Below are 111,358 nucleotides of genomic sequence, written 5' to 3' on the forward strand. Positions count from 1 at the left end.
CATCTCGCCCGGCTGCAACGGAACCGCGGCCAGACGCAAAGTGCGCTGCTTTTCGCCGGCGAGGGGTTGAAGCGGCCGCGGCCCGGCGTGGAGCGGCTGTTCGTCTGGCAGGACATCTATGCCTTCTGGCTGGATTTCGAATATCTGCATTGCCTGAAGGATCTGGGCCGGATGGCAGAAGGTGCCGCCGCCCTGGCGCGGATGCGCGCCGCCGGAGCGCCCGGGCATCTCTATGCGGTGCTCGGTCTGGCGTGATGCGGTGGCGGCTCGCGGGCCCCGCCGGTTGCCATGCAGGCCCTTGCACGGGCTTTGCACAAAAGCCGACTTTGCGGTTCATTCTGCAAATCGGCCGGTGTTCGGCGCGGAAGGTGCCGGACCTGCTTGTCTCGGCCCTCTGCGAAAGCCATATCTTCCGCATGGATTTCCATTTCGATCACAGCTGGGCCCGCGACCTGCCCGGCACCTATCTGCGGCTGGCGCCCGATCCGGCACCGGCGCCGCGGCTGCTGGCCTTCAACCGCGGGCTGGCGGCGGAGCTGGGGCTGGAGGCCGAGGCGCTGGAGGCGGGCGCGGCGCGCTGGCTGTCGGGGGCGGAACTGCCGCCCGGGGCCGATCCGCTGGCGCTGGCCTATGCCGGCCACCAGTTCGGTGGGTTCTCGCCGGTTCTGGGCGACGGGCGGGCGCATCTGCTGGGCGAGATCGTCACGCCCGACGGCCGGCGCTTCGACCTGCAGCTGAAGGGATCGGGCCGCACGCCGTTCTCCCGCGGCGGCGACGGCAAGGCCGCCATCGGCCCGATGCTGCGGGAATACCTGGTCTCCGAGGCGATGCACGCGCTCGGCGTCCCCACCACCCGGTCGCTGGCGGTGGTGGCGACGGGAGAGGACATCTGGCGCGACGCCGGCCGGCTGCCGGGCGCGGTGCTGGCCCGGGTGGCGGCCAGCCACATCCGCATCGGCAGCTTCCAGTTCCTCGCCGCCCGCGGCGAGGCGGAGAAGCTGCGGGCGCTGACCGACTATACCCTGGCCCGGCATTATCCCGGGGCGGAGGGTGCGCTCGGCCTGTTCGACGCGGTGGCGGCGCGGCAGGCGCGGCTGGTGGCGCAATGGATGGGGCTCGGCTTCATCCATGGGGTGATGAACACCGACAACATGGCGCTGTCGGGCGAGACCATCGACTACGGCCCCTGCGCCTTCATGGAGGGCTATGCGCCGGGCACGGTGTTTTCCTCGATCGACCGGCAGGGGCGCTATGCCTATGCCAACCAGCCGCTGATCCTGGGCTGGAACCTCGCCCGGCTGGCCGAGGCGCTGCTGCCGCTGATCGACCCGGACGGCGAGAAGGCGGTGGAGATCGCCAACGCCCGGCTGGCCGGGATCGCCGGGCTGTATCGGACGGAATGGCTGGCGGTGATGCGTTGCAAGCTGGCGCTGGCGGGCGAGGACCCGGGCGACGAGGCGCTGGTCGAGGACCTGCTGAAGGCGATGGAGGGGGCGGACTGGACGCTGACCTTCCATCGTCTGGCCGGGGCGGTGGAGGGCGAGGGGCTGCTGCGGCCGCTGTTCGAGGACTTCGCCGCCATGGCGGAGTGGCTGCCGCGCTGGCGGGCGCGGCTGGCGCCGGATGCGGCGGCGCTGCTGCGCCGGGCCAATCCGGCGGTGATTCCCCGCAACCATCGGGTGGAGGAAGCGCTTGAGGCGGCGACCGCGGGCGACATGGCGCCGTTCGAGGCGCTGCTGGCCGCCGTCACCCGGCCCTTCGAGGAAAACGAGGCCTATATGCTGCCCGCCCCTTCGGGCTTCGGCCGCTATGTCACCTTCTGCGGCACCTGAGGCTCCTCCTGCGGCTGCGCCGCGTCGTCGCGCGGGCGCCGAACGACAGGCGTTGACCTTGCGCCCGCCCGGGGGTTTGCTGGCGACATGACCCCGCGCTCCGACATCCACGAAAGGCTTGCAGCCTCGCTGAGGGCCGCCCGCAAGGCCCGCGGCCTGTCGCTGGACGCGGCGGCGAAGCTGTCGGGCGTCTCGCGCAGCATGGTGTCCCAGATCGAACGCGGCGAATCCTCTCCCACCGTCGCCACCCTGTGGAACCTGACCCAGGCGCTGCAGGTGGATTTCGCCGGCCTGCTGGAAGGCCGTCCCCGCCCGGGGGTGGAGGTCACCCGCGCCGCCGCCGCCCCGGTGATCGCCCGCGGCGGCGTCACCATCCGCATCCTCTCGCCCGCCGAGGCGGTGGGGGAGAACGAGGTCTACGACCTGACCTTCGCCCCCGGCGCGCGGCTGGTCTCGGACCCGCACGGACCGGGCTGCCGCGAGCATCTGACGGTGATCGAGGGCCGGCTGCGGGTGGTTTCCGGGGCGGAGGCCGAGGATCTGGGGCCGGGCGACGTGGCCCGCTACCCGGCCGACCGCGACCACGAGATCGCGGCCACGGGGGCGGCGCGGGCGATCCTGATCGTGCAGGGCAGTTGAACAGGCCGGGGGGCCAGCCCCCCGGACCCCCCGGAGTATTTGGGGCCAAGATGAAGGGGAATCCGCTTTGGCGGATATATTTCCGCCATCTTGACTTTTCAGCTGGGGTGACGGAATTTCCGTCAAGGCGGAGGAGGGGCTGGAATGGCGGATTCGGTGCAGTTTCTGGAGCATCTGTCGGCGGTCCTGTCGGGGATCGAGGCCGAGGGGCTGTTGAAGCGCGAGCGGCTGATCGAGGGGCCGCAGGGCGCCTGGGTCACGATGCAGGGCCGGCGGATGCTGAACCTCTGCGCCAACAATTACCTCGGGTTGGCGGATGACCCGCGGCTGGTGGCGGCGGCCAGGGCGGCGATGGAGAGCCACGGCTACGGCATGGCCTCGGTCCGTTTCATCTGCGGCACCGGCGACCTGCACCGGGCGCTGGAGCAGCGGCTGGCCGGCTTCCTGGGGATGGAGGACGCCATCCTCTTCGCCGCCTGTTTCGACGCCAACGGCGCGGTGTTCGAGCCCCTGCTGGGGCCGGAGGATGCGGTGGTTTCGGACAGCCTGAACCATGCCTCGATCATCGACGGCATCCGGCTGTCGAAGGCGCGCCGCTACCGTTACGCCAATGCCGACATGGCCGATCTGGAGGCGCAGCTGGCCCGTGCCCGCGCGGAGGGCGCGCGCTTCGTCATGGTGGCGACGGATGGCGTCTTCTCGATGGACGGCTACTTCGCGCCCCTGGCGGAAATCCGGGCGATTGCCGACCGTTACGGGGCGCTGGTGATGGTGGACGACTGCCATGCCACCGGCTTCGTCGGGCCGCAGGGCCGGGGCACGCCGGCCCGGACGGGAGTGCGGGCGGACATCCTGACCGGGACGCTCGGCAAGGCCCTGGGTGGTGCGCTCGGCGGCTATGTCGCCGGGCCGCAGCCGGTGGTGGACCTGCTGCGGCAAAGGGCGCGGCCCTATCTGTTCTCCAACGCGCTGCCTCCGGCGGTGGTGGCCGCGGGGCTGGCGGCGCTGGACATCGTGGAGGGGGCCGACGACCTGCGGGCGCGGCTGACGGAGAATGCGGCTTACTGGCGGGCGGGGCTGGAGCGGCTCGGCTTCCGGCTGCTGCCCGGCGCGCATCCCATCGTGCCGGTGATGCTGGGCGATGCCGTTCTGGCGCAGCGGATGGCGGCGTCCCTGGGCGACAAGGGCGTGCATGTCGCGGGCTTCTTCTTCCCGGTGGTGCCGAAGGGGCAGGCGCGGATCAGGACGCAGATGAACGCGGCCCTGACGCGCGAGGATCTGGATTTCGGGCTGGCGGCCTTCGCCGCGGCCGGGCGGGAAACGGGGGTGCTGCCATGAAGGCCTTGGTCAAGAAGAAGGCGCAGGAAGGGCTGTGGATGGAGGACCGCCCGCTGCCCGAGATCGGCCCGGACGACGTGCTGATCCGGGTGCGCAAGACCGGCATCTGCGGCACCGACGTGCATATCTGGAACTGGGACGACTGGGCGCGGCGGACGGTGCCGGTGGGGCTGATCACCGGCCACGAATTCGCCGGCGAGATCGTGGAACTCGGCCGCGACGTGACCGACCTCGCGGTCGGCCAGCGCTGTTCCGGCGAGGGGCACCTGATCGGCAAGCACTCGCGCCAGTCCCGCGCCGGCAAGTTCCATCTGGACCCGGAGACGCGGGGGATCGGGGTGAACGAGCCCGGCGCCTTCGCCGAATACCTGCGGCTGCCGGCCTTCAACGTGGTGCCGCTGCCGGATTCGATCGACGACGAGATCGGTGCGATCCTCGATCCGCTGGGCAATGCCGTCCATACCGCGCTGTCCTTCGATCTGGTCGGCGAGGACGTGCTGATCACCGGGGCGGGCCCCATCGGCATCATGGCGGCGGCGGTGGCGCGGCATGTGGGCGCGCGGCATGTGGTGATCACCGACGTGAACCAGTCCCGGCTGGACCTTGCGGCGCGGGTGGCCGACGTGGTGCCGGTCAACGTGGCGCAGGAGGACCTGCGGTCGGTCTTCCCCGGGTTGAAGATGACGCAGGGGTTCGATGTCGGCATGGAGATGTCGGGCAGCCAGCAGGCGCTGGACCAGATGGTCGAGGCGATGGTGATGGGCGGCCGCATCGCCATGCTGGGCATCCCGCCGGGCAAAAGCCCGGTGGACTGGAGCCGGATCGTCTTCAAGGCGATCACCATCAAGGGCGTCTACGGGCGGGAGATTTTTGAAACGTGGTATAAAATGATCGCCATGCTGGAGAACGGGCTGGACGTGCGCGGCGTGATCACCCACCGCTTCGGCGTGGACCGGTTCGAGGAAGGCTTCGCCGCGATGCGGTCGGGCCAGTCGGGCAAGGTGGTGCTGGACTGGGGGTGACGGCTATCGGGACATTGCGGTCATCCGCGCGCAACGGAGGCCGGCGCCCGACCGCGGGTGGGCGCATCCGACGGTGCGTAGCAGGCGCTTTATGGTTCGGCCTCACCCCCGGCCGGAGCGGAAGCCGACGGCGCAGAAGCGCCCGCCCGGGGGCGGTCGGGCGCTGGCCGGGGGCGCGTTCCGCGCCTGTTGACCCGGCCGGGACTTCAGTCGGGAGCTGCGCGCAGGCGCTCCACTCCGATGGCAGCTTTGGGCTCAAAGCGGCCCTCTTCACGCTCCGGCCGTCTCCCGCGCCACCTCGGCGATCTGGCGCAGTTGCGGGGCCAGCGGGTTCGACCGGCGCCAGACCATGCCGATGGTGCGGCGGGGCTGCGGCTCGGGGAAGGCGGCCACCGAGACCGGGGCGGAGCGGGTTTCCACCGGCACCGCCATTTCCGGGATCAGCGTCACCCCGATGCCGGCGCCGACCATCTGCACCAGCGTCGACAGCGAGGAGCCGTCCATCATCTCGCGCGGGGCGGCGGTGTCGGCGGCGCAGAAGGACAGCGCCTGGTCGCGGAAGCAATGGCCCTCCTCCAGCAGCAGCAGGCGCATCTCGCGCAAGCTCTCGCGGTCGGGCACCGGCTTGCCGTCGTCGTCGCGGGGGCGGACCAGCATGAAGGCTTCGGAGAACAGCGCCACCTCCTCCAGCCCCGGCTCCGACACCGGAAGGGCGAGGAGCGCGCAGTCCAGCCGCCCCTCGGCAAGGTCGCGCAGCAGGCGCGGGGTGATGGTCTCGCGCAGGGTCAGTTCCAGCGCCGGGTAAAGCACGGTCATCCGGGCGATCAGCCGGGGCAGCAGATAGGGCGCGACGGTGGGGATGACGCCGATCCGCAGCCGCCCGGCCAGTTCCGAGCGCGCGGCGCGGGCGAGGTCTTCCAGCTCCTCGACCTGGCGCAGGATGGCGCGGGCGCGGGTCAGGAAATCCTCGCCGAAGGCGGTCAGCCGCAGGCTGCGCGGGCCGCGTTCCACCAGCGGCGTGCCAAGGGATTCTTCCAGATCGCGGATCTGCATCGACAGCGCCGGCTGCGAGATCGACGAGGCCTCCGCCGCGCGGCCGAAATGGCCGTGGCGGGCAAGCGCGTCGAAATAGCGGAGCTGGCGGAGGGTCAGATTCTGCATAAGAAATACCTATCAACCTGATCAGAAAATGCAACTTTGTCCGATGGCTCCGGCCTGTTAGAACGATTCCAGACAGACGGAATCGCCCCCGTGCCGCGCGCGGCCGAGGGGCGGTCGATCCAGCCAGGAAAGGACATTCGGATGGACGGGAACGATATCGGCAAGGGCAAGTGCCCGGTGATGCACGGGGGCATGACCTCCATGGGCGCCTCGGTGACCAGCTGGTGGCCCAATGCCCTGAACCTCGACATCCTGCACCAGCACGACAGCAAGACCAACCCGCTGAAGGGTGTCAACTACCGCGAGGAGCTGAAGAAGCTGGACGTGGAGGCGCTGAAGGCCGACCTGCGGGCGCTGATGACCGACAGCCAGGACTGGTGGCCGGCCGACTGGGGCAGCTATGTCGGCATGTTCGCCCGCACCGCCTGGCACATGGCCGGGTCCTACCGCAGCTCGGACGGGCGCGGCGGCGGCAACACCGGCAACCAGCGCTTCGCGCCGCTGAACTCCTGGCCGGACAACGTGAACACCGACAAGGGCCGGCGCCTGCTGTGGCCGATCAAGAAGAAATACGGCAACAAGATCAGCTGGGCCGACCTGATCCTGCTGGCCGGCACCATCGCCTATGAACACGCCGGGCTGAAGACCTACGGCTTCGCCTTCGGCCGCGAGGACATCTGGCACCCCGAGAAGGACACCTACTGGGGCGACGAGAAGGAATGGCTGGCGCCGTCCGACAACCGCTACGGCGACGTGAAGGACGCGAAAAGCCTGAGCAACCCGCTGGCCGCGGTGCAGATGGGCCTGATCTACGTCAACCCCGAGGGGGTGAACGGCAAGTCCGACCCGATGGCCACCGGCGCCATGATGCGCGAGACCTTCGCCCGCATGGGCATGACCGACGAGGAGACCGTGGCGCTGACCGCGGGCGGCCACACCGTCGGCAAGTGCCACGGCAACGGCAATGTCGCCGACCTGTCGGCCGATCCCGAAACCGCCGGGCCCGAGTTCCAGGGCCTGGGCTGGATGAACACCCGCGGCCGCGGCATCGGCCGCGACACCATGGTCTCGGGCCTGGAAGGCGCCTGGACCACCCATCCGACCAAATGGGACAACGGCTTCTTCGAGATGCTGTTCAAGCATGAATGGACGCTGAGCCGCAGCCCGGCCGGCGCCTCGCAATGGGTGCCGATCACCATCGCCGAGGAAGACAAGCCGGTCGATGTCGAGGACCCCTCGATCCGGCACCTGCCGATGATGACCGATGCCGACATGGCGCTGAAGGTGGACCCGATCTATCGGGAAATCTCGCTGCGCTTCCTGAACGACTTCGATGCGTTCAGCGATGCCTTCGCCCGCGCCTGGTTCAAGCTGACCCACCGCGACATGGGGCCGCGCTCGCGCTACCTCGGCCCGGACGTTCCGGCCGAAGAGCTGGTGTGGCAGGACCCGATCCCCGCCGGCAACACCGCCTATGACGTGGCGGCGGTGAAGGCGAGGATCGAGGCTTCCGGCCTGTCGGTGGCCGACCTGGTGGCGACGGCCTGGGATTCGGCGCGGACCTACCGCGGCTCGGACATGCGGGGCGGGGCGAACGGCGCCCGCATCCGGCTGGCGCCGCAGAAGGACTGGGCGGGGAACGAGCCGGCCCGGCTCGCCCGGGTGCTGTCGGTGCTGGAGCCGATCGCGGCCGCCGCCGGCGCCTCGGTCGCCGACGTGATCGTGCTGGCGGGCAACGTGGGCATCGAGCGGGCGGCCCGGGCCGCGGGCTTCGACGTGACCGTGCCCTTCTCGCCGGGCCGCGGCGACGCCAGCCAGGAGCAGACCGATGTCGACAGCTTCGCGGTGCTGGAGCCGCTGGCCGACGGCTTCCGCAACTGGCTGAAGGAAGACTACGTGGTCAGCGCCGAGGAGATGCTGCTGGACCGCGCCCAGCTGATGGGCCTGACCGCGGTCGAGATGACGGTGCTGGTCGGCGGGATGCGCGTCCTCGGCGCCAACTACGGCGGCGGCAAGCAGGGCGTCTTCACCGACCGCGAGGGCGCGCTGACCACCGACTTCTTCGTCAACCTGACCGACATGGCGTGGAAATGGCTGCCGACCGGCGCCAACAGCTACAGCATCGTCGACCGGAAGACGGGCGCGTCGAAGTGGACGGCGAGCCGGGTCGACCTGGTGTTCGGCTCGAACTCGATCCTGCGGGCCTATGCCGAGGTCTATGCCCAGGACGACAACGCGCAGAAGTTCGTGCAGGACTTCATCGCCGCCTGGGCCAAGGTGATGGACGCCGACCGCTTCGACCTGCGCGCCTGACCGCGCCGAAGAAAGTGGGGCGCCTCCGGGAAACCGGGGGCGCCTTGCGTTTTTGGGGGCCGGCCTTCCTGCACCCCCTCGGCGCATGGCTTTCGCTTGTGGCGCGCGGCGGCCTCCTCCTATGATGGGACCGGGCAGGCAGGGGATGGGCCGGATGGTATCGAGCATGGAGATGGCGCAACCCGCGGCGGGAGAGGGGGCGCAGGGCCGCTCCACCCGCGAGGACTGGCTGCGGCTGGCCCTGCAGACGCTGATCCGCGACGGCATCGACCGGGTGAAGATCCAGATCATGGCGCGGCAGCTGAACGTCTCGCGCTCCAGCTTCTACTGGTTCTTCAAGAGCCCGCAGGACCTTTACGGCCAGATGCTGGACCACTGGCTGGCCAAGAACACCGGCCCGATCCTGCAGCGGTCGCTGCGCCCGGCCCGCAGCATCACCGAGGCGATCCTGAACGTCTTCGAATGCTGGGTGAACGAGGAGTTGTTCGACCCGCATCTGGACGTGGCGGTCCGCCTCTGGGCCCGCCGCGCGCCCGAGGTGCTGAAGGTGGTGGCCAGCGCCGACCAGCAGCGGCTGGACGCGCTGACCGAGATGTTCACCCGTCACGGCTTTGCCCCCGGCGATGCGCTGGTGCGGGCGCGGGTGCTGTATTTCACCCAGATCGGCCATTACACGCTGGACATCCGCGAGGACATGGCGCTGCGGGCCTCGCGCACCCGGGCCTATGTGCTGGCCTTCTGCGGCCAGGAGCCGACGGCGGAGGAACTGGCCCGCTTCGGCGCGACGATCCGGGTGGCGACGGGCACCGAGGCCAGGCCGGGCTGAGCCGGCGGCTGTTCACCTGTGTCCGGGCCTTTCGGCCCGATCCTGCCTTCTCTCGGCCATGACAAGGACAGAAGCCTGCGCCATGATGCCGGGCGAACCCCTTGTGCAGCCGGACCGAAAGACCAAGACCTGACCATGATCACCCCTGTCCTCCTGTGCGGCGGCTCCGGCACGCGGCTCTGGCCGCTGTCGCGCAAGAGCTATCCCAAGCAGTTCGCCGCGCTGGTCGGCGAGCAGTCGCTGTTCCAGCAAAGCGCGCAGCGGCTGTCGGGCGAGGGCTTCGCCGCGCCGCTGGTCGTCACCGGCTCGGACTTCCGCTTCATCGTGACCGAGCAACTGGCGCAGGCGGGGATCGACCCGGGCGCGGTGCTGATCGAGCCGGCGGCGCGCAACACCGCGCCGGCGGTGCTGGCGGCGGCGCTGCATGTGGCGGCGACCGATCCCGAGGGGCTGCTACTGGTGGCGCCCTCGGATCATCTGGTGCCCGATGCCGCGGCCTTCCGGGCGGCGGTGCTGCGCGGCGTCGCGGCGGCGCGGGCGGGGCAGCTGGTGACCTTCGGCATCCGCCCGACCCGGGCCGAGACCGGCTATGGCTATCTGGAGCTGGCCGCGCCGGTGGCGGGCGAGGGCGCGCAGGCGCTGGCCCGCTTCGTCGAGAAGCCGGATGCGGCGCGGGCGGCGGAGTTCCTGGCCTCCGGCCGCCACCTGTGGAACGCCGGCATCTTCCTCTTCACCGCCCGCAGCCTGATCGCCGCCGTCGAGGCCCATGCCCCCGCGCTGCTGGCCCCGGTGCGCGAGGCGGTGGCGCAGGCGAAGCCCGACCTCGGCTTCCTGCGGCTGGACCCGGCGCCCTGGGCCGGCCTGCCCGACCTGTCCATCGACTATGCGGTGATGGAGAAGGCCGCGAACCTGTCGGTGGTGCCCTACCTGGCCGACTGGTCCGACCTCGGCGGCTGGGAGGCGGTGTGGCAGGCCGGCACCCCGGATGCCGACGGGGTTGTCGCCTCGGACCGCGCCACCGCCATCGGCTGCCGCGACAGCCTGCTGCGGTCGGAAGCCGAGGGACAGGTGCTGGTCGGGATCGGGCTGGAGAACATCGTCGCGGTGGCGATGCCCGACGCCGTGCTGGTGGCCGACCGCCGCCGCACCCAGGACGTGAAGCTGGCGGTGGCGGCGCTGAAGCGGCAGGGCCGGCCGCAGGCCGAGCAGCTGCCGCGCGACTACCGGCCCTGGGGCTGGTTCGAGACGCTGATCCTGGCCGACCGTTTCCAGGTCAAGCGCATCCATGTCCACCCCGGCGCGGCGCTGTCGCTGCAAAGCCATGTGCATCGGTCGGAACACTGGATCGTGGTCTCCGGCACCGCGCGGGTGACGGTGGACGGCGAGGTGAAGCTGCTGTCCGAGAACCAGTCGGTCTATGTCCCGCTCGGCGCCGTCCACCGGATGGAGAACCCGGGCAAGGTGCCGATGGTGCTGATCGAGGTGCAGACCGGCGCCTATCTGGGCGAGGACGACATCATCCGCTACGAGGACCTCTACGCCCGCCCCTGAGCCCCCGGCTTCAGCAGCGGCAGCAACAGCGCGAACAGCTCCGCCTGGCTGGAGATGCCGCATTTGCCGTAGAGCTGGCGGCGGAAGACCTTGACCGTCTGCACCGAGACCCCGAGCCGCAGGGCGATGGAGGTGGAGGAATGGCCGCGCAGGATCAGCAGCGCCACCTCGGCCTGCCGCGGCGAGAGGGAGATGCCGCGCGGGGCCAGCGCGGCGACCAGCCCGCCGGCCACGTCCTCGGGCGCGGCATCGGTGGCGGTCAGGCCGGCCCAATGCCGCTCGGCCAGTGCCAGCACCACCGGGGCGAGCCGCGCCACCGCCTCCACCTCGCGCGGGGCGAAGGTCTGGCCTGAGGTGCGGTCGCGGCCGAGGCAGAGGTTCAGCGACACCCCGGGCGCGGGATAGGCGACATAGGTCAGTTCGTCGATCAGCGTGGTTTCCTGATAATATTCAAGGTAATAGCGGCTGCGCTGGAAGGCGTCCGGCGCCACGTCCAAGAGCCGATACATCCCCGCCGGCGCCCGGCTGAGGTGCAGGTCGTGGAACGGGTCCAGCAGGTAGGCACCGGCCAGATAGGTGGTCGGCAGGGCGTCGAACACCGGGCTGTCGCCGGACTGGACATACAGCACCTGCGGCGGGCCGGCGTCGCGGTAGGCCAGCACCAGAAGGTTGTCGGGCGCGGCCAGCCGGTGGAACAGCTGCATCAGCGCCGCCTCGAACCCCGGGCGGCCGAGCCGCCGCACCGCCTCGGCCAGGGCATCCTCGGCCTGATTGCCGAATGGGTCCATCGCTGCCTCTCCGGTCGCTGCGATACCTCTCTGGGGGTATATACCCCCCGGAACCCTTGTGCCTAGCCTGTTCCAGCGAGAGCCGGGGGTATGCATGGCGGCTGCCATCGAGATCATCGAGGTCGTGAAGCGCTTCGGCGCCACCACCGCACTGGAAAGCCTGACACTTTCGATCGCCGACAACGAGTTCTTCACCCTGCTGGGTCCCTCGGGCTGCGGCAAGACCACCGTCCTGCGGATGATCGCCGGGTTCGAGCCGGTCAGCGCCGGGGAAATCCGGCTCTTCGGCCAGAACATCGCCGCGCTGCCGCCCGACCGCCGGCCGGTCAACACCGTCTTCCAGCACTACGCCCTGTTCCCGCATATGTCGGTGATCGACAACGTGGCCTTCGGGCTGAAGATGAAGGGGGTGGACCTTGCCGCGCGGCGGGCGCGGGCGGGCAAGATGCTGGAGATGGTGCATCTGTCCGCCTTCGCCGAAAGGCTGCCGGCGCAGCTGTCGGGCGGACAGCAGCAGCGGGTGGCGCTGGCGCGGGCTCTGGCGCCGGAGCCGCGGGTGCTGCTGCTGGACGAACCCTTGTCGGCGCTGGACCTGAAGCTGCGGCAGGCGATGCGGATCGAGCTGAAGCAGCTGCAGCAGGACACCGGCATCACCTTCATCTTCGTGACCCACGACCAGGAAGAGGCGCTGACGATGTCCGACCGCATCGCGGTGATGTCGGCCGGGCGGTTGCAGCAGGTGGGCACCGCGCGCGACATCTACGAGACGCCGCTGAACCGCTTCGTGGCGGATTTCATCGGCGAAACCAATCTGTTGCCGGTCGACGTTGAAGCGATCTCTCAAGATGCCTCGCGCGTCCGCCTGCCCGGCGGTGGCGCGCTGACCGTGCCGGGCACGGCCACCCCCGGAAGGCATACGCTGTCGATCCGGCCCGAGCGGCTGGTCCCCGATCCCGCCGGCCCGCTGAAGGCGCGGCTGGAGCGGGTGGTCTATCTGGGCACCGACCTGCACCTGATGACCCGGCTGCAGGACGGCAGCGGGCTGGTGGTCAGGATGCAGAATTCCGCCCGCAGCGCGCTGCCCGCAGCGGGCGAGGTTCTGTCCATCGCCATCGAGGAAGGCGCCGCGCGCCTTCTGGCCGACTGATGGCCGGCGCGCCCGGAGCCGGCGGCGGCCCGAAGGACGCCGGATGGGGGCCGCTGGCGCTGCCGCTGATGCTGCCGACCTGGGCGGTGATCGGCATCTTCCTGGCGCTGCCGGTGCTGCTGATGGCGGTCTATTCCTTCCTGACCCGCGAGTTCCGCGGCGGCGTCGAATGGCAGTTCTCGCTGGCCGCCTACGACCAGTTCTTCGTCACCCGCGGCCTGTTCGGGGACGAGCCGCCCAGCCTGGAATGGACCTATATCCTGATCTTCTGGCGCTCGCTCTGGCAGGCGGCGCTGGCGACCGGCCTCTGCCTTCTGATCGGCTTCCCCACCGCCTGGTTCATCGCCACGAGGTCCCCGCGCAGCCGCACGGTCTGGTTGTTCCTGGTGACCATCCCCTATTGGGTCAACCTGCTGATCCGCACGGTTTCGCTGAAATTCCTGATCCGCGACAACGGCCCGCTGAACGAATTCCTGATGGGCATCGGCCTGACCTCCGGCCCCCTGCCGCTGGTCAACACCAACCTCGCCGTCCAGCTGGGCCTGTTCTACAGCTACCTGCCGTTCATGGTGCTGCCGATCTATGCCGCGGTGGAGCGTTACAATTTCGCGCTGTCCGAGGCCGCCGCCGACCTCTACGCCGGCCGCTGGCGCATCCTGTGGGAGATCACCCTGCCGGTGGTCCGCCCCGGCATCGTCGCCGGGTGCCTTTTGGTCTTCATCCCCTCGCTCGGCGCTTTCCTGGCGCCCGACCTGCTGGGCGGGGCGAAGAATTTCATGATCGGCAGCCTGATCGACGAGCAGTTCAAGGGGTCGCAGGGCAACTGGCCCTTCGGCGCCGCGGTCTCGGTGATCCTGATGACGCTGGTGATGCTGGCGCTGCTGATCTACGCCCGGGCGCAGGGCAGGGGGCGGGCATGAGGGGCGTGCGCCATTACCCCGGCTTCCTGGCGCTGACGCTGGTCTGCCTGACGGTGCTTTATGCGCCCCTGCTGGTCGTCACCGCCTACAGCTTCAACGGATCGACCTCGATCACCCAATGGGGCGGCTTCTCCTGGCGCTGGTATGCCGATGTCTTCACCGGCCCCGAATCCGCCCGCTTCGGCCTGGCCGCCCGCAACTCGCTGACCATTGCGGTGCTGGCCGCCACCGCCGCCACGCTGATCGCCACCGCCGCCAGCCTGGCCATGGTGCGCGGCGGCCGATTCCGCGGCCGCACCGCCAGCTTCGCCCTGATCAACCTGCCGCTGATGGTGCCCGAGATCGTCACCGCCGTCGCCAGCCTGATCTTTTTCACCATGGTCGGGCTGCGCACAGGGTATGGCACCATCCTGATCGCCCACATCACCTTCTGCATCCCCTTCGCCTACCTGCCGATCTCGGCCCGGCTGGAGGGGATCGAGCCCTTCTTCGAGGAGGCCGCCCGCGACCTCTACGCCAGCCGCTTCCGCGCCTTCACCCAGGTGCTGCTGCCCCTGATGGCGCCCGGCGTGATCTCGGGCTGGCTGCTGGCCTTCATCATCAGCCTGGACGACTTCATCATCACCAATTTCGTCAAGGGCGCCGGGATGGAGACCCTTCCCACCGCCATCTTCGGCAGCGTGAAACAGGGCATCAAGCCCAACATCATGGCGATTTCCACCCTGATGCTGGCGGCCTCGGCCGCCGTGGTCACGCTGTCCTGGCTGATCAACCGAAGGGGCCAGAGAAGCCCCTGAACCCGCAGAGAGGACGACCCTGATGAAACGCTTCGGAATTGCGCTCTTGCCCCTCCTCGCCTCGCCGGCCTTCGGCGAAGGGGAGCTGAAGGTCTACCACTGGTTCGAATACATGCCGCAGGAGCTGGTCGACAAGTTCCAGGCCGAGACCGGCATCACCGTCACCATCGACACCTACGATTCGAACGAGGCGATGCTGGCCAGCCTGAAGGCCGGCAAGCTCGGCCAATACGACGTGGCGGTGCCGGGCGACTACATGGTGCAGATCATGGCGGAGGAGGGGCTGCTGGACAGCTTCTCCCCCGCAGACCTGCCGAACTTCGGCAACATCGCCCCGCAATGGCTGGACGTGCCCTTCGACCCGGGCCGCAAGTCCTCGATCCCCTATCAATGGGGCTCCACCGCCTTCGCGGTCAACCGCGACGTCTACCAGGGCGACATAAACACCCTGGCGATCCTCTTCGACCCGCCGGACGAGCTGAAGGGCAGGATCAACGTGCTGGACAGCCAGGGCGAGGTCCTGGCGCTCGGCTCGATCTACCTCGGCATCCCGCAATGCAGCCAGGACCGCGCGCAGCTGAAGGCGCTGATGGACATGCTGCTGGCGGCCAAGCCGCATTGGGCCTCGTTCGGCTCCGATACGGCGAAGGACGTGCTGGTCTCCGGCGATGCCGCGGCGGGAATGATCTACAACGGCTTCGCCGCCAAGGCCCGGGCCGAGGGGGCCAATGTCGAATACGCCTATCCGAAGGAGGGCTTCGTGGTCTGGATGGACAACGCGGTGCTGCTGAAGGACGCGCCCAACCGCGACAATGCGCTGAAGTTCCTGAATTTCCTGCTGGAGCCCGAGAACGCCGCCGCGGTCACCAATTACGCCGCCTATACCGCCGGCGTGACCGGGGTGGAGCCCTTCCTGGCCGAGGAGATCCGAACCTCGCCCGAGACCAACCCGCCCGCCGACGCCCCGGCGGGCAGCTTCGTCGCCGTCTGCGACGAGGCGACCCAGAAGCTCTACGACGCGATCTGGACCAACCTGAAGAAGTGACGCCGCCGCCCGCGCCCCACCCGGCGCGGGCCGCCGGCCGGAAATCCGCCGCGCCGCCGCGCGTTCCCGATTGACGCCCCCCGCCAAACCCCCTACATCCCCGGGGCAGCGAGGCGGGTTGGCGGAGAGGTTACGCAGCGGATTGCAAATCCGTGAAGACCGGTTCGATTCCGGTACCCGCCTCCAAGTCTTTTCAAGCACTTTTTTCTGCTAGCGCCGCGCCCGGTCTCAGTTCGATAGAGCCGTGGTCATCGCGCAGATGCAGGAACTTTGGCAGGAACTGACCCGCATCCGGCAGGCTCACCGGCAGGGGGCGGACCCGGCATAAGCATCGCAGCCCGCGTCACCCCGGCGGGGGCGAAAGCAACGCGCGGGCGCGGGACAGTTCTTCCTCGTCCCAGTAGCCGATGATGATGCCGCTTTTCAGCACCGGGTCGGCCCCGCGGCGCAGCAGGTCGTCTTCGGCGGTGAACCAGTCGTCCGCCACGGTGATCCGGCTGCGGCCCGCGCGATACCAGCGCAGCAGCGCCGCCCTCAGCGCCTCGACCACCGGGCCTTGCGCCGGATCGGCGCCGAGGTCGCGCAGCTCCTGCGGGTCGGCGGCCAGGTCGAACAGCATCGGCCGCTGGCCCGGCACCTCGACCAGCTTGAAGCGGCCGTCGGTGATCATCACCATCCGGCTGTCCTGCACCGGGGTTCCCAGCCGCAGCCGGGCGGCGTCGGCGGCGAAGTCGTATTCCGAGACCGCATGGCGGCGCGGCCAGCCCTTTGCCGCGCCGTGCAGCAGCGGCAGCAGCGACAGCCCTTCCAGCACATGCGGCTTCGGCCGGCCGCCGAAGAAATCCAGGAAGGTCGGGGCGAGGTCGATCATCTCGACCAGCGCCTCCTGCGTCGTGCCGCGGGTGGCATCCGCCTCGGGCGAGGGGTCCGCCACGATCAGCGGCACCTTGGCCGAGACATCGTGGAACAGGTATTTCTCGCCCAGCCAGTGGTCGCCCAGATAGTCGCCGTGGTCCGAGGTGAACACGATCATCGTGCGCTCGGTCAGCCCCTTGCGGTCGAGGAAGTCGAACAGCAGGCCCAGCTGGTCGTCGATCTGCCGGATCAGCCCCATATAGGCCGGGATCACCCGCTCCCGCACCTCGTCGCGCGAGAAGTTGCGGGAATAGGGCTCCTGCATGAAGGCGGCGTGGACCGGATGGGCGTCCTGCCGCTCGGCCTCGGACCGGATGGCGGGCTGCACGTCCGCCGGGCCATACATGTCGTGATAGGGGGCCGGGACGATATAGGGCCAGTGCGGCTTGATGTAGGAGAGATGCGCGCACCAAGGGCGGCCGTCGGCTTCGGCCGTCTCGATGAACTCCATGGCGCGGCGGGTCATGTAGGGGGTTTCGGAATCCTCCTCGGCCACCCGCGCCGGCTTGCCGGCATGGGCCAGCAGCCAGCCGTTCTGCGTCTCGCCCTCCGGCCCCTCGGCGGAATTGGCCCAATATTCCCAAGGGTTGTCCGCCGCATAGCCCCTGTCGCGCAGGTAGCGGTCATAGGCCGGTTCCGGTGCGCCGTCGGGGTGCAGGCCGTCGTCCCGCTCCCAGGGCTCGAAGCCGCATTGCGCCGAATGCACGCCGATGATCGACTCCGGGTCGATCCCCAGCCGGGCCATGCCCTCGTGATCGGCCGCCATATGGGTCTTGCCGACCAGCACGCAGCGCACGCCGATCTCGCGCAGGTGGTCGCCGAGCGTCGGTTCCCCGACCCGCAGCGGCACGCCGTTCTGGGTCGACCCGTGCGAGCGCATGTAGCGGCCGGTATAGGCCGACATCCGCGACGGGCCGCAGATGGTGGACTGCACATAGGCATTGGTGAAGCGCACCCCGCGCGCCGCCAGCCGGTCGATGTTCGGGGTCTTCAGCGTCGGATGCCCGGCGCAGCCGAGGTAATCGAAGCGCAGCTGGTCGCACATGATCCAGAGGATGTTCCTGGCCTTGCTCATCAGGACTGCCCGTCGTTGCGGTAGTGCCAGAACAGCACCCCCTTCTCGATCCGCAGGATCGCCGTGTTCACCGCCAGCCCGGTCAGCGCGATGGCGAGGATGCCCGCCAGCCCGCCGGCGATCTGGAAGTTCTCCTGCTGGCGCTGCAGGAAGACGCCGATGCCGTCGGTGGCCAGCAGGATCTCGGAGGTGACCGAGACCAGCAGCGCCGCCGCCACCGCCATGCGGACCCCGGTCAGGATCATCGGCGTCGCGGCGGGCAGGTCGACGCGCAGCATCGTCTCCCACCGGGTCAGGTGCAGCGAGCGGGCGACGAGGCTGGTCATGGCGTTGCGGACCTTCGAGGCCTCGAAGGTGTTTATCAGGATCGGGATGGCGGCGGCGAAGGCGATCATCGTCACCTTGGCGGCGTCGCCGGTGCCGGCAAACAGCATCACCAGCGGCACGATGGCGGGGGGCGGCAGGGTCGCCAGCATGTCGATCACCGGCTCGAACAGCCAGCCGAGAAGGCGCACCCGGCCCAGCAGGATGCCCAGGGGGACCATCGTCGCCGCCGCGAGGACGAAGCCGATCAGCACCCGGCGCAGGGTGGCGCCCATCTGGTCGAGGATGATCCAGAAGTTCTGCACCGCGGCCATCAGCACCTTGCCCGGCCCGGGGAACAGCGGCGAGGCGATCTGCGCCGCGGCCAGCGCCCACAGCGCCAGCAGGGCCAGCGGCAGGGCAAGGGGCGCGGCTAAGGCGGCGGCGCGGGCAGGGGTCATGCCGGATACCCCATCTGCTTCACATGCCAGCCGGTCAGCAGCCGCCGGCCCAGGTTGACCAGCATCGCCAACAGCACGCCGTTGACCATGGTCACGAACATCAGCGCGTAGGTCTCCGGGATGCGGATGGAAAAGCTCTTGCGGACCAGCAGGTAGCCGATGCCGTCGCGCCCGGCGATCATCTCGGACACCACCACCGCGATCAGGCTGACGGCGGCGGCATAGCGGATGCCGGCGAAGATCTCCGGCAGGGCGGCGGGCAGCTTGATGTGCCACAGGATCTGCGCCGGCGTCATCCGCATCATCCGGCCGTTCAGGATCTGCTCGACCGGCACCGCCCGCAGCGCCGCGACCCCGTTCAGGTAGGGCCCCCAGATCGTCACCATCACGATGATGAAGATGTAGAGCTTCAGCCCCAACCCGAAGCCGAAGATCGCCAGCGGCACGATGGCGGCGGGCGGGATCGGCTGCAACAGGCCGGTGAGGGTGCGGAAGCCGCGCTCGAAGAAGGGCGAGACATCGGACAGCACCGCCAGCGCGATGCCGATCAGCGTCGCCAGCACCAGCCCGGCGACGGCGCGGCCAAGGGTCATCGCCTCGGCCGCCAGCAGTTCGCCGTTGCGGATCATCTCGGCGGCGCCGGCGGCGATCTCGGCCAGCCCGGGGAAGTAGCGCGAGGGCACGATGCCCAGCCGGCTGACCGTCTCCCAGACCAGCAGCACGAACAGCAGCGAGACCAGGCCCCGCAGGCGCAGCGCCGCCGTCATGGCGCCACCGGCTGGCGGAAGGCGCGGATGCGGGCCAGCACCTCGTGGCGGGCGTGCAGGTAGTCGGGATGCTCGCGCGTGGCGATCTGGTCGCGGGCCTTGCCCAGGCCGACCGTGATCTCGGTCGCCACCCGGGTCGGGCGCTTCGACAGCACCACCACCTTGTCGGCCATGTAGACCGCCTCGTCCACGTCATGGGTGACCAGCAGGCAGGTCTGGCGGAAGCGCTGCGCCAGGTCGAGGATCAGGTCCTGCATGTCGGCCCGGGTCTGCGCATCCACGGCGGCCAGCGGCTCGTCCAGCAGCAACAGGTCGCTTTCCGAGGCGAGGCCGCGCGCGATGGCGACCCGCTGCTGCATCCCGCCCGACAGCTGCCAGGGGTATTTGTGCAGCGCGTCGCCCAGGCCGACGGCATGGAGCAGTTCCTCCGCCCGCGCCGCCTTGGCGGCCCGGCCCTGCGGCCCGCGCATGGCGAAGGTCACGTTGCGCAGCGCGGTCTTCCAGGGAAAGAGCGAGCGGCTGTAGTCCTGGAACACCAGCGCAAGGCCCTGCGGCGGCGACAGGACCTGCCGGCCGCGGAACCGCACCTCGCCGGCGTCGGCCGGCTGCAACCCGGCCAGCGCCATCAGCAGCGTGGTCTTGCCGCAGCCGGAGGGGCCGACCACCGCGACGAAATCGCCCTCGCGGACCGAGAAGGAGATGCCGTCGAGGATCGTCGTCCGCCCCGCGCCTGCGCCGAAGGCCTTGCGCAGGTCGCGCGCTTCGAGGATCGGGCCGTCCTGCATCTACTGGCCGAAGTTGGCGGTCAGGTCCTCGGCGGTGATCGGCGCGGTCATCATGCCGTGCCGCTTCAGCGCGTCCAGCAGATATTGCACGTCCGACAACTCCACCACCGTGCTTTCGCGCGCGACCGGCAGGCGCACGTCCTTTGCCGCTTCGGGCGTCAGGCCGACGTATTTCTCGGCCGCCGCGGTCAGCAGCTCCTTGTCGGCCAGCAGTCTGGCCCGCGACGCCTCGGTCACTTCGGCGAAGGCGCGGATGGCCTCGGGATGTTCGGCGATATAGCTTTCGTTGGCGAAGATCACGTCCGACAGGCCCGGGGTGGTCAGGTCCGCCAGCATCCCGGTGGCGATCTCGACCGCGCCGATGTCGGGGTTGTGCATGATCGCGGCATAAAACGGGTTCACCACGCAGGCCGCGTCGATGGCGCCCTGCTGCAGGGCCGCCTCTATCTGCGGGAAGGGCAGGACGACCGGCTGCACGTCCTCCCAGGTCAGCCCGGCGGCGGCCAGGTGGTCGCGCCAGGCCAGTTCGCACAACCCGCCGTTGGCGTTCAGCGCGATCTTGCGGCCTTTCACCCCGGCCACATCGGCGATGCCCGAGGCTTTCGAGGCGACGAAGCCGGTATATTGCATGTCCGGCGCCTTCTCGTGGCCGAGCGCCAGCACCAGCTTCAGCGGCACGCCGTTCATCCGGGCATTGATCGGCGGGATCGGCGCCGAATAGCCGAGGTCGGCCGAGCCCGAGGCCAGCGCGGCCACCACGGCCGGGCCGCCCTGCGCCTCGAAGATTTCCAGGTCGATGCCGGCGGCCTCGTATTCGCCGGCATCTTTCGCCACCATCACCGACAGCATGGAATCCGCCATCAGATAGGCGAGGCGCAGCTTGGTATTCTCGGCCAGGGCCGGAGGGGCGAAGAGGCTGCTGCCGAATGCCGTCGCAACGGCCCCGGCCGCAAGAATGCGGGTCAGGACGGGGGTCATGGTGGCTCCTTGTCGGGTGGGGGAATCGTGCCTCTGCGGGCATCTTGCTTGATAAAGTCAACTTTAAACTTGATCTTGTCAAGTATGTTTTCGGGCCGCATGGTGGGGCCGTTCCAACGCGAGTTCCTTATGACCGACGACATCCGCGACCTGTTCTCCTACCGGCTGGCGCGGCTGGCGCGGGCGAACGACCGCGATGCGCAAAGCTCGCTCTTCGGCCGGCACGGCATGGTGCTGAGCGAATGGCGCACGCTTTCGGTGATCCGGGTGACCAGGCCCTGCACGCTGCGCCGGCTGGCGACCGAGGATTTCCTGGACGAGGGCCAGATGAGCCGGACCGTCAAGACGCTGGTCGACCGCGGCTGGGTGGCGCGGACGCCCGCGCCGGACGACGGGCGGTCCTTCCTGCTGGCGCTGACGCCGGAGGGCGAGGCGGTCTACCAGTCGATCCTGCCCGAGGTCATCGCCGCCAACGAGGCGATGCTGGTCTGCCTGACCGCCGAGGAACGGCAGCACCTGATGAGCGCCCTGCAGAAGATCCTCGACGCCCTGCGCGCCGCGGCGCAGTAGGGGGCCGGCCGTCATCCCGGTGTGGTCGGGCGAACTTGCCAGATGGCATCGCGGAAGCATGGCGAAGCTGCGGCCTGCCTGCGTTGGCGACCTGAGTAAAAAATGATCGACCGCTTGCGTCGGTTTTCCGTGCCACTTGCCGCCATCATTATGTGATGTTGACTAGGAAACATAACCGGTGCAGTTTCCTAGTCAACATATCGTGGAGAGAATAGGTGTCACGTGCCGTATCCAACCTGACCGATCATACCGGCTACTGGATGCGCATGGTGTCGAACGCAGTGTCGCAGGAATTCGCACGCAAGGTTGCGGAGGAAGGGGTGACGGTGGCCGAATGGTCCTTCATGCGCGCCCTTTTCAGTGAAGAACGAATGCCCCCCACGGCACTGGCTGACAGGATGGGCATGACCCGAGGCGCGATCAGCAAGCTTGCCGACCGACTGGTTGCCAAGGGTTTGGTCCTGCGGGACGAGAGCGAGACGGACAAGCGCGGCCAATTGCTATCGCTGTCACCGAAGGGACGGGCAAAGGTGCCGCTCCTTGCCCGGCTCGCCGATGCGAATGACGCTGAATATTTCGGCGTGCTGACCGGGGAAGAGCGCCACGCGCTCGACCGGATTCTGAGGGGCCTCGTCGAACGGCGAGGACTGAGTGCAACGCCGGTGGACTGATCCGCCGGCCGACGGAAACATCCAGCATGAAAGGAACCGCCATGGATACGGAACGAACTGCTGCTGCCAAAATTTGCCTGAAGGCTGCGCATGATGGCAGCCTCGGTTTCCCGGAGATTGTGGGCAAGCTAAGGATTTCGCCGAAGATGGCTGTCCGGCTGGAAAAGGCGTTCGGCACGCCTGCCCGTGAATGGCTGATGCGGCAGCTCGACTACGAGCTGGCTGAAGTCATGCGCCGGGCCAAGAAGATCAAGGTCGAGCCTTTCCGTGCATCGGCCACGGAAAGCGGGGGAACGCATGAACGCCGTCGAGATTGAAGTATCCATACCTGCACCAACAATCGCACCATTCTGCGCGACAAGCTGGAAGAGCGTGTGCTGACGGGATTGCAGGAGCGGCTGATCTCGGCCGAAGCGGTGAAGGAAGCCGTCCGCGCCTATGTCATGGAAACCAACCGGCTGAACCATCAGCGGCGGGCGCAACAGACAGCGACAGCCGCGCGATGGCGAAGATCGCCGGGATCATCCCGGCCATCGAGGACGGTATGTATCAGCCGTCGATGAAGGCCCGGATGGACGAGTTGGAGCGCCAGAAGGCTGATATCGCCGCCCGCATGGCCGAAGCCCCCGCCGATGTGCCGGATGTTCACCCGAATGTAGCGGCGAACTACAGCCGCAACGTCGTGCGCTTCGCCGAGGCCCTGAGCGATCCCGATGGTGGGAGGCAAGCCGCCGAGGCGCTGCGTTCCCTTATCGGCGAGATCATCGTCACGCCCGGCGAGAAGCGGGGCGAGGTTCATGCCGAGCTACGCGGCGAGTTGATGGGCATTCTCGGCGTTGCCCGCCGCCCAGTCGGAACAGGGGCGAACACCTGTTATGCCGCCAGTGGCCGCACGCCCCCCCGCAACCAAATAATACGATAAACCCTGCTAAACCACTCGGTTGGCGGGGTTTTGTTTTGCCCGGACCACATCCGCCAACAAAATGAAAAACTTGCACCCAAAAGTGCAAATCGGGGGTCTACACGCACACCGGCAGCACCGCGGCCGGCAGCGATGTCCAGATCGCCGCGATCAGCGCGGCGGTGGCCAGCGTCAGGGCGGCGCGGCGCATGAAGCCCGGCGCGGGACCGAGGCGGGTCCAGCCGAGAGCCATCAGCACCACCAGTTGCGCGAGGATCGCCAGCGCCGCGCCCGCCAGCACCGCAAGCCGGCCCCATGAGATGCCGGCCGGACCGGACGCGAGGGGCCAGTCCGCCGCGCAGACCAGGCCATGCAGGCCGTAGAGCGCGCTGAACGAGATCAGCCACAGCGTCAGCGGCAAGGCCATGCGGAGCACATCGGTCATGCGACGGCCCCCGGCACCCAGACCGCCGCCAGCGCCATGGCACCGGTCAGCGCGGTGAAATCCGCCCAGAGCTGGACGATCCGCGCTTCTCCGATCCGCCGGGGAGAGGCGTAGCCGGCCCTCACCCGAGCTGACAGAAACCCCAGCATGATCAGCGCGATAGCGGTGTGCAGGGCGACATGCCCTGCCAGCAGCCACAGGGTGGCGTCATAGGCGTGGCCCGCAGGATTCGGCCGCGTCAGCCAGACCGAGGCCGCCGCCGCAGCCAGCGTTCCGGCGCCGAGCAGGGCGAGGGTCAGCCCGGTGACGGCGCTTCGCCCGCGCCGGATCGACCGGACCGTCAGCCGGGGCCCGGCCAGCAGGCCGGCGATGCCGGCCAAGGCCAGTGCCGGGCCGGCGAGACCCGGTTCGATCCAGGAGGGCGGCGGCCAGTTCGGGGCGATGGTCCACAGGAAGGCATAGCCGAACAGCAGCGCTCCGAAATGCACCCCGTCCGCCAGCAGCAGTGCCAGCGACCCCCACCATCCGGGCGGGTCGGGCACTTCCCAGGAACTCGGCAATTGCAGGCCATGGCCGGCGTCGAGCGGGCCTTCGTCCACCTTCCGGCCGAGGCCCCAGGCCCAGACCAGCGCCACCACGACCACCCCTGCCAGCGCGACGGCGGACAGGGCATAGGCCCCGACCAGCGGCGCCAGAAACGAGGTGCTGGTGACCACCGCCAGAAGGAAGGGCAAGCGGGAATTGCCGGGCAGGATCGCCACCTGCGCAGGCTCGCCCGAGGCGGTGGCGACGATCAGGGTCTCGCGCCGGTTGCGCGCAGGATCGCCCAGATAGCCCTCGCCGCGGGCGATGCGGTGGGGCAGGGCGGGGTCCTCGGCCAGCGGATAGCGGCCGCCGACGATGGGGATGGAGGCGAAGCCGTAGATCGGATTGGGCAGGACCGTGGCCCATTCCAGCGTGCCCGCGTTCCACGGGTTGCGGCGGCCGCGCAGCGCAACCGCGCTGTTGATCGCGACGTCCAGGATCACCAGCGCGAAGCCGATCGCCATCGCGAAGGCGCCGACCGAGGCGACGAGGTTGATCGTCTCCCATGCCTCGCCCGGATCATAGGTCCAGGTGCGGCGGCGCTGGCCCAGAAGCCCGGCCCAATGCACGGCAAGGAAGGTCAGGTGGAAGGCGGGCACGGTGATCCAGAAGGCGATCTCGCCCAGCCGGAAGAACCGGGTGCGGCCGGTCATCACCGGCAGGTAATAGTAGACCGCCGCGACCATCGGAAAGACATAGCCGCCGATCAGCACGTAATGCAGGTGGGCCACCACGAAATGGGTGTCGTGGGCCTGCCAGTCGAAGGGGACGATGGCCAGCATCACCCCGGTCAGCCCGCCGATCACGAAGGTGGCGAAGAAGCCCATGATCCAGAGCATCGGCAGCCGCATCACCGGGCGGCCCTGCCAGAGCGTGCCGATCCAGGAGAAGACCATCACCGCCGTCGGCACCGCGACCAAGGTCGAGGCCGCCGAGAAGAAGGCGAGGCTCAGGTGCGGGATGCCGGTGGCGAACATGTGGTGGACCCAGAGCCCGAAGCTCAGCACCGCCAGCGACACCACCGCGGCGACGACCCAGCCGTAGCCCATCAGCTGCGTCCGCGCCATGACCGGCAGGATGGTGGCGATCATCCCGGCGGCGGGCAGGAAGATGATGTAGACCTCCGGGTGGCCGAACAGCCAGAACAGGTGCTGCCAGAGCAGGGGATCGCCGCTGTTCTCGACCTGATAGAACGGCCAGTCCAGCGCCCGCTCGATCTCCAGGAGCACCGAGCCGAGGATCATCGGCGGGAAGGCGGTCAGGATCATCACCGCGACGACCAGCATGACCCAGGCGAAGATCGGCATCCGCGAGAGCGACATGCCGGCCGCGCGGTAGCGCAGCACGGTCACCACCACCTCGCAGGCGGCGGCGATGGCCGAGACCTCGATCGAGGTGATGCCGAGCAGCCAGACGTCCGCCCCGATCCCGGGCGAGAACGCGGCCGAGGACAGCGGCGGATACATGAACCAGCCGCCGTCGGGCGAAAGCCCCATCACCATGGCGGCGATCACGGCAAGGCCGCCGAAGATGTAGACCCACAGCCCGTAGGCCCCGAGCCGCGGGAAGGCGAGGTCGCGGGTGCCCAGCATCCCCGGCAGGATCAGGATCGACAGCGCCTCGAAGAAGGGGATGGCGAAGAGGAACATCATCACCGTGCCGTGCATGGTGAAGATCTGGTTGTAGACCTCCGGCTCCATGAAGGCCGAGCGGGGCGAGGCAAGCTGCGCCCGGATCAGCATGGCGAGGATGCCGCCGATGACGAAGAAGGCGGTGGCCACGCCCAGGAACAGCAGGCCGATGTCGTTGTTGTTGTTCGTGGAAAGCCAGCCGCGCAGGCCCCGCTCCGGCGCCCAGACCGGCAGCAGGCGCCGGTGCAGGCGAAGGGCCGTGGCGCGGCGGGGGGCGGTCATGGGGCGGCTCCTTCCAGGAATGCGGCCCAGCCGGCCGGATCGTGGGCGCGGACGGTGAACACATGCTCGCGGTATCCCGCGCCGCTGAACTCGGCGGAGGCGCCGGCATAGTCGCCCGGCGCATCCGCCTCGATCCGAAGCCGGTTGGTGCGGCCGGGAATGGCGTCCAGCTTGCCGGCAAGGCGCGGCACCCAGAAGGCGTGGATCACGTCGAGGCTGGTGATCTCGACATCCACCGGGCGCTGTGCGGGGATGTGCAGGATGTTGCGGGTGACGACACCCGGCGCGTCAGCGTAGCGGAAGGTCCACTCCCATTGCCGCGCCTCGGCGCCGACCACCACAAGATCCACCGCGTCCCGCGGCCGCAGCCGCTCGCCCACCACCAGCCCCCAGGCGGTCAGGGCGGTCAGGACCACCAGCGGGAAGGCGAGCCCGAGGCCCCAGACCCAGACCCGCTCGTCGGCCCGGCCCTCCGCCCGGCGCCGCCAGGCGGCCAGCAGCAGCAGCATGACGAGGCCGAAGATCATGCCGGACCCCGTCAGCATGACCGTCCACAATAGCCCGATCTCGCGCGCGGCCGGGCCGGCGGGATGCAGCGCGGACAGGGTTTCGGTGCAACCGGCAAGGCACGGCAGCGTTGTCCCGGCAGCGACAGAGGGAGAACGGCGATGCCGCAGGAGATGATCCAACCCGAAGGCAGGTCCGCCCCGGGGGTGGAGGACCCGATCACCGATACCGCCGGCTACCACGACAGCGAGTCGCGGATCGCGATCTGGGGCCACCCCCTGCACGCGATGTCGGTGGCCTTTCCGGTGGCGCTGACCTTCTGCGCCTTCGGGGCCGACCTGTTCTACTGGTGGTCGGGGGCGACCCGATGGGCCTGGGCCGCCTATTGGGCCTCGGGGACCGCCTTCCTGTTCGGGCTGGCCGCGGGCGCCATCGGCACGCTGGAACTGCTCAGCGTCCCCGGCATCCGCATCCGCGCCATGGCCTGGACGCATTTCATCATCGCCATGCTGCTCCTGTCGCTGCTCGGCCTGAACTGGGGCTGGCGGATGACCGGCTGGCAGGAGGCCGTGCTGCCCTGGGGCATCCTGATGAGCGGCTTCTCGGTTCTGGTCGTGGTGGCGACGGGCTGGCATGGCGGGAAGCTCGTCTTCGACTACGGGCTGGGAACGTCGAAGGGCAGCTCGCGCCCCAGCGGCTGAAGCAGCCAGTCGGGCATCGGCAGCTCCTCCAGCCGGGGCTTCGCCAGCACGAGGGAAAGCACGCAGAGGACGATGCCGCACAGCGCAAGCGTCGGCAGCAGCGGGCCGGGCGGTTCGTGCCGGCCCTCGGTCTCGGCCACGGCGACGATGGTATGGCCGATCCAGGCGTGCAGCGTGACCAATGCGGCGACGCAGACCAGCTTGGCGAACATCCAGCCGGTGAAGACCTCGCGCAGGAAGATCAGCGAAGTGCCGGTCGCCACGGTCAGGACGGCGGCGGGGGTTGCCAGCCAGGTGAATCCGTAATGGGTGGCCTGCCGGATGCGGGTGTAATCCGCAGGCGTGATCGCCCGGTCGTGCCGCGCCAGCATCGCCGGCAGCGCCGCCAGACCGGCGATCCAGACCGCGAGGAAGCCGATGTGCAGGGCCTTCAGATGCGGGATGATCGCTTCCAGCGCGCTCATGCCGGGCGGCCCATGCCCTGCCAGCCGCGCCGGGCCAGCATTCCGCCGATGACCAGGAACGGCAGCCCCGCCGGCACCCACATGATCAGCCCGCCAAGCTGCTGGTCGGTCAGCGGCAACAGCCCGAAGGCCAAGGGCGCGGTCGCGTGAATCCCGTAAAGGGCGGCGGGCGCAAAGGTCAGCAGCGCGCCGAGGAGCGCCATCTGCATGTAGCCGGCCAGCGTGGCCCCCAGTGCCAGCCCCGGCGGCAGCCGGGGGTTCAGCACCGCCGCCCAGTAGACCACCGCCGACCCCAGCAGCGTCGCCTGCATCGCCCAGTAGATCGCCGTGTTGCCGAGCGCCAGGTCATAGGCCGCCGGCAGGTGCCAGAGCCACAGCACGGCGGCATGGACCACGAAGGGCAGCACCGGGGACCCCGGGGCCTTGAGGGGCAGGGCCGCGGCGATCAGCGGCGCGGCGAGGACGACAAGCGCTACATGATGCACCACCCGGGCCGAGAACAGCGCCGCCGACAGCGCGCAGAGCGGCGAGACGAAGGCGATTGCCAGCACCGCCACGCCGGCCAGCCCTGCACCGCTTCGCCGCAGCAACAAGGCCAGAAGCACCAGCGCGACCAGCAGCCCCGGATCGAGGTTCCACCGCATCCAAAGCCCGGCCGGGTCCGGCGCCGGCCCGCAGTAGATGCCCTGGAACGCCCCGAGGTCCATCGCGGCGGCCTACGGGCTGCCCAGCCGGTAGGCCACCACCTGATCCGCCACCTGCGGCTTCAGGATCGAATTGCCCCCTGCGGTGAAGACGACGTAATCGACACCCTCATGGGTGAAGACCGCGGGGATCGCGACCGAGGGCGCCGCCACGATGTCGGACCACAGCTCTTCCCCCGTCGCGGCATCCAGCGCGCGCACCCGGTCGTCCATCGAGGCGCCGATGAAGACCACGCCGCCCGCCGTCACCACCGGCCCGCCCAAAGTGGGCGAGCCCCAGGCCCGCATCCCGTAGAAGCCCCAGCGCTGGGTCAGGCCGAAGGGAACCTCGTAGAGCCTTTCGCCGCTGGCCAAGTCGTAGGCCGAGAAGGTGCCGAAGGGCGGCTCCCAGCAGGGCAGGCCCAGGCTGTTGGTCCATTCATACAGCTCGATCCCGTAAGGCGACCCTTCCTGCGCGTGGAACCCGGCCTCGTTGCCGCCTTCGATATTGCCGTCGGTAGCGTTGTGGACCTCGCTCTCGTAATCCTCGCGCGGGATCAGGCGCAGCACCTGCACGACGCGGCTGCTGTTGACGTAGAGGATGCCGCTGCGCGGATCGACCGCGGCGCCGCCCCAGTTGTTGGCGCCGGCGGTGCCCGGCCAAAGGAAGGTGCCCTCGACCGAAGGCGGGGTGAACAGGCCCTCGTAGCGATAGGTCTCGCGGTCCTTCGAGCATTCGCCCAGCGACAGGGCGTCGGACAGGCCCCAGACGCCGGGCAGGTCCTCGACCGGCACCGTCGGCGGCGGGACCGTGACGAAGGGCTGCGTTGCCGCCGTCCCCTCGCCTTCGGCGTCCGAAGGCGGCACCGGGCGGTCCTCGATCGGGAACAGCGGTTCGCCGGTCCGGCGGTCCAGCACGAAGATGAAGCCCTGCTTGGTGGTCTGCACCAGCGCCGGGATCACCTCGTCCCCGCGCCGGATGTCCACCAGCGTGGGCGCCGAGGGCGTGTCGTAGTCCCAGATGTCGTGCCGGATGTGCTGGAACGACCAGGCCACCGCGCCGGTCTCGATGTCGACCGCGGTGGTCGAGGTCGCCAGCGGAATGCCCTCCAGCCGGTTGCCGCCCCAGTAGTTCGGCGAGGGCGAGGAGACCGGCACGTAGACCAGCCCCAGTTCCGGGTCCGCCGACATCGAGGACCAGATGTTCGCGGTGCCGGTGCGCGGGATCAGTTCGGCGGGAATGAAGCCGGTGTCCCACAGCAACTCGCCGGTGCGGGCATCGACGGCCATCAGGTTGCCCGGCGGCTCCACCGTGTATTCCCAGTCCATCCCGGACCAGCCGATCAGGATCCTGTCGCCGACGATGGTGGGCGGCTGCAACAGCGAGAACGGGAAGACGGCGTTTGTCTCGTTCCACTGGTTGACGTTCAGGACACCGTTCACGCCGAAGTCCGCGCAAGGCTTGCCGGTGTCGGCATCGACCGCGTGCAGGGTGGCGTCCATCGTGCCGAGGTAGACCCGCTTCTCGCAAGGTCCCGTCGCCCCGCTTTCCCAATAGGCGACGCCCCGGTTCTTCAGCGCGGGCTGGGTCAGGGCTTCGAGCGTGGACTGGCTGTCGTAGCGCCACTTCTCTTCCCCGGTGGCGGGGTCCAGCGCGATGATGCGGTAGAACGGCGTGCCCAGGTAGAGGGTGCCGTTGGCATAGATCGGCGTTGCCGACCACACCGTTTCCGGCAGCTCGCCCGACCCGTCCGCGACATCGCCGGTCCGCACCTCCCAGGCACGCTCCAGCCGCGGGACGGTCTCCGGGGTGAAGGAGGCAACGTCGGCGAACTTGCTGGCCGAAAGCGTGCCGTTGAAGGTGTCCCAGCGGGTCTGCTCGGCCTGGGCCGGCAGGGGGCACAGCAGGGAGGTGGACAGAAGCGCGAGGTGCCGGGTCATGGCGCTGCGGTCCGAAGGGGCGGGCGTGCCGCGACGACAAGGATCGTCAGGACGACCAGTGCCATGACGATGGTGAGCGCATCCTGCATCAGGAACCATGCCGCGACCGCGGTCAGCACCGCCGCAACGAAGGTCGCGAAGACGACCAGCCGGCGGCGACCGCCGGTCGGATGCGCCATCGCAAGGGCTGCAAGCCCAAGAAGTGCGGCCAGGGCGCCGATCAGCGCCAGCAGCGCGCCGGCCGTGCCGGTGACGCCGGTTCCTTCGGTTATCCAGGCATATCCGGCCAGACCGACGCCTGCGAGGGCGGGAAGAAGAGCGCTGAACTGAAGCATGACCACGGGTTCTCCGGCATCCCAACCCCGTCAGTCACCGATCGGTTCCCTCCAGGTGCAGGACCGAGGAATCGCGTCGGAGCAGAGAGGCGCGCGGCACATCACCCCATCACCGGAGCCGAAAGCTCCCGATGCATCGGCCTCAGCCCGAGCGCATCGCGCCTGGGTTCCAAGGCGGCGAATTCCGCCAGAAGCCAGTCGCGCACCTTCTGCACCGCCGGGCGGCCGAGCGCCGAGCGGCGCGCCACCAGCTGGTAGAACATGCCCGTCCGCAACAGGCGGCCGCCGGCAGGGACCAGCCCGCCGCTGAGGACCTCGCCCGCCACGACATGCCACCAGCCGAGCGCCACCCCCTGGCCCTTGATCGCGCCTTGGATCACCAGCGCATAATCGGAAAAGCTGAGTTCCGTCGCCTCCTGCATCGGCCCGATCTCCATCGCTTCCAGAAAGCGCGGCCAGGGAATGCGCATCTTGCCCATCAGGCTGGCCAGGACCTGCCCCTTCAACCCCTCCGGCCCGTCGATGGGTCCGTGGTCGCGGCGATAGGCCGGGCTGCAGATCGGGATCACCACCTCGGGAACCAGCGGCCAGGCCACGGTCTCGCCGTCGTCGGGAGGGTCGTAGCGCAGGCCGATGTCGGCGGCGCCGAGCCGGCCGAGCGGCTCTCCATGGATCAGGTCCAGCCGCAGGGTGACTTCCGGCACGTCCCGGCGGAAGCGGTCGAACCGCGGCATGAGCCAGTGGATCGCAAAGGCCGAGGTGACCGAGACCGTCACCACCTCGGGGTCCTGGAGCCGGGTCTGGATCTCGCAGACGGCTTCCTCGATCCGGTCGAACCCGTCGCGCACGGCCCGATGGAGCAGGCGGCCCTCGGCCGTCAGCTCCAGCCCGCCGGAGCCGCGCAGGAACAGGCTGGTGCCGAGATGCCGCTCCAGCCGCGAGATCATCCGGCTGATCGCGGGCTGCGTCACGTTGAACTCGCGGGCGGCGAGGGTGAAGTTGCAATGCCTCGCGGCCGCCTCGAACATGAAGAGGGCGCCCGAAGAGGGCAGTCTGGCGCGCAGGGTCATCTGGGGTTCCGGCATGATTTCAAGTTATGGCGATCCTACTATTTCTGCGCTGATCAGGGAATATGCCGGTGCTAAGGTGACTTCAGATATGGCCGTTCACCGGCGGCCGCCTGCCAGCAGGAAGTCCCCGATTTGTCCGCCAGCTTTCCGCACCTGTTCTCTCCGCTCGTCCTCCGGGGCCATGAGATCCGCAACCGCATCCTTTCGACCGGGCACCAGACCTGGCTGGCCGAGGGCAACCGGCCGGGCGAAGCCCTGATCGCCTACCACGAGGCGCGGGCGCGGGGCGGCGCCGGGCTGATCGTCAACGAGGCGGCGCGGTTCCACCCTTCGGCCATCGGCGAGGCGCCGGACCTGACGCTGATCCATGACGATGCCATCCCGCATTATGCGCGGCTGGCGGCGGCGGTGCATCGCCACGGCGCGAAGATCTTCGGCCAGTTGTCGCATCCCGGCCGGGTGACGCGGCGGATGACCGACGGGATGCGCGGCGTGGTCTGGGCGCCGTCGTCGGTGCCCGAGAACCGCTTCCATGTCGTGCCGCGCGAAATGCCCGCCGAGATGGTGGCCGAGATCGTCGAGGCCGCCGGCGCCGCTGCCGGGCGCTACGCCGAGGCGGGCTATGACGGCGTGGAACTGATGGCGAGCCATGGGCTGCTGTTCGCGCAATTCCTCAACCCGGCGGTGAACCGGCGCGAGGACATCTACGGCGGCAGCGAGGAGAACCGTCTGCGGCCGCTGCGCGAGGCGCTGATCGCGGTGCGGCGCGCGGTGGGCGAAGGGGTGGTCGTGGGCCTGCGGATTTCGGCCGACGAGGCCGAGGAGGGCGGGCTGGACCAGGACCGCGTTCTGGCGGTCTGCCGCAGGCTCGGCGACGAGGGGCTGGTCGATTACATCAACACCACGCTCGGCTCGATGGCGGGACCGGGGGCCTCGGTCCATGTCGCGCCGCCGATGGAGATGGCGCCGGCCTATGTCGCGCCGAAGGCGGCGGCGATCCGGGCACAGGTCTCGGTGCCGGTCTTCGTGGCCGGGCGGATCAACCAGCCGCAGGTGGCCGAGGCGGTGCTGGCGGCGGGACAGGCCGACATGTGCGGCATGACCCGGGCGATGATCGCCGACCCCGACATGGCGCGGAAGGCGCGCGAGGGCAGGGCCGAGGACATCCGCGCCTGTATCGGCTGCAACCAGGCCTGCATCGGCCATTTCCATGCCGGTTATCCGATTTCCTGCATCCAAAACCCGGTCTCGGGGCGCGAATTGCGCCTGCCGCCGGTGCCGCCCGCGGCACGCGCGCTGAAGGTGCTGGTCGCGGGGGCGGGACCGGCCGGGATGAAGGCCGCCGTCACCGCCGCCGAGATGGGGCATCAGGTGGTGCTGGCCGAGGCCGCCGCGCAGGCGGGCGGGCAGGCGCTGCTGGCCCAGCTTCTGCCCGACCGGGCCGAGTTCGGCGGGTTGGTGACCAACCTGCTGACCGAACTCCGCCTGCGTCAGGTCGACCTCCGCCTCAACACCCGCGTCGACGCCGCCCTGCTGCGGGCCGAGCGGCCGGATGCGCTGGTCATCGCCACCGGCTCCACCCCCTTCATGCCCCGGATCGAGGGCGGCGAGACCGGCGGCCATGTCGTCACCGCCGCCGAGGTGCTGACCGGCCGGGCCAGGCCCGGCGGCCGGGTGGTGATCGCCGACTGGCGCTGCGACCAGATCGGCGTCGGCCTGGCGGTGATGCTGGCGCGGCGCGGGCATCATGTCCGCCTTGCGGTCGCCGGAATCTGCGCGGGCCAGAACCTGCAGCAATATGTCCGCGACCTCTGGGCCGGGCGGCTGCACGAGGCGGGGATCGAGGTGATCCCCTATGCCCGCATCTACGGTGTCGACAAGGACACCGCCTGGTTTCTCCATACCGCCAGCGGCGCGGCCATCACGCTGGAAGGGGTGGAGACGCTGGTGCTGGTCGAGGGCAACACCCCCGACATGACGCTTCAGCGCGAGGTTGCCGGCTTGGGCATTCCCAGCATCACCGTCGGCGATTGCACCCTTGCCCGCACGGCCGAAGAGGCGATCCACGACGGGCTGGTGTTGACCCGCGGTTTCCTGGGCGGGCTTGCAGACCCGGCAGGAGAACGGGCATGAGCGGCGTCCTTTCGGCCCTGTTGCGCCCCGACCGGCTGGCGATCGTGGGGGCCAGCCCGAAGGAGGGCAGCTTCGGCGCGAACCTGCTGCAATCCGTCCGCCATCTGGGTTTCGCGGGCGAGATCGCGCTGGTCAATCCGCGTTACGACCGGATCGGCGGCATGGCCTGCCACGGCAGCCTGGCCGAGGTGCCCGGAGGCGTGGATTGCGCCGCCTTCGCGGTGGGGGATGCGCATCTGGTGGCCTCGATGCTGGACGCCGCGGCGGCCGGCCTGCGCGGTGCCGTCCTGTTCGGCCGCGCCCATGGCGAGGAAGCAGGCCGCCCGCGCGCCGATCTGGTCCGCGAGATCGCGCGCAGTGCCGGAATGGCGGTCTGCGGCGCGAACTGCATGGGCTTCGTCAACCTCGGCCACCGGCTGCAGCTGACCGGGATGCCCTTCAAGGCGCTGCCCGCGCCCTCGGGGGTGGCGCTGATCTCGCATTCCGGCTCCAGCTGGTCGGGGCTGGTCGGCAACCGCCGGCAGATGGGCTTCGACTATGCGATCTCGGCCGGGCAGGAGCTGACGACCGGCGCTGCCGACTACATCCGCTTTCTCGTCGAAGACACCGAGGTGCGGGTGATCGCCTGCGTGCTGGAGACGGTCCGCGATCCCGCCGGTTTCCTTGCCGCCGCCGATCTGGCGCGGGCGAAGGGCGTGCCGGTCATCGTGCTGAAACTGGGGCGCAGCGCGGCGTCGAAGCAGTTCGCCATCTCGCATTCCGGCGCGCTTTCCGGGTCGAACGCCGCCTATGACGCGGCCTTCGCCCGCCATGGCGTGGTCCAGGTGCGCAGCCTCGACGAATTGCTGGATACCGCCGAGCTGATGGCCCTGCGCCGGATCATGCCCGCGCCCGGCATCGCGCTCGGCACCGATTCCGGCGGCGAGCGGCAGTTGATCGCCGACCTGGCCGCCGACCTGGGCTTGCCCTTCGCGGAACTGGCGCCGCAGACGCTTGCGGCGATCGATGCGCATCTCGATCCGGGGATGGAGGCGTCGAATCCGCTCGACTACTGGGGCGACGGCGGCGACATCATGGCGCCGGTGCTGGGCGAGATGGCGAAGGACCCCGGCGTCGGCATCGTGGTCATGGCCTCCAACCTGCCGCCCGACCGTCCCTTCTCGGACCAATCGGCGGCGGCCATCCTCAAGGTCCATGCCGGGACCGGCAAGCCGGTGGCGGTGATGGGAAACATCGCCACCACGCTTTCCCCCGCGGTCGCCGAGAGGTTGCGCGGGCATGGCATTGCGGTGCTGATGGGCACGGTCAGCGGGCTGGCCGCGCTCGGCCATCTGCGGCGCTGGTATTTCGGGTTTGCGACGGAGGATACCACCCCGCCGCTGCCGCTGTCGGCCGAAGCAGAGGCGCTTATCGCCGGGGCGGGCCGGGACATGCTGCGCAGCGCCGAGGGATTCCGGCTGCTGGAAGACGCCGGCATCCCCTGCGCCCCCTTCGCGGAAGTGCAAGGGCCGGAGGAGATTGCCGCCTTCGCCGCCCGCCACGGCTGGCCGCTGGTGCTGAAGATCGACGATGCGGCCATTCCCCATAAATCCGATCTGGGCGGCGTCTTCCTGGGTCTTGGAAGCGCGGATGAGGCGGAGGCGGCGTGGACTGCGTTGCGGCTGCGCCATCCGCAGGCGCCGGTCATCGTGCAGGCCATGGTCCAGGGTGTGGAACTGATCCTGGGCATGACCACCGACCCCGATTTCGGGCCGCTGGTCACGCTGGGCCTCGGCGGCGTCTTCACCGAGATCTTCCGCGACACCACGGCGCTTCTGCCGCCGTTCAGCCCCGAGACCGCCCGGTCTGCGCTGGAGGGGCTGACGGCCTTTCCGCTGCTGACCGGCGCCCGCGGCCGCCCGCCCGCCGATCTGGAGGCGCTCTGCGCCCTGATCTCGCGGTTCAGCGCCTTTGCCGCCGGCGCCGCGGGCCGGATCGCCGAGATCGAGATCAACCCGGTGCTTGCCGGGCCGGAGGGGGCGCTTGCCGTCGACTGCCTTGCCCTGCGCCAGAAGGAGAAGCCGCACCATGAGCACTGACTACGAGACGATCCGCGTGGAGCTTTCCGACGAGGGGGTCGCCCATATCATCCTCAACCGCCCCCGGGTGCTGAACGCGATCAACTCGGTGATGATGCGCGAGGTGAACGAGGTGTTGGACGCGCTGGAACGCGACCCGGCGGTGCGCTGCTTCATCCTGTCGGGCGAGGGCAGGGCCTTCTCGGCCGGCTTCGATCTGAAGGAATCCGCCGCCGCGGGCGAGCGGACGGTGCAGGACTGGCGCCGGGTGCTGGAGGCCGACTTCGATTTCGTGATGCGGTTCTGGGATTGTCCGAAGCCGACGATCTCGGCCATCCACGGCCACTGCATCGGCGGCGGGCTGGAACTGGCCGCGGCCTGCGACATCGCCATCGCCGGCGAGGATGCGGTCTTCGGTGAGCCCGAGGTGCGGTTCGGCTCGGGCATCGTCGCCATGCTGCTGCCCTGGATGGTGGCGCCGAAACACGCCAAGGACATCCTCTTGACCGGCAACGACCAGATCGGCGCCACCCGGGCGGCCGAGATCGGCCTGGTGACCGAGGCGGTCTGGGAAGGCCATCATGTCGAGCGGGCCTTCGAGAAGGCGCGCGAGATCGTCGCGGCGGCGCCCCTGTCGGTGGAACTGACCAAGCGGGCGATCAACCGCAGCTACGACATCCGCGGGATGCGCAATGCGCTGCTGGCGGCGGTGGAGACCGACATCGTGATCGAAACCTCCGGCGGGGCCGAGCGCGCCGAATTCAACCGCATCCGCCGGGAAGAGGGGCTGAAGGCCGCCATCGCCTGGCGCAACAGCCGCTGACCGAAGGCGCCGGGCAGCCGCCAGGTGATCGCTCGGCGATCACCTTTCCGGGCGGACGGTTCCGCGCGCGCTGCAGAACATCGGCCCGCCCTTGGGGCGGGGGAAACCGTAGCCGTGGACCTCGACAAGGTCGATGTCTTCCGGCGTGGCGGCGATGCCTTCGGCAAGGATTTTGCGCCCTTCGTCCGCCATGACGCCGACCAGAGCCGCGGCGATGTCCGCGGCCGGCATCTCGCGCGCGCCCTTGCGATACGGGGCAAGCAGCGCCGCCACCTGCTGCGACGGCAGCGGCTCGCGGCTGCCCGGGGCGTAGTCATACCACCCGCCGCCGGTTTTCTGGCCCAGCCTGCCCGCGCGCACCAGAATGTCGCCCGCCGTTTCCGGCACGTCCCGGCCAAGGGCGCGCGCCGTCTCCCGCGCGCGGAAGGCGACATCCAGCCCGGCCATGTCCTGCATCTCGAACGGACCCATGGCGAAGCCGAAGCCGCGCATCGCGGCGTCGATCCCGGCCGGGGAGATGCCGTCGCGCAGCATCGCCTCGGCCCCGGCGCGGTAACGCAGCAGGATGCGGTTGCCGATGAAGCCCTCGCAGTTTCCCGCCCGCACCGCGACCTTGCCCAGCCTGCGGGCCAGGTCGAAGCCGGTGGCGACCACTTCGGGGCCGGTCGCCGTGAGGGGAACGATCTCGAGCAGTTTCATCACCTGGGCGGGACTGAAGAAATGCAGGGCGATGAACCGCTCCTGCCCCGGCAGCCCGCGGACGATCTCTTCGGGGTCGAGGTAGGAGGTATTGGTGGCCAGGATCGTCTCGCGGCCGCAGACCTCGGCCAGCCGTGCGAAGACCTCGCGCTTGAGGGTGAGGTCCTCGAACACGGCCTCGATGACCAGATCGCAGCCGGCAAGCCCGGCAGGATCGGTTATGCCGGTGACGGCCTCGCGTCTGGCGCGGGCGGCGGCCTCGTCGTGCAGGCCGCGTTTCACCTGCGTCGCCAGGATGCCGTCGAGCCGGTCCATGGCGCGGGCGAGCGGGGCCTCGCCGGTTTCGGACAGCACGACCCGCAGCCCGGCATTGGCCAGCGCCGCGGCGATGCCGGCGCCCATCGTGCCGCCGCCGACCACGCCGACGCGGCCGAGGGGGCGGGGGGCGATCCCGCGCAGGGCGGCGGGCCTGGCCGCCGCGCGTTCGGCGAAGAACAGGTAGCGCAGCGCTGCGGCCTCGTCCGAATTGCGCAACTTCAGGAAGGTCTCCCGTTCCAGGCGCATCCCGGCCTCGAACCCTGCCGAAATGCCGTGGCGCAGGACGGCCAGCGCCGCCGCCGGTGCGGGATTGCCGCGCGCGGCCTTGGCGATGCGGGCGCCGGCGGCGGACCAGAAGGCCTCGCCCGGATCGGCCAGGTCCTTCTGCCGTGCGCCGGGATGCCGGGCCTTGCCGGACACCTCCTGCGCGAAGGCGAGGGCGTCGGCGATCAGGTCCGCACCGGCCAGCCGGTCGGCAAGGCCCGCGGCCAGCGCCTCGGCCGCGTCCATCTGGCGGTTCGTTGTGATCATCTCCACCGCCGCCGCCACGCCGATGAGACGCGGCAGCCTCTGGGTGCCGCCCGCCCCGGGGATGATCCCGAGCGCCGTTTCCGGCAGGCCGAACCGCGCGCCGGAGGCGGCGATGCGGTAGTGGCAGCCAAGGGCAAGCTCGGCCCCGCCGCCGAGGGCCGGTCCGTTGACGGCGGCGATCCAGGGCTTCGCCGCCGCCTCGATCGCGGCGATCACATCGGGCAGGTGCGGAGCCTCGGGCGGGCGGTCGAATTCCGTTATGTCGGCGCCGCCGACGAAAAGCCGGCCCGCCCCGGTCAGGATCGCGGCGCGGATCGCCGGGTCGCGGCCGACCTCGGCGATCACTTCGCCCAACTGCCGGCGCAGCGCCCGGCCGAGGGCGTTCACCGGAGGATTGTCGAGGGTGACGACGGCGATGCCGTCCCGGTCCTGCCGGGTGAGGAGCGTTGCGGTCATGCGGTCCCGGTCCTTTCGATGAGCAGCGCGATCCCTTGGCCGACGCCGATGCACATGGTGCAGAGCGCATAGCGGCCGCCGCGGCGTTCCAGCTCATGCACCGCCGTCAGCGCCAGCCTTGCGCCGGAGGCGCCGAGCGGATGGCCGACGGCGATCGCGCCGCCGTTGGGGTTCACATGGCCTGCATCGTCGGGCAGGCCGAGGCCGCGCAGCACCGCAAGGGACTGGGCGGCGAAAGCCTCGTTCAATTCGACGACATCCATGTCCCGGATCGTCAGGCCGGTGCGGGCCAGCAGCCGCTGCACCGCGGGCACCGGGCCGTATCCCATCACCCGCGGCGCAACCCCGGCGGCGGTCATGGCGACGACGCGCGCGCGGGGCTCCAGCCCGAGTTCCCACACCGCCCGGTCGGAGGCCAGCATCACCGCCGCCGCCCCGTCGTTGACGCCCGAGGCATTGCCCGCCGTCACGCTGTTTACCGGCCCGTTCAGCGGCTTCAGCCGCCGAAGCTGGTCGGCGGTGGTCTCGGGGCGGGGATGTTCGTCGGTGTCGAAGACCAGCGGATCGCCGCGCCGCTGCGGCAGGGTGACGGGGGTGATTTCCGCATCGAATCGCCCGGCCGCCCGGGCCGCGGCCCATCTGTTCTGGCTGCGCAGGGCGAAGGCGTCCTGGTCCTCGCGCGAGATGGCGTAGTCCTGCGCCAGGTTGTCGGCAGTCTGCGGCATGGAATCGATGCCATGCGCCGCCTCCATGCGCGGATTGGCAAAGCGCCAGCCGATGGTGGTGTCGAAAATCTCCGCCCGGCGCGAAAAGGCCGCCTCCGCCTTGGCCATGACGAAGGGCGAGCGGGTCATGTGCTCGACCCCGCCCGCGATCAGCAGGTCGGCCTCGCCGCAGCGGATGGTCCGGGCGGCCTGACCGACGGCCTCGAGTCCCGAGCCGCAGAGGCGGTTCACGGTGACGCCGGGCACCGTCACCGGCAGCCCGGCCAGCAGAAGCGCCATGCGCGCGACATTGCGGTTGTCCTCGCCCGCCTGGTTCACGCAGCCGAGGACGACATCCTCGACCAGCGCCGGGTCCATCTCCGGGTGGCGGGCGATCAGTGCCGCCAGCGGGACCGCCGCCAGATCGTCGGCGCGCAGATGCGCGAGCGCTCCGCCATGCCGGCCGAAGGGGGTGCGGATGCCGTCCACGATCCAGGCGTTTTTCATGGCGGGTCTCCGGAGGGGGCGCGACGTCGGACCGCCGATGGAGGGCGGTCGATGGGCGAGGATAACCACGATCTTTCCGCCGTCGCAACATTTCTGATTGATCGGGCAATCAGAAATGTTGACTCGCGGCCCGGTTTGGCCACTACTTGCGCAGAAGGATCCGACCGGGCGGATTGGGGGCAGACCCCTGCGACCGGGAATGCAGGGGGAATGCGATGGCGGGGAAGATGCTGGAAACCATCGACGAGGCGATGCGCGCGCATGTCCTGGTGCCGGCGCAGGAGATGGAGAAGCTGGGCAAGGCCTCGCAGCCGGTGCTGACCCGTGCCGAGGGAATCTATGTCTATGCCGAAGACGGCCGGCGCCTGATCGACGGGCCCGCCGGGATGTGGTGCGCCCAGGTCGGCTATGGCCGCCGCGAGATCGTCGATGCCATCGCGCATCAGGCCATGGTGCTGCCCTATGCCTCGCCCTGGTATATGGCCACCAGCCCGGCGGCGCGGCTGGCGGAGAAGATCGCCTCGCTGACGCCGGGCGACCTGAACCGGGTCTTCTTCACCACCGGCGGGTCGACCGCGGTGGACAGCGCGCTGCGGTTTTCCGAGTTCTACAACAACGTGCTGGGCCGGCCGCAGAAGAAGCGCATCATCGTGCGCTATGACGGCTACCACGGCAGCACGGCGCTGACGGCGGCCTGCACCGGCCGCACCGGCAACTGGCCGAACTTCGACATCCGCCAGGACCGCATCTCGTTCCTGTCCAGCCCCAATCCGCGCCATGCGGGCAACCGCAGCCAGGAGGCCTTCCTGGACGATCTGGTCAGGGAGTTCGAGGACCGCATCGAAGAGCTTGGCGCCGACACCATCGCCGCCTTCCTGGCCGAGCCGATCCTCGCCTCGGGCGGGGTGATCATCCCGCCGCAGGGCTATCACGCGCGGTTCAAGGCGGTCTGCGAGAAGCACGACATCCTCTACATCTCGGACGAGGTGGTGACGGGCTTCGGCCGCTGCGGCGAATGGTTCGCCTCCGAAAAGGTGTTCGGCGTGGTGCCGGACATCATCACCTTCGCCAAGGGCGTCACCTCGGGCTATGTGCCGCTCGGCGGGCTCGCGATCTCGGAGCGTGTGCTGGCGCGGGTCTCGGGCGCGAATGCGAAGGGAAGCTGGTTCACCAACGGCTATACCTACAACAACCATCCGGTGGCCTGCGCGGCGGCGCTGGCGAACATCGAGCTGATGGAGCGGGAAGGCATCGTCGATCACGCCCGCGACATGGCCGGGTATTTCGCCTCGGCACTGGCCTCGCTGCGCGACCTGCCGGGCGTGGCCGAGACCCGCTCGGTCGGGCTGGTGGGCTGCGTGCAATGCCTGCTGGACCCCTCCCGCGCCGACGGCAATGCCGAGGACAAGGCCTTCACGCTGAAGGTCGACGAGCGCTGCTTCGAGCTTGGGCTGATCGTGCGGCCGCTCGGCGATCTCTGCGTGATCTCGCCGCCGCTGGTCATCACCCGCGCGCAGATCGACGACATGGTGGCGATCCTGGCCCGCGCGATTGCCGAGGTGGGCGCCGCCCACGGACTGAAAGCGAAGGACCCGGCCGCCGTGTGACGCGGCCGGCGACGAAACCCTCCATCCGACAGGAACCGACATGCTGCAACAGATCGACTGGCACGCCCGCGCCAAGGCCGCGGCCCTTCCGACCCGCCCCTTCATCGACGGCAAATATGTCGACAGCCTTTCGGGCGAGACCTTCGCCTGCGTCTATCCGGGCGACGGCAGGCTGCTGGCGGATGTCGCCTCCTGCAACGAGGCCGATGTGGATGCAGCGGTGCGCTCGGCCCGCAAGGCGTTCGACGCAGGGGTCTGGTCGCGGATGGCGCCCGCCGACCGCCGCCGCATCCTGCTGCGCTTTTCCGAACTGATCCTCGCCAACCGCGAGGAACTGGCGCTCTTGGAAACGCTGAACGTCGGCAAGCCGATCGCCAATGCCTACAACGGCGACGTGGTCAGCGCCGCGGCCTGCATCGCCTGGTATGCCGAGGCCATCGACAAGGTCTATGGCGAGGTCGCGGCCACCGCCCACGACATGACGACGCTGGTTGTCCGCGAGCCGCTCGGCATCGTCGCCGCGGTGGTGCCCTGGAACTATCCGATGTCGATGGCGGCCTGGAAGCTGGGGCCGGCGCTGGCGACCGGCAATTCCGTCATCCTGAAGCCGGCCGAGCAATCGCCCTTCACCGCGCTGAAATTCGGCGAGCTTGCCATCGAGGCGGGGATGCCGCCCGGCGTGCTGAACGTGATCCCCGGCCTCGGCCATGTCGCGGGCAGGGCGCTCGGCCTGCATATGGATGTCGATTGCGTCGGCTTCACCGGCTCGACCGAGGTCGGCAAGTATTTCATGCAGTATTCCGGCCAGTCGAACATCAAGCGGATCGGGCTGGAACTGGGCGGCAAGTCGCCCCAGGTGGTGCTGGCCGACTGCGACGATCTGGACGCCGCGGCGGCGGGGATCGCGGCGGGGATCTTCGCCAATACGGGGCAGGTCTGCAACGCCGGCTCGCGGCTGATCGTGGACGAGAAGGTGCGCGACGCGCTGCTGGAGAAGATCGCCGCCCAGGCGAAGGTCTTCGCCCCCGGCGACCCGCTGGACCCGGCAACCCGCATGGGGTCGATGGTCAGCGAGGAGCAGATGGACCGCGTGCTCGGCTACATCGACGCCGGCCGCGCCGACGGCGCCCGCGCGACGCTGGGCGGCAACCGGGTGAAGACGGAAACCGGCGGCTTCTACATCGAGCCGACGATCTTCGAGGGGGTCCGCAACGACATGAAGATCGCGCAGGAGGAAATCTTCGGGCCGGTGCTGTCGGCGATCACCGTGAAGGGCTTCGACGAGGCGATGGCGGTGGCGAACGACACCATCTACGGCCTGGCCGGTGCGGTCTGGACCGGATCGGTGAAGAACGCCCACCGGGCCGCCAAGGCGATCAGGGCCGGGGTGGTCTGGGTGAACTGCTTCGACCGCGGCTCGCTGGCCGTTCCCTTCGGCGGGTTCAAGCAGTCCGGCTTCGGCCGCGACAAGTCCCTGCACGCGATGGACAAGTATACCGACCTCAAGGCGGTCTGGTTCGCACACTGAACCGCCCTTGCACCTCGCCCGTGCTCCCCGGGCGAGGTGCGTCATCCTCTTGCGCCGATTGGAGCCGCCGATGTGGAAGGACCAAGTCCTCGCCGACCCCGTGATCCCTTATGAGGAGCGCCGCCGCCGGATCGAGGCCGAGCCGCTGCCGGAGAACATCGGCGCGCTGATCGACGCGGCGGCCGACGAGGCGGGCGACCGCATCCTGTGGAACTTCTTCGACAGCGGCGAGACCATCACCTATGCGCAGATGCGCGCGCAGGTGAACGGACTGGCGGCGCGGCTGCTGGCGCTGGGGATCGGCAAGGGCACCCATGTCGGGGTCATGCTGCCGAACATCCCGGCCTTTCCGCTGACCTGGCTGGCACTTGGGCGGATCGGCGCGGTGATGCTGCCGGTCAATCCGGGCTATACCCCGCGCGAGATCGCCCATGTCATGCAGGTGGCGGAGGCGGAGTGGATGGTGGCCCATGCCGACACCCGCGCCGTGCTGGATCAGGCCAGAGCCGAAGGGCTGGTCTCGCTGCCCGAAGAGCGGCTGATCGTCGTGGGCGGCGCGGGGCCGCACAGCTGGGAGGCTCTGGCCGCGGAACCCGCCGGCAGCTTCGCCCCGCCGGCGCCGGTCGGCCATGACGACCTGCTGAACATCCAGTTCACCTCGGGCACCAGCGGCTTTCCCAAGGGCTGTATGTTGAGCCAGCGCTACTGGCTCTCGGCGGGCAAGGTGAACGCCTTCCGCGACGGGCGCGTCTATCGCCGCATCCTTGCCTCGACCCCGTTCTTCTACATGGACCCGCAATGGCTGCTGCTGATGACGCTGTATCAGCGCGCCACGCTTTTCGTGGCGGCGAAGCAGTCGACCAGCCGCTTCACGGCCTGGCTGAAGGAGCACGGGATCGAATTCTGCCTGCTGCCCTGGGTGCTGCACGGCATGGCGCAGCAAGCCCATGACGCCGACAACCGGGTGATCCGCGCCAACATCTACGGCTGCCCGCGCGACCTGCACAAGGGGATCGAGGCGCGGTTCGACCTGAACGCGCGCGAGGCCTTCGGCATGACCGAGATCGGCCCGGCGATGTTCATGCCGGTCGAGCGCGCCGACAAGGTGGGCTCGGGCTCCTGCGGCCTGCCTTGCCCGTTCCGCGACTGCCGGATCGTGGGCGAGGATAGCCGGCCCGTTCCGCAGGGCGAGACCGGCGAATTGCAGATCCGTGGCCCGGGGATCATGCTGGGCTATTACAACAACCCCGCCGCCACCGCCGAGGTGTTGCGCGACGGCTGGTTCTCCACCGGCGACCTGTTCCGCCAGGACGAGGAGGGGTTCTTCTACATCGTCGGGCGCAAGAAGGACATGATCCGCCGCTCGGCCGAGAACATCGCCGCCCGCGAAGTGGAAACCGTGCTGGCCGCGGCCCCCGGCGTGGCCGAGGTGGCGGTGGTGGGCGTGCCCGACCCCCTGCGCGGCGAAGAGGTCAAGGCCTATCTGCGGCTGAAAGAAGGGGTGGCGGCGAACGGGCAGGTGCTGGACGGCATCATCGCCGCCGCGACGGCGGGGCTGGCGCCGTTCAAGGTGCCGCGCTTCTATGCCTTCGTCGAGGATTTCCCCCGCACGGCATCGCTGAAGATCGCCAAGCCGCAGATCACCGCCGGCGTGGCCGACCTGCGCGCGGGCGCCTTCGATCGGGTCACCGGAAGCTGGATCGAAGGGGTGCAGGCATGAAACCGCAATATGATGCGATCATCGTCGGCGGCGGCCACAACGGCCTGACCTGCGGCGCCTATCTGGCGCGCGCAGGCGTGAAGGTTCTGGTGGTCGAGCGCCGGGACATCGTCGGCGGCGCCGCCGTCACCGAGGAATTCGCGCCGGGCTATCGCAGTTCGACCGCCTCCTACTACCAGGGCCTGCTGCAGCCGAAGGTCATCCTCGACCTCGAATTGCAGAAATACGGGTTCGAGGTGCTGCCAGCCCCGCCCACGGTCTTTGCGCTGGACGGCGGGCGCACCTTCACCATGTGGGACGACCCCGAGAAATTCGCCGCTGAGATCGCGAAATTCTCCAACGCCGATGGCGAGGCCTATGCGAAATACCGCGCGCATATGCAGAAGATCGCCCCGCACATGAAGCGGCTGCTGTGGGAGGTGCCGGTCAATCCCGGCAGCGGCCGCTTGCGCGACCTGAAGCGGCTGGCCGGTTTCGTCTGGCGCTTCCGCCGGATCGGGCCGCAGTTCCACGACATCTACAACCTCTTGACGATGAGCGCATACGACTACCTGTCGCGCTGGTTCTCGTCCGAGGAGGTGAAGCTGGTCCTCGGCTTCTTCGCCGGCGGCGGCGGGGCGAATTCCAGCCTGAAGACGCCGGGCTCGGCCTATATGCTGGCGCGCGGCATCGTGCGCGACGGCGCCACGGCGGCGGGGCCGGCGGGCTTCATGAAGGGCGGCATGGGCGCGATCTCCGAGGCGATCCGCCGTTCGGGCGAAGCCCATGGCATGGAGGTCCGCACCTCCTGCCCGGTGGAGCGCATCCTGGTGGAACAGGGCCGCGCCGTGGGGGTGCGGCTGGAGGGCGGCGAGGAAATCCGCTCGAAGATCGTCATCGCCAATGCCACCGCGCGGACGATCTTCACCCGGCTGCTGGACCCCGGGACCCTGCCCGAGGAGTTCAACCGCGACATCCGCAACATCCGCTGCGAAAGCACGGTGTTCCGGGTCAATCTCGCGCTGTCCGCGCTGCCCGAGGCGCCGGTCTTCGGCCAGACCAACCCCGAAGGCGCGATCATGCCGCAGATGACCATCGCGCCCTCGGTTTCCTACATGGAGCGCGCCTGGCACCAGGCTCAGGCGGGCGAGATGGCGGAAGAGCCGTTCCTGATCGTCAAGGTCCCCACGATGGTCGACCCGACGCTGGCGCCCGAGGGGCATCACGTGATGAACCTGTTCGGCGGCCATGCCCCCTATACGCTGGCGCGCGGCAGCTGGGACGAGCGGCGCGAAGAGCTGTGGCAGCGGGTGCTGAAGGTGCTGAAGACGCAGTTCCCCGACATCGAGGGCAGGATCCTGCACCGCCAGATCCTGACGCCGCTGGACCTGGAGCGGATCTTCGACCTGCCCAACGGCCATGTCCATCACGGCGAGATCAGCGCCGACCAGATGTTCTTCCGCCGCTTCTCACCCGGATACGCCGATTACCGCAGCCCGGTCGCGGGGCTTTACCAGGCCTCGGCCTCGGTGCATCCCGGCGGGGGCGTCACCGGCGTTCCGGGGCACAATGCGGCGAAGGTCATCCTCGAAGACCGCCGGACATGGAGCTGAGCCGATGCTGATAGATTTCTCCAGCCGCCCGCCCCACCCGGACTTCGCGCCGCCGGCGCCGCATCTGCAGAACTACCGCCGGGTCTATCGCGCCAGCGAAAGCCGTTCGGCCGCCACCGAGGCGGGGCAGGGGCTGGACGGCTGGCTGGACACCTATGAAAGGCTTGGCGCGCGCCATGTCGTGCTGAAGGCGCGCGACCTGACCACCACCTTCGGCTTCAGGATCCCGAACGAGACGGTGGCGGATTTCGTCCGCGCCCACGGCCCGCGCTACATCGGCTTTGCCGGGGTGGACCCGTGGCAGGCCGATGCCGTGGCGCAGTTCGACCATGCCGTCCGCACCCTGGGCCTGCGCGGGCTGAACCTGCAATGCTTCGAGTTGAAGCTGCGCCCGGACGATGAGCGGCTGTTCCCGCTCTACGAGAAGGCGATCGAGCTGGACGTGCCGGTGAACATCCACTGCGGCATCAACTTCTCGACCCACACCCCGATGGCGCTGGGGCGGCCGGAATACATCGACAACGTGATGGTGCGCTATCCTGACCTGCGCGCCGTGGCCTCGCCGCCGGGCTGGCCCTGGGTGCAGGAGCTGATCGGCGTGGCCTGGCGGCACCCGAACCTTTACATCGGCGTGCTGGCCGTCCGGCCCAAGCTGCTGGCCAAGCCACATTCGGGATACGAGCCGCTGCTGCAATACGGCCGGACCCTCCTGAAGGAGAAGATGATCTTCGGATCTGCCTTCCCGATGATGCCGGTCGAGACCGCGCTGGCGGAGCTTGAGACCCTCGGCCTCGACGATGCCACGCGGCGGCTGTGGCTGCACGACAATGCGGCCCGTCTCCTGGGGCTGCCGCCTGCCCGAGCTTGACTTTGCCGGTCCCCCCTATATTGCCGGGGGGATTGCGCCGTGGTGATGATCCTGCCGTGAAATGACCGATGTTCCGATGACCGAGCAGAAACCGAAGATCCGGCGCAGCGCTGCCGGCGCCCAGAAAAGCCGCGACGATCAGGTGGTGGACCGCCGCCGCTCGCTTCTGAAAGCGGCGGTGAAGGTGATCTCGAAGCGCGGCCTGACCGGCGTCACCATCAATTCCATCGCGGCCGAGGCGGAATGTTCCTATGGCGTGGTCGCCTTCCACTTCCAGTCGAAGGAGGGGATCATCTTCGCCGCCCTCGATCACAGCGCGGCGGAATACGAGGCCTTTCTGGCGCGGCTGAACGCGTCCGAGCGCAGCCCGGCCGAGCGGATCCGCCACATGATCGACACCGATTTCAGCCGCAAGGCGGCGGGGCAGGATTCCATCGCGCTCTGGCTGGCCTTCTGGGCCGAGGCGGCGCGGGTGCCGAGCTTCCGCAAGCGCTGCGCGGCCTTGCGCATCCATTACAACAAGGCCGTTGCCGCCGATGTCGAGGAACTGGCGCGGCAGCGCGGCGTCGGGATCGATGCGGAACAGGTGGCGGTTTCGCTGAATGCGATGATCTCGGGCCTGTGGATCGAGAACCTGCTGCTGCCGATCACCGTGGCCGAGGGCCAGAGGCGCGGGCACGACGCCTGCATGGCCTTCATGCGGCACTATTTCCCCAGGGATTTCTGAGGGGCGGCGAGGGGCCTCAGCCCCGGGCCGCCTCGAAGCCCTTCAGGACGTTGACCGCATTCACCCCGACCGCCTCGATCGCATAGCCGCCCTCCATCACGAACAGCGTGGGCAGGTTCAGGGCGGCGATGCGGCGGCCGATCTGCGGGTAATCCCCGCCCGTCAGGCGGAAGTGGGAGATGGGGTCCTCCTCGAAGGTATCGACGCCCAGCGAGACCACCAGCCGGTCCGGGGCGAAGGCCCTGATCCGGTCGATCCCTTGGTCCAGCGCGCCGGACCAGGCCGCGAAATCCGCGCCCCAGGGCAGCGGCAGGTTGAGGTTGAACCCTTCGCCTTCGCCTTCCCCGGTCTCGTCGGCGAAACCGATGTAATAGGGATATTCCTGCACCGGATCGCCATGGATCGAGACCGTCAGCACATCGCCCCGGCCGTAGAAGATGTCCTGGGTGCCGTTGCCATGGTGGTAGTCGATGTCCAGCACGGCCACACGCGCCGCGCCGCCGTCGCGGAAGGCCTGCGCGGCGATGGCGGCATTGTTGAGAAAGCAGTAGCCGCCGAAATAGTCGCGCCCCGCATGATGCCCCGGCGGACGGCAGAGCGCGAAGGCCGCGGCTTCGCCCCCGTCGATCAGCCGCGCCCCGGTCAGCGCGCAGTCGGCGGCGGCGCGGGCGGCTTTCCAGGTGCCTTCCAGCACCGGGCTGCTCATGTCCACCGCATAGCGGCCCAGCTCGGCGCCGGGGCGCACGGTCGGGATCATCCGCGTCCGCCGCGGCGGCCAGATGTTGGGATAGGCCGGGATCGGCCCGACCTCGGCCGCCCACGCCTCCCACGCGGTTTCCAGGAAGCGCAGGAAGGCGGCGTCGTGCACCGCCAGCAGCGGCGCGGTCCCGAAGCTGTCGGGGCCGACGACCGGGCCGAGGTTGGCGCGCTTCACCTCGTCCAGCACCAGTTCGGCGCGGCGCGGGATCTCGAAGGCATCGACCCATCTGCCGCGGTAGAATTCGGTATCGACGCTTTGCAGGGCGTGGAGATCGGAGAAGATCGTCTTCATCGGGGGCCTCAAAAGGGAAGGGAAGGACGGGTTTTTGATGTGCCATACCAGCCGCCGAGCGCGGCCTCGTAGGCAAGGCCGGCGGTGAAGACCGACTGGTCCTCGTAGCTGCGGCCGACCAGCTGGATGCCGGTCGGCACGCCGTTCGGCGCATGGCCCGAGGGCACCGCCAGCACCGGGCAGCGGCTGAGCATGTTGAAGGGCCAGGCCATGGTCCAGCCCAGATAGGAGTCGATCTCCTTGCCGTTGATGATCAGCGGGTCGCTGAAATCGAACTCCGCCGGCACCGCGGGAAGGGCGAGGGTGGGGCAGAGGAACAGGTCGAACCCCTCCATCATCGGGCCGAAATGCGACCAGATCCTCCCTTCGACCTCGAGGCTGGCTAGGTAGTCGCGGGTGGTCACGTCCAGCGAGGCGCGGGCGAAGGCGGCGGCATAGCCGGTCAACTGGGCCTCGCGTTCGTCCAGATATTCGGCGAGCCAGGCGCCGAACAGGGTTTTGTGATGGGTGGCCGCGGCGTGATAGACCTCCCACGACCAGGGCAGGTCCACCTCGACAACCTCGGCCCCGAGCCCGCGGAACACCTCCAGCGCGGCCAGGGTGTTCGCCCGCACCGCCGGATCGACCTCCATGAAGCCTAAATCCAGCGACCAGGCGATCCGCCAGCCCTTCACCCCGGAACGGTCGGTGGCCAGTTCCAGCTTCGGCTTCAGCGAGGCGATGTCTTCCGGATGCGGCCCGGCCAGCACGTTCTGCATCAGCAGGCAGTCCTCGACCGAGCGCGCCATCGGACCGGGATGGTTGTAATGATCCAGGTTGAAGGGCGGCGTGGAAGGCACCCTTCCATAGGGCGGCTTGAACCCCACCACGCCCGAGGCCGAGGCCGGGATGCGGATCGACCCGCCGATGTCGGACCCCGTGGCCAACGCGGTCAGCCCCGCCGCCAGCGCCGCGCCCGCCCCGCCGGACGACCCGCCAGGCGTGAAGGCGGGGTTCCAGGGGTTGCGGGTGACGCCCCATTGCCGGGAATGGCAGAAGGGCGCGCAGGAGAACTCGGGCGTGGTGGTGCGGGCGTGGACGATGGCGCCCGCCTCCAGCAGCCGCGCGACCAAAGGCGCGCTCTTTTCCGCGACATGGCCGGCATAGAGCAGCGAGCCGTAGGTGGTGATCTTCCCCGCCATCATGTTCTCGTCCTTCAGCGCCGTCGGCACCCCGTCCAGCGGGCCGGCCGGTGCGCCGGACGCATAGCGGGCCTCGGAACGACGGGCCTGGTCCCGCGCTTCGTCGCCATAGGTGAAGCAGATCGCGTTCAGGCCGGCCGCACTGTCCGCGATGCGCGCAAGATGGGCGTCGACCACCTCCACCGGCGAGATTTTCCGGGCGCGATACAGCCGGATCAGCTCGGCGGCGCCAAGGTAGCAAAGAGAGGTTTCGCTCATGGCAGGAAGGGCTTTCGGCAAGGGGAAGGCAGCGCCATTAAACGCATTGCTCGATTGATCGGTCAATCAGTTTGTTGACAGGTTTCCGTTTCGGGGTATTGTCGGATTCACGAGTTGGCCGATGCTCGCCGAAGCTGCGCAAGACAGCCGGAAACTGGCCGGATTTCAACGGCAACCACGTCTGACAGGGTAACGACATGAACGAATCGCACCACCGCCAGATGGATGATCTGGCCAGCCGACTGCGCCGCGGCCAGATCTCGCGCCGCGCGTTTCTGGCGCAAAGCGCAGCCCTGCTTGCCAGCGGCGCCCTGGCCGGCATTCCGGGCATCGCGCGCGCGCAAGGAGGCGAGCCGAAATCGGGCGGCTTCATGCGGCTCGGCCTGCACAATGCCTCGCAGAACGACAACCTGGACCCGGGCACCTGGTCCACCAGCTGGACCGGCGCGGGGTTCAACGGCGCGGTCTACAACAACCTGGTCGAGATCCTGCCCGACGGCTCGGCCGAGGGCGACCTGGCCGAAAGCTGGGAGACCGGCGCGGGTGCCACGGTCTGGCGCTTCACCCTGCGCAAGGGCATCACCTTCCACGACGGCCGCAGCCTGACCGCCGAGGATGTCCGCCAGTCCTTCCTGCATCACATGAAGCCCGACTCGACCTCGGGCGCGCGGGCCATCGTCCAGCAGATCGCGGACATCCAGATCGAAGGCTCGGATGTCGTGGTCTTCACCCTGTCCGAAGGCAATGCCGACTTCCCCTATCTGCTGTCGGATTATCACCTCTCGGTCTTCCCGGCGCTGGAGGGCGGCGGCATCGACACCACCTCCGGCATGGGCACCGGCGCCTTCCTGCTGGACAGCTTCGAGCCGGGCATCGCCCTGCGGCTGGTGCGCAACCCGAACTACCACAAGAACAACAAGCCCTATCTGGACGAGGTGGAATTCATCTCGGTCCCCGACGCCACCGCGCGGCTGAACGCGCTGCTGACCGGCGAGGTCGATTTCATCCAGGACGTCGACATCCGCAACGTGCCGATGATCGAGGGCAGCGCCGACTTCCATGTCCAGCGCGTGCCGGGGCTGCGGCATTTCTCCTTCGACATGGACACCCGCGTCGCGCCCTTCGACAACCCCGACGTGCGGCTGGCGCTGAAATATGCGCTGGACCGCGACGACGTGATCGAGAAGGTCTTCCTGGGCGAGGGGCGCAAAGGCAACGACAACCCGGTGTCGCAGATCCAGAAGTTCTGGCACGAGATGCCGCAGCGCGACTACAGCGTCGAGAAGGCGAAGGAGCATCTGGCCAAGGCCGGGATGGACAGCGTGTCGGTCGATCTGCATGTGGCCGAGAACGCCTTCGCCGGTGCGATCGAGGCGGCGGTGCTGTATCAGGAACATGCTGCAGCGGCGGGGATCAGCATCAACGTCGTGCGCGAGGCGGCCGACGGCTATTGGGAGAACGTCTGGCTGAAGAAGCCCTTCGCCGCGGTGGACTGGTTCGGCCGGGCCACGGTGGACTGGCTGTTCTCGACCATCTACACCACCGGGGCGCCGTGGAACGCGGGCTGGTCCAACGCGCGTTTCGACGAGTTGCACGCCCTGGCCCGCGCCGAGACCGACGATGCCAAGCGGACGGCCTATTACGCCGAGATGCAGCAGATCGTGCATGACGACGGCAACATCCTGACGGTGGCTTTCGTCGACTGGCGCAACGCGATCTCGAACAAGATCGGCTATGGCGAGGTCGGCGGGCTGATGCCGCTGGACAACATGCGGATCTGCGAACGCTGGTGGCGCAAGGACTGACCGGCCGGGCGCAAGGGGCGCGGCCTCTGGGGGGCCTGTCCCGACGACTGCCGGTTGCCCGCCCGATGCGGGCGGGCCGCCGGCGGCGCAACATCAGACGACGTTCTCATCCAGGGGGAGGAAACCCGATGCGAGATTCCGGGACCGTGTCCGGCAGGCTGGCCCTGCGCTCTTTCACCGCCATGGCGCCGTCGCGGCGCGGGTTCCTGGGCGGTGCCGCCCTGGCGGCGGGGGCGTTCTTCATGCCCGCCTCCCTTGCCGCGCAGGAGGGGCCGAAACAGGGCGGCACCCTGCGCTACGGGATGAACGACGGCTCGCAGCAGGACACGCTGGAGCCGGGAAGCTGGAGCACGGTGATGTGCGGCGCGGCCTTCAACGGTGCGCTCTGCAACAACCTGGTCGAGCTTCTGCCCGATGGATCGCTGGCCGGGGACCTGGCCGAAAGCTGGGAGGGCGCCGAGGGCGCGACCCGCTGGACCTTCATTCTGCGCAAGGGGGTGAAATTCCACGACGGCCGCCCCTTCACCGCCGAGGATGCGCGCCAGTCGCTTTTGCATCACATGGGCGAGGAAAGCACCTCGGGCGCGTTGGCCATCGTCGGCCAGATCGCCGACATCGCGGTGGAGGGCGAGGACCGGCTGGTCGTCACGCTTTCGCAGGGCAATGCCGACTTCCCCTACCTGCTGTCGGACTACCATCTGTCGATCTTCCCGGCGAAGGACGGCGGCGGCATCGACTGGGAAAGCGGCATCGGCACCGGCGCCTTCCGGCTGGAAAGCTTCGAGCCGGGGATCGCCGTGCGCCTTGTCCGCAACCCCGACTACCACAAGCCCGGCCTGCCGCATTTCGATGCGGTGGAATTCATCAACATCCCCGACAGCACCGCGCGGCTGAACGCCCTGCTGACCGGCGAGGTCGACGTGATCGAGGATGTCGACATCCGCAACGTTGCGCTGATCGAGGGCAACCAGGGGTTCAAGGTCCACCGCACCCCCAGTCTGCGGCACCTGACCTTCGACATGAACTGCTCTGTCGCGCCCTTCGACAATCCGGCGGTGCGCAAGGCGCTGAAGCTGGCCATCGACCGCGAGGACATCATCGCCAAGGTCTTCCTCGGCGAGGGTGAGGCGGGCAACGACAACCCGGTGGCGCCGATCATGCCGCTCTGGGCCGAGACCCCGCCGCCGCACCGCTACGACCCGGAAGCCGCCCGCGCCCTGCTGGCCGAGGCCGGGATCGAGGGGCTGACCGTCGATCTTTCCACCGCCGAATCCGCCTTTCCCGGGGCGATCGAGGCGGCGGTTCTGTTCCGCGAACATGCGGCCAAGGCGGGGATCACCGTCAACGTGGTGCAGGAGGCGGACGACGGCTACTGGGACAATGTCTGGCTGAAGAAGCCGTTCAACGCCTCGGACTGGTATGGGCGCGTCACGCTCGACTGGCTGTTCGCCACCTCCTACACCTCGGACTCGCCGTGGAACAACACCGGCTTCCACAACGCGCGCTTCGACGAGCTGCACGGGCTGGCCCAAGCGGAAAGCGACGAGGCGGTGCGTAGGGCGCAATATGCCGAGATGCAGCAGATCCTGCATGACGAGGGCGGGGTGATCACCGTGGCTTTCGTCAGCTGGCGGCTCGCCATGACGGAAAACATCGGTCATGCTGAGACGGGCGGCATCCTGCCCGCCGACAACCACCGCTGCGCCGAACGCTGGTGGCGCAGCGACGTGTGACGGCCGGCGGCAGCCCCATGGAAATACGGTTCACCGGAGAGACCAGAGTATGCGCATGACCTCCCATCCGATCCTGTCCATGGTGATCGGTCGGATCGGTCTGGGGCTTCTCAGCCTGCTGATCGTCTCTCTGGTGATCTTCTTCTCGGTCGAGCTGCTGCCGGGCAGCTATGCCTCCGCCATTCTCGGCCAGACCGCCACGCCCGAGGCGGTGGCGGCGATGGAAGAGAAGCTGGGGCTGAACCAGCCCGCGGTCCTGCGCTACCTCGCCTGGCTGGGCGGGGCGGCGACCGGCGATCTGGGCATGTCCTTCGCCGGGCGCCCGGTGATGACGGTGCTGGGGCCGCGGCTGATGAACACCGTCTCCTTGGCCGCCATCACCGCGCTGATCGCCGTGCCGCTGGCAATCATGCTGGGCATCCTCTGCGCCCGGTTCCGGGGGCGGTTCATCGACCGTTTCCTGTCCACCTCGACCCTGGCCTCGATCTCGGTGCCGGAGTTCTTCGTGGCCTATGTGGTGATGATGGTGCTGGCGGTGAAGCTGCAATGGTTCCCCTCGATGGCGGGCATCCGCAACAGCATGGACTTCGGCGAGCAGCTTTACCGCATGGTGCTGCCGATCCTGACCCTGCTTCTGGTGATCCTTGCGCATATGGTGCGCAACACGCGGGCGGCGATCCTGTCCGTCATGGCCAGCCCCTATGTCGAGATGGCCCGGCTGAAGGGCGAACCCGAAGGCCGCGTCGTCATGCGCCAGGCGCTGCCCAATGCCATCGGCCCCATCGCCAGCGTGGTGGCGCTGAACCTTGCCTACCTGATCTCGGGCGTGGTCGTGATCGAGGTCGTCTTCGTCTACCCCGGTGTGGGCCAGGCGATGATCGACGCCGTGCGCAACCGCGACGTTCCGGTGATCCAGGCCTGCGCGCTGATCTTCGCCACCGCCTACATCGGCTTCAACCTGATCGCCGACATCATCTCCATCGTCAGCAATCCGCGCCTGCTGCATCCGCGCTGAGGACACCATGGACCAAAGCTTTGACGCCCGCTCCGTCCCCGGCCGCCTGACCCGCGCCCTGCGGCTGATCGGCCAGGCCCCGCTTACCGCGAAGTTCGGCATGGTTGTCGTGGCCGCCTATGCCTTCGTCGCGGTCTTCGCGCCCTGGCTTGCCCCCTATGACGAGGTCGAGGTGGTCTCGCGCATCCCCTTCGACGGCTGGAGCGCCGAGCATCTCTTGGGCACCGACCAGCTTGGCCGGGATTTCCTGTCGCGGCTGATCTACGGTGCGCGCAATTCGATCTCGATCGCGCTGGTCACCACGGTGATCTCCTTCGTCATCGGCTGCCTCCTGGGCATGTTCGCGGCGCTGGTGGGCGGCATCGTCGACCAGATCATTTCCCGCATCGTCGATGCGCTGATGTCGGTGCCGGACCTGATCTTCATCCTGATGATCCTGTCGATCTTCGGCTCGTCCATTCCCAACCTGATCCTGATCATCGCCATCCTGACCTCGACCCGGTTCTTCCGCATCGCCCGGGCGGCGGCGCTGAACGTGGCCAGCCTCGATTTCGTCGAGGCGGCGAAGGTGAGGGGCGAAAGCCTGTTGTGGATCTCGGTCAACGAGATCTTTCCCAACATCCTGCCGCTGATCCTGTCGGAACTGGGGATGCGGTTCTGCTTCATCTTCCTGTCCATCGCCGCGCTGTCCTTCCTGGGCGTCGGCATCCAGCCGCCGACGGCGGAATGGGGCTCGATGGTCCGCGACAATGCCGCGCTGATCAACATGGGCGACATCACCCCGCTGATCCCGGCGGCCGCCATCGCCTTCCTCGCCATCGCGGTGAATTTCGTCGTCGACTGGCTCCTGAACCGCGCCAGCGGCCTGAACGAGGAGGGCTGAGCCATGACCGTCACGGCAGAAGCCGCCCCGGTGCTGGAGGTCCGGGATCTTCGGATCGACGCGAAATCCAACGACCGCTGGTCGCAGATCGTCAAGGGCGTCAGCTTCGCCATCCGCCCGGGCGAGGTGCTGGGGCTGGTGGGCGAATCCGGCGCCGGGAAGTCCACCATCGGCCTTGCGGCGCTTGGCTACCTGCGCCCCGGCGCGCGGGCCTCGGGCGGCACGGTGCGGCTTCTGGGCACGGAACTGCTGGCGATCCCGGAAGAGGAACGCCGCCCACTGCGTGGCACGAAGGTCGCCTATGTCGCGCAAAGCGCCCAGGCCGCCTTCAACCCCGCGCATCGGCTGATGGACCAGATCACCATGGTCGCGGTGGACCGCGGCGGGCTGACGCGCGCGGTTGCGGAAAAACGGGCGGTCGACCTGTTCGCGGCGCTCCAGCTTCCCGATCCGCAGAGCTTCGGGTCGCGCTATCCGCATCAGGTCTCGGGCGGGCAGCTGCAGCGGGCCATGGTCGCCATGGCGATGATCTGCAATCCGGCGCTGATCGTCTTCGACGAACCCACCACCGCGCTGGACGTGACCACCCAGGTCGAGGTGCTGATCTCGATCCGCAAGGTGATCGAGGATTTCGGCGTGGCCGCGATCTACATCACCCACGACCTGGCGGTTGTGGCGCAGATCGCGCATCGGGTCGCCGTGCTGCGCTACGGCGAGGTGGTGGAAGAGGCCCCCATCGCCGAGATCATGGACAATCCGCAGCATCCCTACACCAAGAGCCTCTGGGCGGTGCACGAGATGCCGGCGGAGCCGTCGGGCGCGCATGGTGCGAAGGGGCAGCCGCTGCTGTCGGTCGAGACGCTTTCGGCGCATTACCAGGATTTCCAGGTGCTGAAGGACATCGAGCTGGCCATCGGCCGCGGCGAGACGGTGGCGCTGGTGGGCGAATCCGGCTCGGGGAAATCGACGCTGGGGCGGGTGATCACCGGGCTGAAGGAACCGTCGCAGGGTCGGATCGTCTTCGACGGCAAGCCGCTGCCCGAGAAGGTGCGCCAGCGCTCGCTGGAGCTGCTGCGGCGCATCCAGATCATCTATCAGTCCGCGGATACCGCGCTCAACCCGCGGCAGACCGTCCGCAAGATCGTCGGGCGGCCGCTGACGCTGTATCAGGGGCTGCGCGGCGCGGCGCGCGAGGCGCGGGTGGCCGAACTGCTGAGGATGGTCGAACTGGACGAGACCCATGCCGACCGCCTGCCGGGCCAGCTTTCGGGCGGGCAGAAGCAGCGCGTGGCGATCGCGCGCGCGCTGGCCGCCGGCCCCGACCTGATCATCTGCGACGAGATCACTTCGGCGCTGGACAAGGTGGTCCAGGCCGAGGTGCTGCGGATGCTGATCGGCCTGCAGGACAGGCTCGGCGTGTCCTATCTCTTCATCACCCACGACATCGAGGTGGTGCGCGCCATCGCCGACCGGGTGGTGGTCATGCAGCACGGCGGCATCGTCGAGCAGGGCGGCAAGGAAGAGGTCTTCTCGCCCCCCCACGCGCCCTATACCGGCAAGCTGCTGGCCTCGGTGCCGGACATGGCGGTCGGCTGGCTGGACCGCATCATGGCCGCACGCGCGGTCTGAAGCGGGGCGGCGGAGGAACGCACGGCTTGGAGTTGCTGACAAAAGCGGCGGTGAAGCCGGCGTCACCGCTCGCGCTGGTCAGACCGTTGCCGGGGCGACGACCCAGATCACCTCGCAGGGGGTGTCGCCGATGGCCCAGAAGCGGACCAGGGTGGTGGCGGGGAAGGCGAAGCTGTCGCCCTCGCGGACGGCGAACTCGGTGCCGTTCAGCTCCAGCCCCAGCGTGCCCGACAGCACCAGCCCGCATTTGCCGCCCTCGGCATCGCTGTAGGGCTCGCCCGACGAGGCGCCGGGCTGCAACAGGAAGCGCAGCATCTGGATCTTCGGCTGGGTGTCGGGGGTCAGCAGTTCCTTGACCAGCGCCCCGTCATGATAGGTCAGCGACCGGCGCGCGCCGCGCGGCACGATGTATTCGGCCGCCTGGTCCTCCTGCCCGCCGTCGCGGTGGAACAGCCAGTTCACCGGCATGTCCATCGCCGCGCAGATCGCCCGCAGGGTGCGGATCGAGGGCGCGGCCAGCCCGCGTTCGACCTGGCTCAGCATCCCCACCGAGATGCCGGCGGGTTCCGCCACCTGGCGCAGCGACAGGCCGCGCATCTGCCGGCGCAGGCGCAGCGTCTCACCCACCTGGGCGGTGTCGCTCGGTGCCGCAAGGATGTTCGGTTCGGTCTGCATTCAGCGCCCCCACATGGTGCCAGATCGCAAGAACTTAAACCACAAGTCAAGTTGTTCGCCAAAGTTAAAATATGTTGACAGATTTTTTAACACTATCATAATTCTCTTCAGGCTGCCCGTTCTGCGACAAGGGTTTGGAGGAACCTGCCGACCGCGACGGCCTGAAAGATATGCCAGAATCGGGATATTGGGAGGGAAACATCATGCGAGCTATCAAGGTTGCCGCGTTCGTCGCGGCGGCGGCATCGGCGGCGGGCGGGGCGCAGGCGCGCGACCTGACCATCGCCGGCTGGGGCGGCAACTACCAGGACGCCCAGCGAAGCGCCTATTTCGAGCCCTTCGCCGAGGCGGCCGGGCTGTCCTTCGTCGAGACCACCTACCTGGGCGGGCTGGCCGAGATCAAGGCCATGGTGGAAACCGGCAATGTCACCTGGGATTTCCTGATCATGGGCGGGGCCGAGCTGCAACTGGCCTGCGACGAGGGCCTGCTGGAGGAACTGGACTGGGAGGCGATCGGCCAGGACGGGCTGCTGCCCGGCGCGGCCACGCCCTGCGGCGTGGGCAACGTGGTGATCGGCAACGGCTATGCCTACAACACCGAAGCCTTCCCCGAGCCGCCGCAGGACTGGGCGGATTTCTTCGACCCCGAGAAGTTCCCCGGCAAGCGCGGGGCACGCAACACCCCGAACATGAACCTGGAATTCGCGCTGATGGCCGACGGCGTGCCGCCCGATCAGGTCTACGAGGTGCTGTCCACGCCCGAGGGCGTCGACCGGGCCTTCGCGCAATGGGACAGGATCAAGCCGCTGCTGCAGTTCTGGGAATCCGGGGCGCAGCCGGTGGAATGGCTGGCCAGCAACAACGTGGCGATGTCCACCGCCTACAACGGCCGCATCGTCATGGCCAAGCGCGAGGGTAAGCCGCTGGAATTCGTCTGGAAGAACCATCTGGTGAACATGGACGGCTGGGCGATGGTCAAGGGCTCGCCCTTCAAGGACCACTTGACCGCGTTCTTCAAGGTGGTGAACGACCCCGAGAACCAGGCGAAGTTCTCGTCGCTGATGCCTTACGGCCCGGCGAACGCCGCCGCGGCCGAATTCCTGACCCCGGAAATCCTGGCGGACCTGCCCGCGGGCGACAACATCGCCGAGGCGGCGTTCTATTCCGACGAATTCTGGATCGACCATCTGGACGAGTTGAACGAACGCTGGAGCCGCTGGTCCACCCAGTAACCCCCTGCAATGCTCCGGCGGCAGGCCCGCCGCCGGAGCCCCCCGAAAGGTGACCGGAAAATGAGCGCTGCGACCCGCAAGCCGGGCGGCGGCAGGCTGGTGGCCCTGATCCTGCTGACCGTGCCGCTGGCCGTCTATGCCTTCCTCTACCTGATGCCGATCGGCTCGGTCCTGTCGCTCAGCCTCGACAACGGCGCGCTGGGGGAAAGCCTGTCGCACATCCGCGCCGCCGACCCGGCCGACCGCGACGCGCAGGCCGCCGCCCTGATCGCCGACATGCAGGCGATGGAGCCGGGCCGGCAGGCCGAGGTCGCGCGCGAACTGAACCAGGAGATGAGCGGCTTCCGCACCCTGTTCCTGAAGACCGCGCGCGCCTCGGACGGGATCGAGCCGACGCTGGCGGGGCTGGTCGTCGCCGATCCGCGCTGGGGCGAGGAGAAATACTGGCAGGTGATCCGGCAGAATGCCGCGCCGATCACCTGGCGGCACTACCAGCGCGCCACCGGCCTGGTGGTGGACGACGACGGCCGCATCACCGCCGGGGGCGACGACATCTACCTGCAGATCATGGGGCGCACGCTGGTGATCGCGGTGCAGGTCACGCTGGTGACGCTGCTGATCAGCTATCCGCTGGCCTATGCGGTGGCCAATGCGCCGCGGCGGCTGGCGGCCTTCGTGCTGGTCGCGGTGCTGCTGTCCTTCTGGACCTCGATCCTGGTGCGCACCACCGCCTGGGTGATCCTGCTGCAGACGGCGGGGCTGGTGAACACCTTCCTGATCTGGACCGGGCTGGTGGACGAGCCGGTGCAGCTGATCTTCAACCGCTTCGGCGCCATCGTCGCCATGACGCATGTGCTGCTGCCCTTCGCCATCATCCCGATGATGAACGTGATGCGCACCATCCCGAAATCGCAGGTCGATGCCTCGCGCAGCCTCGGCGCCGGGCCCGTCGAATCCTTCCTGCGGGTCTATTTCCCGCAGACCCTGCGCGGGGTGGGCGTGGGCGGCGGCACCGTCTTCATCCTGGCGCTGGGCTTCTACATCACCCCGGCGCTGACCGGCGGGCCGAAGGACCAGATGCTGTCCTTCTACATCGCCGATTTCGTCAAGCGGGCGCTGAACTGGGGCATGGCCTCGGCGCTGTCGGTGCTGCTGCTGGCCATGGTGCTGGCGCTGGTGGCGCTGTTCGGGCTGGTGCGCTGGCTTTCCGCCCGGCAGGGAGGGCGGGCCTGATGTCGCGCGCGATCTTCTGGGTCTCGACCGTGCTGGCGCTGCTGTTCCTGGTGGTGCCGCTGGCGCTGGTGATGCCGCTGGCCTTCAACGGCAGCTCCTTCCTGACCTATCCGATGGAGGGCTTCTCGCTGAAATGGTTCGAGGAGGTGTTCACCGAAGGGAACTGGGTGCGCGCCTTCGGCAACAGCCTGAAGGTCGCCCTCGGCACCACCGCGGTGGCGCTGGTGATCGGCGGGCTGGCCGCGACCGGGCTGATGCTGACCGGGCGCTGGCTGCAGATCGTGCTGACCGGGCTTTTCGTCTCGCCGATGATCGTGCCCTCGATCGTGATCGGCGTCGCCTTCGCCTATTCCTTCGGGCGGATGGGCCTCAGCGGCAGCTATGCCGGGCTGGTCCTTTCCCATTCCATCCTGGCCGCGCCGCTGGTGTTCCTGTCGATCCTCACCTCGCTGCGGGGCCTCGACCCTGATCTCGACCTTGCCGCGGCCTCGCTGGGCGCCTCGCGCGGGCAGCGGTTCCGCCATGTGACCCTGCCGCTGGCCGCGCCCGGCTTCGCGGCGGGGGCGCTGTTCGCCTTCACCACCTCCTTCGACGAGGTGGTGGTGGCGCTGTTCGTGGCCTCGCCCGACTCGCTCACCCTGCCGGTGGCGCTGTTCGCCGGCCTGCGCGACCGGCTCCAGCCGACGCTGGTGGTGGTGGCGCTGCTCTTGTCGCTGATCAGCTTCGCCTTCCTCTGGCTGATGGCGCGGCTGCAGCGGCTGAACGCGCCGCAGAAGCCCTGAAATGGAACCGACCATGGCCTTCATCGACATCCGCACCATCGACAAGTTCTACGGCAGCTTCCAGGCGCTGTCCGAGGTGTCGCTTTCCATCCCGAAGGGGGCCTTCGTCACGCTTCTGGGCCCCTCCGGTTCGGGCAAGACCACGCTTCTGAAGATCCTCGCCGGGTTCGAGGGCGTCTCGGCCGGGCAGATCCTGCTCGACGGCCGCGACATCACCGCGCTGAAGCCCGAGGCCCGCAACTTCGGGCTGGTGTTCCAGGGCTATGCGCTGTTCCCGCACATGAGCGTGTTCGACAACATCGCCTATCCGCTGAAGGTGCGCCGCAAGGGCAGGGGAGAGATCGCCGCCCGGGTCGAGGCGATGCTGGACCTGGTGCAGTTGCGCCCCTTCGCCCGCCGCAAGCCGCAGGAACTGTCGGGCGGGCAGCAGCAGCGCGTGGCGCTGGCCCGGGCGCTGGTGTTCCAGCCCGACCTGCTGCTGCTGGACGAGCCGATGTCGGCCTTGGACAAGAAGCTGCGCGTCGACCTGCAGGACCAGCTGCGCGACATCCACCAGCGGCTGGGCACCACCTTCATCAACGTCACCCACGACCAGGAAGAGGCGATGCACATGTCCGACCGCATCGCGGTGATGAACCTGGGCCGGATCGAGCAATACGATATGGCCCATACGCTTTACCGCCGCCCGGCCTCGCGCTTCGTGGCGGATTTCGTCGGCAAGTCGAACATCTTCGCCGGCACCGTTGAGGGCGGCGCCTTCGCCACCGAGGAATTCCGCATGGCCCTGCCGGCCGACGGCGCCCGGCCCGGCGCGGCCGAACTGGTGATCCGCCCCGAGGACATCCGCCTCGGCGCCGCCGTCGCCGGCGACGTGGTGCTGGCCGGGTCGGTTGCCGCCTCCACCTATTCCGGCGACCGCGCGCTCTACTCCATCGCGCTGCCGGGCGGGCGGGTCATGCTGACCTACGGCAGCGCCCGCGACGGCGCGCTGGAACCCGGCGCGCCGGTGCAGATCGCCTTCGATGCCCGCGACGGCATCCTGATTTGACGAAAGGATTCCTGGAATGAGCAAACTCAAATCCGCCCGCACCGCCGATCTCGACGGGGGAGAGCCGGGCCTGCCCGACCCCGGCAAGCTTCTGGATGGCGCGCCCGAGTTCCGGTCCTGGTCGCTGATCGAGGGCCCCATCGCCGCCGGCGTCTGGGCCGCGACGCCGGGCCATCACCGCGTCGTCCGCGACAGCGACCTGATCGAGAGCTTCTACATCGTCGAGGGCGAGGTCGACCTCTACGAGGACGGCGCCGCCGCCCCCCGCCGCTTCGGCCCGGGCGATCTGGTGGTGCTGGAGCCGGGCTTCACCGGCAGCTGGAAGACCATCAGCCCGATGCGCAAGATCTATTTCACCACCACGCGGGCCTGAGCCCCGCACAGCCGGAGAGATGCCATGAAGACCACGCCCTTCTGGTGGGAAGAAGCCGAGCCGCAGCACGGCGAGCGCAGCTTCGACAGGACCGACTGCGCCGTGCTGATCGTCGGCTCGGGCTACAGCGGCCTTTCTGCCGCGATCACCCTGGCCGAGGCGGGCCAGACCGGCATCATGGTGGTCGATTCCTTGCGCATCGGCGAGGGGGCGAGTTCCCGAAACGGCGGCCAGATCGGCAATGCGGCGAAGTTCACCGAAGCCCAGGCTGCCGCCCGCTTCGGCGACAAGCGGGCGCGGGAAATCATGGACGACTATGCCCGCTCGATGCCCTTCATGCTGGCGCGGGGGGCGACGCTGAAGGACCCGTTCGACCTGAACCTCTGCGGCACCATCACCGGCGCGCACAGCCGCAAGGACATGGCCAGGCTGCGGCAGGGGCGCGACCGCCTGCCCCCGGACCAGCGGCAGAGCTACGAGATCATCGACGAGATGCAGGTGCCGCGGGTGCTGAAGACCTCGATCTACCGCGGCGCCGTGGTGCGCCACGACCAGGGCAACATCCATCCGGCGAAATACGTCCGCGCGCTGGCCAACCGGGCGCGCGAACTGGGCGTGCGCATCTTCACCGGCTGGCGCTATCTCGGCGCCCGACGGGCCTCGCAGGGCCACATCGCGCAGCTGGGCGCGGTGCAGGGCGGCGAGGCGGCGGAGATCCGGGCCGACCGCATCCTGCTGGCGATGAACGGCTATGTCGGCCCCGAGGTGCCCTGGCTGCGCAAGCGCACCATCCCGGTGCAAAGCTACATGATCGCCACCGAGGAGATGCCCTTCGACCTGCTGGAAAGCCTGATCCCGGGCAACCGCGCGGTGGGCGACACCAAGCACATCCTCTACTACTTCCGCCGCTCGCCCGACGGGAAGCGCATCCTCTTCGGCGGCCGCGCCCGCTTCCGCACCTCGACCGAGGAGGAAGGCGCCGCCGGCCTGCGCCGCTTCATGGAGCACACCTTCCCGGAAACCCGCGGGGTGGGGCTGAGCCATGCCTGGCTGGGCAATGTCTGCTTCGCCTACGACTTCTGCTCGCACGGCGGCCGGATGGAGGACGGGGTCTACTACGTCTCCTGCTGCAACGGCGGCGGCATCTCGAACCAGACCCATCTGGGCCACCGCATCGCCGAATACATGCTGGGCAAGCCCGGCACCGACCGCGGCGTGATCGGCAGCCACTTCCCGAAGCTTTATTTCTACAACGGCAATCCCTGGTTCCTGCCGATGGTGGGAACCTGGTATCGCTTCCTCGACAGATCGGCGCGCTGGTTCGACTAGCCCCGCGCCGCAGCAGGACATCATGACGACGAGCCTTCGTGCCGCCGGCCGCGGCAACACCAACGGCGCGGGCATCGCGATCATGGTCCTGGCCATGGCGCTGGTGCCGATGATCGACGTGCAGGCCAAGCATCTGGTCGTCGCCGGCATTCCGGCGATGCAGGTGGTGTTCCTGCGGATGCTCTGCGGCAGCGCGCTGATGCTGCCGGTCATGCTGTCGGGCGGCCGCGGCGGGCTGCGCCCGCCCCAGGGCTGGATGCGCGCCCTGCCGCTGGGCATCTTCAGCATCCTGGCCGGGGTCTGCTTCTTCGGCGCGCTGGAATACCTGTCGATCGCCGACACCGTGGCGATCAGCTTCGTCCAGCCGCTGTTCGTCACCCTGTTCTCGCGGCTGTTCCTGAAGGAAACCGTGGGCGCCGCGCGCTGGATCGCGCTGCTGGTGGGGTTCGCCGCCACGCTGTTGATCATCCGGCCCAGCCACGGCGGGCTGGACATCGGCAGCCTGCTCGCCTTCGCCTCGGGCGCGGCGATGGCCTGCTATGTGATCGTGGTCAAGCTGGGCACCAGCGGCGCGCGGCCGGTTCCGCCGCTGGTGCTGACCTTCCAGACCCATTTCACCTCGCTGGTCGTGGCGGCCCCGCTGATGCTGCTGGCCTGGACCCCGCTGAGCCCGGCGCAATGGGGCATGGCGCTGGGGATGACGCTGTTCGGCCTGGTCGGGCAGTATCTGATCATCAAGGCCTACGACTACGGCGAGGCCTCGCTGGTCGCGCCCTTCGCCTATGTCGAGATCATCACCTCCACCGCCGTCAGCTGGCTGTTCTTTTCCCAGGTGCCCGATGCCATTACCTTCCTCGGCGTCGCCATCCTGATCTGCAGCTCGCTTTACATCGCCTGGCGGCGCTAGCCGCCGCAGCAGGTGCGACTATGGCCCGGCATCCTGCCGCCCCGCCCCGCGGCGGTCTCACGGGCCTCCCGCCATGTCGCGCTTCAGGCGTTCCAGGTCCTCCGCCGTCCATCCGGGCGCATCGGTCAGGGCCGCCCAGGCGTCGACGTAATGGGGAAAGGCGTAGCTGTGGCCGTGGCCGAGCGGCGGGGCAACCGCGGTCATCATGTCGACGCTCAGCTGCAGGAAGGTGACCACCGGCAGCCAGCGGAAGTCGGGCGAGACGTCGGGGCCGCGGGGAGGTTCCATCCAGGCCGGCCGGCGCCAGAGCGCGTGAGGATCGTAGAACACCACCGCATCGCTGGCATATTGCAGATAGACGATGCGGAAGCCGCCCCAGGGCGCCTCGGCCCGGTCCAGGGTATCGGCCTGGCCGGTGAACCGGATGGCGCTGCCGTCGCGATAGACCGGCAGCCAGGCCGGAGAGCCGGGGTTGCGGCTGCGGGTGACCTCGCGCCAGGTCGGGCTGTCGAACGGCGGGCCGGCCCAGAGGGCGCCGTCGTAAGGCGCGCCGACCACCTGGAACAGGTCGTGGCTGAGGTCCGAGTTCAGCGCCCCGAGGCTGAGCCCGTGCAGGTAGAGGCGCGGCCGCCGGTCGGCGGGCAGGCTGCGCCAGTGCCCGTAGACGGCGGAGAAGACGGCGCGGGCGGTTTCCACCCCGTAGTCGGGATCGGCCAGCAGCGCGATCCAGCTGGCCAGGTAGGAATACTGCACCGAGACCGTCGCCACGTCGCCCCGCAGCACGAATTCCAGCGCGCGCTGGCTTTCCGGGTCGATCCAGCCGGTGCCGGTGGGGGTGGCGATGACCAGCGTGCCGCGGTCGAAGCCGCCGATCCGGATCAACTCGGCCAAGGCCAGATCGGCGCGGGCCTGCGGGTCCGGCGCCGAGTTCAGGCCCACGTAGACCCGCAGCGGCTCCAGCGCCGACGCGCCGGTCGCCGCCTCGATCGCGGCGCGGTCGGGTCCGGCGGCGATCATCTCGCGGCCCGCCCGCCCCAGCCCCTCCCAGTCCAGCAGCGAGCCCGGCCCGCCGGATTTCAGCGGATCGGCGGGGCGAGGGCTGCTTTCCTCCAGCAGGGCGTCGTAGGCGGCATAGCTGGCATCCAGCACCTTCATCGCCTCGTGCACGATCACGCCGTTGGCGATGTTCCACACGATCAGGGCGGTGGCGGCGATGCCCAGGACGGCGGCCTGCGGCCCCGGCAGCACCCGCGCCAGCTGGCCGGCGAGGACCTGCGCCAGCAGCCGGACCCCGCGGGCCAGCCACAGGAGGATCAGGAACACGGCCAGCGACAGGGCCAGGATGCCGAGGGGGCGGAGGTCGTCGACCGGCGGCATGTCCATCAGCGCCCGCAGCCCGTTCTGCCATTCCGACGCCAGCGCCAGCGACCAGGCCGCGCCCAGCAGGCATAGGCCGCCGACTGCCGCCCATGTCCGCCGCATCCACCGGCCGCGCGGCGCCGGCAGTTGCAGCAGCCGCCAGAGCAGCCCGGCGGCAAGGCCGACTCCGTAGCCGGCCGCAAGGCTGATGCCGCTGAGCACCCCCTGCACTAGGGGCCCCCGGGGCACCAGGCTGGGGGTGAGCGAGGCGGCGAAGAACAGCGTGGCCAGCACCAGCCCCGGCAGCGTCGCCCGCGGCAACAGGCGCAGGGCGGCGCCGAGGATCACCGGATGTCCCCCGCTTGCCGGACCGTGTTCCGCCCGAAGACCGGCGAAGGGAAGGCCATCAGAACCGCCAGGTCGCGCCGAAGATCGGTCCGCTCATGGTGGCGTCGATCCGGGTGCCGCCGTCGCGGTAATCGAGGCTGAGGGCGCGGTAGCCCGCCGAGAGGAAGACGTCGTCGCGGAGCTGGTAGTTCACCGTGGCCACGACCTGGCCGGTCCGCTCGGAGCCGACGCCGAAGCCGCCGATGTCGCCGTAAAGGATGGCGGACCATTGCGGCGCGATCTGGACATTCGCCCGCAGGGCGATGATCGGATCGGTGAAGGACAGCGTCGGCGAGGCCGACAGGCCGGCCAGCGGCACATCCACCGAGCCCTTGATGCGCCAGTGCCGCGCCCCCGCCAGCAGGTCCAGCGCCAGGCCGTCCTCGGCGACCACCCGGTAGCCCGCCGCCAGCGTCAGCGAGGTCTGCTCCAGCTTGCCGGTGGCGGGTGCGCCGGGCGGCACCACCCCTTCCTTGGAGGAGGCCGAATAGCTGAGGTCGCCGAGCAGGACGAAGCGGTCGCGGCGGGCATAGCCCGACAGGAAGAAGGCCGCGTCCAGATCCTTAAGCACCTCCGAGAAGGAAGAGTCGAAGGATACCGTGGGCGCGCCCGTAAAGGGCGTGATGTCGCCGTCGATGCCGGTGGCCCAGACATAGGGCGTCAGCTGCCAGACCCAGTCGCCCGTGTCCTGCGCCGCGGCGGGCGAGGCGCCGGCCAGCGCGGCGAGACCGAGGACGAGGGCAGGGGATTTGATGTCCATCACAGGGTCTCCTTGAAGACGCGGCCGCCCTTCATGATCAGGCGCAGCGAGGTGTCGGGCGTGTCCAGCCAGGCCAGATCGGTCTCGGGGTCGCCGTCGATCACCAGAAGATCGGCCAGCGCGCCCTCGGCGATCACGCCCAGCCGGCCGGCATAGGGCGCGCGTTCGCCCGACAGCGCCAGCAGCGCCCCCGCGGCGCCGGTGGCCTTGTGCAGCGCCTCCAGCGGCGACATGAAGCGGGCGAACTTCGCCAACTGCCGGCCCTGGCTGGCGGTGCCGGCCGGGTTGAACAGGATGTCGGTGCCGAAGGCCACGGAGACGTTGTGCTTCTTCGCCAGTTCGAAGGCTCGCACCGTCCCGTCGGCGACCTGCATCTGCTTCGCCTGCTGGATCGGATCGGATTTCGGGTTGGAATCCTCGTCGGCGAGGAAGGGCTGAAGCGACCACCAGGCGCCGGCGTCGGCCATCATCCTCACGGCCTCCTCGTCGGCCAGTTGCCCGTGCTCGATGGACTTCACCCCGGCCCGGATCGCCCGCTGGATGCCGCCCGGCGTATAGACATGGGCGCAGACATAGGTGCCCCAGTCCGCCGCCGCCTCGACCGCGGCGCGCATCTCGGCCTCGGTATACTGCACGGTGTCCAAGGGATCGTAGAGCGAGGACACCCCGCCGCCGGCCATGATCTTGATCTGGCTGGCGCCCTTCATCAGCTGCTCGCGCGTCGCCCGCAGCACCGCATCGGCGCCGTCGGCGACCAGCGCCACGCCCTGCCGTTCGATGTTGTTCGGCGGCGTGTCGGGGAAGCGCGGCAATTCGCTGAGCAGGCGGAAATCGCCGTGGCCCGCGGTCTGCGAGATCATCGCGCCGCTGGGGAAGATCCGCGGCCCGGTCACCGCGCCCTTGTCGATGGCCAGCTTCAGCCCGAAGGCCGGACCGCCCAGGTCGCGCACTGTGGTGAAGCCGCGCATCAGCGTGGCGCCGGCCTCGCGCCCGGCCATCAGATGGATGAAGCCGACATCCTGGGTCAGCGCGGCGATCTGGCTGACGGCCACCAGCGTCGCGTGCCAATGGGCGTCGATCAGGCCCGGAAGGACCGCGCGGCCGCCGCAGTCGATCCGCTGCGCGTCTTCCGGGCCCTGGCCCAGCGGGGGCAGGGCGGTGATGCGCTCGCCCTCGATCAGGATTTCCACCCCTTCGCGCATCGACAGCGTCTCGCCGTCGAAGAGGCGCAGGTTGGTCAGCAGGATCGGCCGGCCCGGCGTCTGCGCCCGCACCTCCTTCGGCGCAAGTCCGAAGCCCGCGAACATGCCGACAACGGCGGCCATGCCCCCCAGCATCTGCCGGCGCGAGATGTCGGCCTCCAGCCTGGCCATCGCCGCCCGGGTCCGGGGCGAGCCGCAGTGGCAGATGTCGAGGGAGGTCCTATCGTGCCCGATGGGCGTGCAGGCCAGACACATGCAATGCTCTCCTGTCGCAGGGGTGGCGTTCAAAAAAACCTTTTCAAACAAAATACTTGTTAAACGATGTGTCAAGTGGGAGCGTAGGATGCGCGTTGCCATTCCAAATGGCGCACCGTCTTTCGCAGAAGGAGACAGCCGATGTCGATATCCGGGAAACTGCTGGCATCCCTGACCCTCTCGGCCTGCCTGATCGCGGCGGATGCCCCGGCCTGCACACGGGTGACCTATCACGGTCCGGGCGAAACCTAGCTGACGGGGCGGACCTTCGATTTCAAGGACCCGATCGTCAGCAATCTGTGGGTCTTCCCGCGCGGCATGGTGCGGCACGGCGCGGCCGGGCCGCGGTCGCCGGAATGGACCGCGAAATACGGCAGCCTGATCGTCTCGGGCTACGAGATTTCCACCGTGGACGGCATGAACGAGGCCGGGCTGAACGCCAACCTCCTCTGGCTGGCCAATGCCGGCTATCCCGAAGATGACGGCGCGACGCCGCGCCTGTCGCTGGCGCTCTGGGCGCAGTTCTACCTGGACCAGTTCGCCACCGTGGCCGAGGCGGTCGAATATACCCGCGCCAACCCGATGCAGGTGGTCAGCGGCGAGGTGCCGGGCCGGCCCGGAAGCCTGGCGCCGCTGCACCTGTCGCTGTCCGACGCGACGGGCGATAGCGCGATCTTCGAGTGGATCGGCGGCGAGTTGCACATCCACCACGGCCGCGACTATCGGGTGATGACCAACGAGCCGTCCTATGACGAGCAGCTTGCGATCACCAGCTACTGGAGCAATGTCGACTGGCGCACCTTCCTGCCCGGCACCAACCGCGCGACGGACCGCTTCGTCCGCGCCTCGACCTATATCGACGCCGTGGTGCAGAGCGACGACCCGCGCACCGCCGCCGCCGCGGTGTTCAGCGTGATCCGCAACGTCTCGGTCCCCTACGGCATCAGCCTGCCGGATGCGCCGAACCTGTCCACCACCCGCTGGCGCATCGTGGCGGACCAGAAGAACCGCCTGTTCTACGCCGAATCCGCGACCTCGCCGAACGTGTTCTGGGTGGACCTCGCCAAGCTGGACTTTTCCGAAGGCGCGCAGGTCCAACTGCTGGACCTCGGCGTCGACATGAACCGGGTGCTGGCGGGCGAAGTCTCCGGCCAGTTCGTTCCGGCCGAGCCCTTCACCTTCGAGGCCGCCGAGTAGCGCGCGCCGGGAACAATGCGATTTCCCGGCGGTTCGATGGGGCGAACGGCCGGGGAGAAAGGCAATGCGGCAGCACGATCCGGCCCATCCGCAGGCGATGGGACAGGGGGAAGCGGAACAGGACCATGACAGCGCGCCGGGCCGGACCGCCCGCACGCTGGATTTCGGCGGCTATCAGGTGGTCGGCAGGACCGTCACCATCGCCGCCGACCCGGCCCTGATCCATGATCATTTCCGCGATCCCGCGCGGCTCAACGCCATCCTCGGCAGTCACCTGCGGGTGGAGCCTGGCGCGGGCGACCATCTGGTCTGGGTGCTTGCCACCTCCTCGCGCGAGATCCGGGTCGAGACGGCGCCGGTGCATGACCGGCCCGGCGAGATGCGCGCCTGGCGCAGCGTCGAGGGCGCCGAGCTGGATGTCGAGATCAAGGTCCAGCTGCGCGAGGCCCCGGCCGGGCGCGGCACCGAGGTGGAGGCGCATGTGGCCTATCGGCCGAAATGGGGGCTGGCCGGCCATCTGGCGGCGCGGCTGCGCGGCATCGACCCCAAGGCGCAGGGGCGGCAGGCGCTGAAGCGGCTGAAGATGCTGCTGGAGACCGGCGAGATCGCCACCGCGCGCAACCGGAGGGCCGGCTGATGCGGGCGCTGACATGGCAGGGCAAGCACGATGTCCGGGTCGAGACCATGCCCGATCCGCAGATCGTCAATCCGCGGGATGCGATCATCGAGGTGACCTCGACCGCCATCTGCGGCTCGGACCTGCATCTCTACGATGCGGTCATTCCGGGGCTGAAGGCCGGCGACATCCTGGGCCACGAGTTCATGGGCCGGGTGGTCGAGACCGGCCCGGGATCGACGCTGAAGCCCGGGCAGCGGGTGGTGGTGCCCTTCACCATCTCCTGCGGCGCCTGCTTCTTCTGCCGGGCCGGCCAGTTCGCGGCCTGCGACAACTCCAACCCGGTCGAGACGCAGGAGGCCTCGGAGCTGCTGTTCGGCCATCCGGTCAGCGGCTTCTTCGGCTATTCGCACCTGACCGGCGGCTATCCCGGCGGGCAGGCCGAATATGTCCGGGTGCCGTTCTCGGACGTGGGTCCGCTGGTGATACCGGAAGGCCCCACCGACGAGGAGGTTCTGTTCCTCTCCGACATCCTGCCGACCGGCTGGATGGCGGCCGAGAACGCGCAGATCGCGCCGGGGGACAACGTGGCCGTCTGGGGCTGCGGCCCGGTCGGGCTGTTCGCCGTGCAGTCGGCGCTGCTGATGGGGGCGGGGCAGGTGATCGCCATCGACCATCATCCCCGCCGGCTGGAGCTGGCCCGCAGCCTGGGCGCGAAGACCGTCGACTACCGGCAGAGCCATGTGCTGGAGGCGCTGATGGAGATGACCGGCGGCATCGGCCCCGATGCGGTGATCGACGCGGTGGGGATGGAAAGCCACGGCTTTTCGCCCGACAACCTGATGGATGCGGCCAAGCAGAAGATCGGCATCGGCGCCGACCGGGCGCATGTGCTGCGCCTGGCGCTGACCGCGGTGCGCAAGGGCGGCCGGGTGTCGATCCCCGGCGTCTACGGCGGGCTGGCCGACAAGTTCCCGCTGGGCACTCTGATGGAGAAGGGGCTGCAGATCCGCACCGGGCAGACCCATGTGCAGGCCTATACCAAGCAGCTCCTGCACCGCATCCTGGAAGGGGAGATCGACACCACCTTCCTGATCTCGCATCGCCTGCCGCTGGAACAGGCGGCGACCGGCTACAGGAATTTCCGCGACAACCAGAACGACTGGACCAAGGTGGTGCTGAAACCGGGCCGGAGCGGGGCCGACCTTCTGCCCTGACCGCCCTTCATCTCAGGACTGGTCCTTCGGGATGACGCTGATATGGCCGCCGGTCTCCAGCACGGCGGCATCGACCTGGGCCAGGCTCTTCAGCCCGTGCTGATGCCGCGCGGTTTCCAGCACCTCCTCCAGGCTGACCCGCGCCCGGCGCATCGCCTCGGCGTCGATCTTTCCGCCGCTGATCAGCACGGTGGGCGTGCCGTCCAGCCAGAGCGCGATCCGCGACGACCAGCGCTTGACGAAGGACAGCGCGATGTCGACGGCGAAGAGAGTCACGATCAGCACCACCGCATTGGTCAGCGAGAAATCGTCGCCGAGCAGCGCCTGCTGGGTGGTCTCGGCGATGATCAGCAGCAGCACGAAATCGAAGGGCGTCGCCTGCGCCAGGGTGCGCCGTCCCGACAGCCGGGTGATCAGGAGGAGGATCGCATAGATCGCGACGCCGCGCGTGACCGTATCCATCTTTCCCTCACGGCAGGACGAGAAGGCCGACGCTGCGGCTTTCGCCGCCGATCCCCAGGTCGAAGCGGAGCCAGCCGAAATGCAGCGGCCGCAGGGCCAGCCGCACCCGATGCGGCGCATCCCCGCCGGCGGCGAAGTCCAGCACCTGCCCGCCGGAGACGAGGCGCGCGGCCGCGGGTTCCGGCTCGATCCGCTCGATGGCGATCAGGTCGGCGAAGCTCTGGCCGATCCGCAGGCTGCGGGTCCGGGCCGGGGCGTCGAAGGTGATCACCATCTCGTCGCCTGCCTCCCACCGCAGCACCCGCGGCAGCTCGACCACGGCGTCGGTGAAGCCGATCCGCTGCTTCTGGAACGGCCCGCCGCTGCCGGTGAATCCCAGAAGCGCCAGGATCATCAGCAGCGCGAAGCCGAGCCAGGCCCCGCGCTGCAGCCGCCAGAACCGCTGCTGGAAGCCGCGGTTCTCTTCCAGTTGCAGGCCATCCGGCCGGATGTGAGGAGGGATCGGCTTCGTCGTCATCCGTGTTTCCACTTGGGATTACAGTCGCTTGCAGACCGAACTTGATCCTTGTTCAATTGTTCCCCGCCCGGGTCAGCCTCCCTCGGGCAGCGAATAGGCGATGACGTAATCCCCCGGCTTGGTGCCGACCGAGCCATGGCCGCCGGCGACGATCAGCACGTATTGCCGGCCGCCGACTTCATAGGTCATCGGCGTGGACTGGCCGCCTGCGGGCAGGCGGGCCCGCCACAATTCCTCGCCGGTGGTCAGGTCGTAGCCGCGCAGGTAATCGTCCACCGCCGCGCCCAGGAAGGCGACGCCGCCCCGGGTGACGATCGGCCCGCCGATGCCGGGAACGCCCAGTTCGAACGGCAGGGGCAGCGGGGTCATGTCGCGCACGGTGCCGTTCTTGTGGCGCCAGGCGATCTGGCCGGTGGTCAGGTCCGCCCCGGCCACCTGTCCCCAGGGCGGTGCCTGGCAGGGAATCTCGAGCGGCCCGAGGAACGGCCCCATCACCACGCCGTAGGGCGCGCCCTCGTTGCGGTTCAGGCCCTGTTCGCTGGCGGTCTCGCCGGCGCCGGGCGGCGGGATCTGGTCGCGCGGCACCAGGCGGGCGGTGAAGGCCAGCCAGGTCGGCATTCCGAACATCACCTGCCGCTCGGGATCGACCGCGACCGAGCCCCAGTTGAACACGCCGAAATTGCCGGGATAGACGATGCTGCCGTTCAGCGAGGGCGGCGTGTAGCGGCCGTCGTAGTTCAGCCGGTTGAAGTCGATCCGGCACATCAGCTGGTCGAAGATGGTCAGGCCCCACATGTCGGCCTCGCGCATCCGCGGCGGCTCGAAGCTCAGGGCCGAGACCGGCTGGGTGGGGGCGGTGAAGTCCTCGGGGATCGCCCCCTGCGGGGCGGGCACTTCCTTCACCGGCAGGATCGGCGCGCCGGTCTCGCGGTTCAGCACGTAGATGTCGCCCTGCTTGGTGGGCGCGACCAACGCGGGCAGGGTTTCCCCGCCGATCTGCAGATCCAGCAGCACCGGCTGGGCGGGCACGTCCATGTCCCAGAGGTCGTGGTGGACGGTCTGGAACACCCACCGCCTTTGTCCGGTGGCGATGTCCAGCGCCACCACCGAGGAGGAATGCTCCTCCACCGCCGGGCTGCGGCCCATGCCCAGCTGGTCGGGCACCTGATTGCCGAGCGGGATGTAGACCAGTCCGCGTTCGGCATCGACCGAGAACACCGACCAGCTGTTGGGCGAATTGGCGCTGTAGGTCTCGCCGCCGGCGATGTCGATGGGGGCGGTGTCGTCGGGGTTGCCGCTGTCCCAGTTCCACAGCAGCTCTCCGGTCAGGATGTCGTAGGCGCGGATCACGCCCGACTGCGAGCGGATCGAGAAATTGTCGTTCACCGCGCCGCCGATGATCAGCCGCCCGTCCACCGCCACTGGCGGCGAGGTGGAATAGTAATAGCCCGGCGGGGTGTAGGGCATCCCCGCCTCCAGATGCAGGGTGCCGTTCTCGGCAAAGCCGGTGCAGACCTCGCCCGTCGCGGCATCCAGCGCGATCAGCCGGGCATCGGCGGTGGGCAGGTAGACCCGTTCCACGCAGGCCGGCCCCTCGGCCGCGGGGGCGGCGCCGGTGTTCCAATAGGTGACACCCCGGCAGGTCTGGTGCTGGCGGTCCGGGTTCATGCCGGAATCCGCGTCGAAGCGCCAGATCTCGGCCCCGGTGGCGGCATCCAATGCGATGGCGATGTTGTGCGGCGTGCAGAGATAGAGCCTGTCGCCCACCTTCAGCGGCGTGACCTGATAGGTGGTCTCGTTCACGTCGTCGGCGCGCTTCACGTCGCCGGTCCGGTAGCGCCAGACCTCCTCCAGACTGCCCACATTCGCCGGCGTGATGCTGTCCAGCGGCGACCAGCGCTGGCCGAAGCCGGTGCGGCCGTATTGATGCCAGTCGCCGTCCGGGACCGGGTTGCCGGTCGCGGGCGCGCCGGTCAGCCGCGGGCCGGGCAGGGCGCCCGCCAGATCGTGCGGATCGCGCAGCATCGAAACGCCGGCAGCCGCGATGGTGGCAAGGAGGGCCAGCCCGAGCGAAAGGCCCGCTCCCTGCCTGCCCTGCACCGGCGCGGGCGGCACCAGCCGGCGCCGCACCGGGGGCAGCCAGAGCCAGATCCCCATCAGGACGAGGAGGCCGCCGCGCGGCATCAGCTGCCACCAGTCGAACCCCACCTCCCACAGCGCCCAGAGCAGCCAGAGCGCGAGGATGGCGGCGAAGAGATGCAGTCCCGCCGCGCGGCCGCGCCACAGCAGCCAGACCACGGCAAGAAGGGCCAGGCCGAGGATCAGATAGGCCGGGCTGCCGCCCTCCGCCGCCAGCCAGCCGCCGAGACCGGCCAGCGCCAGGGCGATCAGGCCGAAAACTCCACAGGTGAAATACCGCATTCCGCACCTTCTTCGTTCGTGGGGCAATCCGGCCCGGAACGGGCCGTCACTCCTGCTGGATCGCATGGGGGTTGGCGCTGTCCTGCCCGGTCTCGCCGCCGTCCCGGCCCATGCCGCCGAACATCACCACCACGGCCAGGGCCGCTGCGGCGATCAATATCGCGATCCCGATCTTGCCCATTCCGGCCTCCTGCCCCGCCGCGGTTCGCACCGCATGGTGGCCGGTCAACCCGCCGAAGCGCACGGATGTTCCCAAGGCGCGGGACCTGCTGGAACAACGCCCGCCGCCGCCGGTTCTTCCCCGGTCAAAGGAGGACAGCCATGGCCCATGCGAACAGCAGGAAATTCGGCCCCGGCCAGCAGGATCAGGGCAAGGGCGACGGCAGCGGCGGCATGGGGGCGGAGGAAACCGGCCCCCTGCCGGAAATCCTGTCGAACCGCGACAAATCCCGCCATTCCGAGCAGCGCGGCCTCGATTCCGCCCGTCTCCGCGCGGAACAGCAGCTGGGCGAGGGCAAGACCCCCGACCAGCCCCCCGACCGGACCGAGGAGTGATCCCATGTCAGGCAAGCATCCCAAGACCCGTCAGCCCAGCGACGCCGATCTGCGCGGCGATCCCGGCATCGGCCGCTCCAAGGGGGCCGACCGGGACGATCCGAAGATCGGCGGCGAGAACACCTTCGAGGGCGACGTCTTGAACGACACCACGCCGCAGGGCGGCATCGACCCGCGCCAGCGCGGGCGCGAGAACAAGTGAGGACGCGGCATGAGCGGCAACAAGACCCATGACCAGCAGCGCCGGATCCTCGAGAAGCGCGTGGACACCAGCAATGCCGACAAGGATTTCGACCCCCGCCCCGATCTGAAGCGGGAGGAGGCAGGCCTGCCGCCGCCCGCACCCCCGGGCGGCCCGGCGGGGAAGGGGGCCGGCACCCCGACGCATCAGGAAAGCGCGCACAACAAGCACCGCGGCGCGCCGGAGGAGAAGGAGACCTGACGCGGGGGCAGGCTCCCTTTACCCTCCGCTGCCCGCCATCCGCGACAGGAAGGACCGGAACACGGTCGCCGCCGGGGGCAGGGGTCGGCTTTTCGGCCAGACCAGGCCCACGTCCATGCTGGGCACCGCCTCCACCAGGGCGCGCTGTTCGATGCGCTGGCCCTCCAGCGACCACGGCCGATAGACCATGTCCGACAGGATCGTCACCCCCATCCCGGCCGCGACCAGCGAGCGCACCGCTTCGACCGAGGAGGTGGCGAACATCACCTCCGGCTCCAGCCCGAAGCCCTTCCAGAACCGCGCCTGGGTCTGGTCGGCCTCGTCCACCGTCAGCATGATGTAGGGCTGCCGCACTACCTCGGCCAAGGGCACGGCGGGCAGCGCCAGCAGCGGATGGTCGGTCCCCAGCCACAGCCGGCGGCGCGAGCGGAACAGGGTCTCGAAATCCAGCGCCGCGCGGTTGGACAGGTTCGAGGTCAGCATCACCGACAGGTCGAGGCCCCCGTCGACCAGCGCCGCCTCGATCGCCGGGCGCGGCAGTTCGTGCAGTTCCAGCACGATGCCGGGGTATGACCGCCGGAACGCCGCATAATGGCGTGACATGAAGTAGCCGGCGACGGTATAGCTCATCCCCAGCCTTACGCGGCCCTGCGCCCGGGTCTCCTCGCCCAGGGGGCTGCGCACCGCATCCTCGACCGCGCCGAGGATCGTGCGGGCGCGGGTCAGGAAGCGCGCGCCCTCGGGCGTCAGCGACACGCCCTGCGCACCACGCGCCAGCAGGCGGACGCCCAGTTCCGCCTCCAGCCCCTGCACCGCGGCGGTGACGGCGGATTGCGAGATGTTCATCTCCATCGCCGCAAGGCTGATCTGCCCGCTTTCCGCGGCGGCGATGAAATAGCGCAATTGACGCAGGGTCAGGGCCATGTCCCAACGTATCACATTATCAGATATTGCAATGCAGAATTTCGTATTTGCCTATGAGACCCGACTCGCTCCACCATTCCCGCAACAAGAAAAACCACAGCATCCGGGAGGTGCGAGTGCCTGTCACGATCAACTGTGACATGGGCGAGAGCTTCGGGCTCTGGCGCATGGGCGACGATGCGGCCTTGATGCCGTTCATTGACATCGCCAACGTGGCCTGCGGCTTCCATGCCAGCGATTTCAACCACATGCGGGCGACGGTGCGGCTGGCGAAGGCGCATGGCGTCAAGGTCGGCGCGCATCCGTCCTTGCCCGACCTGCAAGGCTTCGGCCGGCGCGAGATGAAGATCGGGCGGGAAGAGATGGCCAATGCGCTGATCTACCAGATCGGCGCGCTGTGCGGCTTCCTCAAGGCCGAGGGGATGGAGCTGAACCACATCAAGCCGCACGGCAGCCTGTTCGGCATGGCGGCCCGGCAGGAGGACATCGCCCATGCCATCTGCGACGCGGCCGACATCTTCCCGGTGCCGATCCTCGGCATGACCGGCACGCTGCACGAAACCATCTACCCCGCCCGCGGCCACAGGCTGATCGCCGAGTTCTACGGCGATCTGGACTACCGTCCCGACGGCAGCCTGATCGTCACCCGCGAGCATGACGCCAAGGACCCGGCGGAAATGGCCGCCCGCGTCACCCGCGCCATCACCGAAGGGCGGGGGCAGGCCACCGACGGCTCGTTCTTCCCGACCCGGGCCGAGACGGTCTGCATCCATTCCGACACGCCCAATGCGGTGGACATCGCCCGCGCGGTGCGCGCCGCACTCCAGACCCTGACCTGAGAGGTTCCCATGGCCCAGATCCTGTCGCCGCTTCCCGGCACCTTCTACCGCAGCCCCAGCCCCGACCAGCCGCCGTTCAAGGCCGATGGCGATGCCGTCGCCGTGGGCGAGGTGATCGGGCTGATCGAGGTGATGAAATCGTTCCACGAGGTGCGGTCGGACGTGGCGGGCAGCGGCCTGCGCTTCGTGACAGACAACGAGGACCCCGTGATGGCCGGCGCCGTGCTGGCGGAAGTGTCCTGATGATCCGCAAGCTTCTGGTCGCCAACCGGGGGGAGATTGCGGTGCGCATCCTGCGCGCGGCAAAGGACCTCGGGATGGCGACCGTCGCCGTCCATTCCGAGGCCGACCGTGACTCGCTGCATGTGCAACTGGCCGACGAGGCGGTCTGCATCGGCCCGCCGGCGGCGAAGAAAAGCTATCTTTCCGTTGCGGCGATCCTGAAGGCCGCCGAGGAAACCGGGGCGGATGCGATCCATCCGGGCTATGGCTTCCTGGCCGAGAACGCCGATTTCGCCGATGCGGTGGTGGCGGCCGGCCTGATCTGGGTCGGGCCGTCGGGCGAGGCAATCCGGCTGATGGGCGACAAGGTGTCCGCCCGTTCCGCCGCCCATGCCGCTGGTGTGCCGGTGGTCCCGGGGTCGATGGGCCGGGTGAAGGACATCGCCGAGGCGCGGCAGATTCTGATGGACACCGGCTTTCCGGTGATGATCAAGGCGGCGGCCGGGGGCGGCGGCCGCGGCATCCGCATCGCGGGCGACCTGGCCGAGTTCGAGGCGGCCTTCCCGCAGGCCGCCGCCGAAGCCTTGGCGGCTTTCGGCGACGGCGGGCTCTACATGGAGAAGGTGATCGGCAACGCGCGGCACATCGAGGTGCAGGTGCTGGGCGACGGTGTGGACGCGATCCATTGCTTCGAACGCGAATGCTCCCTGCAACGCCGCCGCCAGAAGGTCTGGGAAGAGGCGCCGTCGCTGGCGCTTTCCCCCCGCCAGCGCGACGAGCTTTGCGCCAGCGCCGTGCGGCTCGCGCGCGCGGTGAACTATTCCGGCGCGGGCACCATCGAATACCTGTTCGACGACGCCACCGGCCGGTTCCACTTCATCGAGATGAACACCCGGATCCAGGTGGAACACCCGGTGACGGAGATGATCACCGGTATCGACCTTGTGGCCGAGGGGCTGCGCATCGCCGGGGGCGAGGCGCTGCGGATCAGGCAGGCCGAGGTGCAGGTGAAGGGCCACGCCATCGAGGTCCGGCTGAACGCGGAAGACCCGGCAAAGGGCTTTGCCCCGTTCCCCGGCACCGTCGAGGCCCTGCGCATCCCCGGCGGCCCCGGCGTGCGGTTCGAGTCGATGCTCTACGCCGGCTATACCGTGCCGCCGTTCTACGACTCGCTTCTCGCCAAGCTGGTGGTCCATGCCGAGACCCGCGCGGCCGCGATCCAGCGCCTGACCCGCGCCCTGGGCGAGACCCGGATCGACGGCATCCGCACCACGAAACCGCTGTTCCTTGCCCTTGCCGCCGACCCCGAGGTGCAGGCGGGCAGGTTCCACACCCGCTGGCTGGAAGGCTGGCTCGACCGCAACGCCGGCCGGCTGACCCCCGAGCCGGACCCCTGAAAGGAGGCCCCATGTCGATCCGCTTCACCTTCGGAGGCGACGAGCACATCTTCGGCGAAGTCTCCGAAGCCATGTCGCTCGAATCCTTCTTCACCTCGCTTTCCATGACCAATGCGGTGCGCGCGGCGGGGATCAAGGGCGTCACCGAAATCTGCCCGGCCAATGCCAGCTTCCAGGTCAAGTTCGACCCCGACCGGATCAGGCCCGACGACCTGATGCGCGAGCTGAAGGCGATGGAGGCCGCGGCGGCGACATCCGACGCCAGCCTCAAGACAAGGATCATCGAGATCCCGGTGCTCTACAACGATCCCTGGACGCATGAGACGCTGATGCGCTTCCGCGAGCGGCATCAGGACCCGAGCAAGACCGACCTGGAATATGCCGCCGAGATCAACGGCTTGGGCACGGTCGAGAACTTCATCGCCGCGCATTCCGGCCAGCCTTGGTTCGTGTCGATGGTGGGCTTCGTCGCCGGGTTGCCGTTCCTTTACCAGATGGTCGAGCGCGAGCGACAGTTGCAGGTGCCGAAATACCTGCGCCCGCGCACCGACACGCCGAAGCTGACCGTGGGCCACGGCGGCTGCTTCTCCTGCATCTATTCGGTGAGGGGCGCGGGCGGCTACCAGATGTTCGGCGTGACGCCGATGCCGATCTACGATCCGCAGCAGAAGGTGTCCTACCTGCGGGACGAAATGTGCCTGTTCCGCCCCGGCGACATCGTGAAATGGAAGCCGGTGACGCGCGACACCTATGACGCCGCGGTCGAGGCGGTGGCGCAGAACCGCTACGAGCCGGTGATCCGCCCGGCGACCTTCAGCCTGGCCGAGTTCAACCGCGACATGGCCGGCACCAATGCCAGACTGATGGAGGCCCTTCATGGCCGTTAAGGTTGTCACCCCCGGCCTGTCGACCACGGTGCAGGATCTGGGCCGCCCCGGGTATTACCACCTCGGCATCCCGCTGTCCGGCGGGATGGACCGCTTCGCGCTCCGCGCCGCCAACATGCTGGTCGGCAACGACGAGGGCGCGGCGGTGCTGGAGGCAGTGTTCCTCGGCCCGGAGCTGGAGTTCACCTCGGCCGCGACGGTGGCGGTGACGGGAGGCGAGCTGCCGCCGAAGCTGAACGGCGAGGAGCGCGCGACCTGGGAGGCGTTCCCGGTCAAATCCGGCGACCGGCTGTCCTTCGGCTTCCTCAAGGCCGGGGCGCGGGCCTATGTCGCGGTCTCCGGCGGGATCGACGTGCCGCTGACGCTGGGGTCGCGCAGCACCTACACGCTGGGCGCCTTGGGCGGCCATGAGGGGCGGGCGCTGAAGGCCGGGGACGAACTGCCCTTGGGGCAGGGGAAGGGTAGCAAGGGTGCGATCCCCGCGAACCTGCGCCGCCAGCCGGGCAATCCGGCGGAACTGCGGATGCTGCCGGGTCTCTACCGGCACCGGATCACCGCCGAGGCCGGCAAGAGGTTCCTCGCCGACACCTGGAAGGTCGCGCCCGAGGCGGACCGGATCGGCTACCGCTTCAAGGGCGGCACCGCGCTGGACTTCGTGCCGCGGGAGCAGCCGTTCGGGGCCGGGTCGAACCCGTCGAACATCGTCGATGCCTGCTATCCCTATGGCAGCATACAGGTGCCGGGCGGGACGGAGCCCATCGTGCTGCACCGTGATGCGGTGTCCGGCGGCGGCTACATGATGCTGGGCTGCGTGATCAGCGCCGACATGGACCTGATCGGGCAATTGCAGCCCCACGCCCCGGCGCGGTTCACCGAAGTGACGATGGAGCAGGCACTGGCCGCCCGGCACGACCGGCAGGCCGCCTTGGGCCGCGTCCGCGCCCATCTCGGGCTGTGAGGGGAGGGGGCCGGGATGACCGCCACAGCGCGCCTTCCCCGCCCCCTAGGCCCGGCCGCGCGCCTCGCTGGGGGTGATGCCGAACCTTGCCTTGAAGGCACGGCTGAACTGCGCCTGATCGGGAAAGCCGCGCGCCCAGGCGATCTCGCCGATGGACCGCCGGTCGGCCGGGTTCTGCAAATCCTCCTGCGCCGCCATCAGCCGCATGTCGCGCACCCAGGCGCCCAGGGTGGTGTTGGTGTCGCGCAGCACCTCGTGCAGGTAGCGCACGGAAATCCCGCAGCCCGCGGCCACCTTGTCGGGGCCGAGGTCGGGGTCATCGAGATGGCGGCGCACGAAGCCCTCGATCCGGGCCAGATGGCCGGCGCGCACCGAGGACACCGAGGACAGCATCACCCGGTCGTCGGCCTGCAGGGCCAGCGCCAGCAGGTCGGCCAGCTGCCGGCCCACGGTGGCGCGGGTCTCCTCGGTCATCGTGGCATAGCGCGCGGGGATCAGGTGCACCATGTCGACGAAGAAGCCGCTGGCGCCGTTGGTCGCGTCGAACTCCAGCGAGCAGAAGCGGTCGGGCGCGCGGACGCGGCCGCCCAGCATGTCGGAGGACAGCTTCATCACCCACAGGTCGGCCGGGTCGTCGTGGCTGAATTCATAGGGCTGGTGGCTGCGCTCGATGAAATAGGCGCCGGGATTGGCGCGGATCTCCTTGCCGCCCTGCAGGAAGCGCACCTCGGAGCGTGCGGGGATGGTGATCAGGAATTCCTCCGGCCCCGGCTCGCGGAAATGCTTCGGCAGCCGGCGGTAAAGGAGCGCGTCCGAGGTCAGCCGCGACAGCGACACCTGGCCCAGGGTCCAGTCGGTGATGCGGCCATCGAAGGCCTCGGGCCGGCGGAAGGTCAGGTCCAGCGGGAAATAGGCCTGTGCGATGGTCTCGTGCCAATGGCGGCTGCGCGCGCCAAGGTCGATCCCCTCGGTCGTGATGGTGCGTTGCATCGGGCTCCTCCCCGTTCCGCCCATCAGGCCATGCGCGAAATCGCCTGTAAAGCGCGGCGTTCCGCAGCGGCGGCGCAGCGCGCTGTCGCACAAAAATCCATGCGTCCGGTGCAAAGACGCGCCGCAATTCCTGCCGCTAGCCTCTCTGCCACAACGGCGCAACAGACGCCGCGCAACAGGGAATTCCACCGATTCGGCCGGGCGATCCGCCCGAGCGGCACCCTTTTGCGCGGCCCCCGGCAGGAGGCTTCGCAATGACGAAAACCACAGCCCGGAAGGTCGAGGTCGATCCGATCACGCTATCGGTCGTCCGCGGCATTCTGGAAACCACGCAGCGCGAGATGACGCTGAGCCTGGAAAAGACCGCGCGGTCGAGCGTGTTCAACCTGGCGCACGACTATTCCACCGCGCTGTTCAACCACCGGCCCGAGATGATCCTGCAAGGGCAGGACATCCCGATCCACCTCGGCAGCCTGATCCCGGCGATGAAGGTGGTGGCGAAGTATTTCGACGGCGAGATCCACGAGGGCGACCTGATCATCCACAACGATCCGGCCTGGGGCGGGTCGCACGCCATCGACACCTGCTTCTACCGGCCGGTGTTCTGGCAGGGCCGGCTGAAATACTGGACCGTCTGCAAGGGCCACCTGACCGACGTGGGCGGGCCGGTGCCGGCCGGCTACAACCCGAACGCCAAGGAAATCTATGCCGAATGCCTGCGCATCCCGCCGGTGAAGGTGTGGGACCGCGGCCAGCCGCGCAAGGACGTGCTGAACCTGCTTCTCACCAACATGCGCGCCCGCCGCGACCAGGAAGGCGACTTCAACGCGCTGATCGGCGCCTGCCAGGTGGGCGAGCGCGCGCTCTTGGCGATGCTGGAGAAATACGGCGAAGAGCAGGTGGATGCCTGCATCGACATGCTGCTGGACATGGCCGAAAAGCAGATGCGCGGGCTGATCGCCGCGGTGCCGGACGGCAGCTATGAGGGGATGGCGATCCTGGAAGATGCCGGCCACGGCTTCGGCGATTTCGAGATCAGGGCGAAGGTCACGATCAAGGGCGACAGCTGCCACATCGCCATCTCCAGCCCGCCGCAGATTCCCTATTTCATCAACAGCTACGAGGGGAACAGCCATTCCGGCGTCTATCTGGGCCTGATGATGTTCGCACAGCTGCCGCCGCCCTACAACGAGGGGCTGTATCGCTGCGTGACGGTGGATTTCGGGCCGAAAGGCACGATCTGCAACGCGCAGGAACCCGCGCCGCACATGAACTGCACCACCACGCCGATGGAGACGCTGACCGATGCGGTGCGGCTGGCCTTCGAGAAGGCGGTGCCGTCCAAGGTCTCGGCGAGCTGGGGCCATGCCAACGGGCTGAACATCGCCGGCTGGGACAAGCGGCATGACGAGGAATATGTCACGATGGTGCTGGCCACCATCATCTCGGGCGCAGGCGCCACGCCGTCGCAGGACGGCTGGCACGCCTGCGGGCCGGAATGCTGCTTCGGGGCGCTGACCAGCGGAGACGTGGAACTGCTGGAATATTCCTACCCGATCATCATCCACCGTTATTCGCTGATGGAGGATTCGGGCGGCGCCGGCAAGTTCCGCGGCGGGTCCGGCACCGCCTGGGAGGTGGAGCCGCTGAACGACGACATGACCTTCATCACCTTCGGCGAAGGCCGCCGCATCCCGGCGGTGGGCGCCGCTGGCGCGGCCAGCACGATCACCGACACCAAGGTCGGAAGGCTGGAACTGGTGAAGGGCGGGCAGTCCAGGACCATCCGCGAGAACGTGATCGAGGTCATCAAGCCCGGCGACCGGATCACCAACATGAACCCCGGCGGCGGCGGCTACGGCAACCCGATGGAGCGCGCGGTGGAAAGCGTGCTGTCGGACGTGAAGAACGGCCTCGTCTCGGTGCGAGGGGCAAGGGAGGACTACGGCGTCATCATCACAGACCCCGCCACGCTGGCCGTGGACAGGGACGCAACCGAGAGCCTGCGCGCCAAGCGTCGCGCCGTGGCCGCGAAATAAGGGGGGATGTGAGAATGAAATCCGAATACAGACTGGGCATCGACGCGGGCGGCACCTTCACCGACTTCGTGCTGGCCGACAAATCCGGGCAGGTGCGGCTGTTCAAGGCGCTCTCCACCCCGCAGGACCCGACGCTGGCGATCCGCAACGGGCTGGCGCTGATCTCCGAGGAACTGGGGGTTCCGGCGACCGAGATCATCCCCGGCTGCGACCTCTGCATCAACGGCACCACCGTCGGGCTGAACGCGCTGATCCAGCACAAGGGGGCGAAGACCGGGCTGATCTGCACCGCGGGGCACGAGGACTCGCTGGAAATCCGCCTCGGCCACAAGGAGGACGGCTACCGCTACGACCCGGAATACCCGCCCGCCACCATGCTGGTCCCGCGCTACCTGCGCCGCGGCGTCAGCGAGCGCGTCCTCTCCACCGGCGAGGTGCGCACGCCGCTGAACGAGGCCGATGTCCGCGCCGCCTGCGAGTTGTTCCTTGCCGAAGGGGTGGAGACGGTGGCGATCAGCTTCGTCTGGTCGGTGCTGCATCCCGAGCATGAGCGCCGCGCCGGCGAGATCGTGCGCGAGATGATGCCGGGCGCGATCCTGACCCTCGGGAGCGAGCTTTACCCGCAGGTGCGCGAATACACCCGCACCTCGACCGCGGTGGTGAACGCCTATCTCGCGCCGATCATGAAGCGCTATGTCGATGCGGTGGACGCCTGGTTCCGCAGCCTCGGCGCGAAGCATCCAGTGCGCTACTACCAGTCGAACGGCGGCCTCGCCATCGGCCAGGCGATGACCGACCGCTCGGTCTATGCCATCAACTCCGGCCCCGCCTCGGCGCCGGCGGCGGGTCAATATGTCTGCGAGCCGTTCGGCAAGAAGGACGTGATCACCGTCGACATGGGCGGCACCTCCTTCGACATCACCCTGACCAAGGACGGTTCCACCAACATCAGCAAGAACATCGACTTCCTGCGCTACCGCATCGGCGTGCCGATGATCCAGGTGGAAACCCTCGGCGCCGGCGGTGGCAGCATCGGCTGGATCGACGAGATGGGGTTGATGCAGATGGGGCCGCAATCGGCGGGCTCGGACCCCGGGCCGGCCTGCTATGGCCAGGGCGGCACCTTGCCCACGGTCAGCGACGCCAACCTGACCTTGGGTTATCTCAACCCCGAGGGGCTGGTCGGCGGGCGCTTGCCGCTCGACGCCGGCAAGGCGCGCGGGGCGATCGAGAAGGCCCTCGCCGAACCGCTGGGGATGAGCGTGGAACGCGCCGCCTATGGCATGTTCACCATCGTCAACGCCAACATGGTGAACGGCATCCGCCGCGTCACCGTGGAACGCGGCTACGACCCGCGCGATTTCGTGCTGGTCGGCGCCGGGGGCGCGACGGCAGCCCACATCACCGCGCTGGCCGATGCGATGGGGATCGACACCATCGTGCTGCCGAAACTGGCCTCGGGCCTCTGCGCCTTCGGCCAGATCATCAGTGACGTGAAATACAACTACATGGCCACCGCGCCTTTGCGGCTGGAGTCGGACGCGGCCTATGCCCGGATCGACGAGCTGTTCGGCCAGATCGAGGCGCAGGGGCTGGAGCATCTGAAGGCCGACGGTTTCGGCGGTGCCAACACGCGGGTGAAGCGCAGCCTCGACATGAGATATGTCGGGCAAGTCCATGAATGCACGGTGGAAATCGACACATTCAAGGTCGATGCCAGCAGCATCGGCCGAATCATCGAGGCGTTCCACAAGCGGCACGAACAGCTCTACACCTACTCCGAGCCGCATTCCGTGGTCGAGGTGGTGAACCTGGAAAGCACGGTCTACGGCCTGGTGGACAAGCCGGGCCGGACCGTCCTTCCCCCCGGCAAAGGTGCGGCATCGGCCATCAAGGCGCACCGCGACGCGGTGTTCTCGGCCGACGGCGCGCGGGTGAAGACGCCGATCTATGACGGCGGCCGCCTCGGTGCGGGCGATAGTGTCGCCGGCCCCGCGGTGATCGAGGAAGTCACCACCACCATCGTCGTGGAACCGGGCTGGACGGCGAAGCTGGACGCCTCGGGTTCCTATCTGATCACAAGGGGGGCTGCATGAGCGAACTCGGCGCAGACGGGGTATCGGTCGCCTTCGCGGGGCTGAAGGCCCTGTCGGAGGTGACGCTGAGGGTCGCCTCCGGCCAGATCGTCGGGCTGATCGGCCCGAACGGGGCGGGGAAGACCACCCTCGTCAACGCGCTGACCGGGTTCCAGCCCGTAACCGCGGGCGCCGTCACGCTGGACGGTGCGCCGCTGGCCGGGCTGCGCCCGCATGAGGTGCGCTGCAAGGGCATCGCCCGCACCTTTCAGGGCGGGCGGCTGTTCCGCGACCTGCCGGTGATTGACAACCTCGAAGTGACCGGCGTGGCTTTGGGCCTGTCCCGCGCCGCCGCCATCGCGGAGGCGGAACAGATGCTGGCGTGGATGGGGATTTCCCACCTCGCGGGCCGCATCGCCGGCACGCTGCCCTATACCGACGAACGCCGCGTCGCCATCGGCCGGGCGCTGATACGGGCGCCCGCCTTCCTGCTCCTCGACGAACCCGCCGCGGGGATGAGCGCGCCGGAGGCCGCGGACCTTTCCGCCCTGATCCGCCGCATCGCCGGCGAGCGCGGCATCGGCGTCCTCTTGATCGAACACAACGTCGGGCTGGTGCTGGGCCTTTGCGATCCCATCGTCGTGCTGGACTCGGGTGCTGTGATCGAGACCGGGCCTCCGGCGGCGATCAAGGCCAGCGAGAAGGTGCGCCACGCCTATATGGGCACCGCCGCCGACACCGACCTGCCGGTGCTGGAAAGCGGGCTGGAGGTGCTGGAATGAGCCTGCTTGCCCTTTCCAACGTCTCGGTCCGCTACGGCCGGCTCACCGCCGTCCGCAACGTCGCCTTCACCTTGGCGGAAGGGGAACTGCTGTTCATCACCGGCCCCAACGGCGCCGGCAAATCCTCGCTCCTGCGCGCCATCGCCGGGGTGACGCCCCCGGCCGGTGGCCGCATCGACTTTGCCGATCACGACATCACCGGGCGCGCGCCGGAAGACATCGCCCGTTTGGGCATCTCGATGGTCCCCGAGGGCCGCGATGTGTTCGGCAGCCTGAGCATCGAGGAGAACCTGATGGTCGGCACCGGGATGCACGCCCGCACCCGCGGCTGGCGCGCCCGGGCGGCGACGGAACTGGAAGCGGTCTATGCCACCTTCCCGATCCTGAAGGACCGCCGCCACACCCAGGCGGGGCTGCTCTCCGGCGGGCAGCAGCAGATGCTGGTGATCGGCCGCGCGCTGATGACCCACCCGCGGCTGGTCGCCATCGACGAACCCAGCCTCGGCCTTGCCCCGAACATCACCGATCAGGTCTACGAGCGGCTGATCGCGCTGCGGGCCGAGCGCAAGCTGACCCTGCTGATCGTCGAGCAAAGCTCCACCCGCGCCATGCTGGCCGGCGGGCGGATGATGCTGATGCGCGGGGGCGAGATCCTGCTCGACGGCGATGCCCGCGCGCTGGGGCAGTCCGAGGCCATGCAGGCCGCCTATTTCGGATACGGAGAGCAGTGATGGCAAGCCTCCTTCAGGTCCTGTTCGACGCGCTGTCGCTCGGCTCGCTTTATGCCCTCGGCGCCCTTGGCATCGCGCTGATCTTCGGGGTGATGCGGCTGGTGAACTTCGCCCATGGCGACGTGATCGCCTTCAGCCTGTTCGCCCTTCTGTGGCCATCCACCGATGCCGTCGCCATCGTCTTCGCCGGCAACCTGCCGTGGTTCCTGCTGATCCCCTTCACGCTGGCCATCGGCGCGGGGCTTTCGGTGCTGTCCGAACTGGTGGTGTTCCGCCGCTTCCGCCGCGCCAATCCGGCGACGATGATGATCGCCTCCTTCGCCTTGGGCTTCGTGATCCGCTACTTCCTGCTGATGCTGTTCACCTCGCGCCCGAAGAGCATCGCTCTGCTGCCGGCGCTGAGCCAGCCGGTGGAAATCCTCGGCGCGCGCATCCCGCTGCTGCAGCTGATCACCATCCTCGTCACCCTCGCGGTGCTGATCGGCCTGACGCTGTTCCTGCGCCGCACCCGTTTCGGGCTGGAGATGCGGGCCGCGGCCGAGAACTTCACCATGGCGCGGATGCTGGGGGTGCGGGCGAACCGCGTCATCATGGGCGCCTTCGCCCTGTCCGGCGCGCTGGCGGCGGCTTCGGCGCTGATCCTCGGGTCGCAGACCGGCACCGCGAACATCATGATGGGGGCGAATGTCATGCTGATGGCCTTCATCGCCACGGTGATCGGCGGCATGGGCAGCCTTGCCGGCGCGGTGCTGGCGGGGTTCCTGCTGGGCGCCATCGCCACGGTGATGCAGGTGATCCTGCCGCCCGATGCCCGCGCCTTCCGCGATGCCTTCGTCTACGGCGCGGTGATCCTGGTGCTGATCTTCCGCCCGCAGGGGCTGCTTTCGGCGCGCGGTGCCAAGGAGAGGGTGTGAGATGACCCGCGGAACCATCCTGCGCCGCACCATCGCCACGCCGCTGATCCTGTCGGCGCTGCTGGTCGCCATCGCGGTGCTGGCCTTCGCCGTCGGCTCGCGCCCGTTCAACCAGACGGTGATCGACCTGTTCCTGATGGTGATCTTCGTCGTGGGCCTGCAGGTCTTCGTCGGCAATTCCGGGGTGATCAGCTTCGGCCATATCGCCTTCGCCTGCCTCGGCGGCTATGTCGCCGCCTGGACCACGATCAAGCCGGTGCTGAAATCCGCCGCCATGCCGGGCCTGCCGGACTGGCTGATGGGGCTGGAAATCCCGTTCTGGGCCGCCGCCATCGCCGGAGCCCTTTGGGCCGCGCTCTGGGCGGGCCTGTTCGGGGCCATCCTGATGCGGCTGTCCGGCATCGCCGCCTCCATCGCCACCTTCGCCATGCTGGCGATGGTGAATGCGATCTACTCGAACTGGACCAGCGTCACCGCCGCCACCTCCTCGGTGGTCGGCATCCCGATCCTGCGCACGACCTGGCCCTATCTGGCGGCCGCCGTCATCGCCATCTTCATCGCCTGGGCCTATGCGATCAGCCGCCACGGCCTTGCCCTTCGAGCCGCCCGTGACGAGCCGACCGCGGCGGCGGCATCCGGCGTGAACATCCCCCGCGCGCGCTTCATCGCCTTCGTCCTTTCCGGCGCGGTGATGGGGATGGGCGGTGCGCTCTATGCCCATTCCATCGGCCTCGTCACGCCCGACACCTATTACCTGGGCCTGACCTTCACCACGCTGTCCATGCTGGTGGTCGGCGGCATGGGCAGCCTGTCGGGCGCCGTTCTGGGCGTGGTGATCCTCTCCGCCCTGATCCAGGGCCTGCGCTGGCTGGAGGCCGGGGTGCAGATCGGCAATTCCACCTTCGCCCTGCCCGGCGGGGTGCAGGAGATCGGGCTGGGGGTGGTGATGATCCTGATCCTGATGTTCCGCCCCGCCGGCATCATGGGCAATTCCGAACTTTCCCTGCCGCGGCGCCGCCGCGGCGGGGCGGAGAATCCGGGCCAAACCGGACCGAACACCTGAACCAACCAACCGGGAGTAAGAGAAATGAAAAGACTGACAGCCGTCCTTGCCGCCAGCACCGCGCTGGCCGCCCCCGCCTTCGCCGATGACGACCGCATCGTCGTCGGCTTCGCCACCGCCGAATCCGGCTTCATGCAGGGCTACGACAAGCCCGCGCAGGACGCCGCGATTATCCGCATCGCCGAGATCAACGAGGCGGGCGGCCTCTTGGGCAAGCAGCTCGAGGTGGTGAACGCCGACACCAAGACCGACCGCGCCGAAGGGGCCAAGGCCGGCCTTTCGGTGATCGACGCCGGCGCCGACATGGTGGTGGTCTCCTGCGATTACGACTTCGGCGCCCCCGCCGCGCTGGCCGCGGAAAGCGCCGGGCTGATCTCGTTCTTCCTCTGCGCGGAATCGGTGAAGGCGGGCATTCAGGGCGTCGGGCCGAACAGTTTCTCGGCCTCGGTCCTGGCCGCGGTGCAGGGCGCGACCATGGCGCAATGGGCCTACGAGAAGAAGGGCGCCCGCAGTTTCTACCGGCTGGAGGACACCTGGACCGAATACAACAAGGGCATCTGCGACGGCTTCGACTGGATGCTGCCCAAGCTGGCCGAGGCGCAGCTGGTGGGCGAGGACAGCTTCCTGAACGAGGATGCCTCGATCGCGGCGCAGATCACCCGGATCAAGGCGCTGCCCGAGGAACCGGATGCGATCATGCTCTGCACGATGATGCCGGGCGGCGTCTCGGCCATCAAGCAGCTGCGCGCCGCGGGGATCACCTCGATGATCCTGAACGGCTCGGGCATGGACGGCAGCTACTGGATGTCGGCGGTGCCGGACCTGTCGAACTTCTTCGTGCCCGTCCAGGGCTCGGTGTTCGGCGACGACCCGAATGCCGAGGTGAACGCCTTCAACGCCAAATACAAGGAAGTGACCGGCGGCGATCCGGCGACGCAATACACCTACCCGGGCTATGTGATGATCGACGTCTGGGCCAAGGCGGTGGAGCGCGCGGGCACGACCGAGACCTCGGCCGTGGTGGCGGAGCTGGAGAAGATGGTGGACGAGCCGACGCTGTTCGGCCCGCGCACCTTCACGGCGGAGCTGCACCACCAGAACAAGGCGCGCTACCTGATCGTGGAAACCACCGGCGGCAAGCCCGCCGTGGTGGACGAATGGACGATCTCGGAGCCGATCCCGGTGGCCGACCTGATGAAATAGGCTGTCTCCGGCCGCTCCCTCGCGGGGCGGCCGGATGCCCTCAGCCGCGCGCCTTGCGGTAGCTGTCCTTCAGCGCGATCTTCTCGCCCTCGAAGACGAAGATGTCGCAGCCGCGCACGTCGATCCCGCTGCCATCCGCCCTCGTGCCGGTGAAGCGCCACCACGACAGGCCGGTGTCGCCCTGCAGCATGTGCCGGCCCTCGCCCCAATGCGCCTGCGGGAAGGCGTCGAACACCGCCGCATAGGCGGCGCGCACCGCCGCGCGACCGATGGCGCGCGTGCCTTCCGCCTCGGGTCCGGCGGAGGCGTGGAAGGCGCAGTCCGCGGCCATGCAATCCATCAGCAGGTCAAGGTCGCGGCTGTTGAACCCCTGCATCAGCCGTTCCATCGTCGCCAGCCGGGCGGCGTGCAGGGGATCGCCGACCGCCTCGACCTCCAGGAAGGCCAGCGGCGCGGGACCGGCGTTGGTGACATTGTGCTCCACCCCTTCGCGGCGCGAATAGGGCACACCCTGGCGCAGCGCGGCCTCGGCACGCTGATCGCCGGGCAGGTCCAGCGCCAGTGTGCCATCGGTCAGCGGCACGATGACGTAGTCATGCCCGTGCCGGTGCCACCCCGTCTCGGCCCCCGGGGCGAAGCGCCATTCGGTGACCTTGAAACGCTCGTCGTCGATATGGACGACAGGTTCCGCCTGCGGCTTCATCGCATCCCCCTCCAGATCCTGCGGCCCAGTCTATCCCGCCGCCGCCGCCGCGCCAGAGGCAATGCGCATCCTTCAGTGCTTGTGGGTGACCAGCATCGTCGTCATGTAGGACCGGATCGCCTCGGTCCCGCCTTCCGAGCCGAAGCCGCTGTCGAGGATGCCGCCGAACGGAGTCTCCGGCAGGGCGAGGGCGAAATGGTTCAGCCCCAGCATCCCCGCCCGCATCGACGCCGCGATCCGGGCGGCGGTCGCGTCCGAGCGGGTGAAGGCGTAGGAGCCGAGGCCCACCGGCAGGCGGTTCGCCTCGGCCAGCGCCTCGTCCAGCGAGGCCGTGCGCATCACCAGCGCGACCGGGCCGAAGGGCTCCTCGTTCATGGCGCGCATCCCGGGCCGCATCCCGGACAGGATGGTCGGCCGGTAGAAATTGCCGCTGTTGCCGATCCGCGCCCCGCCGGTCTCCAGCGTCGCGCCTGCGGAGACGGCGTCCCGGACCATCGCATCCACCGATTGCAATTGTCCCGCCGTGGTCAGGGGGCCCATCTGCGTCGCCGGGTCCAGCCCGTTGCCGACCACCAGCCGGGCCGCCTCGGCGGCGAAGCGGTCGACGAAGGCGTCGTGCAGCGCGTCGTCGACCAGGAAGCGGGTGGGCGAGACGCAGACCTGGCCCGCGTTGCGGAATTTCCAGGTCACCGCCAGCGGCACCAGCGCGTCGAGATCGGCGTCGGCGGCCACGATCACCGGGGCATGGCCGCCCAGTTCCATCGTCACCTTCTTCAGCTCCGCCCCGGCCGCCGCAGCCACCAGCCTGCCGACCCGGGTCGAGCCGGTCAGCGAGATCTTGCGGATCTCGGGCGCCTTGATCAGCGCGTCGGATATCTCCGGGGCGCCGCCCCAGATCAGGCTGACCGCCTTGGGCGTCACCCCGGCGTCGAGCAGGCAGCGCGCGATGGCCCAGGCGGTGACCGGCGTATCTTCGGACGGCTTCACCACGATGGAACAGCCCGCGGCCAGCGCGGGGGCGATCTTCTGCATCGGCCCCCAGGCGGGGAAGTTCCAGGGCGCCATGATCGCCACCGGCCCGACCGGGCGGTGCAGGACGGAAAGCGAGATGTCCGCGGCGCGGCCCGGCACGATCCGGCCATAGGTGCGGCGGCCTTCCTCGGCCGACCAGTCGAGCAGATCGGCCGAGCCGTTCCACTCTGCCAGGGCCTGCGCCCGCGGCTTGCCCTGTTCGCGGGTCATGGTCTCGGCGGCGGCATCGGCGCGCTCGCGCATCAGCGCGGCGGCGCGGCGCAGGATCTGGTAGCGCTCGAAGGCGGTTTTGGCCGACCATTCCGCAAAGCCCTCGGCCGCGCGCGCGGCCGCTTCCTGCGCCTCGGGGGCGCCGCCGCGCGGCAGTTCGGCGATCACCTCGTCGGTGGCCGGATCGGCGACGTCCAGCACGCCGGCGCTGCCGGTCCGGCGCGGTTCCCCGCCGATGAGGAGTGCAGCCTGATCGAACATCTCAGCGGTCCTTCACATAGGTGTCCAGAATGTATTCGGCGATGGCCAGCGAGGAGGTCGCCGCGGGCGAGGGCGCATTGCAGATGTGCAGCATCCGCGGCTTCTCCAGCACCAGGAAGTCGTGCATGATCGCGCCGTCGTCCAGGATGACCTGCGCCCGCACCCCGGCCTTGCGCGACAGCAGGTCGCTGCGCTTCAGCGAGGGCAGGGTCTTGCGGCAGGCCTCCAGATAGACCGAGGTGAACAGCGAGTTCCGCATCTCGGCCAGGCCCGAGCGCAGGTTCTTGCGCATGAAGCGCCAGAAGCCGCGATAGGACAGGATCGCCCAGAGGTCGCGCAGGTCGACCGAGAACCGCGGCAACCCCTCGCGCGAAAGGCCGAGCACCGCATTCGGCCCGACGCTGAGGCGGTCGTTCACCTCATGCGTCAGGTGGATGCCGAGAAAGGGCAGGCCGGGGTCGGGCACCGGATAGATCAGGTGGTTGATCTGCGGGCGCAGCGCCGGGTCGACCTGATAATATTCGCCCCGGAACGGGATGATGCGGAAATCGGTGGCCAGCCCCGCCATCCGCGCCAGCCGGTCGGCCTGTGCGCCGCCGCAGACCACCAGTTGCCGCGCCGCGATCCGCGCGCCGCCCACCGTCACCGTCACCCCGTCCGGCGTCTCGGTTATGCCGGTGACGCGGGCGTTCAGCCTGATCTCGCCGCCGCGTGCGGTGATCCGCTCGGCCATGCGGCGGGTGACCAGGCCGTAGTCGACGATGGCGCTTTCGGGGAAGAACAGCGCCTCCTTGCCGCTGATCAGCGGCTCTCGCCGCCGCAACTCGGCTTCGGACACCTCTTCGAAGGGGATGCCATTGGCGACGGCGCGGTCGCGCAGGCCCTGCAGCCGGCCGACCTCCACCGCGTCGGTCGCGACGATCAGCTTGCCGCATTCCTCGAACGGGATACCGGCCTCGCGGCAGAAGGCCTTGATCATCGCGCCGCCCTTGCGGCACAGCCGGGCCTTCAGCGACCCCGGCGCATAATAGACCCCGGCATGGATCACGCCGGAGTTGTTGCCGGTCTGGTGCCGCGCCAGGCCCGCCTCCTTCTCCAGCACCAGGATTCTGGCGCCGGGCCGACGGTCCTGGTAGGTCAGCGCCGTGGCGATGCCGACGATCCCGCCCCCGACCACCACGAGGTCAAATGTCATCGAGCCCCTCCGCGACGCCTGCCACAATTGTCAACAATTTCGTCGATAATACATAGGCGCCAAGCCCGGATAAACACAACAAATTTGTTGACGAAAATCTCGACCGAATGCTAGGTCACCCGGGCGGTGGGCAGGGCTTCACCCATCACGCGCCGCGGGGCGCCAACGGAAAGCTGGTTCGTGGGTAGCGAAGAGACTGCGGCGCGCTCTGTCGATCAGGTCGCGGATGCGTTGAGGGAAGACATCGTTTTCGGCCGCCTCCGCCCGCGGGAGCGATTGATCGAAGACGAACTCAGCGAGCGTTTCGGGACCAGCCGCCATGTCGTGCGCGCCGCGATGGCCACGCTCGAACAGCTGGGGCTGGTGGTGAAACGCCCCAACCGCGGCTGCATCGTGAAGGATTTCACCGTCGCGGAAGTGACCGAGCTTTACGATCTGCGCGGGGTCCTCCAGCTGGAGGTGGCGCGCCGCTTTCCCCTGCCTCCGCCGCCGGGGCTGGAGGACGAACTGCGGGAGCTGCAGCAGCGCTATGCGCAGGCGGTTGCCGATTTCGACTTCCGCCGGATCGAGGCCTGCGACGACGCCTTCCACAAGGTGTTCTTCCGCCATTGCGGCAACCGCTACATCGTCGAGATGGCCGAGCTGCTGTGGCAGCGCTCGGCCACCATCCGCACCTTCGCCTACGGCAACCGCGAGGTGCTGGCCCAGTCGGTGGTCGAACACGACCAGATCTGCGATGCCATCGGCAAATGCGATCGAGAGCGGTTCGTGGATGTGTCGGTGAAGCACCTGTTTCCGGCGCTCGTGGCCTTCAAGGAAGCCCACGCCGGGCGCTGGTCCGAATAGCCGCCATCCTACTTTTCCTTGCGCAGGCCGATCAATGCGCAAAGGGCCGACAGCGCGATCACGACCACGGCGATGGCGGCGATGATCGGGTCGATGCTTTCGCGCAGCCCCGACCACATCAGCCGCGGCAGGGTAATCACATCCAGCGAGGTCACGAACAGCGTGACCGAGATCTCCTCCCAGGACAGAACGAAAGCCAGGGTGAACGAAGCGAGGATCCCGAACCTGATGTTCGGCAGGATCACCAGGCAGGTGGTCTGGGTCAGCGAGGCGCCCAGGTTGCGCGCGGCCCGTTCGAGGTTGGGGTCGATCTGGCTCAGCGCGACCAGCAGCGTCACCACCGCATAGGGGATGGCAAGCACGGTATGCGCGACGATGACGCCGGGATAGCTGTCGTAGATCGAGGCCCGGGTGGTGAAGAAATACAGCGTCAGCGCCGAGATGATCGGCGGCACCGCCATCGGCATCAGCGCCGCCCCGACCAGCAGCCGGGTGTAGCGGCTTTTCGCATACCAGATGCCGACCGCGAACAGCACGGCGATGACGGTGGTGATCGCGGCCACGATCAGCCCGACGACCACGCTGGTCAGGATGCCGCTCTGCCAGACCTGGTTGGTCAGCAGTTCGGCATAGTGGCGCAGCGAATAGTCGCCGTCCGGCATCGACAGGTGCCGCTTCGGGGTGAAGGAGATCGGCACCACCGCCAGCAGCGGCAGCAGCATGAAGCAGACGCCGAGATAGCCTGCGGCGGCCGGGAGGTATCGGGTGAGACGGGGGCGCTTCACTTTGCCAGCCTTTCGAAATCGACGAAGCGCGACACGATCCATGTCATCAGCAGCACGAAGCCCAGCAGGGTCGTCGCCAGCGCCGCGCCGAGCCCCCAGTTCGCGGTCTGCGACATCTGGGTGTAGATGTATTCCGCGATCATCACCACGCGCCCGCCGCCGAGGATGGCCGGGGTGATGAAGAAGCCGAGCGCGAAGACGAAGACGATGAAGAACGCGCCGATGATGCCGGGCAGGGTCAGCGGCAGGAAGATCTCGAAGAAGCGGCGGAAGGCGCGCGCGCCGAGGCCGCTTGCCGCCTGGAGGATGCGCAGGTCCACCTGCCGCATCACCGAGACCAGAGGGAAGACGGCGAAGGGGGTCATGAAATGCACCATGCCGATGATCACCCCCAGTTCGTTGCGCACCAGCGGCAGTGGGTCCGAGATCAGCCCGACATCGGTCAGGGTCGAGTTAATGATGCCCTGCGGGCGCAGCAGCGCCAGCCAGCCGAAGGCGCGGATCAGGACCGAGATCCAGAACGGCACCAGCACCGCGAAGGCGATGATCTTGCGCCGCAGCGGCGGCCCGTAGACCCAGTGCCATGCCAGAAGATAGGCCAGGAAGACCGAGAAGACCGCGGTCAGGGCGCAGATGCGCAGGGTCCGCAGCAGGATGGAATGGATGCCGGGATCGGTCATCACCCGCAGATACTGCGAGACGCCGAGCTCGGGCTCCGTCACGCTCCACGAGAATACCCCGAGGAGGGGGATGAAATAGCTGACCAGAAGCAGCAGGATCAGGGGGGCGATGTAGAACGCCCAGATGGAAAGGCGGCGCGGTCGGGTGCGCCTGGTCGCGGTGGCCATGGATCTGCTGCCCCTCTGGATGCCGGGAAGCGGCAGGAGGCCGGGAAGGCCCGCGCTCCTGCCGTCCTGTCGGTTCAGGCGTCTCAGCCTGCGATCAGCGCGGTATACCTGTCCAGCGCCTCGGCGTAGTTCTTCGCATACCAGTCCATGTCCTGCGGGTGCATGACGGCGACATGCTCGGGCTGGGTGCAGTCGATGCGCTTGAACTCCTCGGGCACCAGCGCCGCGGCCTCGGGGTTGGCGGGGCTGAGGCCCACCAGTTTCAGCAGCTCCACCTGCAACACCGGGTCCTGCGCCGCGGCGATGAACCTGTTCGACGCCTCCGCCCCGGCGGGACCGTCCTTCATGTAGCTCCAGGCGTCGGGGAAGATCACCCCGTCGTTGAAGGTGAAGGTGACGCGCTGCTCGGTCTCGCGGTCGACCAGGATCGCGCGGGTGCCCCAGATCATGCCCATGGAGGCGTCGCCGTCCATCATCACCTGCTGGCTTTCCGCCCCCGAGCCCCAGACGCTGGAGACATGCGGCAGCAGTTCGGCGATCTTGTTCAGCGCCCGGTTCAGGTCGATGGGGTAAAGCTGGTCGGGGGCCATGCCATCCGCCAGCAGCGCGCCTTCCAGCAGGCCGTTCATGTATTTCGGGATGCAGCGCTGGCCGGGGAAGGCCTCGACATCGAAGAAGTCCTTCCAGGTCTTCGGCGGATTGTCCCCGTATTTCTCGGAGTCGTAGCACAGCACCATGGTGTTGAAGAGCGCGGCGACCCCGTATTCGAAGGCGGTGCCGCCGACGATCTTCGCCTTGTCGACGATGGCATAGTCGATCTCGCCCAGCAGGCCCTTTTCGCCCAGGGTGATGGCCGAGTTGTATTCCAGCTGCATCACGTCCCAGGCGATCTTGCCGCTGGCGGCCTGCGCCTGCACGGCGCCCTCGGTCGGGCCCGAGCCATCCTCGCGCACGGTGATCCCCGTCAGCTCGGTCAGCTTGCCGCCGAAGATGTCGACCGTGGCCTTGCCGACCTCGCCGCCCCAGGTCGCCAGGATCAGCTCGCCCGCCTGAGCCGAGGCCATGCCGCCCCGCAGGACCCCCGCGCCGAGGCCGATGGCGGTGAGCGACTTGATGAGACCGCGGCGGCTCAGCTGACCCGAACGCAGCTTGTATGCGATGATGTCGCGATAGTCGTCTTTCAGCATTTCTCACTCCCTGGTGTTGTTGGTTGCTGAGGGTCGTTCTTGCTTAGGCGAGGATCAGGCTCTTCTCGGGGGGCCATCCGATCCACAGGGGCGCGGTCGTCTGCGCGAAGCGGGCCGCCCATTCGGCGGCATTCATCTGCAGGACGACATCGGCGCGCTGGTCGCCCGTGGTCACGAGGTCGACCAGCACGCTTGCGCCGTGATAGGCGGTGCCGCGCAGCGCGACCGCGACCCGGTTCTGCGCCTGCGGCGGCTCGGCGTCGTAAAGCGTGGCGTGTTCCGGGCGGATGCCGATCTTGGAAAAGCCGGGCTTGCCACCCGCGGCCCGCAGCAGGTTTCCCTCGAACAGGCCGGATACCCCGGCGGGCCCGTGCTGCTGGCCGGTGACGGGAAAGAGGTTCAGCTGGCCGAGGAATTTCGCCACGAACTCGGTGCCGGGGGCGTCGTAGACCTGTTCCGGCGTGCCGATCTGCTGCACCCTGCCGCCGTCGAAGATCGCCACCCGGTCGGACATGGACAGCGCCTCGCTCTGGTCGTGGGTGACGAAGACGAAGGTGCTGCCGAATTCGCGGTGGATGCGCTTGACCTCGAACTGCAGCTGTTCGCGCAGGTTCTTGTCCAGCGCCGAGAACGGCTCGTCCAGCAGCAGCAGCGCCGGTGAGAAGATCAGCGCCCGCGCCAGCGCCACCCGCTGCTGCTGCCCGCCCGAAAGCTGGCGCGGATATTTCCGTGCATGGTCTTCCAGCCCCACCCGGCGCACCACTTCGGCGACGCGCCGTTTCTGCTCGTCGGCGCGGATCTTGCGCACGCGCAGGGGGAAGGCGATGTTCTGCTCGACCGTCAGGTGCGGGAACAGGGCGTAGCCCTGGAACACCATGCCGAAGTTGCGGTCTTCCGGCGGGGTGAAGGTCAGGTCCTTGCCGCCCATGACCAGCTGCCCCTCGGTGGCGAAGTCGAAGCCGGCGAGGATGTTCAGGAAGGTCGACTTGCCCGATCCCGAAGGCCCCAGCAGCGTCAGGAACTCGCCCCGGCGGATCTGCAGGTTCACCCGTTCCAGCGCCGTGAACTCGCCGAAGCGCTTGGTGATGTCCTTCACCTCGATCTGGACCGTTCCTTCCGGCCCGGCGGGCGGGGTGACCAGGTCGCTGTCTTTGGCAGTCATGGAAGCAGGTCCCCCAACATGGTCAGCCTGAATGCAGGCCGGGCTCGATCCGGCATGGTCCCGCAGCGCCGGCCGTCCGGCGCTGCGGGCAGGTCTCAAAGCTCAAGGGCAACCTTGAACCCGTCGTAGATGGCCTCCTCGGCGGTTCTCGGGGTCAGGCAATCGCCGATGACGCGCACGTCGCCGGCATAGCCTTCCAGCTCGCGCTCCAGCTCGGACCGCGCCGCGGTGCCGTAGGCGAGGACCAGCGCATCGGCCTCCTCCAGGATGACGGGGGCGCCGGTGACCGTATCCTGAAGATAGACCGTGTTGTCGTCGTAGCCGTAGGGCCGGGTATAGGGGATCACCTCGACCCCCAGCTTGCGCAGCTCGCCGTTGGCGTGGTCGCGGACGTAAAGCGGCACCGTCTCGCCCGCCACGGTGCCGTTGACCGCCAGCCGGACCCGGCAGCCGTTCTGCGCCAGATGCATGGCGATGCCCATGCCGACCCAGTCGCAGCGCCAGTCCGCCACCACCACCGAGCCGCGGACCTGCTTCTCGCCCTTGAGGATCTCGGTCGCATAGACGACCGGCAGCCCGCCCATGCTTTCCAGATTGGGCATGTAGGGGGTGCCGCCGGTGGCAAGGATCACCGTGTCGGGCGCCTCGGCCTCGACCAGCGCGCGGGTCACCACCGTGTTGCGCACCACTTTGACCTGATGCAGGTCCAGCTCGCGCTTGAGGTTGGTGACCACGCCGCCGAATTCCATCCGCCCCGGCAATAGCTGCGCCAGCAGGACCTGGCCGCCGAGCTGGCCGCTGCCTTCGTAAAGCGTCACCTGATGGCCGCGCTGCGCGGCGATGACGGCGGCCTTCATGCCGCCGGGGCCGCCGCCCACCACCATGACCTTCCTGCGTGCCGCCGGGGCAGGGAGGCCGCGCAGCATCAGCTCGCGCCCGGTCGCGGGATGCTGGATGCAGGAGATCGGCGCGCCCTTGTGGAAATGCGCGATGCAGGCCTGGTTGCAGGCGATGCAGGCGCGGATGTCCTCCAGCCGGCCCTCGATCACCTTGTTGGGCATCTCGGGGTCGGCGATCATCGCGCGGGTCATCCCGCAGACATCGGCCTGGCCCGAGGCGATGATCGCATCCGCATCCTGCGGCTGGTTGATCCGCCCGGTCACGAAGACCGGGATCGAGGTCCGCTTCCTCACCTGCGCGGCAAGGGGGACGGTATAGCCGACCTGCTGGCTCATCGGCGGCACGATGTGCATCGCGCCGCCGATCGTGGCCGAGGAGCCGCCGACGATGTGGACATAGTCGAGTTGGCCGGACAGGGCCGCGATGGCCTCGCCCACCTCGTCGATGGTCAGGCCATGCTCGTCCATCTCGCTGCCCGAGATGCGCAGGCCGATCACGAAATCCTCGCCGGTCTTGGCCCGCACATCGGCGATCACCTCGCGCAGGAACCGCAGGCGGTTTTCCAGCGGGCCGCCGTATTCGTCCTTTCGCAGGTTCACGCGCGGGTTCAGGAACTGCGACGGCAGGTAGCCGTGGCTGGCGACGATCTCGGTCCCGTCCAGGCCCGCGACATGCAGGCGGCGCGCGGCATCGCCGTAGCCCGCGACGACGCTGCGCACCATCTGCAGGCTCATCGGGCGCGGCATCACGCTGAAGCGTTCGTTCGGGACGGCCGATGGCGCATAGGCCACGGCCATCATGCCGCCCTGCGCCTCGATGATCTCGCGGCCCGGGTGGAAGATCTGGCCGAAGATCGTGGTGCCGTAGCGATGCACCGTCTCGGCCAGCTTGCGGTAGCCGGGGATGCAGCCGTCGTCGGAGGCCATCAGGATGTGGTTGGTGTAGCGGGCCGACTCATGGACCCCCGCCACCTGGACCACGATCAGCCCGGCGCCGCCCTTCGCCCGGGCCTCGTGATAGGCGATCAGGGCATCGTTCACCAGGGCTTCGGTGGGAAGCGTGGTGTCGTGGCCGGTCGACATGATCCGGTTCTTCAGGGTGGCCCCCCTGATCTTCAGCGGTTCAAGCAGGTTGGGGCAGGGGGTCTGCCCCGGGGGCGATGTTGGCACGTCAGCTCTCCGGACCATGTTCCATGGCTACAGATATATTGGTCGTCAAAATAGTCAATTTTTTATGTGACAAGATTGTCGACAATAAGCTTTGGCCCTCAATTGCTGACCCGGGGCAAGGATCCTGCCGGCGGCAACGGTGCCGGACCGCCGTTCGTGACGCTGGATTTGCCGCCGTCCTTGGTCTGGCACCATCATCGTGAAGCCGCTGCACGAGTCGACCGACGAGGATTACGACCGGCTGATGGCGATCGACGTCCGGTCCTCCTTCATCGTCTGCCGCGAGGTGGTGGCGCAGATGCGGGAAAATGGCGGCGGCTCCATCGTCATCACCTCCTCCATCGGCGGCGAGAAGGGGTTCGCGCTGGAAAGCATCTACTGCATGTCGAAGGGCGCGGTGTTGCAGCTCGCCCGCTCCATCGCCATCGAATACCGCGACCAGGGCATCCGCGCCAATGCGATCTGCCCGGCCTTCGTCAAGACCGCCCATGGCCTGCGCGAGATCGAGGAGCTCGACGGGCTGGGGCAGAACTGGAACGAGGCCGACCTGCACGCGGTGCAGGGCCGGCTGTGCGAGCCGGAGGAGGTGGCCGCCGCCGCGCTGTGGCTGGCTTCGGACGAGGCCAGCTTCGTCAACGGCACCGCGCTTTACGTCGACAACGGCTGGTATGCCAAGGGCTGAGGCCCCCGGCGCCAGAAACCAGAAACAAGAGGGAGAAAGACCATGAAGACCATTCTCGCCACGGCCGCGGCCGCCGGTGTCGCGCTTGCCGCCCCGGCCTTCGCCTTCGAGCCGGAATCGGACCAGACCATCAAGCTGATGCAGGCCGACTGGACCTCGATGCTGGTCAATACCGAGATCCTGAACATCATCCTGTCGACCTACGGCTATGACGTCGAGAAGGTCATCGCCGACGACAGCGCCCGCTACCCGGGCTTCGAGAGCAGCGACCTGACCATGGCGGTGGAGACCTGGCAGACCACGCAGGACAAGGCCTCAAAGCCTCGGCCGGCACCGGCAAGGTGCTGGACATAGGCGAGCTTGGCCCCCACGCCCGCGAAGACTGGTGGTATCCGGCCTATATGGCCGAGCTTTGCCCCGGCCTCAGCCCCGTTCTGGAACGCCGCGGTCAGGTTCATCAATGGCGCTGTCGATGCTGGTCATCGCCGCGCTTGTCGGCACCCGCGAACTGGGGCAGGAGGTCTTCACCTCGCTGTCGCAGGGCCAGCCGGGGCCGGGGATCACCGCCGGCCTCTGCGTCGCCTGCATCGCGCTGATCGCCGATGCGCTGCTGAAATCCGGCGCGGCCCGTGCCGCAAGACATCAGGGAGAGGCCCATGCCTGACACCGCTTCGCGCCCCGTCGCCCTTTCGGCCGAAGGCGTCTGGAAGGTCTTCGGCACCGACGCCGCCGGTTTCCGCGCCCGCCCCGAAGCCGAGCGCAGCCCCGAGGCGATGGCCCGCGACCATCTGGTCGGCGCCGTCCGCGACGCCGGGTTCCAGATCGGCCGCGGCGAGGTCTTCGTCATCATGGGCCTGTCCGGCTCGGGCAAGTCCACTCTCATGCGCTGCCTGACCCGGCTGATCGAACCCTCCGAGGGCCGCATCCTCTTCGACGGGCAGGACATCCTGACCTTGGGCGAGAAGCCCTTGGCCGAGCTGCGCCGCAAGCGCATGGGCATGGTGTTCCAGCATTTCGCCCTGCTGCCAAACCGCACCGTGCTGGGCAACATCGCCTTCCCGCTGGAGATGCAGGGCATGGACCGCGACCGCGCCGAGGCCCGCGCGCGGGACCTGGCCGAGGTGGTGGGCCTCACGGGGCGCGAGCACCGCTTCCCGGCGGAACTGTCGGGCGGCCAGCAGCAGCGCGTCGGCATCGCCCGCTCCCTGACCACTGATCCGGAATTCTGGTTCCTGGACGAGCCCTTCTCGGCGCTGGATCCGCTGATCCGCGCCGACCTTCAGGCCGAGGTGCAGCGGCTGCAGCAGGAACACACCCGCACCACCATTTTCGTCACCCACGACCTCGACGAGGCGATCCGGCTGGCCGACCGGGTGGCGATCATGGAAAGCGGCAGGATCGTCCAGATCGGCACGCCCGAGGCGCTGGTGACGAAGCCCGCCACCGACTACTTCCGCCGCTTCGTCGCCAAGGTGCCGCCGGCGCGGGTGATCCGGGTCTCCTCGCTGATGACGTCGCCGGAAGGAGACATGGCGGGCGAGCCGGTCAGCGCCGACGCCACCATCGCCGAGATCGCCCCCCGCATCGTCGCCCCCGGCGGGCCGCTGCGCGTGCTGGATGGACAGGCCGCCCGGTCGGCGTGCTGGACCGGCAAAGCGCGCTGCAGACCTGGCCTCCGGGGTCTGACGCCTGCCGCGAAGGTGCGCGGCAGGCATCGGGTCGGGGCGGCTAGAACAGCGCCGCGGTCTTGACCAGCGTATACCAGGCGCCCCAGAGCACCGGGATGCCCACCGCCGCCCAGGCGAGAGCCGTGGTCAGGTCGAAGCGGCCGCGGCCGATGCCGAAGGAGCCGTGCTCGATGATCGCATCGGCCGAGGCGGTCCTGGCCTGAAGGGCGGCGACCTCTTCGGGCTTCATGAACCACTTGTCCTCCAGCGGCCGCACCAGAGCATTGGCGATCAGGCCGATCACCAGCATCCCGCAGAGGACATAGATCGTCGCGGCATAGGCATCGGCGCCCGCCAGCCCGCGGTCGACCTGATACTGCCGGATGTAGTTGACGACCACCGGCCCCAGGATGCCCGCGGTGGCCCAGGCGGTCAGCAGCCGGCCGTGGATCGCGCCGACGAACTGGGTGCCGAAGATGTCGGCGAGATAGGCCGGCACCGTCGAGAAGCCGCCGCCATACATCGACAGGATGATGCAGAAGGCGGCGACGAACATCAGCTGGTTGCCCATATGCGCGAAGGTGGGCGCCGAGGCGTAGAGCAGGATGCCGAGGATGAAGAACACGTAATAGGTGTTCTTCCGCCCCAGCCGGTCCGAGATCGAGGCCCAGAAGAACCGCCCCGCGATGTTGAACAGCGACAGCAGCGAGGTGAAGCCCGCGGCGATGCCGGCGATCTGCAGCTTCTGGTCGGCGTTCAGCTCGGCGAAGCTCAGCTCCGGCAGGCCGATCAGGCGGCCGGCGAAGATTTCCTGCAACAGCGGAGAGGCGGCGCCGAGGATGCCGATCCCGGCCGAGACGTTCATGCAAAGCACGATCCAGATCAGCCAGAACTGCCGGGTCTTGTGCGCGTCGCGCAGGTGGACGTGATGCTCGGTGATCATCGCGCCGGCCTTCTTCGCCGGCGGGGTCCAGCCCTCGGGGCGCCAGCCGGCCGGCGGGATGCGGTAGCCGAAGGCGCCCGACAGCATGAAGACCAGATAGACTGCCGCCATGACCAGGAAAGTCTCCCACACGCCGGGGGTGGTGTCGGTCTTGAAGGCCTCCATCAGCTTCTGCGCCAAGGGCGAGCCGACCATGGCGCCGCCGCCGAAGCCCATGATCGCCATGCCGGTCGCCATGCCGCGCCGGTCGGGGAACCATTTGATCAGGGTTGAGACGGGGGAGATATAGCCGAGGCCAAGGCCGATGCCGCCGATGAAGCCCGCGCCCAGCCACATGAGCCACAATTGATGGGTGACGACGCCGAGCGCGGCGATGGCGATGCCGCCGCACCAGCACAGCGCCGAGACGACGCCGGCCTTGCGCGGGCCGACATGCTCCAGCCAGCCGCCCCAGATCGCGGCGGAAGAACCGAGGAGCAGGAAGAACAGCGTGAACATCCAGCCGAGATCGGCCATGCGCCAGTTGCATTCGGTGGTGAAAAGCGCGGTCATCAGGCCCATGTCGGCGCAGGCCGCAGGCGTCTCGCCCGGGATGGCGGTGGTCAGCGGCAGCCAGAAGACCGAGAAGCCATAGGCCATGCCGATGCAGAGATGGATCGCCAGTGCGGCGGGCGGCACCAGCCAGCGGTTGAACCCGGGGCGCGCCACGATCCTTTCCTTGTCGAGAAGCCCGGCCCGGCCCCCGGAATATCCTTCGGTGATTGCTGTCATTCTCTCCCTCCCTTGCCCTCGACGGGGCGATTGGCGAAGGGGTCTTCCGGTGGCTCCATGGCCGCGCTTCGCGGCCCTCTCCTTCCCCCGGAGACGCTCCCTCATGGGGTAGGTATGCGCAATTCGTGCCAGCGGATGGCCTTGCGCCTTTTCAACGGGTTGGCGGGATATTTCCGATCACGCAGGGACAGATTGTCCCGCAGGCCCGGACAGAATGTCCGTCAGTCCGTGGCGGGCAGCCAGAGGGTGAAGGTGGTGCCCTGGCCCTCGGTGCTGGCCGCAGAGATGTCGCCGCCCTGCCGGTCCACCAGCGTCCGGCAGATCGACAGGCCGAGGCCGGTGCCGCCGCCGTCCGCCCGGGTGGTGAAGAACGGCTCGAAGATGCGTGACAGGGTTTCCGCATCCATCCCGCCGCCGGTGTCGGAGACCGCGATCTCTACCCCCGGCACGCCGTTGCGGTCGGCGTCGCTGAGCCACACCACGATCTCGCCGCCGCCGGGCATGGCATGGACGGCGTTGACGATCAGGTTGACCATCACCTGCTGCAACTCGGTGCGGTTCATCAGCACCTGCCGGCTGGACTGCCCGTCCTGCCGCAGGGTCACGTCGCTGCGCGTCAAGAGGTGGCGCACCAGCGGCAGGCAGTCGGCCACCGCGTCGCGCGGGTCGGTGCGGGTGGCCCAGCCGGCATATTCCTCGGGCCGGGCGAATTGCAGCAGGCGGTTGACGATCTGGCTGATCCGCTGGATCTGCTCGTCCATCAGGCGGAACTCGGTGGCGGCGCGGGCGGCGCCGTCGCCCATGATCTCGCGCAAAAGGTCCAGATTGCCCTGGATCACCGCCACCGGATTGTTGATCTCATGCGCCGCCGCCGCGGTGATCTCGCCGATGGTGGCCAGCTTTTCCGACACGATCAGCTTGCGCGTGGTTTCCTCGACCCTTGCGTTCAGCTCCTCGTTCCACTGGCGCAGTTCGGCGTCGCGCTCCTGGATCAGGTCCAGCAGGTGGTCCAGGTGGTCGGCCACGCGCCCCACCTCGTCGCCCCGGCTCTGCACGCCGGTGCGCGCGCCCAGATCGCCGGCCTCGACCCGGGCGATGGTGCCGCTCATCTTCTCCAGCGGCTGGAAGACGCCGCTGGCCCACTTCAGGAACACCGGGATGGAGACCGCGGTGACGGCCAGGAAGCCCAGGCCCACCAGCCACAGGGTCGTGCGCTTGGCAGCGGCGAAGGGGGCCTCCAGGAAGCCGACGTAGAGCATCCCCACCCGTTGGCCTGCCGTGTCGACGATGGGCTCGTAGGCCGAGATATAGCGGTCGTTCACCACGAAGGCGCTGTCGAGCCAGGTCTCGCCCCGGCCCAGGACCTGTTCGCGCACCTCGGCCGAAACCCTGGTGCCGAGCGCCCGCGTCCCCTCGAACAGGCGGACATTGGTCGAGATGCGCACGTCTTCCAGGAACAGCGTCGCGGTGCCCGCGCTGCCTTCGGGCAGGCTGCCGGCGCGGTAGACCAGATCGTTGATCGTGTCGATGAAGACGAGGTTCTGGTTCAGCAGCAGCCCGCCCACCAGGATGCCGGGCCGCCCGTCGGCCAGCGTGACGGGGGCGGCGGAGAGGACGACCATGCCCCGGTCCTCCTCGGTCCGGTCGGTCGGCACGGCATTCGGCGTCGGCACCAGCGGCACCCGCGCCCGCGCCGCCAGATCCGGGGACAGAAGCGCGAGATCGGCATTGGCGAAGATCTCGATGCCGGTTCCGGCGCGGCCTTGCAGCACGGCCTCGATCAGCGGACCCTTCGGCGCCGGCCGCGCCTCGGCCGGGCTGACCGCGACCGGCCGGCCGGCGGCATCGGCGACATAGAGGAAGTCGAGCGCCATCTCCGCCCGCTGCTCCTCCAGGAGCGGCGCGGGATCGGCGGCGGCGGCGAAATCGACCGACCGGCCCAGGGCCTCCACCCGCTCGCCGGTGGTCTCCAGGATGCGCGCCAGATATTGCCGGGCGACGGTCAGGTCGCTGTTGACCTTGGTCGCCAGCAGGTCGTCGAACTTGCCCTGCCAGCGCAGCATCGTGCCGCCCAGCAGCAAGGGCAGGATCACCAGCGTCGGCAAGAGCGCGATGGCCAGCAGACGGTGGCGAACCGACCGCGCGCGCGGAGGGGCGGCGCGCTCAGCCATTCCCGCCCTGAAGCCGCCGGTCGATGGTCTTGCGCGAGATGCCCAGCCGGGCGGCGGCGGCCTCGCGGTCGCCGTCGCAGGCGGCCAGCGCGGCGAGGATCGCCCTGCGCTCCATCGCTGCCAGCGTCTCGGGCTGGGTCGCCGCCGGTGGGGCCGGGGTCTCCGCGCCGAAGCCGCCGAGGATCAGCGCCCGCTCGATGGTGTTGCGCAACTCGCGCACATTGCCCGGCCAGCGATAGGCGGCGAAGCCGGCGCGGACCGCCGGCGGGATCGGCACCGCCGGCATCCCCAGCTGGCGCGACAGCTTTTCCATGAACAGCGTGGCAAGGTCCTGCACGTCCTCGCCCCTGTCGCAGAGCGGCGGCATGTGGATCGACATCACGTTGATGCGGTAGAGCAGGTCGGCGCGGAAGCGGCCCTCGGCCACCGCCCGGTTCAAATCGCTGTTGGTGGCGAAGACCAGCCGCACGTCCACCGGCACCTCGCGCTCGGACCCCAGCGGGCGGATGCGCCGGTCCTCCAGCACCCGCAGCAGCTTGGCCTGCGCGGGCAGCGGCAGTTCGCCGATCTCGTCCAGGAACAAAGTGCCGCCGCGGGCGTGCAGGAACAGCCCCTCGCGGCTTTGATGCGCGCCGGTGAAAGCGCCCTTCATATGGCCGAACAGCTCGGTCTCCACCATGTCCGGCGGGATCGCGGCGCAGTTCACCGGCACGAAGGGCCGTGCCGCGCGGGGCGACAGTTCGTGGATCATCCGCGCCGCCACCTCCTTGCCGGTGCCCGACTGCCCGGTCAGCAGCACCGAGGAGGGAAGCGGCGCGACCCGCCCGATCATGTCGCGGATCGCCTTGATCGCGGGCGATTCGCCGATCAGCTGGTTGCGCAGCAGGATATGGTCGGAACTGGTCCGCAACTCGTGGCGCAGGACATGGTTCTCGCGCTCCAGCCGGGCGCGCTCCAGGCAGCGGGTGACGGCGTTCAGGATCTGGTTCGACCGGAAGGGCTTCAAGAGGAAATCCGAGGCCCCGGCCTGCAACGCCTGGATTGCGGTTTCCAGATCGGCATAGGCGGTGATCAGGATCGAGGGCGGGAAATAGCCCGAAGCCCGCTGCGCCGCCAGCCATTCCACCCCGCGCCGCCCGTCCATCACATTGTCCAGGATCACCACGTCATGATGGCCCGTGGCCAGCATCTCGGCCGCCTGCGCGGTGTCCGGCGCCGTTTCGACCGAGCGGCAGCGGCTGGCGAGGGTGCGCTGCAGGAAATGCCGCATCCCCGGCTCGTCGTCCACCACCAGGACCGAGGCCTGGGCCAGCACCTCGCCGAAATCGGCGGCCGGGCCGCGCTCGACCGCCCTGGCTTGCGTCGTCATGGCTCTCCTTCCGGCGGCCCCTCCCGGCCCCCTGCGGCCCGGAGCCTTGCATCCCGCGCGCGTCCGGGCAAGCATTCTGTCGGGGGGCAGGGGATGCTGACGACCACACCCAGGACGGGACCGCGGCTGACGGCGGGGCTTGCGCAGGCGATCTCGCTTCTGTCGCTGACGGCGGGCGAGCTGGCGGTGCGGCTGGCGGTCGAGGCGGCGGGGAATCCGGCGCTGCGGCTGGTCCCGCCGGCCGAGGGGCCTTGGCGGCCGCTGTTCGACCCCGAGGGCGTGGCGGCGCCCTCGGGCAGCCTGATCGCGCATGTGCTGGCGCAGATCGCGGCGATGCGGCTTCCTCCGCGCCCGCTTGCCATCGCGCTGGCCCTTGCCGAGGGGCTGGAGCCGACCGGCTGGCTCGGCCCCGCGCCGGCGGCGGTGGCCCGCGCCTGCGGCGTGGCCGAGGCCGAGGTGCTGGCGGTATTGGCGCGTTTGCAGCGGATCGAGCCGGGCGGGCTGTTCGCGCGCACGCTGGCGGAATGCCTGCGCCTGCAAGCCGCGGCGGCGGGCGACCTGACCCCGGCGGTCGGCGCGGTGCTGGACCATCTGGCGCTGCTGGCGCGGGGCGACCTGGCCGCCATCGCCCGGGCGACCGGCCGGCCCGAGGCAGAACTGGCGCAGGCGGCCCGCCTGATCCGCGGTCTGAACCCCAAGCCGGGGCTGGTCTTCGAGGGGCCGATGCCGCCGCCGCCTCCGCCCGATCTGCTGGCGCGGCGGACCCCGGGCGGCTGGGACGCCGTGGCCAATCCGGCGACGGTCTCGGTCGAGACGGTGCCGGGCCGGGGCGATGCCGCCGCGGCGGCCGGGATCGGCCGGGCGGTCGAGCAGCGCAGGCGGGTCGCGGCGATGGTCGGCACGATCCTGCTGCGGCATCAGGCGGGCTGGCTGGACGGCGGCGACCCCGCGCCGCTGGCGACGCAGGCGCTGGCAGCCGCGGCGGGCCTGCATGTCGCCACCGTGAACCGCCTGCTGCGCGGGATCAGCATCCGCACTCCGCGCGGCACCCTGCCGCTGCGCGCGCTCGCCCCCCGGCCCGTCCGCCCGGACGGCCCCGCCGCCGAGACCGTGAAGCGGCGCCTGGCCGAGTTGCTGCGCCACGCCGGAGGGACGCGTCCCAGCGACGCCCGGCTGGCGGCGCAGCTGCAGGCCGAGGGGCTGGCCGTGGCCCGGCGGACGGTGGCGAAGTATCGCGCGGCCCTCGGGGGGCGGATCTGAGCCCGCGCGGACAGCCGGCCGGCGCTACCGGCCGCGCCGTCCCAGAAGCGCGGCGAGGGTGACATCGGCCAGTCGGCCGAACGGCGCGCGCAGCAGGCTCGGCATGTTCCAGCGGCCCTGGGCGAAGACGCCCTTGGCGTGGCTCATGGCGCGGAAGCCCTCGATGCCGTGGTAGGCGCCCATCCCGCTGGCACCGATGCCGCCGAAGGGCAGGTCGTCCTGCGCCACATGGATCAGCGTGCTGTTGATCCCGACATTGCCTGAAGTGGTGCGGGCCAGCAGCGCCTCGCAATCGGCATCCCGCGGCCCGAACCAGTAAAGCGCCAGCGGGCGCGGGCCGGCGTTCACCTGGGCGATCGCCTCGTCGATGCTGCGATAGGTCCGCACCGGCAGGAGGGGGCCGAAGACCTCGTCCCGCATCACCGCGCAGTCGTCGCCCGCGCCGAGGATCAGCGTGGGCGCCAGGGTGCGCGGACGGCCCGCGGCGCTGTCCGGCTTCACGCCCACCTCGATCACCCTTGCGCCCTTGCTCCGGGCCTCCTCGATCAGGGCCTTCAGCCGGTCGAAATGCCGGTCGCTGACGATGGAGGTATAATCCGCGCCGGTCGGCCCCTCGGGGTAGAAGCGGGCGACAGTGGCGCCGTAGAGCGTCACGAAGGCGTCCAGGTCGTCCTCGTGCACCAGCGCGTAATCCGGCGCCACGCAGGTCTGGCCGGCGTTCGACAGCTTGCCGAAGACGATGCTGCCCAGCGTGGCCGCGTCTGCATGGCCGCGGGCGACGATGGCCGGGCTCTTGCCGCCCAGTTCCAGCGTCACCGGCACCAGATTGGCGCTGGCCGCCTGCATGACCTTGCGCCCCACCGCGGTGCTGCCGGTGAAGAACAGATGGTCGAAGGGCAGGGCGCTGAAGGCCGCCCCGGTCTCGGGTCC

103 protein-coding genes and 1 tRNA gene (1 of these 104 cut by a window edge) are annotated in these 111,358 nt (G+C 69.0%); 63 read left to right on the plus strand and 41 right to left on the minus strand.

What is annotated here, in order from left to right; translation table 11 throughout:
- From G5B31_RS10625 to tdh, 5 genes are all read left to right on the plus strand, one after another.
- On the plus strand, positions 1 to 255 hold a 255-nt coding region (locus G5B31_RS10625), incomplete at its 5' end, for a hypothetical protein (protein WP_205911888.1).
- Positions 256 to 416: 161 nt separating this feature from the next.
- The gene (locus G5B31_RS10630) at positions 417 to 1,832 is read left to right on the plus strand and encodes a YdiU family protein (protein ID WP_165018008.1); all 1,416 of its coding nucleotides are present in this window, start codon (positions 417 to 419) and stop codon (positions 1,830 to 1,832) included.
- Positions 1,833 to 1,919: 87 nt separating this feature from the next.
- Positions 1,920 to 2,471, plus strand: coding sequence for a helix-turn-helix domain-containing protein (locus G5B31_RS10635; RefSeq protein WP_165017197.1), 552 nt, complete (start codon positions 1,920 to 1,922; stop codon positions 2,469 to 2,471).
- A gap of 144 nt (positions 2,472 to 2,615) precedes the next feature.
- Positions 2,616 to 3,809 (plus strand): glycine C-acetyltransferase, encoded by a 1,194-nt coding sequence (locus tag G5B31_RS10640; protein WP_165017198.1) that lies wholly within the window; start codon positions 2,616 to 2,618, stop codon positions 3,807 to 3,809.
- A complete protein-coding gene (tdh, locus tag G5B31_RS10645) occupies positions 3,806 to 4,831 on the plus strand; it encodes an L-threonine 3-dehydrogenase (protein ID WP_165017200.1) in 1,026 nt (341 codons plus the stop codon). The genes G5B31_RS10640 and tdh overlap by 4 nt, the downstream gene beginning before the upstream one ends.
- A gap of 270 nt (positions 4,832 to 5,101) precedes the next feature.
- Here tdh and G5B31_RS10650 read toward each other — a convergent pair whose 3' ends face one another.
- On the minus strand, positions 5,102 to 5,992 hold the full coding sequence (locus G5B31_RS10650) for a LysR substrate-binding domain-containing protein (RefSeq protein WP_165017202.1): 891 nt from the start codon (positions 5,990 to 5,992) through the stop codon (positions 5,102 to 5,104).
- A 141-nt stretch (positions 5,993 to 6,133) separates the two neighbouring features.
- Here G5B31_RS10650 and katG point away from each other — a divergent pair, with 141 nt between their 5' ends.
- The 3 genes from katG to G5B31_RS10665 all read left to right on the plus strand — a co-directional run bounded on the left by katG (position 6,134) and on the right by G5B31_RS10665 (position 10,682).
- Positions 6,134 to 8,305: a catalase/peroxidase HPI gene (gene katG / locus G5B31_RS10655; protein ID WP_165017204.1), complete on the plus strand. Its 2,172-nt coding sequence runs from the start codon at positions 6,134 to 6,136 to the stop codon at positions 8,303 to 8,305.
- A 154-nt stretch (positions 8,306 to 8,459) separates the two neighbouring features.
- Positions 8,460 to 9,131, plus strand: a complete 672-nt coding sequence (locus G5B31_RS10660; protein WP_165017206.1) for a TetR/AcrR family transcriptional regulator — start codon at positions 8,460 to 8,462, stop codon at positions 9,129 to 9,131.
- A 135-nt stretch (positions 9,132 to 9,266) separates the two neighbouring features.
- Entirely contained in the window at positions 9,267 to 10,682 is a 1,416-nt protein-coding gene (locus G5B31_RS10665; RefSeq protein ID WP_165017208.1) for a mannose-1-phosphate guanylyltransferase/mannose-6-phosphate isomerase, read from the plus strand.
- Here G5B31_RS10665 and G5B31_RS10670 read toward each other — a convergent pair.
- Positions 10,667 to 11,470, minus strand: a complete 804-nt coding sequence (locus G5B31_RS10670; protein ID WP_165017210.1) for a helix-turn-helix transcriptional regulator — start codon at positions 11,468 to 11,470, stop codon at positions 10,667 to 10,669. The two genes, G5B31_RS10665 and G5B31_RS10670, sit on opposite strands and share 16 nt — an antisense overlap.
- 94 nt (positions 11,471 to 11,564) lie before the next feature.
- On the opposite strand from G5B31_RS10670, the gene G5B31_RS10675 reads away from it, so the two are divergent.
- From G5B31_RS10675 to G5B31_RS10695, 5 genes are all read left to right on the plus strand, one after another.
- On the plus strand, positions 11,565 to 12,617 hold the full coding sequence (locus G5B31_RS10675) for an ABC transporter ATP-binding protein (protein ID WP_165017212.1): 1,053 nt from the start codon (positions 11,565 to 11,567) through the stop codon (positions 12,615 to 12,617).
- Positions 12,617 to 13,537 (plus strand): ABC transporter permease, encoded by a 921-nt coding sequence (locus G5B31_RS10680; protein ID WP_165017214.1) that lies wholly within the window; start codon positions 12,617 to 12,619, stop codon positions 13,535 to 13,537. Before G5B31_RS10675 ends, G5B31_RS10680 begins: the two co-directional genes overlap by 1 nt.
- Positions 13,534 to 14,334: an ABC transporter permease gene (locus G5B31_RS10685; RefSeq protein WP_165017216.1), complete on the plus strand. Its 801-nt coding sequence runs from the start codon at positions 13,534 to 13,536 to the stop codon at positions 14,332 to 14,334. The genes G5B31_RS10680 and G5B31_RS10685 overlap by 4 nt, the downstream gene beginning before the upstream one ends.
- 22 nt (positions 14,335 to 14,356) lie before the next feature.
- Positions 14,357 to 15,379: an extracellular solute-binding protein gene (locus tag G5B31_RS10690; RefSeq protein WP_165017218.1), complete on the plus strand. Its 1,023-nt coding sequence runs from the start codon at positions 14,357 to 14,359 to the stop codon at positions 15,377 to 15,379.
- Between the two features lie 112 nt (positions 15,380 to 15,491).
- Positions 15,492 to 15,565, plus strand: a tRNA-Cys gene (locus tag G5B31_RS10695).
- Between the two features lie 157 nt (positions 15,566 to 15,722).
- Here G5B31_RS10695 and G5B31_RS10700 read toward each other — a convergent pair.
- The 5 genes from G5B31_RS10700 to G5B31_RS10720 are packed head-to-tail and all read right to left on the minus strand — an operon-like array spanning position 15,723 to position 20,663.
- Entirely contained in the window at positions 15,723 to 17,369 is a 1,647-nt protein-coding gene (locus G5B31_RS10700; RefSeq protein WP_165017220.1) for a sulfatase-like hydrolase/transferase, read from the minus strand.
- Positions 17,369 to 18,133 carry an ABC transporter permease gene (locus G5B31_RS10705; RefSeq protein WP_165017222.1) on the minus strand — a complete coding sequence of 255 codons (765 nt, stop codon included), beginning with the start codon at positions 18,131 to 18,133 and terminating at the stop codon, positions 17,369 to 17,371. Before G5B31_RS10705 ends, G5B31_RS10700 begins: the two co-directional genes overlap by 1 nt.
- A complete protein-coding gene (locus G5B31_RS10710) occupies positions 18,130 to 18,900 on the minus strand; it encodes an ABC transporter permease (RefSeq protein WP_165017223.1) in 771 nt (256 codons plus the stop codon). The genes G5B31_RS10705 and G5B31_RS10710 overlap by 4 nt, the downstream gene beginning before the upstream one ends.
- Positions 18,897 to 19,685 (minus strand): ABC transporter ATP-binding protein, encoded by a 789-nt coding sequence (locus G5B31_RS10715; RefSeq protein WP_165017225.1) that lies wholly within the window; start codon positions 19,683 to 19,685, stop codon positions 18,897 to 18,899. Before G5B31_RS10715 ends, G5B31_RS10710 begins: the two co-directional genes overlap by 4 nt.
- Positions 19,686 to 20,663 (minus strand): ABC transporter substrate-binding protein, encoded by a 978-nt coding sequence (locus G5B31_RS10720; protein WP_165017227.1) that lies wholly within the window; start codon positions 20,661 to 20,663, stop codon positions 19,686 to 19,688.
- Between the two features lie 129 nt (positions 20,664 to 20,792).
- On the opposite strand from G5B31_RS10720, the gene G5B31_RS10725 reads away from it, so the two are divergent.
- The 4 genes from G5B31_RS10725 to G5B31_RS10745 all read left to right on the plus strand — a co-directional run bounded on the left by G5B31_RS10725 (position 20,793) and on the right by G5B31_RS10745 (position 22,826).
- Positions 20,793 to 21,233: a MarR family winged helix-turn-helix transcriptional regulator gene (locus G5B31_RS10725; RefSeq protein ID WP_165017230.1), complete on the plus strand. Its 441-nt coding sequence runs from the start codon at positions 20,793 to 20,795 to the stop codon at positions 21,231 to 21,233.
- 215 nt (positions 21,234 to 21,448) lie between these two features.
- On the plus strand, positions 21,449 to 21,904 hold the full coding sequence (locus tag G5B31_RS10730; RefSeq protein WP_205911889.1) for a MarR family transcriptional regulator: 456 nt from the start codon (positions 21,449 to 21,451) through the stop codon (positions 21,902 to 21,904).
- A gap of 26 nt (positions 21,905 to 21,930) precedes the next feature.
- Positions 21,931 to 22,221 carry a hypothetical protein gene (locus G5B31_RS21030; protein ID WP_205911890.1) on the plus strand — a complete coding sequence of 97 codons (291 nt, stop codon included), beginning with the start codon at positions 21,931 to 21,933 and terminating at the stop codon, positions 22,219 to 22,221.
- A gap of 185 nt (positions 22,222 to 22,406) precedes the next feature.
- On the plus strand, positions 22,407 to 22,826 hold the full coding sequence (locus tag G5B31_RS10745) for a hypothetical protein (RefSeq protein WP_205911891.1): 420 nt from the start codon (positions 22,407 to 22,409) through the stop codon (positions 22,824 to 22,826).
- Positions 22,827 to 22,923: 97 nt separating this feature from the next.
- Here the strand turns inward: G5B31_RS10745 and G5B31_RS10750 are convergent, their stop codons facing one another.
- From G5B31_RS10750 to G5B31_RS10760, 3 genes are read right to left on the minus strand one after another with little or no spacing between them, the layout of a single operon-like run.
- A complete protein-coding gene (locus G5B31_RS10750) occupies positions 22,924 to 23,250 on the minus strand; it encodes a hypothetical protein (RefSeq protein ID WP_165017233.1) in 327 nt (108 codons plus the stop codon).
- Positions 23,247 to 25,748, minus strand: coding sequence for a cbb3-type cytochrome c oxidase subunit I (locus G5B31_RS10755; protein ID WP_165017236.1), 2,502 nt, complete (start codon positions 25,746 to 25,748; stop codon positions 23,247 to 23,249). Before G5B31_RS10755 ends, G5B31_RS10750 begins: the two co-directional genes overlap by 4 nt.
- A complete protein-coding gene (locus G5B31_RS10760; protein ID WP_165017239.1) occupies positions 25,745 to 26,293 on the minus strand; it encodes a cytochrome c oxidase subunit II in 549 nt (182 codons plus the stop codon). Before G5B31_RS10760 ends, G5B31_RS10755 begins: the two co-directional genes overlap by 4 nt.
- A 135-nt stretch (positions 26,294 to 26,428) precedes the next feature.
- On the opposite strand from G5B31_RS10760, the gene G5B31_RS10765 reads away from it, so the two are divergent.
- Complete coding sequence (locus G5B31_RS10765; protein ID WP_394352128.1) at positions 26,429 to 26,956, plus strand: DUF2231 domain-containing protein; 528 nt, start codon at positions 26,429 to 26,431, stop codon at positions 26,954 to 26,956.
- Here G5B31_RS10765 and G5B31_RS10770 read toward each other — a convergent pair.
- The 5 genes from G5B31_RS10770 to G5B31_RS10790 all read right to left on the minus strand — a co-directional run bounded on the left by G5B31_RS10770 (position 26,911) and on the right by G5B31_RS10790 (position 31,449).
- Positions 26,911 to 27,420 (minus strand): CopD family protein, encoded by a 510-nt coding sequence (locus tag G5B31_RS10770; protein ID WP_165017245.1) that lies wholly within the window; start codon positions 27,418 to 27,420, stop codon positions 26,911 to 26,913. The genes G5B31_RS10765 and G5B31_RS10770 overlap by 46 nt on opposite strands.
- Positions 27,417 to 28,127, minus strand: a complete 711-nt coding sequence (locus G5B31_RS10775) for a cytochrome c oxidase assembly protein (RefSeq protein WP_165017248.1) — start codon at positions 28,125 to 28,127, stop codon at positions 27,417 to 27,419. The genes G5B31_RS10770 and G5B31_RS10775 overlap by 4 nt, the downstream gene beginning before the upstream one ends.
- A gap of 9 nt (positions 28,128 to 28,136) precedes the next feature.
- On the minus strand, positions 28,137 to 30,044 hold the full coding sequence (locus G5B31_RS10780) for a pyrroloquinoline quinone-dependent dehydrogenase (RefSeq protein ID WP_165017251.1): 1,908 nt from the start codon (positions 30,042 to 30,044) through the stop codon (positions 28,137 to 28,139).
- Entirely contained in the window at positions 30,041 to 30,379 is a 339-nt protein-coding gene (locus G5B31_RS10785; protein ID WP_165017253.1) for a hypothetical protein, read from the minus strand. Before G5B31_RS10785 ends, G5B31_RS10780 begins: the two co-directional genes overlap by 4 nt.
- Before the next feature lie 101 nt (positions 30,380 to 30,480).
- On the minus strand, positions 30,481 to 31,449 hold the full coding sequence (locus G5B31_RS10790) for a LysR substrate-binding domain-containing protein (protein ID WP_165017256.1): 969 nt from the start codon (positions 31,447 to 31,449) through the stop codon (positions 30,481 to 30,483).
- 132 nt (positions 31,450 to 31,581) lie between these two features.
- Between G5B31_RS10790 and G5B31_RS10795 the strand changes: the two genes are divergently transcribed.
- The 3 genes from G5B31_RS10795 to G5B31_RS10805 are packed head-to-tail and all read left to right on the plus strand — an operon-like array spanning position 31,582 to position 36,462.
- The gene (locus G5B31_RS10795) at positions 31,582 to 33,582 is read left to right on the plus strand and encodes an FAD-dependent oxidoreductase (RefSeq protein ID WP_165017259.1); all 2,001 of its coding nucleotides are present in this window, start codon (positions 31,582 to 31,584) and stop codon (positions 33,580 to 33,582) included.
- On the plus strand, positions 33,579 to 35,660 hold the full coding sequence (locus G5B31_RS10800) for an acetate--CoA ligase family protein (RefSeq protein ID WP_165017262.1): 2,082 nt from the start codon (positions 33,579 to 33,581) through the stop codon (positions 35,658 to 35,660). Before G5B31_RS10795 ends, G5B31_RS10800 begins: the two co-directional genes overlap by 4 nt.
- On the plus strand, positions 35,650 to 36,462 hold the full coding sequence (locus tag G5B31_RS10805; protein ID WP_165017265.1) for an enoyl-CoA hydratase/isomerase family protein: 813 nt from the start codon (positions 35,650 to 35,652) through the stop codon (positions 36,460 to 36,462). Before G5B31_RS10800 ends, G5B31_RS10805 begins: the two co-directional genes overlap by 11 nt.
- Before the next feature lie 39 nt (positions 36,463 to 36,501).
- Here the strand turns inward: G5B31_RS10805 and G5B31_RS10810 are convergent, their stop codons facing one another.
- Together G5B31_RS10810 and pcaF are read right to left on the minus strand one after the other, a co-directional pair.
- Positions 36,502 to 38,466: a 3-hydroxyacyl-CoA dehydrogenase NAD-binding domain-containing protein gene (locus tag G5B31_RS10810; RefSeq protein ID WP_165017268.1), complete on the minus strand. Its 1,965-nt coding sequence runs from the start codon at positions 38,464 to 38,466 to the stop codon at positions 36,502 to 36,504.
- Positions 38,463 to 39,677 (minus strand): 3-oxoadipyl-CoA thiolase, encoded by a 1,215-nt coding sequence (pcaF, locus tag G5B31_RS10815; RefSeq protein WP_165017271.1) that lies wholly within the window; start codon positions 39,675 to 39,677, stop codon positions 38,463 to 38,465. Before pcaF ends, G5B31_RS10810 begins: the two co-directional genes overlap by 4 nt.
- 215 nt (positions 39,678 to 39,892) lie before the next feature.
- On the opposite strand from pcaF, the gene G5B31_RS10820 reads away from it, so the two are divergent.
- From G5B31_RS10820 to G5B31_RS10845, 6 genes are all read left to right on the plus strand, one after another.
- Positions 39,893 to 41,284 (plus strand): aminotransferase, encoded by a 1,392-nt coding sequence (locus G5B31_RS10820; RefSeq protein ID WP_165017275.1) that lies wholly within the window; start codon positions 39,893 to 39,895, stop codon positions 41,282 to 41,284.
- A gap of 40 nt (positions 41,285 to 41,324) precedes the next feature.
- Positions 41,325 to 42,812: an aldehyde dehydrogenase gene (locus G5B31_RS10825; RefSeq protein ID WP_165017278.1), complete on the plus strand. Its 1,488-nt coding sequence runs from the start codon at positions 41,325 to 41,327 to the stop codon at positions 42,810 to 42,812.
- 70 nt (positions 42,813 to 42,882) lie between these two features.
- Positions 42,883 to 44,532, plus strand: a complete 1,650-nt coding sequence (locus G5B31_RS10830; protein WP_165017281.1) for a class I adenylate-forming enzyme family protein — start codon at positions 42,883 to 42,885, stop codon at positions 44,530 to 44,532.
- A complete protein-coding gene (locus G5B31_RS10835) occupies positions 44,529 to 46,124 on the plus strand; it encodes an NAD(P)/FAD-dependent oxidoreductase (RefSeq protein WP_165017284.1) in 1,596 nt (531 codons plus the stop codon). The genes G5B31_RS10830 and G5B31_RS10835 overlap by 4 nt, the downstream gene beginning before the upstream one ends.
- 4 nt (positions 46,125 to 46,128) lie before the next feature.
- Positions 46,129 to 46,992 carry an amidohydrolase family protein gene (locus tag G5B31_RS10840; RefSeq protein ID WP_165017287.1) on the plus strand — a complete coding sequence of 288 codons (864 nt, stop codon included), beginning with the start codon at positions 46,129 to 46,131 and terminating at the stop codon, positions 46,990 to 46,992.
- 76 nt (positions 46,993 to 47,068) lie between these two features.
- A complete protein-coding gene (locus G5B31_RS10845; protein WP_165017290.1) occupies positions 47,069 to 47,719 on the plus strand; it encodes a TetR family transcriptional regulator C-terminal domain-containing protein in 651 nt (216 codons plus the stop codon).
- 16 nt (positions 47,720 to 47,735) lie between these two features.
- Here G5B31_RS10845 and G5B31_RS10850 read toward each other — a convergent pair whose 3' ends face one another.
- Positions 47,736 to 48,770, minus strand: a complete 1,035-nt coding sequence (locus G5B31_RS10850) for a histone deacetylase family protein (RefSeq protein ID WP_165017293.1) — start codon at positions 48,768 to 48,770, stop codon at positions 47,736 to 47,738.
- Between the two features lie 8 nt (positions 48,771 to 48,778).
- Positions 48,779 to 50,209 carry an amidase gene (locus tag G5B31_RS10855; RefSeq protein ID WP_165017296.1) on the minus strand — a complete coding sequence of 477 codons (1,431 nt, stop codon included), beginning with the start codon at positions 50,207 to 50,209 and terminating at the stop codon, positions 48,779 to 48,781.
- A 197-nt stretch (positions 50,210 to 50,406) separates the two neighbouring features.
- Here G5B31_RS10855 and G5B31_RS10860 point away from each other — a divergent pair, with 197 nt between their 5' ends.
- The 5 genes from G5B31_RS10860 (at position 50,407) to G5B31_RS10880 (ending at position 57,274) form a co-directional block, all read left to right on the plus strand.
- Positions 50,407 to 52,014, plus strand: a complete 1,608-nt coding sequence (locus tag G5B31_RS10860) for an ABC transporter substrate-binding protein (RefSeq protein WP_165017300.1) — start codon at positions 50,407 to 50,409, stop codon at positions 52,012 to 52,014.
- 182 nt (positions 52,015 to 52,196) lie between these two features.
- On the plus strand, positions 52,197 to 53,747 hold the full coding sequence (locus G5B31_RS10865) for an ABC transporter substrate-binding protein (RefSeq protein ID WP_394352130.1): 1,551 nt from the start codon (positions 52,197 to 52,199) through the stop codon (positions 53,745 to 53,747).
- A 49-nt stretch (positions 53,748 to 53,796) separates the two neighbouring features.
- A complete protein-coding gene (locus G5B31_RS10870; protein WP_165017306.1) occupies positions 53,797 to 54,762 on the plus strand; it encodes an ABC transporter permease in 966 nt (321 codons plus the stop codon).
- A 7-nt stretch (positions 54,763 to 54,769) separates the two neighbouring features.
- Entirely contained in the window at positions 54,770 to 55,645 is an 876-nt protein-coding gene (locus G5B31_RS10875; RefSeq protein WP_165017311.1) for an ABC transporter permease, read from the plus strand.
- A 3-nt stretch (positions 55,646 to 55,648) separates the two neighbouring features.
- On the plus strand, positions 55,649 to 57,274 hold the full coding sequence (locus G5B31_RS10880; protein WP_165017314.1) for an ABC transporter ATP-binding protein: 1,626 nt from the start codon (positions 55,649 to 55,651) through the stop codon (positions 57,272 to 57,274).
- Between the two features lie 78 nt (positions 57,275 to 57,352).
- Here the strand turns inward: G5B31_RS10880 and G5B31_RS10885 are convergent, their stop codons facing one another.
- The gene (locus tag G5B31_RS10885; protein WP_165017317.1) at positions 57,353 to 57,949 is read right to left on the minus strand and encodes a helix-turn-helix domain-containing protein; all 597 of its coding nucleotides are present in this window, start codon (positions 57,947 to 57,949) and stop codon (positions 57,353 to 57,355) included.
- Positions 57,950 to 58,152: 203 nt separating this feature from the next.
- On the opposite strand from G5B31_RS10885, the gene G5B31_RS10890 reads away from it, so the two are divergent.
- The 7 genes from G5B31_RS10890 to G5B31_RS10920 are packed head-to-tail and all read left to right on the plus strand — an operon-like array spanning position 58,153 to position 64,853.
- Entirely contained in the window at positions 58,153 to 59,181 is a 1,029-nt protein-coding gene (locus G5B31_RS10890; RefSeq protein ID WP_165017320.1) for an ABC transporter substrate-binding protein, read from the plus strand.
- A 60-nt stretch (positions 59,182 to 59,241) separates the two neighbouring features.
- A complete protein-coding gene (locus G5B31_RS10895) occupies positions 59,242 to 60,414 on the plus strand; it encodes an ABC transporter permease (protein WP_165017323.1) in 1,173 nt (390 codons plus the stop codon).
- A complete protein-coding gene (locus tag G5B31_RS10900) occupies positions 60,414 to 61,196 on the plus strand; it encodes an ABC transporter permease (protein ID WP_165017325.1) in 783 nt (260 codons plus the stop codon). The genes G5B31_RS10895 and G5B31_RS10900 overlap by 1 nt, the downstream gene beginning before the upstream one ends.
- A 1-nt stretch (position 61,197) precedes the next feature.
- Entirely contained in the window at positions 61,198 to 62,244 is a 1,047-nt protein-coding gene (locus tag G5B31_RS10905) for an ABC transporter ATP-binding protein (RefSeq protein WP_205911892.1), read from the plus strand.
- A 16-nt stretch (positions 62,245 to 62,260) separates the two neighbouring features.
- On the plus strand, positions 62,261 to 62,617 hold the full coding sequence (locus G5B31_RS10910) for a cupin domain-containing protein (protein WP_165017328.1): 357 nt from the start codon (positions 62,261 to 62,263) through the stop codon (positions 62,615 to 62,617).
- 24 nt (positions 62,618 to 62,641) lie between these two features.
- A complete protein-coding gene (locus G5B31_RS10915) occupies positions 62,642 to 63,946 on the plus strand; it encodes an FAD-binding oxidoreductase (protein WP_165017331.1) in 1,305 nt (434 codons plus the stop codon).
- A gap of 22 nt (positions 63,947 to 63,968) precedes the next feature.
- Complete coding sequence (locus tag G5B31_RS10920; RefSeq protein WP_165017334.1) at positions 63,969 to 64,853, plus strand: DMT family transporter; 885 nt, start codon at positions 63,969 to 63,971, stop codon at positions 64,851 to 64,853.
- 57 nt (positions 64,854 to 64,910) lie between these two features.
- Here G5B31_RS10920 and G5B31_RS10925 read toward each other — a convergent pair whose 3' ends face one another.
- From G5B31_RS10925 to G5B31_RS10935, 3 genes are read right to left on the minus strand one after another with little or no spacing between them, the layout of a single operon-like run.
- Positions 64,911 to 66,560, minus strand: a complete 1,650-nt coding sequence (locus G5B31_RS10925) for an alpha/beta-hydrolase family protein (protein ID WP_205911893.1) — start codon at positions 66,558 to 66,560, stop codon at positions 64,911 to 64,913.
- 58 nt (positions 66,561 to 66,618) lie between these two features.
- Entirely contained in the window at positions 66,619 to 67,359 is a 741-nt protein-coding gene (locus tag G5B31_RS10930) for an outer membrane beta-barrel protein (protein ID WP_165017337.1), read from the minus strand.
- Positions 67,359 to 68,732 carry an amidohydrolase family protein gene (locus G5B31_RS10935; protein WP_240904372.1) on the minus strand — a complete coding sequence of 458 codons (1,374 nt, stop codon included), beginning with the start codon at positions 68,730 to 68,732 and terminating at the stop codon, positions 67,359 to 67,361. Before G5B31_RS10935 ends, G5B31_RS10930 begins: the two co-directional genes overlap by 1 nt.
- Positions 68,733 to 69,068: 336 nt before the next feature.
- On the opposite strand from G5B31_RS10935, the gene G5B31_RS10940 reads away from it, so the two are divergent.
- From G5B31_RS10940 to G5B31_RS10950, 3 genes are all read left to right on the plus strand, one after another.
- On the plus strand, positions 69,069 to 70,013 hold the full coding sequence (locus G5B31_RS10940; protein WP_276616160.1) for a linear amide C-N hydrolase: 945 nt from the start codon (positions 69,069 to 69,071) through the stop codon (positions 70,011 to 70,013).
- 64 nt (positions 70,014 to 70,077) lie between these two features.
- Positions 70,078 to 70,650: an SRPBCC family protein gene (locus G5B31_RS10945; RefSeq protein WP_165017342.1), complete on the plus strand. Its 573-nt coding sequence runs from the start codon at positions 70,078 to 70,080 to the stop codon at positions 70,648 to 70,650.
- Complete coding sequence (locus G5B31_RS10950; RefSeq protein ID WP_165017345.1) at positions 70,650 to 71,846, plus strand: zinc-dependent alcohol dehydrogenase; 1,197 nt, start codon at positions 70,650 to 70,652, stop codon at positions 71,844 to 71,846. Before G5B31_RS10945 ends, G5B31_RS10950 begins: the two co-directional genes overlap by 1 nt.
- 12 nt (positions 71,847 to 71,858) lie before the next feature.
- On the opposite strand, the gene G5B31_RS10955 is transcribed toward G5B31_RS10950, so the two are convergent.
- The 4 genes from G5B31_RS10955 to G5B31_RS21365 form a co-directional block, all read right to left on the minus strand.
- Positions 71,859 to 72,308, minus strand: coding sequence for a DUF421 domain-containing protein (locus G5B31_RS10955; RefSeq protein ID WP_165017348.1), 450 nt, complete (start codon positions 72,306 to 72,308; stop codon positions 71,859 to 71,861).
- Positions 72,309 to 72,315: 7 nt separating this feature from the next.
- Positions 72,316 to 72,825 carry a hypothetical protein gene (locus G5B31_RS10960; protein WP_165017351.1) on the minus strand — a complete coding sequence of 170 codons (510 nt, stop codon included), beginning with the start codon at positions 72,823 to 72,825 and terminating at the stop codon, positions 72,316 to 72,318.
- A gap of 72 nt (positions 72,826 to 72,897) precedes the next feature.
- Positions 72,898 to 75,246, minus strand: a complete 2,349-nt coding sequence (locus G5B31_RS10965; RefSeq protein WP_165017354.1) for a glucose/quinate/shikimate family membrane-bound PQQ-dependent dehydrogenase — start codon at positions 75,244 to 75,246, stop codon at positions 72,898 to 72,900.
- 46 nt (positions 75,247 to 75,292) lie between these two features.
- Complete coding sequence (locus tag G5B31_RS21365) at positions 75,293 to 75,427, minus strand: hypothetical protein (protein WP_276616153.1); 135 nt, start codon at positions 75,425 to 75,427, stop codon at positions 75,293 to 75,295.
- A gap of 140 nt (positions 75,428 to 75,567) precedes the next feature.
- On the opposite strand from G5B31_RS21365, the gene G5B31_RS10970 reads away from it, so the two are divergent.
- From G5B31_RS10970 to G5B31_RS10980, 3 genes are read left to right on the plus strand one after another with little or no spacing between them, the layout of a single operon-like run.
- Entirely contained in the window at positions 75,568 to 75,801 is a 234-nt protein-coding gene (locus G5B31_RS10970; RefSeq protein ID WP_165017357.1) for a hypothetical protein, read from the plus strand.
- Between the two features lie 4 nt (positions 75,802 to 75,805).
- Complete coding sequence (locus G5B31_RS10975; protein ID WP_165017360.1) at positions 75,806 to 76,003, plus strand: hypothetical protein; 198 nt, start codon at positions 75,806 to 75,808, stop codon at positions 76,001 to 76,003.
- A gap of 9 nt (positions 76,004 to 76,012) precedes the next feature.
- The gene (locus tag G5B31_RS10980; RefSeq protein WP_165017363.1) at positions 76,013 to 76,243 is read left to right on the plus strand and encodes a hypothetical protein; all 231 of its coding nucleotides are present in this window, start codon (positions 76,013 to 76,015) and stop codon (positions 76,241 to 76,243) included.
- Positions 76,244 to 76,261: 18 nt separating this feature from the next.
- Here the strand turns inward: G5B31_RS10980 and G5B31_RS10985 are convergent, their stop codons facing one another.
- Positions 76,262 to 77,167 (minus strand): LysR family transcriptional regulator, encoded by a 906-nt coding sequence (locus G5B31_RS10985; RefSeq protein WP_165017366.1) that lies wholly within the window; start codon positions 77,165 to 77,167, stop codon positions 76,262 to 76,264.
- Positions 77,168 to 77,283: 116 nt separating this feature from the next.
- On the opposite strand from G5B31_RS10985, the gene G5B31_RS10990 reads away from it, so the two are divergent.
- Genes G5B31_RS10990 through G5B31_RS11010 form a run of 5 tightly spaced genes read left to right on the plus strand, consistent with a single transcriptional unit; the run spans position 77,284 to position 81,470 of the window.
- Positions 77,284 to 78,006 (plus strand): LamB/YcsF family protein, encoded by a 723-nt coding sequence (locus G5B31_RS10990; RefSeq protein WP_165017369.1) that lies wholly within the window; start codon positions 77,284 to 77,286, stop codon positions 78,004 to 78,006.
- A gap of 9 nt (positions 78,007 to 78,015) precedes the next feature.
- Positions 78,016 to 78,249, plus strand: a complete 234-nt coding sequence (locus tag G5B31_RS10995) for an acetyl-CoA carboxylase (RefSeq protein WP_165017372.1) — start codon at positions 78,016 to 78,018, stop codon at positions 78,247 to 78,249.
- Positions 78,246 to 79,625 (plus strand): acetyl-CoA carboxylase biotin carboxylase subunit, encoded by a 1,380-nt coding sequence (locus G5B31_RS11000; protein ID WP_205911918.1) that lies wholly within the window; start codon positions 78,246 to 78,248, stop codon positions 79,623 to 79,625. Before G5B31_RS10995 ends, G5B31_RS11000 begins: the two co-directional genes overlap by 4 nt.
- Positions 79,626 to 79,636: 11 nt before the next feature.
- A complete protein-coding gene (locus G5B31_RS11005) occupies positions 79,637 to 80,512 on the plus strand; it encodes an allophanate hydrolase subunit 1 (RefSeq protein ID WP_165017378.1) in 876 nt (291 codons plus the stop codon).
- The gene (locus tag G5B31_RS11010) at positions 80,502 to 81,470 is read left to right on the plus strand and encodes a biotin-dependent carboxyltransferase family protein (RefSeq protein ID WP_165017381.1); all 969 of its coding nucleotides are present in this window, start codon (positions 80,502 to 80,504) and stop codon (positions 81,468 to 81,470) included. The genes G5B31_RS11005 and G5B31_RS11010 overlap by 11 nt, the downstream gene beginning before the upstream one ends.
- Before the next feature lie 45 nt (positions 81,471 to 81,515).
- On the opposite strand, the gene G5B31_RS11015 is transcribed toward G5B31_RS11010, so the two are convergent.
- Positions 81,516 to 82,460 (minus strand): helix-turn-helix domain-containing protein, encoded by a 945-nt coding sequence (locus G5B31_RS11015; protein ID WP_165017384.1) that lies wholly within the window; start codon positions 82,458 to 82,460, stop codon positions 81,516 to 81,518.
- 254 nt (positions 82,461 to 82,714) lie between these two features.
- On the opposite strand from G5B31_RS11015, the gene G5B31_RS11020 reads away from it, so the two are divergent.
- Genes G5B31_RS11020 through G5B31_RS11050 form a run of 7 tightly spaced genes read left to right on the plus strand, consistent with a single transcriptional unit; the run spans position 82,715 to position 91,267 of the window.
- The gene (locus G5B31_RS11020; protein WP_165017387.1) at positions 82,715 to 84,499 is read left to right on the plus strand and encodes a hydantoinase B/oxoprolinase family protein; all 1,785 of its coding nucleotides are present in this window, start codon (positions 82,715 to 82,717) and stop codon (positions 84,497 to 84,499) included.
- 14 nt (positions 84,500 to 84,513) lie between these two features.
- Entirely contained in the window at positions 84,514 to 86,595 is a 2,082-nt protein-coding gene (locus G5B31_RS11025) for a hydantoinase/oxoprolinase family protein (protein WP_165017390.1), read from the plus strand.
- Positions 86,592 to 87,356, plus strand: a complete 765-nt coding sequence (locus tag G5B31_RS11030) for an ABC transporter ATP-binding protein (RefSeq protein WP_165017393.1) — start codon at positions 86,592 to 86,594, stop codon at positions 87,354 to 87,356. Before G5B31_RS11025 ends, G5B31_RS11030 begins: the two co-directional genes overlap by 4 nt.
- Positions 87,353 to 88,087, plus strand: a complete 735-nt coding sequence (locus tag G5B31_RS11035; protein ID WP_165017396.1) for an ABC transporter ATP-binding protein — start codon at positions 87,353 to 87,355, stop codon at positions 88,085 to 88,087. The genes G5B31_RS11030 and G5B31_RS11035 overlap by 4 nt, the downstream gene beginning before the upstream one ends.
- A complete protein-coding gene (locus G5B31_RS11040; RefSeq protein WP_165017399.1) occupies positions 88,087 to 89,001 on the plus strand; it encodes a branched-chain amino acid ABC transporter permease in 915 nt (304 codons plus the stop codon). The genes G5B31_RS11035 and G5B31_RS11040 overlap by 1 nt, the downstream gene beginning before the upstream one ends.
- A gap of 1 nt (position 89,002) precedes the next feature.
- On the plus strand, positions 89,003 to 90,064 hold the full coding sequence (locus G5B31_RS11045) for a branched-chain amino acid ABC transporter permease (protein ID WP_165017402.1): 1,062 nt from the start codon (positions 89,003 to 89,005) through the stop codon (positions 90,062 to 90,064).
- 24 nt (positions 90,065 to 90,088) lie between these two features.
- Positions 90,089 to 91,267, plus strand: coding sequence for an ABC transporter substrate-binding protein (locus tag G5B31_RS11050; protein WP_165017404.1), 1,179 nt, complete (start codon positions 90,089 to 90,091; stop codon positions 91,265 to 91,267).
- A gap of 40 nt (positions 91,268 to 91,307) precedes the next feature.
- Here G5B31_RS11050 and G5B31_RS21370 read toward each other — a convergent pair whose 3' ends face one another.
- The 3 genes from G5B31_RS21370 to lhgO form a co-directional block, all read right to left on the minus strand.
- Positions 91,308 to 91,970: a nuclear transport factor 2 family protein gene (locus G5B31_RS21370; RefSeq protein ID WP_165017406.1), complete on the minus strand. Its 663-nt coding sequence runs from the start codon at positions 91,968 to 91,970 to the stop codon at positions 91,308 to 91,310.
- A 72-nt stretch (positions 91,971 to 92,042) separates the two neighbouring features.
- Complete coding sequence (locus G5B31_RS11060) at positions 92,043 to 93,473, minus strand: NAD-dependent succinate-semialdehyde dehydrogenase (RefSeq protein WP_165017409.1); 1,431 nt, start codon at positions 93,471 to 93,473, stop codon at positions 92,043 to 92,045.
- 1 nt (position 93,474) lies between these two features.
- Positions 93,475 to 94,668, minus strand: coding sequence for an L-2-hydroxyglutarate oxidase (gene lhgO, locus G5B31_RS11065; protein ID WP_165017412.1), 1,194 nt, complete (start codon positions 94,666 to 94,668; stop codon positions 93,475 to 93,477).
- 180 nt (positions 94,669 to 94,848) lie between these two features.
- Between lhgO and G5B31_RS21455 the strand changes: the two genes are divergently transcribed.
- A complete protein-coding gene (locus tag G5B31_RS21455) occupies positions 94,849 to 95,514 on the plus strand; it encodes a GntR family transcriptional regulator (RefSeq protein WP_346763905.1) in 666 nt (221 codons plus the stop codon).
- Between the two features lie 8 nt (positions 95,515 to 95,522).
- Here G5B31_RS21455 and G5B31_RS11075 read toward each other — a convergent pair whose 3' ends face one another.
- The 5 genes from G5B31_RS11075 to G5B31_RS11095 form a co-directional block, all read right to left on the minus strand.
- Positions 95,523 to 96,299 (minus strand): ABC transporter permease, encoded by a 777-nt coding sequence (locus tag G5B31_RS11075; protein WP_346763906.1) that lies wholly within the window; start codon positions 96,297 to 96,299, stop codon positions 95,523 to 95,525.
- Positions 96,296 to 97,147, minus strand: a complete 852-nt coding sequence (locus G5B31_RS11080) for an ABC transporter permease (RefSeq protein ID WP_165017422.1) — start codon at positions 97,145 to 97,147, stop codon at positions 96,296 to 96,298. The genes G5B31_RS11075 and G5B31_RS11080 overlap by 4 nt, the downstream gene beginning before the upstream one ends.
- 83 nt (positions 97,148 to 97,230) lie before the next feature.
- Complete coding sequence (locus G5B31_RS11085) at positions 97,231 to 98,334, minus strand: extracellular solute-binding protein (RefSeq protein WP_165017425.1); 1,104 nt, start codon at positions 98,332 to 98,334, stop codon at positions 97,231 to 97,233.
- A gap of 43 nt (positions 98,335 to 98,377) precedes the next feature.
- The gene (locus G5B31_RS11090) at positions 98,378 to 99,496 is read right to left on the minus strand and encodes an ABC transporter ATP-binding protein (protein ID WP_165017428.1); all 1,119 of its coding nucleotides are present in this window, start codon (positions 99,494 to 99,496) and stop codon (positions 98,378 to 98,380) included.
- Between the two features lie 95 nt (positions 99,497 to 99,591).
- Positions 99,592 to 101,565: an FAD-dependent oxidoreductase gene (locus G5B31_RS11095; RefSeq protein WP_346763907.1), complete on the minus strand. Its 1,974-nt coding sequence runs from the start codon at positions 101,563 to 101,565 to the stop codon at positions 99,592 to 99,594.
- A 199-nt stretch (positions 101,566 to 101,764) separates the two neighbouring features.
- Here G5B31_RS11095 and G5B31_RS11100 point away from each other — a divergent pair, with 199 nt between their 5' ends.
- The 4 genes from G5B31_RS11100 (at position 101,765) to G5B31_RS11115 (ending at position 103,998) form a co-directional block, all read left to right on the plus strand.
- The gene (locus G5B31_RS11100) at positions 101,765 to 102,247 is read left to right on the plus strand and encodes an SDR family oxidoreductase (protein WP_205911895.1); all 483 of its coding nucleotides are present in this window, start codon (positions 101,765 to 101,767) and stop codon (positions 102,245 to 102,247) included.
- 42 nt (positions 102,248 to 102,289) lie between these two features.
- Positions 102,290 to 102,601, plus strand: a complete 312-nt coding sequence (locus G5B31_RS11105; RefSeq protein ID WP_205911896.1) for a glycine betaine ABC transporter substrate-binding protein — start codon at positions 102,290 to 102,292, stop codon at positions 102,599 to 102,601.
- A 106-nt stretch (positions 102,602 to 102,707) separates the two neighbouring features.
- Complete coding sequence (locus G5B31_RS11110) at positions 102,708 to 102,911, plus strand: hypothetical protein (protein ID WP_205911897.1); 204 nt, start codon at positions 102,708 to 102,710, stop codon at positions 102,909 to 102,911.
- Positions 102,904 to 103,998 (plus strand): ATP-binding cassette domain-containing protein, encoded by a 1,095-nt coding sequence (locus tag G5B31_RS11115; protein WP_240904373.1) that lies wholly within the window; start codon positions 102,904 to 102,906, stop codon positions 103,996 to 103,998. The genes G5B31_RS11110 and G5B31_RS11115 overlap by 8 nt, the downstream gene beginning before the upstream one ends.
- On the opposite strand, the gene G5B31_RS11120 is transcribed toward G5B31_RS11115, so the two are convergent.
- The 3 genes from G5B31_RS11120 to G5B31_RS11130 form a co-directional block, all read right to left on the minus strand.
- Positions 103,976 to 105,628: an OFA family MFS transporter gene (locus G5B31_RS11120; RefSeq protein ID WP_165017434.1), complete on the minus strand. Its 1,653-nt coding sequence runs from the start codon at positions 105,626 to 105,628 to the stop codon at positions 103,976 to 103,978. The genes G5B31_RS11115 and G5B31_RS11120 overlap by 23 nt on opposite strands.
- Before the next feature lie 221 nt (positions 105,629 to 105,849).
- On the minus strand, positions 105,850 to 107,799 hold the full coding sequence (locus G5B31_RS11125; RefSeq protein ID WP_165017437.1) for a cache domain-containing protein: 1,950 nt from the start codon (positions 107,797 to 107,799) through the stop codon (positions 105,850 to 105,852).
- A complete protein-coding gene (locus G5B31_RS11130) occupies positions 107,792 to 109,168 on the minus strand; it encodes a sigma-54 dependent transcriptional regulator (RefSeq protein ID WP_165017440.1) in 1,377 nt (458 codons plus the stop codon). Before G5B31_RS11130 ends, G5B31_RS11125 begins: the two co-directional genes overlap by 8 nt.
- A gap of 93 nt (positions 109,169 to 109,261) precedes the next feature.
- Here G5B31_RS11130 and G5B31_RS11135 point away from each other — a divergent pair, with 93 nt between their 5' ends.
- Positions 109,262 to 110,428: an RNA polymerase sigma-54 factor gene (locus tag G5B31_RS11135; RefSeq protein WP_165017443.1), complete on the plus strand. Its 1,167-nt coding sequence runs from the start codon at positions 109,262 to 109,264 to the stop codon at positions 110,426 to 110,428.
- Between the two features lie 24 nt (positions 110,429 to 110,452).
- On the opposite strand, the gene G5B31_RS11140 is transcribed toward G5B31_RS11135, so the two are convergent.
- Positions 110,453 to 111,358, minus strand: the 3' portion of a protein-coding gene (locus tag G5B31_RS11140) for a coniferyl aldehyde dehydrogenase (RefSeq protein ID WP_346763908.1). 525 nt of this gene lie beyond the right edge of the window; 906 of the gene's 1,431 nt are visible here — the last part of the coding sequence; its start codon lies off the right edge, out of view; its stop codon occupies positions 110,453 to 110,455.

Origin of the sequence: Rhodobacter sp. SGA-6-6, from assembly GCF_011043545.1 — a bacterium.
In the GTDB taxonomy this organism is placed as follows: domain Bacteria; phylum Pseudomonadota; class Alphaproteobacteria; order Rhodobacterales; family Rhodobacteraceae; genus Pseudogemmobacter.

Excerpts from the sequence above, each read along its gene's own strand:
- G5B31_RS10630 (WP_165018008.1), top strand. The coding sequence starts at position 417 with ATGGATTTCCATTTCGATCACAGCTGGGCCCGCGACCTGCCCGGCACC.
- G5B31_RS10635 (WP_165017197.1), top strand. The coding sequence starts at position 1,920 with ATGACCCCGCGCTCCGACATCCACGAAAGGCTTGCAGCCTCGCTGAGG.
- G5B31_RS10640 (WP_165017198.1), top strand. The coding sequence starts at position 2,616 with ATGGCGGATTCGGTGCAGTTTCTGGAGCATCTGTCGGCGGTCCTGTCG.
- tdh (WP_165017200.1), top strand. The coding sequence starts at position 3,806 with ATGAAGGCCTTGGTCAAGAAGAAGGCGCAGGAAGGGCTGTGGATGGAG.
- G5B31_RS10650 (WP_165017202.1), bottom strand. The coding sequence starts at position 5,992 with ATGCAGAATCTGACCCTCCGCCAGCTCCGCTATTTCGACGCGCTTGCC.
- katG (WP_165017204.1), top strand. The coding sequence starts at position 6,134 with ATGGACGGGAACGATATCGGCAAGGGCAAGTGCCCGGTGATGCACGGG.
- G5B31_RS10660 (WP_165017206.1), top strand. The coding sequence starts at position 8,460 with ATGGTATCGAGCATGGAGATGGCGCAACCCGCGGCGGGAGAGGGGGCG.
- G5B31_RS10665 (WP_165017208.1), top strand. The coding sequence starts at position 9,267 with ATGATCACCCCTGTCCTCCTGTGCGGCGGCTCCGGCACGCGGCTCTGG.
- G5B31_RS10670 (WP_165017210.1), bottom strand. The coding sequence starts at position 11,470 with ATGGACCCATTCGGCAATCAGGCCGAGGATGCCCTGGCCGAGGCGGTG.
- G5B31_RS10675 (WP_165017212.1), top strand. The coding sequence starts at position 11,565 with ATGGCGGCTGCCATCGAGATCATCGAGGTCGTGAAGCGCTTCGGCGCC.
- G5B31_RS10680 (WP_165017214.1), top strand. The coding sequence starts at position 12,617 with ATGGCCGGCGCGCCCGGAGCCGGCGGCGGCCCGAAGGACGCCGGATGG.
- G5B31_RS10685 (WP_165017216.1), top strand. The coding sequence starts at position 13,534 with ATGAGGGGCGTGCGCCATTACCCCGGCTTCCTGGCGCTGACGCTGGTC.
- G5B31_RS10690 (WP_165017218.1), top strand. The coding sequence starts at position 14,357 with ATGAAACGCTTCGGAATTGCGCTCTTGCCCCTCCTCGCCTCGCCGGCC.
- G5B31_RS10700 (WP_165017220.1), bottom strand. The coding sequence starts at position 17,369 with ATGAGCAAGGCCAGGAACATCCTCTGGATCATGTGCGACCAGCTGCGC.
- G5B31_RS10705 (WP_165017222.1), bottom strand. The coding sequence starts at position 18,133 with ATGACCCCTGCCCGCGCCGCCGCCTTAGCCGCGCCCCTTGCCCTGCCG.
- G5B31_RS10710 (WP_165017223.1), bottom strand. The coding sequence starts at position 18,900 with ATGACGGCGGCGCTGCGCCTGCGGGGCCTGGTCTCGCTGCTGTTCGTG.
- G5B31_RS10715 (WP_165017225.1), bottom strand. The coding sequence starts at position 19,685 with ATGCAGGACGGCCCGATCCTCGAAGCGCGCGACCTGCGCAAGGCCTTC.
- G5B31_RS10720 (WP_165017227.1), bottom strand. The coding sequence starts at position 20,663 with ATGACCCCCGTCCTGACCCGCATTCTTGCGGCCGGGGCCGTTGCGACG.
- G5B31_RS10725 (WP_165017230.1), top strand. The coding sequence starts at position 20,793 with ATGACCGACGACATCCGCGACCTGTTCTCCTACCGGCTGGCGCGGCTG.
- G5B31_RS21030 (WP_205911890.1), top strand. The coding sequence starts at position 21,931 with ATGAAAGGAACCGCCATGGATACGGAACGAACTGCTGCTGCCAAAATT.
- G5B31_RS10745 (WP_205911891.1), top strand. The coding sequence starts at position 22,407 with ATGGCGAAGATCGCCGGGATCATCCCGGCCATCGAGGACGGTATGTAT.
- G5B31_RS10750 (WP_165017233.1), bottom strand. The coding sequence starts at position 23,250 with ATGACCGATGTGCTCCGCATGGCCTTGCCGCTGACGCTGTGGCTGATC.
- G5B31_RS10755 (WP_165017236.1), bottom strand. The coding sequence starts at position 25,748 with ATGACCGCCCCCCGCCGCGCCACGGCCCTTCGCCTGCACCGGCGCCTG.
- G5B31_RS10760 (WP_165017239.1), bottom strand. The coding sequence starts at position 26,293 with ATGCTGACGGGGTCCGGCATGATCTTCGGCCTCGTCATGCTGCTGCTG.
- G5B31_RS10765 (WP_394352128.1), top strand. The coding sequence starts at position 26,429 with ATGATCCAACCCGAAGGCAGGTCCGCCCCGGGGGTGGAGGACCCGATC.
- G5B31_RS10770 (WP_165017245.1), bottom strand. The coding sequence starts at position 27,420 with ATGAGCGCGCTGGAAGCGATCATCCCGCATCTGAAGGCCCTGCACATC.
- G5B31_RS10775 (WP_165017248.1), bottom strand. The coding sequence starts at position 28,127 with ATGGACCTCGGGGCGTTCCAGGGCATCTACTGCGGGCCGGCGCCGGAC.
- G5B31_RS10780 (WP_165017251.1), bottom strand. The coding sequence starts at position 30,044 with ATGACCCGGCACCTCGCGCTTCTGTCCACCTCCCTGCTGTGCCCCCTG.
- G5B31_RS10785 (WP_165017253.1), bottom strand. The coding sequence starts at position 30,379 with ATGCTTCAGTTCAGCGCTCTTCTTCCCGCCCTCGCAGGCGTCGGTCTG.
- G5B31_RS10790 (WP_165017256.1), bottom strand. The coding sequence starts at position 31,449 with ATGACCCTGCGCGCCAGACTGCCCTCTTCGGGCGCCCTCTTCATGTTC.
- G5B31_RS10800 (WP_165017262.1), top strand. The coding sequence starts at position 33,579 with ATGAGCGGCGTCCTTTCGGCCCTGTTGCGCCCCGACCGGCTGGCGATC.
- G5B31_RS10805 (WP_165017265.1), top strand. The coding sequence starts at position 35,650 with ATGAGCACTGACTACGAGACGATCCGCGTGGAGCTTTCCGACGAGGGG.
- G5B31_RS10810 (WP_165017268.1), bottom strand. The coding sequence starts at position 38,466 with ATGACCGCAACGCTCCTCACCCGGCAGGACCGGGACGGCATCGCCGTC.
- pcaF (WP_165017271.1), bottom strand. The coding sequence starts at position 39,677 with ATGAAAAACGCCTGGATCGTGGACGGCATCCGCACCCCCTTCGGCCGG.
- G5B31_RS10820 (WP_165017275.1), top strand. The coding sequence starts at position 39,893 with ATGGCGGGGAAGATGCTGGAAACCATCGACGAGGCGATGCGCGCGCAT.
- G5B31_RS10825 (WP_165017278.1), top strand. The coding sequence starts at position 41,325 with ATGCTGCAACAGATCGACTGGCACGCCCGCGCCAAGGCCGCGGCCCTT.
- G5B31_RS10830 (WP_165017281.1), top strand. The coding sequence starts at position 42,883 with ATGTGGAAGGACCAAGTCCTCGCCGACCCCGTGATCCCTTATGAGGAG.
- G5B31_RS10835 (WP_165017284.1), top strand. The coding sequence starts at position 44,529 with ATGAAACCGCAATATGATGCGATCATCGTCGGCGGCGGCCACAACGGC.
- G5B31_RS10840 (WP_165017287.1), top strand. The coding sequence starts at position 46,129 with ATGCTGATAGATTTCTCCAGCCGCCCGCCCCACCCGGACTTCGCGCCG.
- G5B31_RS10845 (WP_165017290.1), top strand. The coding sequence starts at position 47,069 with ATGACCGAGCAGAAACCGAAGATCCGGCGCAGCGCTGCCGGCGCCCAG.
- G5B31_RS10850 (WP_165017293.1), bottom strand. The coding sequence starts at position 48,770 with ATGAAGACGATCTTCTCCGATCTCCACGCCCTGCAAAGCGTCGATACC.
- G5B31_RS10855 (WP_165017296.1), bottom strand. The coding sequence starts at position 50,209 with ATGAGCGAAACCTCTCTTTGCTACCTTGGCGCCGCCGAGCTGATCCGG.
- G5B31_RS10860 (WP_165017300.1), top strand. The coding sequence starts at position 50,407 with ATGAACGAATCGCACCACCGCCAGATGGATGATCTGGCCAGCCGACTG.
- G5B31_RS10865 (WP_394352130.1), top strand. The coding sequence starts at position 52,197 with ATGGCGCCGTCGCGGCGCGGGTTCCTGGGCGGTGCCGCCCTGGCGGCG.
- G5B31_RS10870 (WP_165017306.1), top strand. The coding sequence starts at position 53,797 with ATGCGCATGACCTCCCATCCGATCCTGTCCATGGTGATCGGTCGGATC.
- G5B31_RS10875 (WP_165017311.1), top strand. The coding sequence starts at position 54,770 with ATGGACCAAAGCTTTGACGCCCGCTCCGTCCCCGGCCGCCTGACCCGC.
- G5B31_RS10880 (WP_165017314.1), top strand. The coding sequence starts at position 55,649 with ATGACCGTCACGGCAGAAGCCGCCCCGGTGCTGGAGGTCCGGGATCTT.
- G5B31_RS10885 (WP_165017317.1), bottom strand. The coding sequence starts at position 57,949 with ATGCAGACCGAACCGAACATCCTTGCGGCACCGAGCGACACCGCCCAG.
- G5B31_RS10890 (WP_165017320.1), top strand. The coding sequence starts at position 58,153 with ATGCGAGCTATCAAGGTTGCCGCGTTCGTCGCGGCGGCGGCATCGGCG.
- G5B31_RS10895 (WP_165017323.1), top strand. The coding sequence starts at position 59,242 with ATGAGCGCTGCGACCCGCAAGCCGGGCGGCGGCAGGCTGGTGGCCCTG.
- G5B31_RS10900 (WP_165017325.1), top strand. The coding sequence starts at position 60,414 with ATGTCGCGCGCGATCTTCTGGGTCTCGACCGTGCTGGCGCTGCTGTTC.
- G5B31_RS10905 (WP_205911892.1), top strand. The coding sequence starts at position 61,198 with ATGGAACCGACCATGGCCTTCATCGACATCCGCACCATCGACAAGTTC.
- G5B31_RS10910 (WP_165017328.1), top strand. The coding sequence starts at position 62,261 with ATGAGCAAACTCAAATCCGCCCGCACCGCCGATCTCGACGGGGGAGAG.
- G5B31_RS10915 (WP_165017331.1), top strand. The coding sequence starts at position 62,642 with ATGAAGACCACGCCCTTCTGGTGGGAAGAAGCCGAGCCGCAGCACGGC.
- G5B31_RS10920 (WP_165017334.1), top strand. The coding sequence starts at position 63,969 with ATGACGACGAGCCTTCGTGCCGCCGGCCGCGGCAACACCAACGGCGCG.
- G5B31_RS10930 (WP_165017337.1), bottom strand. The coding sequence starts at position 67,359 with ATGGACATCAAATCCCCTGCCCTCGTCCTCGGTCTCGCCGCGCTGGCC.
- G5B31_RS10935 (WP_240904372.1), bottom strand. The coding sequence starts at position 68,732 with ATGGCCAGGCTGGAGGCCGACATCTCGCGCCGGCAGATGCTGGGGGGC.
- G5B31_RS10945 (WP_165017342.1), top strand. The coding sequence starts at position 70,078 with ATGCGGCAGCACGATCCGGCCCATCCGCAGGCGATGGGACAGGGGGAA.
- G5B31_RS10950 (WP_165017345.1), top strand. The coding sequence starts at position 70,650 with ATGCGGGCGCTGACATGGCAGGGCAAGCACGATGTCCGGGTCGAGACC.
- G5B31_RS10955 (WP_165017348.1), bottom strand. The coding sequence starts at position 72,308 with ATGGATACGGTCACGCGCGGCGTCGCGATCTATGCGATCCTCCTCCTG.
- G5B31_RS10960 (WP_165017351.1), bottom strand. The coding sequence starts at position 72,825 with ATGACGACGAAGCCGATCCCTCCTCACATCCGGCCGGATGGCCTGCAA.
- G5B31_RS10965 (WP_165017354.1), bottom strand. The coding sequence starts at position 75,246 with ATGCGGTATTTCACCTGTGGAGTTTTCGGCCTGATCGCCCTGGCGCTG.
- G5B31_RS21365 (WP_276616153.1), bottom strand. The coding sequence starts at position 75,427 with ATGGGCAAGATCGGGATCGCGATATTGATCGCCGCAGCGGCCCTGGCC.
- G5B31_RS10970 (WP_165017357.1), top strand. The coding sequence starts at position 75,568 with ATGGCCCATGCGAACAGCAGGAAATTCGGCCCCGGCCAGCAGGATCAG.
- G5B31_RS10975 (WP_165017360.1), top strand. The coding sequence starts at position 75,806 with ATGTCAGGCAAGCATCCCAAGACCCGTCAGCCCAGCGACGCCGATCTG.
- G5B31_RS10980 (WP_165017363.1), top strand. The coding sequence starts at position 76,013 with ATGAGCGGCAACAAGACCCATGACCAGCAGCGCCGGATCCTCGAGAAG.
- G5B31_RS10985 (WP_165017366.1), bottom strand. The coding sequence starts at position 77,167 with ATGGCCCTGACCCTGCGTCAATTGCGCTATTTCATCGCCGCCGCGGAA.
- G5B31_RS10995 (WP_165017372.1), top strand. The coding sequence starts at position 78,016 with ATGGCCCAGATCCTGTCGCCGCTTCCCGGCACCTTCTACCGCAGCCCC.
- G5B31_RS11005 (WP_165017378.1), top strand. The coding sequence starts at position 79,637 with ATGTCGATCCGCTTCACCTTCGGAGGCGACGAGCACATCTTCGGCGAA.
- G5B31_RS11010 (WP_165017381.1), top strand. The coding sequence starts at position 80,502 with ATGGCCGTTAAGGTTGTCACCCCCGGCCTGTCGACCACGGTGCAGGAT.
- G5B31_RS11015 (WP_165017384.1), bottom strand. The coding sequence starts at position 82,460 with ATGCAACGCACCATCACGACCGAGGGGATCGACCTTGGCGCGCGCAGC.
- G5B31_RS11020 (WP_165017387.1), top strand. The coding sequence starts at position 82,715 with ATGACGAAAACCACAGCCCGGAAGGTCGAGGTCGATCCGATCACGCTA.
- G5B31_RS11025 (WP_165017390.1), top strand. The coding sequence starts at position 84,514 with ATGAAATCCGAATACAGACTGGGCATCGACGCGGGCGGCACCTTCACC.
- G5B31_RS11030 (WP_165017393.1), top strand. The coding sequence starts at position 86,592 with ATGAGCGAACTCGGCGCAGACGGGGTATCGGTCGCCTTCGCGGGGCTG.
- G5B31_RS11035 (WP_165017396.1), top strand. The coding sequence starts at position 87,353 with ATGAGCCTGCTTGCCCTTTCCAACGTCTCGGTCCGCTACGGCCGGCTC.
- G5B31_RS11040 (WP_165017399.1), top strand. The coding sequence starts at position 88,087 with ATGGCAAGCCTCCTTCAGGTCCTGTTCGACGCGCTGTCGCTCGGCTCG.
- G5B31_RS11045 (WP_165017402.1), top strand. The coding sequence starts at position 89,003 with ATGACCCGCGGAACCATCCTGCGCCGCACCATCGCCACGCCGCTGATC.
- G5B31_RS11050 (WP_165017404.1), top strand. The coding sequence starts at position 90,089 with ATGAAAAGACTGACAGCCGTCCTTGCCGCCAGCACCGCGCTGGCCGCC.
- G5B31_RS21370 (WP_165017406.1), bottom strand. The coding sequence starts at position 91,970 with ATGAAGCCGCAGGCGGAACCTGTCGTCCATATCGACGACGAGCGTTTC.
- G5B31_RS11060 (WP_165017409.1), bottom strand. The coding sequence starts at position 93,473 with ATGTTCGATCAGGCTGCACTCCTCATCGGCGGGGAACCGCGCCGGACC.
- lhgO (WP_165017412.1), bottom strand. The coding sequence starts at position 94,668 with ATGACATTTGACCTCGTGGTGGTCGGGGGCGGGATCGTCGGCATCGCC.
- G5B31_RS11080 (WP_165017422.1), bottom strand. The coding sequence starts at position 97,147 with ATGGCCACCGCGACCAGGCGCACCCGACCGCGCCGCCTTTCCATCTGG.
- G5B31_RS11085 (WP_165017425.1), bottom strand. The coding sequence starts at position 98,334 with ATGCTGAAAGACGACTATCGCGACATCATCGCATACAAGCTGCGTTCG.
- G5B31_RS11090 (WP_165017428.1), bottom strand. The coding sequence starts at position 99,496 with ATGACTGCCAAAGACAGCGACCTGGTCACCCCGCCCGCCGGGCCGGAA.
- G5B31_RS11105 (WP_205911896.1), top strand. The coding sequence starts at position 102,290 with ATGAAGACCATTCTCGCCACGGCCGCGGCCGCCGGTGTCGCGCTTGCC.
- G5B31_RS11110 (WP_205911897.1), top strand. The coding sequence starts at position 102,708 with ATGGCGCTGTCGATGCTGGTCATCGCCGCGCTTGTCGGCACCCGCGAA.
- G5B31_RS11115 (WP_240904373.1), top strand. The coding sequence starts at position 102,904 with ATGCCTGACACCGCTTCGCGCCCCGTCGCCCTTTCGGCCGAAGGCGTC.
- G5B31_RS11120 (WP_165017434.1), bottom strand. The coding sequence starts at position 105,628 with ATGACAGCAATCACCGAAGGATATTCCGGGGGCCGGGCCGGGCTTCTC.
- G5B31_RS11125 (WP_165017437.1), bottom strand. The coding sequence starts at position 107,799 with ATGGCTGAGCGCGCCGCCCCTCCGCGCGCGCGGTCGGTTCGCCACCGT.
- G5B31_RS11130 (WP_165017440.1), bottom strand. The coding sequence starts at position 109,168 with ATGACGACGCAAGCCAGGGCGGTCGAGCGCGGCCCGGCCGCCGATTTC.
- G5B31_RS11135 (WP_165017443.1), top strand. The coding sequence starts at position 109,262 with ATGCTGACGACCACACCCAGGACGGGACCGCGGCTGACGGCGGGGCTT.